Source organism: Aurantiacibacter luteus (assembly GCF_001010945.1).
GTDB lineage: Bacteria > Pseudomonadota > Alphaproteobacteria > Sphingomonadales > Sphingomonadaceae > Alteraurantiacibacter > Alteraurantiacibacter luteus.
This window is the reverse complement of the sequence record NZ_LBHB01000001.1, coordinates 1-114,646: the sequence shown is the minus strand read 5'-3', so window position 1 is coordinate 114,646 and position 114,646 is coordinate 1. Positions and strand designations below refer to the sequence as shown.

The window sequence follows — 114,646 nt, the reverse complement described above, 5'->3', positions numbered from 1 at the left end:
GAACACCGGCGGCTTGTCGTCCTGCATGTCCTTGGAATAGGCGAGCGGCAGGCCCTTCATGGTCACCATCAGCGAGACCTGGCAGCCGACGATCCGCCCGGCATGGCCGCGCACGAGCTCGGCGGCGTCGGGATTCTTCTTCTGCGGCATGATGGAGCTGCCGGTGCTGAGCGCATCGGGCAGACGCACGAAGCCGAAGGGCTGGCTGGCCCAGATCACGAACTCCTCCGCTAGCCGCGAGAGGTGCAGCGCGCAGGCGCTGGCGGCGGCGAGGAAATCGAGCGCGAAGTCGCGGTCGCTGACCGCATCGAGGCTGTTGTCGGTCGGCCCGTCGAAGCCGAGCGCCTGCGCCGTCATCTCGCGGTCGATGGGAAAGCCCGTGCCCGCCAGCGCCGCGCTGCCGAGCGGGCAGCGGTTGAGCCGGGCGCGCGCATCGGCGAAGCGCGAAACGTCGCGCGCGGCCATCTCGTAATAGGCCATCAGGTGATGGCCCAGCGTCACCGGCTGCGCGGTCTGCAGGTGGGTGAAGCCGGGCATGATGCTTTCCGCGTGCTCGTTCGCGCGGGCGACGAGAGCGCGCTGAAGCCCACCAAGCCCCGCCACCAGCTGGTCGATGGCGTCGCGCACCCAGAGGCGAAAGTCGGTCGCCACCTGGTCGTTGCGGCTCCTCGCCGTGTGCAGGCGGCCCGCGACCGGGCCGATGAGTTCGGCGAGGCGCGCCTCGGTGGTCATGTGGATGTCCTCGAGGTCCCAGTCCTCGGGCACGCCGCTCGCCTCGTACTCGGCGGCGACCTTGTCGAGGCCCTCGACAATCGCCTTGGCATCGCCGTCCGCCACGATGCCGCAGGCGACCAGCATGGCGACGTGCGCCTTGCTCGCGACCACGTCCTGCCGCCACAAGGCCTTGTCGAACGGGATACTCGCGTTGATCTCGCGCATTATGGCAGAGGGGCCCTCGGCGAATCGGCCGCCCCACATTGCATTGCCACCACCGGCACCGGAGGTATCGTCCTTGGCCAAGCTGCGCCTTTCACTGGTTCTTATCGCCCCGCTCGCGGCGGGGCTGGTCGCGGCGTGCGATATAAGGAGCGAGGACGCGGCGCAAGAAAACGCCGCCACGCAAGGGGGAAGCGCAGCTATCGGCGAACCGACGCTCGACGGGACGCTCGACGCGAGCTTTGCCGGGGAAGCCATGCCCGAGGCGCTGGTACGCGATCCGGAGGGCAACCGGCTGGTCCTCTCCGAGTTGCGCGAGCCGGTCCTGGTCAACCTCTGGGCCACCTGGTGCGCGCCCTGCGTGCACGAGATGCCGCTGCTCGACGACCTTGCGCGCGAGATGCGAAGCACGGTGCGCGTGCTGACAATCAGCGAGGACCTGCAGGGCGCCGAAGTGGTCGAGCCATTCTTCGAGGCCCGCGATTTGGGCAACCTGCCACGCTGGATGGACCAGGAGAACGTGCTCGCCTTCACCTACGGCGGCGGGCCGGTGCTGCCGCTGACGGTGCTTTACGATGCGCGGGGCAAGGAGGTCTGGCGCGTGATCGGCGCCTACGACTGGTCGACCGAGGAAGCGCGCGCGGCCATCGTCGAGGGGCTGGCCGAGGCGGACGCGGCGGCGGCGAGCGCCGGGTAGTCTGGCAGGGCAAGGCCGAGACGCGCGAGGTTCGCGCCCGCCAGCCCGGCAACCAGCGTCGCCTTCAGCCGCGGGCCGGGCGGCACGCGCGAGGCCGGGGCCATCAGCAAGTCGCGGAAGAGCGCGGGCCAAGCGGCATCGGACTGGAACGGCGGGGTAAAGGTCCAGGTTAGCCATTGATAGAGCCGGACGTGAGCCGAGCGCAGCGCTTCGTATCTCCTCAACGCGGCGGTCAGGTCGTCGCTCCCGTCGATGGCCTTGGCGAGCGCAAAGGCATCGAGCAGCGCCATGTTCGCGCCCTGCCCCAGCTGCGGACTCGCCGCGTGCCAGGCATCGCCCACGTGCGCGATGCGCTCGCCGGTCGGCTGGCGCGTGGTGCGATGGGCGTAGCGGGCAAAGGTCAGCTGATCGGGCTCTGTCAGCCGGTTCATCACCGCTTCGCATTGCGGCCACAGCGTGCAGACCTCGTCGCGGAAGGCCGCCATGCCGCGCCGCCTCCAGTCGTCCAGCCGGTCAGCCCGCAGCGACCAGAAGAAGGCCGCGCGCCCCGCGCTAACGGGCAGCACGCCGACCATGCGGCTGGCGCGTTCGTAGCGCTGTTCGAGCAGGGCTGGGTCGAAGGGCGCTCCGGGCCAGTCGACGGTGGCCCACAGCGCGCCGAAGGGCAGCCATCCGTCGGCTGCGGGCACCAGCGGCGAGGCGAGGCCGAGCGCGTCGATCACGAGGTCGTGCGGGCGGGATTTCGAGCCATCGGCGAATGCCAGCGTGCGGCCCGCGCTGTCCCAGTCGCTGCCCTTGATCTCGTGGGCCGTCACCAGTTCCGCCCCCGCCCCGAGCGCGGCGTCGAACAGCAGGCCGAACAGGCTGGCGCGGTGAATGCCAAGGCCGAAGGCCTGCGGAAGAGGCAGGTCGGCGTAGGCCGCCTCTAGCACGGCCTCGCCCTCGGTGTTGCGGCCCAGCAGCGCCGCGACGGGCGCGCCCTTGCCCACCGCCGCCTGTGCGAGGTCCAAAGCGTCCAGCACCGCCATGCCGGTCGGCTGGATCATCAGGCCCGAGCCGAGCGGGCGCGGGGTCTCGAAGCGTTCGTAGAGCGTCACCCGGTGCCCGGCGCGCGCCAGCAGGGTGGCGGCGGCAAGGCCGGCGATGCCGCAACCGGCAATGGCGATATCGGCGTGTCGCATGTTCCCCCTTTTGCGGTGCCCGCGCTTTCGCTAGGGACCGCGCACGTCCGGTCAAGACCGGAGAGGGCGGTTAGCTCAGTTGGTAGAGCATCTCGTTTACACCGAGAGGGTCGGCGGTTCGAGCCCGTCACCGCCCACCAGTTTCGACCACGCGAAACAGTCCGGGGGACTGTTTCGGGTCGAAACTCCCAAGCGAAGCGCGGGAGGAACTCAAGCACCGAGCCGGCTAGCCACGAACCTCGCCCCTCGCTAACGCCGCCGCCATGACCGAACCCAAGATCCTCGTCCTCGCCACCGGCGGCACCATCGCCGGCGAGGGCGGATCGGCCGTGGCGCGGGATTATCGGCCCGGGCAGATCGCCATCGAGGATTTTCTCGCCACCTTTGCCGAACTGGGCGTGGCGGCGCGGCTGGAAGGGCGGCAGGTCGCCAATATCGATTCGGTCGATATCGGCCCCGCCGTCTGGCGCGAACTGCACACGGCCTGCGCTGCGGCGATGGACGATCCCTCCTTCGCCGGGGTCATCATTACCCACGGCACCGATAGCGCGGAGGAGACCGCCTTCCTGCTCGACCTGACGCTGCCGACCGCCAAGCCGGTCGTGCTGGTGGGCGCGATGCGGCCCGCCGACGCGGTGGGCAGTGACGGCCTCAGGAACTTCGCCAACGCCGTGCGCGTGGCCGCCGACCCGCAGGGCTCGGGACGCGGGGTGCTGCTGGTGATGGGCGACCAGGTCTTCGCCGCGCGCGACGCGCGCAAGGCGCGCACCACCGGCGCGGGTGCCTTTGCGGGCTTCCCGCGCGGACCCGTCGCGCTCGCCTCGCCCGCCTCGCTCGACTGGCTGAGCCCGCCCTGGCGCGAGGGCGAAGGCGCGCGGCTGGCGTTTCCCCAGGTCTTTCCGCCTGTCGCCATCCTCCACGCCCATGCGGGGATGGAGGCTGATGCCATCGCGCGCGAACTGGCGTCGGGGTGCGAAGGGATCGTGCTGGCCGGAATGGGCAGCGGCAATGCGCCCCGCGCGGTCGAGCAGGCGCTGGCCGAGGCAGTGCGCGCCGGGGTGCCGGTGGTGCGCTCGACCCGGGTGGACGAAGGCCTCGTCGATCGCGAGCCGCAAGATGACGACAACGGCTTTATCGCCGCCCGCGCGCTGGGCCCCGCCAAGGCGCGCGTGTTGTTGCAGCTGTTGGTGGCCAATGACGTGACCGACGCGGCCACGGCACAGGCGGCCTTCGACCGGCGTTAGCGCCGATCAAATTGCGAGCGTGCCCCTCCACCATGCTTGGCATGGTCCCCCTCCCCGTGCCGGAGAGGCTCAGGCCATCGCCAGCGCGTCCTTGCCGACCTCGGCGAAGAAACGTGCCATGGCGTCGGCGGCCTTGTCCGACAGCTCGATGAAAGCGCGGCGGCGGTCGGCATCGTCTTCCACCCGCACGAACAGCCCGGCATCGACCATCTGGCCTATCCACCTGAGCGCCGTGGTCGGCGGCACGCCCGAGGCGATGCACAGCGAGGTGACGGAGACGCGCGCGTGCTCCACCCGCGCCGCCGTCAGGTCGAGCAGCATGTCCCAGGCGGGATCGGCAAACAGGTCGCCATCGAAGAACTTGGCCCGTGCGCGGCGGTGGGCCAGCACCTGGCGCACCAGCCGCGCGTCCGGCAACGGCGGGCGCGGCTTGCGGATCAACTCGGGCTCGGCGCGCCAGCCCTCGGAGGGGCTTTCGAACCGGAAGGCCCCGCCGCCCGCGCGCTGGCCCCAGCCACCGCCGGATTTGTCCATCCGATCAAGTCGTTCGGCGATGCGGCCGACCTGCTCGGTCAATCTCAAGAGGTTAAGACGATCATCTTCGGACAGTTCGCGCAACCTCATATTGGGAAGGTCTGCCAGTGCGCGACCGAGTGCAATTACGCGTTCTGCCCTAATAGCGTTAACCAAGAATTGAGGTTTAGATTGGGAACAGCAACCGAACACCGTGTCGAGATATTCCATCGAGGTGGAGACGATCAGTCGCGCGCCGGAGCGCGAGACCCGCTCGTCCAGCCGCGTCAGCGCCGCCATCGCCTTGCCGTCGGGCTGCGGGCAGTCGACCAGCACCAGTTCCCCCAGCGAACGCGCATGGCCGGCCATGAGCTCGTCGAGCCCGCCGGTGTGCAGCAGGGTGAAACCCGCCTGCGCCACGTCGTCTTCCATGTCGCCGCGCAGGCGCGCATCGTCGGCAAAGATCGATACGCCCAGCGGAATGCCCGCCGGGTCGGCTGCCAGTGCATAGGCGAAATCGGCCTGCGCCATCGTTCGGTCTCCTGAGTCGCGTTATTGGAACAGGAGTAGAACAGAACGGGCTCAAGTCAAGATCGTCAATCCGCGAAAGGGTCGCGCACGAGGATCGTGTCGTCGCGTTCCGGGCTGGTCGAGACGCTGGCGACGGGACAGTGGATCAGCTCTTCGATGCGGCGAATATACTTGATCGCTTGCGCCGGCAGGTCGGCCCAGCTGCGCGCGCCGACGGTGGTGCCCTGCCAGCCTTCGATCTCTTCGTATATCGGCTCGCAGGCGGCCTGGTCCTGCGCGCTGGCGGGCAGGTAGTCGAGCACCTCGCCCCGCAGGCGATAGCCGGTGCAGATGCGGATGGTCTCGAACCCATCGAGCACGTCGATCTTGGTAAGCGCCACGCCCGTCACGCCGGAAAGCGCGCAGGTCTGGCGCACCAGCACCGCGTCGAACCAGCCGCAGCGACGTTTCCTGGCGGTGACGGTGCCGAACTCGTGGCCGCGCTCGCCCAGTCGCTGGCCGATCTCGTCTTCCAGCTCGGTCGGGAAAGGGCCGCTGCCGACGCGCGTGGTATAGGCCTTGACGATGCCCAGCACGAAGCCCGCCGCGTTCGGCCCCAACCCGCTGCCGCTCGCCACGGTGCCCGAAACTGTGTTGGAGCTGGTGACGAAGGGGTAGGTGCCGTGGTCGACGTCGAGCAGCACGCCCTGCGCGCCCTCGAACAGGATTTTCGCCCCGCGCTTGCGGATATCCACCAGCCGCTTCCACACCGGCTGCGCGTAGGTAAGCACAAATGGCGCGATCTCTCGCAGGCTCGCCAGCAGCGCGGCGCGGTCCACCGGTGGCTCGCCGAAACCGGCGCGCAGGGCATCGTGATGGGCACACAGGCGGTCGAGCAGCGGTTCCAGCTCGTCGAGGTGCGCGAGATCGCACACGCGGATGGCGCGGCGGCCGACCTTGTCCTCGTAGGCGGGGCCGATGCCGCGCCCGGTGGTGCCGATCTTGCCCTTGCCCGCCGCCGCCTCGCGCATCACGTCGAGCTCACCGTGAACGGGCAGGATCAGCGGGCAGTTGTCGGCGATGCCGAAGTTCTCGGGCGTGATGGATACGCCCTGCCCTTCCAGCTTGTCGATCTCCGCCTTCAGCGCCCAGGGGTCGAGCACCACGCCGTTGCCGACGAGGCTCAGCGTGCCGGTGACGATGCCCGAAGGCAGCAGGCTCAGCTTGTAGACCTTGTCGCCCACCACCAGCGTGTGCCCGGCGTTGTGGCCACCCTGGAAGCGCACGACCACGTCGGCGCGGCTCGCCAGCCAGTCGACGATCTTGCCCTTGCCCTCGTCGCCCCACTGGGCCCCGATCACGGTGACGTTTGCCATAGTCAGAGCTGTCCTTCGCGCGTGAAACCGTGGGCGCGTTAGGCGCTGGCGGGCACGAGGGCAACCGGGGAGCACGCGGCTTTCCCCTTGGCGCGGAGGGCCCCGCTATGGCATCGGCGGCTGCATGGAACGGACCCCCCGCGCCCTGCTGGCGCTCGCCGCCCTCGCGCTATCGAACAGCCCCGCCCTCGCCCAGGACGATCGCCCCGGCGCGGCAACCGAATATGCCGATGCCGCGGCGCGCGAGCGCGGCAACCTGAGCCAGCTCGCCGTGCTCGGCACCAGTCATCTCTCCTCGCTGCCCGACGACTTCGACACTGCCCGCTTCGATGCCCTGCTGGACCGGCTGGCGGCCTGGGCGCCCGATCGCATCGCCATCGAGAGCATCGGCGGGGCCGAGTGCGCGTACCTGCGCGACTACGCCTTTGCCTATCCGGACGTGGCGGAAACCTATTGCCTCAATCCCGCACCCGCGCTCGCAGCGCTCGGGATGACGCAGCCTGCCGCCGCCGAGGAACTGGAGGCCATGCTCGCCGAGGCCGCGGCAGACCGCCCTGCCGCCGAGCGCCGCCGTCTCGCGCTGCTGTTTCTTGCCACCGGCAATCCCACCTCGGCCGCCGTGCAGTGGCTGCGCCTGCCGCCGGAAGAGCGGGTGGCGCAGGGCCCGCTGACCGCCGACCTGGCGGCCTATCTCGACCGGCGGCTGACGCGGCAGAACGAGGACAACATCATCGCCGCGCCGCTCGCCGCCCGGCTGGGGCACGAGCGCGTCTGGCCGGTGGACGAGCAGCGCGGCGTGCGCTGGCTGACCCCGATTGCCGAGGAAGACTTCGGTGCCGAAATGATGGCGTTGTGGAACAACCCGGCGACGCAGGAGCGCATGGGCAACCTGACGGGCTGGGACGCACGGGTCGCGGCGGGCGAGCCCGTCATAGACTGGTACCGCTACATGAACTCACCCACGGAGCAGCGCCTGGCGGTGCAGGGCGATTTCGCCGCGGCGGCGGGCTCCACCCTGCCGCGCGGCGCCGGCCGACAGTATTTCGCCTACTGGGAGATGCGCAACATGCGCATGGCCGCCAACGTGCGCGAGGTGCTGGGCGACGGCTACCGCGTGCTCGCCGTGGTCGGTGCCTCGCACAAGCCCTATTACGAACGCTACCTCGGCATGACGAGCGACGTCGAGATCGCCGACTTGGACGCGATCCTGGCCGCAGAGGCGAATGGCGGATAGCTTGCGCGGTTCGTGCGTTGGCCTCCCAAAAGGAGACCACATGACCGACCAACCTACCCTCACCCTCAACGATGACCGCCAGATCCCGCAGCTGGGCTTCGGCACCTGGAAACTGGAGGGAGAGACCGCGACCGACGCGGTGAAATCCGCGCTCGATGTCGGCTACTGGCTGATCGACACCGCCTCGATCTACAAGAACGAAGAGCAGGTGGGCCGCGGCATCGGCGAATGGAGCGACATCTTCCTCCAGACAAAGATCTGGAACGACGACCAGGGCTACGACAAGGCGCTGGCCGCCTTCGATGCGAGCCTTGAGCGTCTGGGCCGCGACTATGTCGATATGCTGCTCATCCACTGGCCGGTGCCGAGCGCTGGCAAGGCGGTCGACACCTGGAAGGCGCTGATCGAGGCGAGAGACCAGGGCAAGGCCAAGTCCATCGGCGTCAGCAATTTTCGTGAGGAAGACCTGAAGGCCATTGTCGATGCGACGGGCGTGGTGCCCGCGCTCAACCAGATCGAACTGCACCCCAGCTTCCAGCAGCGAGACCTGCGCCGCGTGCACGACGAGATGGGAATCGTTACCCAGACCTGGTCGCCGCTCGGCCAGGGCGAGGGATTGCAGGGCGAGGTCGTCGGCCGCATCGCCAAAGAAGTTGGCGCACCCGCCTCCGCCGTCATCCTCGCCTGGCATCTGCAACACGGGCTGAACCCGCTGCCCCGCTCCAGCAGCCGCGATCACATCGCCGAGAACTTCCGCGCGCTGGAGGTGACGCTCTCGGACGAGCAGATGGCCGCCATAGACGCGCTCGACAGCGCGGACGGCCGCATGGGGCCCGAACCGTCTAGCTTCTGACGGAAATGGCCTCAGCGCCATCGAGGCGGTGCGAGCAGCCCAGCTCCGCCGCCTCGTCGGCTTCGGAGAGCGCCGCGACCGTTCGCCAGCCTTCCGATCGCAGGCGCGCAGCGGCCTCGCGGTCGTGCCCAAGCGGCAGGAACAGGCGGCGGCCTAGGTCCTCATCGGCCTTGACCGCCTCCACCAGACCTTCCGGGTAGAGCGAGAAGCCCGTCGCGGCCTCGTCGCTGCCGCCGATGCGATAGGTGCCCCCGCGCCCCAGCGCGCCGCGCACGCCATCTGCGTAAAGGGTGAAACCCAGCCAGCTCTGGTAAGCGAAGCCGTGGCGCTCGCTGGGGTCGAGCGTAAGGCGCGCCCTTCCACGCACACGCTCGGCGATCTCCTTCAGGCCCGCGATGCGGCTATCGAGAACGCCCGCACCGTCGATCGCGTCGAGGCGCTCCACCGCCTCGTCGAAAGCGCCCGCGGCGTGGATCAACGGCAGGTAGGCCTCGCCCCCCGCCTCCACCAGTCCGCCAGCGTCCTTGGCGTCGAGCTCGCGCCGAACGGCCTCGCGCGTGGCAGCGTCCAGCGGCAGCGGGCCATCGGCCAGCGTATCGACGAGATCGGGCAGCGTGAAATCGACCGAGACCCCGGTGGCGCCCGCGGCCTCCAGCGCCTCGATGGCGACCTCGACCACCTCGCCCGCGGCGGCCACGCTATCCGCGCCGACGAGTTCGGCCCCCAGCTGCAATTCCTCGCGCCGGGGATCGAGCATGTCGCCCGCGATACGCGCCACCTGCCCGGCGTAACACAGCCTGAGCGGGCGTGCCGCGCCGGAGAGGCCGGTGGCCGCGATCCGCCCGACCTGCACGGTGATGTCAGAGCGCAGGGCCAGCGTGCGCAGGCTTTTGGGATCGACGAAGCGAAACATCTGCCGCGTGGATAGGCCGTCCATGCGGCTCGCCATGCTGGCCTCGAACTCGATGAGCGGCGGGCGCACGCGGTCATACCCGTGGCTGCGCATCACGTCGAGCACGGCGCGCTGGATGCGGGCGACCGCCGCCGCGCTTTGCGGCAGGCGATCTTCTAGGCCCTCGGGAAGGAGGTCGCGGGTCGGGTCGGTCGTCATGGCCGGTGCCCTAACCGCGACGCTTTCAGAACGAAAGCGACTTCACCTTCTTCACGCCTTCCAGCGCGCAGATGGCCTTTACCGTCGCATCGTCGGGCTGCTGGTCGAGGCTGAGCATCAGCACGGCATCGCCGCCCTGGTGCTTGTCCGGCAGGCGGCGACCCAGGTGGAAGTTGCCGATGTTGACCCCGGCATTGCCCAGCGTGGAGCCGAGCCGTCCGATGAAGCCCGGCGCGTCCTCGTTGACGATGTAGATCATGTGGCCTTCGAGGTCGGTCTCGATCCGCGTTCCGGCGATCTCCACCAGCCGCATCTCGTCCTCGCCGAACAGGCTGCCGGCCACCTCGCGCGTGCGGTCGGGCGTCTTGGCGACCACGCGCAGCAGCGTGTGGTAATTGCCTTCCTTGCCGCGCCGCACCTCGCGCACGTCGAGCCCGTTCTCCTTGGCGAGGATGGGCGCGTTGACCATGTTGATGGTGTCGGAGAAGGTGCGCATCATGCCCGCCAGCACGGCGGCGGTGATGGGCTTCAAGTTCAGTTCGGCCGCCGCGCCTTCGACCTCGACGGTCAGCGATTTCACGCCTGGCCCCTCGAGCTGGCCGACCAGCGAGCCGAGCTTCTCGGCCAGCGCGATATAGGGCTTCAGGCGTGGGGCCTCCTCGGCGCTGAGCGAAGGCACGTTCAGCGCATTGGTGACGCCGCCGGTGACGAGGTAGTCGGCCATCTGCTCGGCGACCTGCAGCGCCACGTTGACCTGCGCCTCGGTGGTCGAAGCGCCCAGGTGCGGGGTGCAGGTGAAGCCCGGCGTGCCGAACAGCGGGTGGTCGGCGGGCGGCGGTTCGGTGGCAAAGACATCGAGCGCGGCGCCGGCGATGTGGCCGCTGTCGAGCCCGTCCTTCAGCGCCGCCTCGTCGATCAGCCCGCCACGCGCGCAGTTGACGATCCGCACGCCCTGCTTCGTCTGCTCGAGCCGCTCGCGGCTGAGGATGTTGCGCGTCTCCTCCGTCAGCGGGGTGTGCAGCGTGATGAAGTCGGCGCGGGCGAGCAGATCGCCCAGATCCACCTTCTCCACGCCCAGTTCCAGCGCCCGCTCGGGCGAGAGGAAAGGATCGTAGGCGACGACCTTCATCTTCAGGCCCTGCGCGCGGGAAGCCACGATGGAGCCAATGTTGCCCGACCCGATCAGGCCGAGCGTCTTGCCGGTCACCTCCACGCCCATGAACTTGGACTTGGGCCATTCACCCGCCTGCGTCTCGGCATTGGCCTCGGGGATCTGCCGGGCGAGCGCCATGATGAGGGCGATGGCGTGTTCGGCGGTGGTGATGGAATTGCCGAACGGCGTGTTCATCACCACCACGCCCTTGGCGCTGGCGGCGGGAATGTCGACGTTGTCGACGCCGATCCCGGCGCGGCCGATCACCTTCAGGTTGTCGGCGGCGGCGAGAATTTCCTTCGTCACCTTAGTCGAGGAACGGATGGCGAGGCCGTCGTATTCGCCGACGCGCGCGGCGAGCTGTTCCGGCGTCTCGCCGGTGATGACATCGACGTCGCAGCCGCGCTCCTCGAAGATGCGCGCGGCGTTGGGGTCCATCTTGTCGGAAATGAGGACTTTGGGTTTCTGGGACATATCAACCTCGGAAAACAAAATCCGCTCGCCCTGAGCCTGTCGGACTCGCAGAGGGCCTGAAAGGCCAACGGTCGTCCTTTCCTCTGGACGCGGCGGAAAAAGAAAAGCGATCCTTCGACAAGCTCAGGATGAGCTGTGAAGGGACAAGCAGTGGCTAGAGCCGCCCGGCCTGCGCCTCGGCATAGGCCCACTCGATCCACGGCAGCAGGCGCTTGATGTCCTCCTGCTCGACCGAGCCGCCGCACCAGATGCGCAAGGACGGCGGGGCGTCGCGGTAGCCGTTGAAGTCGTAGCCGACGTCCAGCGCTTCCAGCTTGGAAGCAATGTTCTTCGGCACCGCGGCCTGATCGTCGGGCGAAAGGCTCTCGTACCAGTCGCCCTGGAAGACCATGCACACGCCGGTGTTGGTCCGCTGGGCCGGGTCGGGCACCATGTTTCGCAGCCACGGTGTCGCCTCGATCCAGTCGGTGACGATCTTCGCGTTCGCGTCGGCGCGCTCGAACATGGCCTGACGCCCGCCGATAGACTGCGCCCATTCGAGGCTGACGATGTAATCCTCGGTCGCCAGCATGGAGGGGGTGTTGATGGTCGCGCCTTCGAAGATGTCGCGGTTCAGCTTGCCGCCCTTCTTCAGGCGGAACAGCTTGGGCAGAGGCCAGGCGGGATCGTAGCTCTCGATGCGCTCGACGGCCTTGGGGCTGAGGACCAGCATCCCGTGCGCGGCCTCGCTGCCCATCACCTTTTGCCACGAGTAGGTGGTGGCATCGAGCTTGGCCCAGTCCATCTCCTGCGCGAAGACGGCGCTGGTGGCATCGTTGATCGTCACGCCCTTGCGGCCTGGAACCAGCCAGTCGGTGTCCGCGATCTTCGCGCCCGAGGTGGTGCCGTTCCAGGTGAAGACGACGTCGTTGTCCTGCGGGATGCTGGCGAGGTCGGGGATTTCGCCGTAGTCGGCCTCGAGCACGGTCAGGTCGGGCAGCTTGAGCTGCTTGACCGCGTCCTGAATCCACACGTTGCCGAAGCTTTCCCACGCCGCGACCGTCGCCGGCCCGGCGCCCAGCATGGTCCACATCGCGCATTCCAGCGCGCCGGTGTCACTGCCAGGCATGATGCCGACGAGATAGTCGTCGGGCACGCCCAGCAGTTCGCGGCTGAGGTCGATGGCGTATTTGAGGCGGGACTTGCCGAGCTTCGAGCGGTGCGAACGGCCCATACTACGGGTGTCGATCTTGTCCAGCGACCAGCCCGGAGGCTTGGCGGTGGGGCCGGACGAAAAGAACGGGCGCTCCGGCTTCAGAGCGGGTTGGTCAGTCATGTATTCTCTCCTTGCAGAGAGCTCGCGCGGCGTTGGGACCGCGTGGCCCGCCGGCGGCACTAGGGATGCGTGGTCACGAGTCAAAGGTTACTTGCGAAACCGTCTGCCGGTTCCGCCGCCCGCGACGATGCGGCGCGTTAGAGCGGTGTTAACCATGCCGGTCCTAACCACGGGGGACGCTGAACGCCGCAGGATGATCGCCATGAGGACCATCGCGCTACTCCCTCTCCTGAGCCTCGCGCTCGCGGGATGCTCCATGCTGCCGGGCGGCGGCGGTGAGCGGGACGCCCGCACGACGAACGCGGGCCGCGCGTCGACCGCCCCCGCTCCGCGCATCGCCGCGCCGCTGCCCGCCGCCCGCAGTGCCGCCGCGGCGCAGTGCCTGAGCGCACTGGGCCAGAGCGGCGTGCGCTTCGACCCCCTGCCCGACCGGTACCGCGAGCAGGGCTGCGCCACGCTCGGCACTGTGCAGATGCATGCCCTTCGCGGCGATTCGGGCGATCTCGGCGTCAGCAACATCGGCCCCGTCACCTGCCCGGTCGGCGCCGCATTCGCCGCCTGGGCGCGGTTCGGCGTGGACCGCGCGGCGCGGCAGATCCTCGGCAGCCCGCTGGCGAGCATCCAGACGATGGGCAGCTATTCGTGCCGCAACGTGGCGGGCAGCACCCGCCGATCGGCCCACGCCACCGCGGCGGCGATCGACGTGGGCGGCTTCACCCTCGCCGACGGGCGGCGCATTACCGTGCAGGCGGGCTGGAACGGCGGCACCGCGGCCGAGCGCGAGTTCCTGCGCACGGTGCAGCGCAGCGCCTGCCGCCGCTTCGGCACGGTGCTGGGCCCGGACTACAATGCCGCGCACCACGATCACCTTCATGTCGAAGGCGTGGTCGAGGGGAATTCGTATTGTCGATGAGATTCACCCCGGTCGGCGACCATCCGACCGCAAGCCTGTCCTGAGCTTCGCCGACGGGCGCGACCGCCCGCCCGCAGCGGGCGCGGCGGAAGGCGGAGCGCGTCTAGCGAGGACGAAGCCGCGGACGCGGCTTCGCAGACAGATCACCCTATTCGCTGCGGGATGATCATGGTCTGGATCAGTTCGCCCTGCGTGTCAGTAGCGCGCCGGGCCGCCGCCACCGGCTTTTTTCGGCGACGTGTCCCCGCCTCGAGCCGCAGGCGAACCGCCTCGGCAGCGTGGTTGGCGCCCAGCTTGCCCATCATGTTGGCGCGGTGAATCTCCACCGTGCGCGGGCTGATTTCCAGCTCGCGGGCAATGGCCTTGTTGGAGCAGCCCTCGCTCAGCCAGTCGAGCACCTCGCGTTCGCGCTTCGACAGGGCCGAGATGCGTCGGCGCGCGTCGATCAGGCGTCGCCGCGCCTCGGCATGGCGGCCGGCATCGGAGCGGACATGGGCGACCACGCGGCGCAGTTCGTCCTCGGTCATCGGCAGCGAGATGAAGTCGAGCGCGCCCGCCTGGATCGCCGCCACGACCTCGTCCACGCCCGGATCCTCGCAAGCGGCGACCAGCGGCAGCCAGATGCCGTTGTCGGCCAGTTCCTCGAGCAGTTCGACCGTCCCTTCCCGGGCCACGTTGCTGGAGGCGACGATGATGCCGTCCACCGGCGGTCGATCGAGCAGCTCGACGAGATCGGAGTAGACCTCGGCATGGTGGCCCATCGACAGCACCATCCGCGACTGGGCGGCGCGCGAACGGCTGTCGCCGCCCACGATGTGCATCGTAATTCGCTGATCCATCTGAATTGCCCCGCAAATTGTGATGCGGGGACTGTGCCGTGGAAACGCGGAGAAAAGCATTCCGTAAAACTACGGAAACGCACTTAGTGGGCAGTGATCTTGCGAGTAATTAGTCAGTTTCTGTGTCGCTCAAGCTATCAGAGCATTTCAACGTCAGGCAAATTCGCGGCAGCACTACGTAGTTTCACTGGGCTGGTAAAACGAGTAATCCGGCAGCGAGTGGAAGGCGTTGCGCAGCGCGTCGCTCCAGCTGCTCGAGATCGCGTCGAAATAGGGATCGGTGTGCTCGATGCGCTTCTCGTGCGTGCGCTCGAAGGTGTCGCGTTCGATCACCAGCAAGTCCAGCGGCAGACCGACGGAGAGATTGGCCTTGAGGGTCGAATCGAAACTGACCATCAGCAGCTTTACCGCGTCCTCGAAGCTCATCTGCCGGTCGTAGCCGCGAATGATGATGGGACGGCCGTACTTGGTCTCGCCGATCTGGAAGAACGGCGTGTCGAAGCTCGCCTCGATGAAATTGCCTTCCGGATAAATCAGGAACAGGCGCGGCTCCATGCCCTTGATCTGGCCGGCCAGGATGATCGATGCGGTGAAGCGCCCGCGCCCGCGCGCGCCGTTGCTCTCCTGCGTCTCCTTCACCGTTTCGCGCAGCAGTGCGCCGGTTTCGGCGGCCACCTGGAACATGGTGGGCAGTTCCATCAGCGAGTTGTTGCGCTCCGCCGGGGTCTTGGTGCGCTCCTCCAGCTTGCTGATGACTGCCTGGGTAGTGGCAAGGTTGCCCGCGGTCATCATCGAGATGATCCGCTCGCCGGGCTTGGACCAGGTGAACATCTTGCGGAACACCGAGATGTTGTCGACGCCCGAGTTCGTCCGGGTGTCGCTCATCAGCACGAGGCCTTTGTCGAGAACCATTCCAACGCAATAGGTCATGGGCAGGGTCTACCTCCGGGCGGACACGCGGGCAAAGGGCGCGGCTTACTGTTCCACCGTTTGCTGCTCCACCGAGAGATCGACCTGAAGATCCTCGGTCAGCGCGCCGAAGGAAATGCCGGTGACGGGCGCTGCGTCGGCATAGTCGCGGCCCGTCGCCACGCGCACGTAACGCGGATCGGGACTGATGCCGTTGGAGATATCGAAGCCCACCCAGCCCAGTCCCTGCACGTGCGCCTCGGCCCAGGCGTGGGTCGCGTCCTGTTCGATGCGGTCGTTCATCATCAGGTAGCCGGACACATAGCGCGCCGGGATGTCGAGACTGCGCGCGGCGGCGATGAAGATATGCGCGTGGTCCTGGCACACGCCGCTTCCGCAGACGACCGCCTCTTCCGCCGTCGTGTTGACGCCCGTGGTGCCCACCCCGTATTCCACGCTTTCGCGGATGGCGGCGGACAGGTTGTGAAGGGTGCCGACCATGCCGTCTGCGCTGCGCTCGACCTTGGCGATCAGCGCCTTGATCTTCGGCCCCGGCTTCGTCAGCGGCGTATAACCGAGAAAGGCCCACAGCGGCAGGTGCCCGGCGTGCTGTCCGATGACGCCCGCATTGTCCTCGGTCTGCACGTGACCCTGGCAGGTCACGACGACCTCGCGCGCGCCCTCTTCCACCGCGATCAGGGTGACGTGGTTGAAGTTCTGGTCGTCGTAGCTCAGCTGCTCTTGCGCGCCTTCGTAGAACATCGACCAGTCGAGGATCGTCTGGCCCTGCGTTTCCTTGGGCGTCAGGCGCAATCGCTGGACGCCGTGCGACACGGAATCGGCGAAGCGATAGCGCGTGGTGTGGCGGATCGAGAGGCGCATCGTCTGTCTCCTCTCCCCTAGTTGGTGAAACGATAGTCTTGGGCGATGGCACCGGCGATGGCCTGGTTGCCGGCGATGAAGTCGATCAGGAATTCGTGCAGACCCTGGTCGAAGATCTGTTCGATCGTGCGATCGGCGAGGCGCAGGTCGGCCTCGCGCATGCGCATGTGCGCTTCGTTCTCCTCGCCGTGGAGCTGGGCAAGCTCGGAAAGGTTCTGGCGCATCATGGCGTAGCAGAACACGAGGCTGCGCGGGAACCGCGTGTCGAGGATCAGGAAGTCGGCGATGGAGCGCGCGTCCATGCGCCCTGCGTTAAGCCAGCGATAGGCGCGCTCGGCCGAAAGCGAGCGCAGCACGTTGTCCCACTGCCCGCTGTCGAGCGCAGTCCCGACATAGCTGAGCGAGGGAAGCAGCAGGTAGTATTTCACATCGAGGATTCGCGCGGTATTGTCCGCCCGTTCGAGGAAAGTGCCCAGCCGCGCGAAACCGTAGGTCTCGTTGCGCAGCATGGAGCCGTGGGTCGCCCCGCGCGCCAGCGTGCTCTCCCGCCGGATGGCGTGCAGGCACTGGTTGAGGTTGGCATCGCGCACGGGCTTTTCCAGCAGGTCGCGCAAGGACATCCACCCCTCGTTGACCGCTTCCCAGACCTCGCCGGTCAGCGCCGAACGGCACGAGCGGGCATTGGTACGCGCGCGTTCCACCATCGACAGCACGCTTTCCGGATTGTGGCGGCTGCGCAGCACGAAATCGCTCACCTGCGCGCCGGTATAGTCGCCGTGCCGCGCCTCGTAGGCGCTCTTGAGGCCGAGCGTGGTCAGCACCGACTTCCATTCCTGACTGGCGACGTCCGGCCCGCGGGTCAGCGTCATGCGGTGCCCGGCGGCGAGCAGGCGCGCGGTATTCTCCGCCCGTTCGAGGTAGCGGTACATCCAGAAGATGCCGTTAGCGACGCGGCCTAGCAAGATAGCGGCCCCCTCTCAGTCATCGAGCACCCAGCTGTCCTTGGTGCCGCCGCCCTGCGAGGAGTTGACCACCAGCGAACCCTTCTTCAGCGCCACGCGGGTCAGTCCGCCGGGGGTGATTTCCACCCCGTCGGGCGAGCACAGCACGTAGGGCCTCAGGTCGACGTGACGCGGGGCGAGACCCTTGCGGGTGAAGATCGGGCAGGTCGAGAGCGAGAGCGTGGGCTGGGCGATGTAGTTGTCCGGATCGGCGATGAGCTTGGCGCGGAAGGTCTCGATTTCCTGCCTGCTCGACGTCGGGCCGATCAGCATGCCGTAACCGCCCGAGCCGTGCACTTCCTTCACCACCAGTTCGGCAAGGTTGTCGAGCACGTACTTGAGCGAATCTGGATCGGCGCAGCGCCAGGTATCGACATTGGGCAGCAGCGGCTTCTCGCCGGTGTAGAATTCCACGATGTCGGGCATGAACGAATAGATCGCCTTGTCGTCCGCCACGCCCGTGCCCGGCGCATTGGCGATGGTGACCCGGCCCGCGCGGTAGACATCCATGATGCCCGGCACGCCGAGCACGCTGGCGGGATTGAAGGTGAGTGGATCGAGGAACTCGTCGTCCACCCGGCGATAGATCACGTCGACCGGCTTGAACCCTATCGTGGTGCGCATCTGCACGCGGCCGTTCACCACGCGCAGGTCGCTGCCCTCGACCAGTTCCGCGCCCATCTGGTCGGCGAGGAAGGCGTGTTCGTAGTAGGCGGAATTGTAGATGCCCGGCGTCAGCACGGCGATGGTCGGCTTGCCGCCCGAACCCTTGGCCACCGCCTCGGGCGCGCAGGCGGCGAGGCTGTTGGCGAGGCGGCGCGGATAATCCGACACGGGGCGCACGTTCACCTTGCTGAACAGCTCGGGGAACATGGCCATCATCGTCTCGCGGTTTTCCAGCATGTAGCTGACGCCCGACGGAGTGCGCGCATTGTCCTCCAGCACCAGGAATTCGTCCGGGCCGGTCCGCACCAGGTCGATGCCGGTGATGTGCGTGTAGACGCCGCCGGGCGGGTTGAAGCCCACCATCTGCGGCAGCCAAGCCTTGTTGTTGCGGAACAGGCGTTCGGGCAGGCGGCCGGAACGGATGATCTCCTGCCGGTGGTAGAGATCGTGCATGAAAGCGTTCAATGCCCTCACCCGCTGCTCGATGCCCTTCGACAGCCGCCGCCACTCGCCCGCAGTGATGATGCGCGGCACCATGTCGAAGGGGATCAGCCGTTCCTCGGCATCGTCCTCGCCATAGACGTTGAAGGTGATGCCGGTGCGGCGGAAGAAACTCTCCGCCTCGAAGTTCTTCGAGCGCATCCAGCTCTCGTCCTGCGCGCCCAGCCATTCCTGATAGCCGGCATAGGCCTCGCGCACCGAACCGTCGGGCGCGTGCATCTCGTCGAATGTCGGCTGCTCGGAAACGGTGATGACCCCTCGAGAGTGTGACGCGGCGTTCACCGCCCCGTTGCACGGTCGCGGCGCCTCCTCTCTATAACAGGGTTGTCAGCTTTCCAGTTCCCGCACAAGCGCCATGATGCAGTCGGGCGAGGTGGGAAAGGTGAGGTGCGTGCACCTGAGGGCCACCGCCCGGTCGCGCTCGTCCGCAGTGCCGCTGGCCGCCCGGCGCGAGATCACGCCGTCGCGCGGGCTCCAGAAGGCGACCGTCTCGACCGGCGGCTTGGTTCGCGGGTCGGCGGCGACGGGCGGCGCCTCCACCCGGTGCCCGGCGACCACCTGGTAGGTTCGCCAGATATTGTTGGAATAGGGCGTGTGGCTGAAAGGCGATCCCATCGTCACTACCTTGGCGACGTGCTGCGGCACGCGCTTGGCGACCTCGCGCGCGAAGACCCCGCCCAGGCTCCAGCCCACCAGCACAACTTGCTGCCCGTAGCGTTCGCGCACCTGCTCTACCCGCGCGGCGATCAGGTCCAGCGTCTCGGGCGTAGGGCCCATGTTGTGTCCCAGGCCCCAGCGCTTGACTGTGTGCCCGGCGCGCTCGAGCTGCTCGGCCATGTAGCGCATGCGCGTGGGCCCGGTGGCGAAACCGGGGATAAGGATGACGACGCGCGGCCTTTGCGCAGGCCTGATCGGCAGGTCGGGGCGGAAGCGGATGCGCAGCGGCTCGGCCACGGCGCCGAGCTCTGCAAGGAACAGTCGCAGCGGCGGGACATGGGCCTCGGCCGGCGCAGTGCCGCGCATCAGCTGCGCCCTGCCCGCGAGCGCCGAGCCCATGCCCGCGAGGCCGCGCTTCATGCGGGCGAGGAGCGGCTCCTCGTCGCTCTCGACGGGAAACAGCGGCACGCTCAGCCCGGCGCCGCGGCCTGCGGCGGAGCGGGTGCGGGGCATTCGCCGATCCGCTCGCTTTCGGTGAGCCGCACCAGTTCGAGCCGCTGGCCGGGAACGTCCGGGCCCGTCTGCACGACGCGGCTTTCCATGCGCGAGGAAGTGGCCCGCGCCGTCATCGTCATGGCGATCTGCATGGTCGCGGCACCCTGCTGGCCGCAGTCAATCTCGGCCGCGGCGCGCTCGCCGTCCACGTCGAAACGGTCGAACCGGCACTGGTCCTCGTTCATCGCTTCCAGCATCGGGCGATAGCCGCGCGCGGCCTGCGCAGCGGTGATGCAATGCTCGCCTTGCGACTCGATGCCGGTGCGCAGGTTCTCGCGCGCAAAGGCCTCGTCCGCCGGGCCGGGATCGGCCATCGCGAAGCTGACGAGCGTGTTGGTGGTGCGATAGAGGCCGGGCTGCGGCCGTGGCAGCGTGTCCGCGCGGGCGATCAGCACCCGCTCGTCCACCGGGCCGTCGTCACCGCAGGCGACGAGCGCCAGGCCCGCCGCCGCGAGCAGCGCGATCAGCCGCAGCTGTCGCCGGTGCGCTGGGACTTCACGCCGAACCGCACGGTCGCCTCGCCCGTTTGCAGCGGCAGCGGATAGGTCAGGCGCAGGTCGGCGTCGGACTGGTTCACCGTGCCGGCAAATTCCACCCGTCCGTTCAGGCCCTCGTCGGCGTTGCACGACATCGCTCCTTCGATCGAGCTGCCCTCGGCAGTGAGGCTCGAAAGCGTGCAACTAGCCTGCGCCATCGCGGAAAGCCAATCCTCGCGGCTCATCCCGTCGGTGACGCAATAGAGCTGCGGTTCTTCGGCGCCGCTGGCGAATTCGGAGCGCATTTCGGCCAGCTGCTCTTCGCTCGCGCCGGGCGCGTCGATCTCGATCAGTTCCAGCGCGGTGGAATATTCGCCCGGCTGCAGCGCGGTGCCATTGTCGGACATTCCGGCGACCTCCTCCCCGGTCAGCGCGGCATCGATCGCGGGCTCTTCCGAATTGCAGGCCGCGAGGGCGAGCGCCGCGGCAAGCGGGAGAAGGGTGCGGGCAGGACGGGTCGGGCGCATGGTCGTATCCTCAATCGGTTCCGGCGGCACGGCGCGAGCTGGCGCAATGCGATCGGCCGTTGGGCTACCCTCGCGGCAGCGCGCTGCCAATGACCCCGGGCGCGCGCCGCGCGGCGCGTCCCAAATCGGGCCAGCCGTGCAAGCGTCGTGCCGGGTCAGCAATCGCCGATGCGCTCGTGCGTGGCGCGGGCGCGCATGGCCATCTCGCCCATGCCGGGCAGCGATCCGGTGAGGCGCGTCTCCATCACCGAGCTCGTCGGCGTGCCCCGCCCCGTCATTGTGACGGTCATCTCGCCCTGCCCCGGCGTGGCGCAGACCATCTCGGCATCGATGTTGCCGCCGTTCGCATCGAAGCGCCTGAAGCTGCAGTTCTCGCCCGCCTCCTGCGAACGGCGTGCCATTTCCTCATAGCCTTCGTCGACCTCGGCCTGGGTCAGGCAATATTCGCTGCCCTGGTTCTCGGCCATCTGCTGGCGGATCATGTCGGCGGCCCCGGCCGGCGCGCCCGGCATGGAGAATTCCAGCAGCTCGGTGGTCACGCGGTACTGCCCGGCCTGCGGGCGCATCCCTTCCTCGCCCAGCCGGGTCGCCGCCCCCGCCATGCCGGTCTGCTCTTCGCTCCCGGTTTCGGTCGCGGCAGCGGTATCGGCATCGGCCTCGTCGCCGGGATCGTTCGAGGGCAGCCAGCATCAGCAGGGGTGCAGCGGCAGCTATGGCCAGGTTGGCGACGAATTGGCGTGGCATAAGGTCTTCCCCTCGGCGGCAGTCGATGGCGCGAGGGTGCCGCATGGCCCGCCCGCGATCAAGCGCCCTAGCAATCGTCGATGCGCCGCCCCTCCTGCACGGCGATGGCCTTCATCACGTGGGGCGAGGAATCGCCGGGAACGGTGAGAGTGCCCTCCATCGTCACGACGTCGCGCGTGGAAGTGGCATCGAAGGTCGAGCGGCCGGTGAGCGTGGGCGTATATTCCACCCCCTCGCCTTCGATCGTGCAACGTCCGACTAGCCGCGCGCCGCGCGTGTCGTGCGAGTAGTCTGTCAGCTCGCACTGCCCGCCGGTGCGGTCGGAAACATCGTCCGCCTGCCACTCGGCCCGGGTGTAGATAGGCTCCCCGCAGTGCTGCTCCGTGCCCTCGAACTGGCGGAACTCGGCAACACCCTCGGGCGCGAGCACCATGCCGTCTATGGTCACCGAATCGAGCGTGCGGACGAGCTCCCACTGGCCGTATTCGGGCACGTTGTCGGGATCGTCGCCGCAGCCGCCCAGCAACAGCGCGAGCAGGGCGATGACGTGGCGCGGGATCATGGCATTCCTCCTGTTCCAAGCCCTGCCTGCTAGTAAGGCGTAAACATCGCGCAAAGGCCGCGTTGCCATTCCGTTCCGCCGCGCCCATATCCCCGGCAATGAGCGAACTCGTCATCCGCCGCGGCCTCGAAGAACCCGACACCAGCGGCGCCTTTGTGCCGCACAAACCCGCGCGGCCGGAAAAGTCCCAAGGGGGGCGGCCGTTCAAGCTCGTCAGCGACTACCAGCCCGCCGGCGACCAGCCCGCCGCCATCGAGGAACTTGTCTCCGCCGCGCGCGATGGCGACCAGACGCAGGTGCTGCTGGGCGTCACCGGCAGCGGCAAGACCTTCACCATGGCCAAGGTGGTCGAGCAGTTGCAGCGCCCGGCGCTCGTGCTCGCCCCCAACAAGATCCTCGCCGCGCAGCTTTACGGCGAATTCAAGAGCTTCTTTCCCGACAACGCGGTCGAGTATTTCGTCAGCTACTACGACTACTACCAGCCCGAGGCCTACGTCCCGCGGTCCGACACCTACATCGAGAAGGAAAGCAGCGTAAACGAGGCGATCGACCGGATGCGCCACTCGGCCACGCGCGCGTTGCTGGAGCGCGACGACGTGCTGATCGTCGCTTCGGTAAGCTGCCTCTACGGCATCGGCTCGGTCGAGACCTACTCGGCCATGATCTTCGACATCAAGACCGGCGAGAGCGTCGACCAGCGCGAACTGATCCGCAAGCTCGTCGCCCTCCAATACAAGCGCAACGACGCCGCCTTCGCGCGCGGCAACTTCCGCGTGCGCGGGGACAACCTGGAGCTGTTCCCCAGCCACCTCGAGGACACGGCCTGGCGCGTCAGTTTCTTCGGCGACGAGATCGAGGAAATCGCCGAGTTCGATCCGCTGACCGGCAAGAAGGGCACCGTGCTCAAGACCGTGCGCGTCTATGCCAACAGCCACTACGTGACGCCGGGCCCGACGATGAAGCAGGCCGCGCAGGCCATCAAGTTCGAGCTGGAGGAGCGGTTGAAGGAACTCCACGCCGAGGGCCGCCTGCTCGAAGCCCAGCGGCTGGAGCAGCGCACCAACTTCGACCTCGAGATGATCGCCGCCACCGGCAGCTGCAACGGCATCGAGAATTACAGCCGCTTCCTGACTGGGCGGCTGCCGGGCGAGCCGCCGCCCACGCTGTTCGAGTACCTGCCCGAGAACGCCCTGCTGTTCGTGGACGAGAGCCACCAGACCATCCCGCAGATCGGCGCGATGGCGCGCGGGGACCACCGCCGCAAGCTGACGCTGGCCGAATACGGCTTCCGCCTGCCGAGCTGCATCGACAACCGCCCGCTGCGCTTCAACGAGTGGGACGCGATGCGCCCGCAGACCTTTGCCGTCAGCGCCACGCCCGGCGGGTGGGAGATGGAGCAGACCGGCGGCGTGTTCGCCGAACAGGTCATCCGCCCCACCGGCCTGATCGACCCGCCCGTCGAGGTGAAACCGGTCGAGGACCAGGTGCAGGACTGCATCGCCGAGTGCAAGGCGACGGCCAAGATGGGCTACCGCACGCTCGTCACCACGCTGACCAAGCGCATGGCGGAAGACCTGACCGAGTTCATGCACGAACAGGGCGTGCGCGTGCGTTACATGCACTCCGACGTCGAAACGCTCGAACGCATCGAGCTGATCCGCGACCTCAGGCTCGGCGTCTACGACGTGCTGATCGGCATCAATCTGCTGCGCGAGGGGCTCGACATTCCCGAGTGCGGGCTGGTCTGCATTCTCGACGCCGACAAGGAGGGCTTCCTGCGCTCCGAGACCAGCCTCATCCAGACCATCGGCCGCGCCGCGCGCAACGTGGACGGACGCGTGATCCTCTACGCCGACCGCATCACCGGCTCCATGGAACGCGCCATGGCCGAGACCGAGCGCCGCCGCGAGAAGCAGCGCGAGTACAATGCCGAGCACGGCATCACGCCCAAGACCATCCGCCGCGGCATCCACGACATCGTCGCCCACTCCGCCGCCGCAGACGGGGTGACGATCGACACCGGCGATCCCGAACGCAACAACCTCGTCGGCCACAACCTGCGCGCCTACATCGAGGACCTCGAAAAGCGCATGCGCAACGCCGCCGCCGACCTCGAGTTCGAGGAAGCCGGCCGCCTGCGCGACGAGATCCGCCGGCTGGAGAACGACGAACTCGGCATCCCCGACGGCGAGAAGAAGGCACCGCTCGTGGGCCGCAGCAACGAAGGTAAGCCGGGCACGCGCAAGATGCGGTACGGGCGGACGCAGCGTAAGTTCGGGAAGTAGCCCGAAGGCGCGATTGCCCCCGTGGGCGCCATCTGCCACAAGCGCGCGCCATGACGTTTCGCCTGTTCGCGCTGGCTTCCGCCGCGTTTCTCGCCCTTCCCCTCCCACTGTTTGCGCAGGACGCGCCCGCTGTCGCCGCGCAGGCCGAAGCCATTGTGCCGCAGGTCCGCACCGCCGACATGGTCGGCACTTTCGGCGGGGTTCGGGTGCCCTATCGGGTGACAATGGGCGAGACGATCATCGAGAGCGACGAAGGGCGGCAGGAAGCCGTGATCGTCACCACCAGTTACGTTCGCACCCCGCGCGATGCCTCGCGCCCGGTCTTCTTCATCTACAACGGCGGACCCGGATCGGGCTCGGTGTGGTTGCAGATGGGCGCGTTCGGGCCGGTGCGGGTCGCCATTCCCTCCGACGCGCGCGACGACGGGGCGCCGCCCTATCCCATCGTCGACAACCCCGACAGCCTGCTCGACGTCGCCGACCTCGTCTTCATCGATCCGCCGGGGACGGGCTTCAGCTACGTTACGCCGGGCACCGACACCGCGGATTATTATGGCTTGCGCGAGGATGCGCGCGCCGTGGCCGAGGTGATCCGCCGCTGGATTAACGACAATGGCCGCTGGAACAGCCCGAAGTATCTCGGCGGCGAGAGCTACGGCACCACGCGCACCGCGATGGTCGTCGACGAGCTGGAGGGCAGCACCTACAATGACGTCGGCCTGAACGGCCTCATCCTCATCTCCACCATCCTCGATTTCGCCGCGCGCGAGCCCACGCCGGGCAACGAGATGGCCTACATCACCCTGCTGCCCAGCCAGGCGGCGGCGGCCTATTACCACGGGCTGGTGCAGGCGCCCTCGGTCGAGGCGATCGTGGAGGAAGCGCGCCAGTTCGCCATCGGCCCCTACGCCCACGCACTGCTGCAGGGCCAGAACCTTCCGGCGGACGAGCGCGCCTCGGTCCGCGCCGAGCTTGCCCGGCTGACCGGCCTGTCCGAGCGGTTCCTCGACAATGCCGAGCTGCGGGTGACCGACGACCGGTTCTACAAGGAGTTGCTGCGCGACCGCGGCCTGACCATCGGGCGGCTGGATGCGCGCTACACCGGGCGCGACTACGACAACGCCGGGGAGAGCGTGGACAACGATCCCAGCTTCTATGGCATCGATGCCGGCTACACCGCCGCGATCAACACCTGGACGCGCGAGCGGCTGGGCTTCCGGACCGACCGCGAATACCAGTCGATCGGCAGCGTCGGCCCGTGGAACTGGTCGCTGGGCGGCAGGGGGCGCGCGGCCTATCTCAACGTCGCCCCGCTGATCGGCACGGCCATGCGCGGAAACAGCGCGCTACGCACCTTCGTGGGCCAGGGTTACTACGATTTCGCCACGCCGTTCTTCGGGGCGGAATATTCGCTGACCCGCGTCGGCATCCCGCAGGACCGGGTGGAGTTCCACTACTACGAAAGCGGGCACATGATGTACATTCGCGACGAGGACCGGGCAAAGCTGTCCGCGGACCTGCGCGCCTTCATCCGCAACCATTGACGTGATCCGCGCATTCGCCCTGCCGGCGTTGCTGGCGCTGGCCGCCTGCGGCAGCGAGCCTGCCCAGCCCGCGCCCGAGCCGAGCCGCATGGCGCTGGAAGACGTGCGCGTGCACGAGGGGACGGCAGAGCCGGCGCCGGATACGTCGATGGCGCGCTGGCGCGTCGCCTCGGACGGACAGGGCATCGACTTCGGCAACGCGGGCGCGGCGCCGTGGCTCTCGCTGGAATGCAAGCTGGACGCTTCGCCGACCGAGCTGGTGATCGTGCGCCATGCCGAGACCTTTCCCGGCCAGAGCGCGCTGTTCCCCTTCGTGGGCAACGGCATGATCAGCCGCTTCCTCGCCGACGCGGCGCTGCATGACGGGGAATGGCGGTGGGAGGCGAGGCTTCCCTCGGACGATCCCATGACCGAGGTGTTCGAGGGCACGCGCGACATCGACGCGACGCTGCCGGGCCACGGAATGCTGGAGATCAGGGGCAGTCGGATGCCGGGCGAGTTCCTCGACTGGTGCCGCTCGGGCGGACAGGCGCGGATGCCCGCTCCCGAAGCCACCCCCAGCCCGACCCCGGCGCCGGGCCCGACGACGACGCCCTAGCGCGCGGCGCGCTGTGCCAGCATGGCCGGGGTCAGGATCTGCGGCAGCTGTTCGGGCGTGCCGCCGCCTGCCGGATACCACAGGTAGAGCGGCACGCCCGCCGCGCCCTGCGCTTCGAGGAAGCGGGTGATGGCCGGGTCCGCGCGCGTCCAGTCGCCGCGTACGGCGGTAACGCCCGCCGCCGCGAAGGCCGCGCGGGTATCCTCGCGCTCGATGGCCACGCGCTCGTTGACCTTGCAGGTGACGCACCAGTCAGCGGTGAACCACAGGAAGACCGGTCGACCCGACGCGCGCGCCTCGGCCAGCGCGGTCTCGCTGAAGGGTACCGGGTCAAGCAGGCTCGCCTCGGCGGCAGCGGCCTGCTCCTCTGCGCGGAAAGGCAGCGAGGCGACAAAGTAGAGTGCGACCGCCCCGGCGATGGCCGCCACCGGCAAGTTGTCCCAGCGCCAGGCCACGAACAGCGTCACCAGCAGCACGCCCAGCGCCAGCGCGGCAAAGGCGAAATGCAGGCCGCCGAGCCGCCATGCCAGCCACACGAGCGCGAGTGCGGTCAGCCCCATCGGCACGGCCATGATGCGGCGGAATCGCTCCATCCATGCGCCCGGTCTCGGAAGCAGGCGCCGCAGCGGCGGCACGAACCCGAGCAGCAGGAACGGCAGCGCCAGCCCCAGCCCCAGCGCGGCGAACAGCAGCATGGCTTCCGGCGCGGGAAGGAGCAGCGCGGCGCCCATCGCGGCGGCCATGAAGGGGCCGGTGCACGGCGTCGCCACGACGGCGGCGAGAAGGCCGGTGGCAAAGGCGCTCATCCGGCCCCCGCTGCGGATCGGCAGCATCGGCAGCTCGAACAGCCCGGCGAGATTGGCGGTCACGAGCACGGCCAGCACCAGCAACGCGGCGACGACCAGCGGCTGTTGCAGCTGGAAGGCCCAGCCCACCTGCTCGCCCGCACCGCGCAGCAGCAGCATGATCGCGCCCAGCGCCGTGCAGGCGAGCACCACGCCCGCGGTATAGGCCACGCCCTCGGCCCGGGCCTTGGCCTCGCTTTCCCCCACGCGGGCCAGCGTCAGCGCCTTGAGGCTGAGGATGGGAAAGACGCACGGCATGAGGTTGAGCAACAAGCCGCCGAGCAATGCGCCGCCAAGGAGCAGCCACAGCGGCGCATCGCTGCCCTCGCCGCGCAGCGGGCGGCCGCCGGTCGGTACATCGCCCGCCACCGCTTCGAACCGCACGCCCTCGCCGTTGCCGAACGCGAGGATGCCGCCGACCAGGCTTGCTTCCTCCCGCAGGCCGCCACGCGGGATCTCGGCCACCAGCAGGTCGCCCTCGCGGGAATAGGTCTGCACCGCGCCATAGTCGACGAGGTTTTGCTGGGCGATGAAGACGTGCGGATCGCCGATGGTCATTGCCGCCGGAAGCGGGATGGCGAGGCGCAGACGGTCCGGGGAGAAGGCGAAGCGCGCCCGGCTCTCGAGCGGCGGCGGGATGGCGGCGCGGTCGGCATCGAACTGCGCGGCAAATGCGGGCGAGGCCTGCGGATAGCGCAGGGTGAGCGTGGCGCGCTCGGGTACGCAGAGCTGGTCCGAACAGGCGAGCCACTGCGCATCGAGCGTGACCGGCGCGCCCGGCATCGCACCTTCAGGCACCTCCAGCGGCACCAGCACGGCATAGTCGCGCTCGTAGGCGTGGTTGGCGATGTCGAACAGCCAGAGGAGCTCGGGCACGGGATATTGCGGCTCGCCCGCCCGCCAGCCCGGCGGCAGGCGCCAATCGAGCGTCATGCCGAGACCTGCCTCCCCCGGGTTCGACCAGTAACCGTGCCAGCCCTCCTGCGGGCGGAAGCGGAGCGCCACGGTGAGAGTCTCGCCCGGTACGGGAGCGTGCTCGGCGACGAGGTCGGCGGCGATGCGATTGGCCTGTAGCGGCGCCTGCGCGTCGGCAGGCATGACAAACAGCAGATGGGCCCACAACAGCAGCGCCGCGAGCAGGTACCGCATCAAGGTCAGGCTTGCCTGCATATCGCGCTGCACCTAGGTGCTGGGAACATGACCGACAAGGCAAATCCCCGGCGCGATCTCCTCATCCTCGGCGGCGGGCTCGTCGGCATGACGCTGGCGCTGGCAGCGGCGAAGAAGGGTTTGTCGAGCCACGTCGTCGACCGCGCCGACCCGGCCGATCTCACCGCCGAGGGCTTCGACGGCCGCGCTTCGGCCATCTCCACCGCCAGCTGGAACCTGTTCACCAACATCGGCCTTGCCGATGCGCTCGAACCGCATGGCTGCCCGATCGAGAGCATTGCCGTCAGCGACGCGATGAGGCCCGGCCGCATCGACTTCGTGCCCGAACCGCACGAAGGAACGCCCCAAAAAGACACTCTGGGCCGGATGTTCGCCAATCGCACACTGCGCCTCGCGCTGTTCGAGGCGGCCAGGGACGAGCCGCTTATCGCCTGGCATCCGCGCGCCGAGATCGTGGAGCGCCTTCGCGGCGAGCACCAAGTTTCCGCGACGCTGGCCGAGGGCCAGGTGCTGGAAGCCGCGCTGATGGTCGGCGCGGAAGGGCGCGGCTCGCCCACGCGCGAGGATGCGGCAATTCCCATCGCCAAGTGGGACTACAGTCACCGCGCCATCATCTCCGGGCTGACGCACGAACGCGCACACGAGGGCGTGGCCTGGGAGATATTCTACCCCACCGGGCCCTTCGCGCTGCTGCCCCTGCTAGATGACGCGGAGGGCCGCCATCGCTCGGCGCTGGTGTGGACGGTGGACGAGAAGGACGCGGCGGGCACACTCAAGCTTTCGGACCGCGCCTTCCTCGCCGAGGTCGAGAAGCGGATGCACGGCGTGTTCGGCAAGGTCGAATTGAACGGCCCGCGCAGTTCCTATCCGCTCGGCTTCCACCACACGGCCAGGATTGTCGGGCAACGGTTGGCGCTGGTGGGCGATGCCGCGCACGGTATTCACCCCATTGCCGGCCAGGGCCTGAACCTGGGCCTGCGCGACGTGGGTGCGCTGGTGGAGGTCATCGCCGAGGGAGCGCGGATCGGGCTCGAGCCGGGCGATGCGCAGCTGCTCGCGCGGTACGAGAAATGGCGCGGGCTCGATGCCTTCATGGTCGCGCTGGCGACCGACGGGCTCACCCGCCTGTTCGGCATTCCCGGCAAGGCGCCGAGCATGGTGCGCCGCCTCGGCATGGCCGGGGTCCAGCGGATGCCTGCCCTGAAGCGCTGGTTCATGGACGAGGCGCGCGGGATGAGCGGCGACTTGCCCGAGCTGCTGCGCGGCTAGGATTTAGTCGATCGGTTCGCCGCGCCCATCGCGCAGCTCGCGCGGGTCGCGCACGGCCACGGTCTCCAGCGTTTCCAGCGCCCGCTGCGCCGCTGCATAGCGTTCGGCATCGGCGATCCAGTCGAGCGCCGCGGCCGAATTGGGCAGTTGCCGCACTTCCGAGACCGCGGGTTCCAGCCGCCCGGCTTCGAGGAAGCTGCGCGCGCGCTCGATCCGGCGCTGCGCGACCGGCGAGGCGGTGGTCTCGCGGCGGACGATGAAGATTTCCGAGATTTCGCGGCCGAGCCGGGTGAAGACGTCCTCCCCCTCAGGCGCGTCGTCTAGCTGCGGAGCCAGCCCCTCGAACCGGGCCAGCAGCTGGTCGAGCGTGACCGGATCGCGCGAGGCGTCGATGATGGTCTGCACCGCGCGCGGACGATCCTCGCCGAAGCGCAGGCGCAGCTGGTCGGCGAGGTAGTCGAGCGGTTCGCCCCGCTCGATCACGCGGCGCGCGGCAAAGGCGATGAACAGCGCCTCGGCCCGCGCGGTGTTGGAGGAGGCGTTCTGTGCCTGGATATCGAGCCGGGTCAGCCGCTGCTCCAGCGCGGCCACGCGCGCGTCGATGCCGCCCTGTTGCTGCGCCACGTCCGCCACCGCCTGGCGCGTTTGCGCGGCGACGGAAGAGGCGGACGGCGTGGGCGCGGGCTCGGCCAGGTCGCCGGCGGCCAGCGGCAGGGGCTCATCGGTAGCAGTGGTGGTGGCGGCTACCGGTGCATCTGCGCGCACGGTCAGCAGGCCGCCGAGCGCATCGCTGCGGGCAAGCGCCCACATCGCCAGCGCGCCCAGCAAAAACGCGGCAATCACGCCGTAAAGCACCGGTCGCACCCCCGGCCTGCCCTGGCGCAAGGTGGCGGGCCGGAAATCGTGGCCTTGGTCCATATCCGTCCTTCGCACCCGTGGAGGAGGCGATCCCTTATCCTCTCCCTTCAGGCGCGTAGCATTAATGGCACATGTTTTCGGCTAGGGAAAGCAGCGCCGCATCGTCGGGCTGTGGAGCGCTGCGACAGGCCTTCCACCCCTTGCCGGCGGCGGCGGCGACGCGCGGCCCGATGCATGCGAGCGCTATGCGACCCCGGTCGAGTCCGCGGCGATCGCACTCGCTGGCGAAATGCGCCGCGGCGGCGGCGGAGTGGAGCAGGACGATTGGATCGCCGACCCGCAGGGAAACCTCGTCGCTGCCGGTGATCGGCAGCGCGCGCACGTCGTAAACCTCGCGGACGGTGATGGCGATGCGCCTGGGGTGCTTGAGCGCCACGTGCTCGGCCCCGGCGAGGCGAAGGAAGCGCTTATCCCCCTTCTCCGCGGTCACCACCTGCTGCAATCCGCCGGTACCGACGTGGGCGACGGTCAGGCCCGCCTCGCGCGCCGCATCGGCCGTCGCCTCGCCCACTGCGTGCACGGGCAGGTGGACGAAGGCCTCCAGCGCCGAGCCCGCGTGGCGCACGGCGTTGGCGCTGCCGATCAGCAGCGCGTCGAACCGATCGGCGGGCGGCGGGGTCCAGCGCAGCGGCACCACCTCGAACAATGGCCGCCCGAGTACGGCAAGACCCATGTCGCGCCCGCGTTGCAGCGTCGCCTGCAGGCCGGGTTCCGGGCGGATGGCGAAGATCACGCCGGGCTCACTTCGGCGGCCCGGCGAAAAAGGCGGCGATGCCGGTTGGCGCGCGGGCGAGAAGGTCGGCGGCGAGCCGAGCGGGCGCTTCGGTATCGCCGGCAGCGAAGCGCGCCTCCCCGTCGATCCGCTCCTGCCCGGCGGGGCTGAACAGGGCGGCACGCATGGCAAGCGCGTCGCCGTCGAGATCGCAAAGCACGGCGATGGGCGAATGGCAGTTGCCGCCGAGCGCCAGCAGCAGAGCGCGCTCCGCCATGACCTCGGCGCGACTGGGGGCATGGTCGATGGCGGCCAGCAGGTCTCGCGCCCGCTCGTCGAAGGCGCGGCACTCGATGGCGATGGCCCCTTGCGCAGGCGCGGGCAGCCAGTCGGCGGGATCCAGCGCGTGGCCCACGTCGGAGCGGCCCAGCCGCTCCAGCCCCGCGGCGGCGAGGAAGGTCGCGTCCGCCTCTCCCGCCTGCAACTTGGCGAGGCGGGTGGCGACATTGCCGCGGAATGTCACGACCGTGCAATCGGGTCGGGCGTGGAGCAGCTGCGCGGCGCGCCTGGGCGCGCTGGTGCCCACCACCGCGCCCTGCGGCAGCCCGGCGATGGACGATGCGCCCACCAGCCGGTCGCGCTTGTCGGCGCGCGGCAGCACGGCGGCGATGGCAAGGCTATCGGGCCGCACCGTCTCCACGTCCTTCAGCGAGTGGACCGCGGCATCGATCGTGCCGTCCGCCAGCCACTGGTCGAGCTCCTTGGTCCACAGCGCCTTGCCGCCGATCTCGGCCAGCGCGCGGTCCTGCACCTTGTCGCCGCTGGCGATGACGGGGACCAGTTCCACCGCGCTGTCCGGCCAGCCGTGCGCCGCGCACAGCCGCGCGCGCGCTTCCTCGGCCTGCGCCATCGCCAGCGGCGAACGGCGGGTTCCGAGCTTGAGGAGGGGGGCATCGGGCATGGGTGCGCTTGCCCTAGCGGCCCGACACGCTAAGGCAAGCGGCATGACCCTGGTTCTCGGCATCGAAAGCAGCTGCGACGAGACGGCGGCCGCGCTGGTGACGGACGGGCGCGTCATCCTCGCCCAGGCCATCGCCAGCCAGGAAGCCGAGCACGCGCCCTACGGCGGCGTGGTGCCGGAGATCGCCGCGCGCGCCCATGCCGAGCGCCTCGCCCCGCTGATCGCGCGGGTGCTGGACGAGGCGGGCGTGACCCTTGCGGATTGCGACGCGGTGGCCGCCACCGCCGGACCGGGCCTCATCGGCGGGGTGATGGTCGGCCTCGTCAGTGCCAAGGCGCTGGCGATGGCGAGCGACAGGCCGCTGTTCGCCATCAATCACCTCGAAGGCCACGCGCTCTCGCCGCGACTGGCCGATGCCTCGCTCGCATACCCCTACGCCCTGCTGCTGGTGAGCGGCGGGCACTGCCAGATCTTGCGCGTGGAAGGCGTGGGCAAGTATCGCCGCCTCGCCACCACCATCGACGATGCGCTGGGCGAGGCTTTCGACAAGACCGCCAAGATTTTGGGGCTCGGCTACCCCGGCGGACCGGCAGTGGAAAAGCTGGCGCTGGAGGGCAATCCCAAGGCCGTGCCGCTGCCGCGTCCGCTGAAGGGCCGGCCCGAGCCGCATTTCAGCTTCGCCGGTCTCAAGAGCGCCGTGCTGCGGGCCAAGGAGAGCGGGCAGTATTCCGATGCCGACCTCGCCGCCAGCTTCCAGCAGGCCGCGCTCGACTGCATCCTCGACCGCACGCGCCGCGCGCTTGCCGAGATGGGCGAGGTGACTGCGCTGGTCGTCGCGGGCGGCGTGGCGGCCAACCGCACGGTGCGCGCCGGGCTGGAAGGCCTCGCCGCCGAGTTCGCCCTGCCCTTCACCGCCCCGCCGCTGCCGCTGTGCACGGACAACGCCGCGATGATCGCCTGGGCCGGCGTCGAGCGCCTCGCCGCGTGTTTCCCGGCGGACCCGCTCGATTTCCAGGCGCGCCCGCGCTGGCCGCTCGATCCCGATGCCGAACCGGCGCGCGGCGCGGGAGTAAAGGCATGACCCTTCGACAAGCTCAGGGTGAGCGGATCATTGGTGTGGTCGGAGCAGGCGCCTGGGGCACGGCGCTGGCCCAGGCGCTGGCGTCGGACGGGCGGCCCGTGCGCCTCTGGGCGCTGGAGGACGGCCTTGCCGAGGCCATCAACACCACGCGCCGGAACGAGCCCTACCTGCCCTCCGCCACGCTCGCCCCCAGCATCGAGGCGACCGGCGACCTTGCTTCCATGGCCGACTGCGACGCGCTGCTGATCGTTACCCCCGCGCAGCATACTGCGGCGACACTGGCAAAAATGCCGCATTTTCCGCGCGATCTCGTGCTGTGTTCCAAGGGTATCGAGGCGGGCACGGGGCGGATGATGCACGACGTGGCGCACGAGGCCGCGCCCGGCAGCGTTATCGCCGTCCTTTCCGGCCCCACCTTCGCGCACGAGGTCGCCGCCGGGCTGCCTTGCGCAGTCACCCTCGCCTGCGGCGGCGGCGAGGCACAGTGGGAGCGGCTGGCCCCCGCCGTCGCGCGCCCTGCCCTGCGGCCCTACTACTCGGACGACGTCGTGGGGGCGGAGGTCGGCGGGGCGGTCAAGAACGTGCTCGCCATCGCCTGCGGCGTGGTCGAGGGCCTGAGCCTCGGCCAGAACGCGCGCAACGCGCTCATCACCCGCGGCTTTGCCGAGATGCTGCGGTTCGGCGTGGCGCGCGGCGGCAAGGCGGAGACGCTGAACGGCTTGTGCGGCCTCGGCGATCTGGTGCTCACCTGCTCCTCCACCTCCAGCCGCAACTTTTCGCTTGGCAAGGCGCTGGGCGAAGGCATGAGCGCGGCCGAAGCGCTGGCCGACAAGCGCACCGTCGCAGAAGGCGCGCACACCGCGCCGGTGCTCGCCCGCATCGCCGCCAACATGGACGTGCAGATGCCGATCGTGGAGGCGGTGAACGAACTCTTGGCAGGTGCCAGCGCGAAGGACGTGGTCGCCGCCCTCCTCGCCCGCCCGCTGAAGCGCGAGGGCCTGTCGGTTTGAGCACCGCAACGGATGCGGCGAGCGAGCCGGGCGGCGACATCGAGGCGCTGGCCAAAGGCGGTCGCACCAACTTCTTCGGCTTCCTGCTGCGGCTCGCCGCGCGGCTGCCGTTCCTGTTCATCGCCGGGCGGCTCTACGGCGCGGACGATCTCGGCCGTTTCGCCAGCGCGCTGGTGGTGGTCGAACTGGTCGCCCTGCTCTGTTCGCTCGGCGAGAAGCGCGGCCTCGCCCAGCGTCTGAGCGACGTCGAGCACAAGTCCGAGGGGCGCGCCACCACGCTTGTCTACGACGGCATGTTCGTGGCGACGGCGCTGTCCGTACTGGCGGCGCTCATCCTGTGGTTCTTCCCCGCCCCGCTGTTTCCCAACGGCATGAACGGCCCGCTCGACCGGCTGCTGGTCCTCGCCATTCCGGGCTACGCGCTGACCGAGATCGTGCTCGCCGCGCAGGCCTATCGCTACGACATCGCCACCACGGTGCGCGCCCGCGCGGTGGTGGAGCCGTGGACGATCTCAATCCTGGCGGGCGTGTTCTGGTTCGTGCCCTTCATCGAGCACTCGGGCCTTGCCATGGCCTACCTCGCCTCGATCTACGCCGGTCTGGCGACGGCGTTGTGGACCTTCTTCAAAACCTACGGCTGGCCGCGCGGCTGGCAGGTGCGGCCGGTCGCGCTCGCGCGCATGACCTGGCGCGCGACGCCGCTCGCCATGGCCGATGCGATCGAATGGGGCACGCGGCGCGTCGATATCGCGATCCTCGGCATCTACGCCGGGCCGACGGCGGTGGGCATCTATTACGTCGCCCAGCAGGTCGCCAGCCTGCCGCAGAAGCTCAAGACCAGCTTCGAGCCGATCCTGGGCCCCGTCATCACGAAGGCCCTGCGCGAGAACGACTTTGCCGCCATCGCCAGACAGGTGTGCCAGGTGGGCTTCTGGATCACCGCCGCGCAGGCGGGCATCGCGCTGGCGCTGGGCATTCCGGGCCAGGGCATCATGGGTCTCACGGGGCCGGAATTCGTCGGCGGCACCGCCGCACTCGCCTTCCTGCTGGCGGCAGAGGTCGTCGCCGCCACCGCCGTCGTCAGCGAGGCCGCGCTGGTCTACGTCGCCCGGGTGCGCAACCTGTGGATTTCCATCGGCGTCATCGCGCTGCAGGTGGTGCTGACGGTCGCGGCGATGGAAGTGGTGGACCGCTGGGACTTTGCCACGCCCGAGCGCGCCGATCTTTACCGCGCCGCCGCCGCCGCCGCGGCGCTGATGGTGGCGCTGGGGGTCAGCTCGGTGGTCAAGTCGGTGCTGCTCTCGCGCATCCTCCAGCAGGGCATCAACAACTGGCGTTGGCCGCTGGTCTGGGCGGCACTCGCGGCGGTGCTGGTGGGCCAGCTGGTCATCCGCCTGCCCGAGTGGGCCGAGCTCGCTTTCGGCATCCCGCTCATCCTCGGCACCTACGGCTTCGTCATCTGGCACAAGGGCTTCGGCCCGGAAGATCGCAAGCTTTTTGCGCGGCGCGCCGAGGAAGCGGTGGATCCCGCTGCTCCGCCTTCGGGTTCGGCCTGACGACGCTCGCTTCATCGCCATTCACAAGCCGTTCACCGCCCCCGCGCATCAATGATGCAAAATATCATAGGGGGAAATCGATGAACCTTTTTGCCAGAAGCACTGCCGTTCTCGCCATCGCCGGGATGCTCGCAGGGCCGAGCGGCTTCGCGCCGTTGCAGGCGCAGCAAGGCTCTCGCATCGCCCTGCCAATCGCCGAGGCTCCGCCTCTGCCCGATGGCTGCAAGCTGCCCGAGCCGCGCGACCAGCGCGAGATCGCCTATGGCCGGCAGGCGAGCGTGCAGGGCGTCGCTCCGCCGCCTCCGCCTCCGCCACCACCGCCCCCACCGCCGGTCATGGTTTCCCCGTCCGCTCCACTCGTCGTCACGGGCTCGCGCATCGGCGATGCTTTAGCAGATGCCGCCGAGGCTGCCACAAGTCCGGCGAGCGCCCCGCCCGCTGTCTCCGAAAGCCGCTACCACTGGATCCCCGCCGTCCAGGCCCCCGTCGATCCGGGCCGCGAGCAGTACGACGGCGAAGAGGTCGCACCGGCGATCTGGGCGCACCGGCAGCCTGTCAGCACCTTCTCGGTCGATGTCGACACCGGCGCCTATGCCAACGTCCGCCGCTTCCTGTCCGACGGCAACATGCCGCCCGCCGCCGCCGTGCGGACCGAGGAGATGATCAACTACTTCCGCTACGACTACCCGCTGCCCGAGGACCGCACCCAGCCATTCAGCGTCACCACTGACATGGCGGTCACGCCGTGGAATGCCGACACCCGCCTGCTACGCGTGGGCCTGCGCGGATACGACCTGCCACGCGCAGAGCGGCCGGCGGCGAACCTCATCTTCCTGCTCGACGTGTCGGGCTCGATGAACAGCCGCGACAAGCTGCCGCTGGTGCAGACCGCGATGGCCATGCTGGCGAGCGAACTGCAGCGCGGCGACCGCGTCTCCATCGTCGTCTATGCCGGGGCGGCGGGCGTTGTGCTGGAGCCGACCAACGACGAGTGCAGGATCCGCCAGGCGCTCGCCAGCCTCTACGCCGGCGGCTCGACCGCTGGCGGCGCCGGTATCCAGCTCGCCTACGACGTCGCGCGCGGCAGCTTCATCGAGGACGGCGTCAACCGCGTGATCCTGGCGACCGACGGCGACTTCAATGTCGGCGTCAGCGACCGCGATGCGCTGATCGAACTGATCGAGCAGCAGCGCGACAGCGGCATCACGCTGACCACGCTGGGTTTCGGCACCGGCAACCTCAACGACGCGATGATGGAGCAGATCGCCGACCACGGGAACGGCAACTACGCCTACATCGACTCAGCGTTCGAGGCGCGCAAGGTGCTGTCCGAGGAGATGACCTCCACCCTCTTCACCATCGCCCACGACGTGAAGATCCAGGTCGAGTTCAATCCCGCCCGCGTCAGCCAGTATCGCCTGATCGGCTACGAGAACCGCGCCCTGCGCGAGGAGGACTTCGACAACGACGCCGTCGATGCGGGCGACATCGGTGCAGGCCATCAGGTCACCGCGCTCTACGAGGTCGTTCCGGCAGGCGGCAGAGGCTGGATGCGCGAGCGGCGTTACGAAGCGCGGCCCGACGCGCCCGCCCCTACCCGGACCGACGAGATGGCCTTCGTCCAGCTGCGCTACAAACTGCCGGGCGAGGACCGCTCGCGGCTGATCGAGCGCCCCATCGCGGCGCGCACGATGGAACGTGCGGGCCCGGCGCGAGGCGACCTCGCCTTTGCCAGCGCGGTGGCCGCCTACGGCCAGCTGCTGCGCGGCGACACGCTGATGAATGGCTTCACCTACCGCGACGCGGTGGAACTGGCGGGCGCGCAGGATGGTTACTGGAGGTCCGAGTTCCTCCAGCTCGCCAGTCTCGCGCAGGCGATGGACACACGCCGCCCCTGACGGTTAGGGGGCGGCACGACCCACAAGGATTTGCCGCCCCATGCCCCAGGTTCTGCAAGACAATCTCGCCCTCGTCATCATCGCGCTCGTCGTTGCGGCGGCGCTGGCGTTCTGGCTGTTCCACGCTTCGCGCAAGACCAGGGTGGAGATTGCCGAGCGGCCCGAGGGCGAAGGGGTCGCTCGCCGAAACCAGGCGCTGATCGACGCGCCGAGCGCCGCCGAGGCGGCCATGCCCCGGCGCGAGGCTGCGGACGAGCGGATCGAACGGCAGGAAATCGCCGAGGTTGCGCCCGGGCCCACCTCGGCCGCCGCCAACTTCGACCGCACCGCCGCCGCCACCGAAATAGCCGACGCCGAGGCCGGCGCGCCCGGCAACGCGCGCGACGCGATGAAAGAGGTTCCCGCCGAGCTGGCGGAACGGCCCGCACCCGCCGCCAGCGAAGGCGACGACCTGCTTCGCATCAAGGGCGTTGGCCCCAAGATCGTCAACCTGCTCGCCGGGCTCGGCGTCACCAGCTTCGCCCAGATCGCCGCCTGGGACGATGCCGAAATAGTGCGTATCGACGACCAGCTCGGCCGCTTCCAAGGCCGTATTGCCCGCGATGAATGGGTGGAACAGGCCCGCTTCTTGGCAGCGGACGATATAACCGGTTACGAAGAACGCTTCGGCAAGCTCTGACCCGCGAAAGGGTTAACCCGCCATAAGGCTTCGCGGGAACCCTACGGCCTTTGTGACGTAATGTTTGTTACACTTCGGTGGACGGACGGAGCGCGAACTCACTATGGTAAGTCAGAACCTTTCACATCAGCCCACCGTGCTCGTGGTCGAAGACGAGTTCATCATCGCGCTCGACCTGTCCGAGACCGTGCGCGATCTCGGCTACAAGGTTGAAGGGCCTTACGCCAACAAGGACCATGCCTTCATCGCGATCGACCAGGAAATGCCCGACGTGGCCATCCTCGACGTGATGACCGCCGGTGGCGAGGTCTTCCCACTGGCCGACGCGCTGACCGAGGCGGGCGTCCCCATCATCTTCCATTCCGGCCACGTTACGCCCGGCGAGATTGCCCAGCGGTATCCCTTGGCGCAGGCTGCCAGCAAGCCGTGTCCGCCCGACAAGCTGATCGCCATGATCGAGTGCGCGCGCGAACGGGTGCACTAGTCCCGATCCCTCCTTGCCGCCCACGGCGACCTTGCCTAGGGCGGTTTCAAAGGAGACCAGATTCATGGCCGGCATGGTGCCCTTCGATTGGGCCGACCCCTTCGATCTCGAAACCCAGCTCACCGACGAGGAACGCTTGGTGCGCGATGCCGCGCGCGCGTTCGCGCAGGGCGAACTGCAACCGCGCGTCATCGCGGCCTATTCGCAGGAGAAAGACGATCCCGAGCTGTTCCCTATGATGGGCGCGGCGGGCCTGCTGGGCGTCACCATCCCCGAGGAATTCGGCGGCGCTGGGGCGAGCTATGTCGCCTATGGACTCGTCGCGCGCGAGATCGAGCGCGTGGACAGCGGCTACCGCTCGATGGCGAGCGTGCAGTCGAGCCTCGTGATGTATCCGATCCACGCCTACGGCTCTGCCGAACAGCACGCGAAATATCTTCCCGGTCTCGCCAGCGGCGAACTGATCGGGTGCTTCGGCCTCACCGAGCCCGATGCCGGCTCCGATCCCGCCGGGATGCGGACCGTCGCGAAGAAGGACGGCGACGGATATTCCATCAGCGGCGCCAAGACCTGGATCTCGAACGCCCCATTCGCCGACGTCTTCGTGGTCTGGGCCAAGAGCGAGGCCCACGGCGGCAAGGTGCGCGGCTTCGTGCTCGACAAGGGCATGAAAGGGCTGGAAGCGCCCAAGATCCACGGCAAGCTTTCGCTGCGCGCCAGCACCACCGGCATGATCCAGATGGACGAGGTGAAGCTGCCGGCAGATGCCCTGCTGCCCAATGTCGAGGGCATGAAGGGCCCCTTCGGCTGCCTCAACCGCGCGCGCTACGGCATTTCATGGGGCAGCATGGGTGCGGCCGAGTTCTGCTATCACGCCGCGCGGCAATACGGGCTCGACCGGCACCAGTTCGGCGTCCCGCTGGCCTCCAAGCAGCTCTACCAGCTCAAGCTCGCCGACATGGCGACCGAGATCGGGCTCGGCCTGCAGGGTTCGTTACGCGTCGGCAGGCTGATGGACGAAGGGCGGTTCGCGCCCGAAATGATCAGCGTGGTCAAGCGCAACAACGTGGGCAAGGCGCTCGCCATTGCGCGCGTGGCGCGCGACATGCACGGCGGTAACGGAATTTCCGAGGAATATCAGGTGATGCGCCACATGGCGAATTTGGAAACCGTAAACACCTACGAGGGTACGCACGATGTGCACGCGCTGATCCTCGGCCGGGCGATCACGGGGATTTCCGCATTCTGATAAGCTTGCCGATCGCCATGTGCGGCAATTTCGCAACACCCTTCAATTAGAAACACCGGAGTCTTCGCAGTCGCGGAACGAAGGCGTAGAGCGTGAATTGCCTTACCAACGCGGGATGGAAGCAGCCCCCGCTAATAACGAAGGAAAAATAATGAAGAAACTCCTGCTTACTGCGTCGGTTGCGGCGCTCGCCATTCCGGCGGTCGCACACGCCGACCCCTACATCGCCATCAGCGGCGGCGTTGCCACCGCCGAGGACATGGAAAACCGCGGCACGCTGGACGACACCGTGCCCGCCACCACCCGTCCGAACCGTAACTACCCCGCCATCGCGGCCGGTACCGAATACGGCTTCGACACCAATGTCGATCTCGGCTGGAATGCCAACGCGCAGCTCGGCTACGCCTTCGACAACGGCTTCCGCCTGGAGCTGGACGGTTCGTATGTCACCTACGACATCGACTTCCACCGCAATGCCTTCGTCGGTGGCACGAACATCGGCCAGCAGGATGCCGCCATCCTGACCCGCGGCGCAATCACCGGCAACTCCGTCGACGAAGCGCTGGCCGACGGCCAGGGCGACGTGGAGACCTACGGCGTCTTCCTGAACGCGCTGTACGACTTCAACCTCGGTGCGGTTAAGCCTTACATCGGTGCCGGTGCCGGTATCTACGTCATCGACGTCGACTACATCCCGAGCGGCGTCCTGATCGCCAACGATGCGGACACCACCTTTGCCTATCAGGGCATCCTCGGCGTGTCGGGCGACCTCGGTCCGCGTACCCAGCTTTTTGCCGAGTACAAGTACCGCGGCCTGATCGACGAAGCCAACATCATCGATCGCAACTTCCCGGGCAGCTTCGAAGTCGATTCGACCCAGCACATCGCGTCGCTGGGCCTGCGCTTCATGCTCGGCGGTGTGGACGAGGTGATCGCGCCTCCGCCGCCCCCGCCGCCGCCGCCGCCCCCGCCGCCCCCGCCGCCGCCGCCCCCGCCGCCTCCGCCGCCTGTGGCGCAGTGCAACACGGGTCCGTACATCGTGTTCTTCGACTGGGATCGCTCGGACATCACGCCGGAAGCTGCGACCGTGCTGAACTCGGCCGTCACCGCCTACCGTGACTGCGGAACCGCCCGCGTCATGCTCGCCGGTCACGCCGACCGTTCGGGTACCGCGACCTACAACGTCGGCCTGTCCGAGCGTCGTAACGCCGCCGTGCGCGACTACATGACCGGCCGTGGCATCCCCGCCGCGCGCATCTCCAGCCAGGCGTTCGGCGAATCCCAGCCGCGCGTCGCCACCGCCGACGGTGTGCGCGAGCTGCAGAACCGCCGCGTGGAAGTGACCTACGGTCCGGGCTCGGGCAACTAAGCCCTAGCCGCCAAGGCAAAGGAAAGGCCGCCGGGAACGATCCCGGCGGCCTTTTCTTTTGCGTAGGCGGGTCTGATATCTGCTGTCTCCTGCTCCGATAGCCTCAACGAGAGCTCAGGGTCATTGAAAATGCCCAATCCTTAATCCTGAGCGTGGCAAAGTCGCTCGTCGCCTCAAGCAGATTTGCGCGCTCCAGCTTGCCGGGCCTCAGCTGGAGGTCCGAGCGGAACGACTACGATCGGGACGGTCATCGGCAGCGATCAATCCGAAGCTGCAGTGTGACAGAAAGTCCGCCATTAACGGCCGGGCGCTGCAATCGAGACTGTTTGGCGATGGGCCTGCTGCGCAATCGAATTTACGAGGCGCCTTCGCAGCTATTCTTGCGGTTTAAGGAGAACTGCTCAGATGGTCGGTTTTTGCCAAGCCATTGTCTGTCAGTCTGTCCCTAACCTGGCCGTACTGCCGCGCACCTGACAATTGCTTCGCCATAGTGCGCCGCGCTGCAGCAACAGCCGCGGCAAAGCTCACGAAAGTCAGTCCTCGACGAGCATCAGCGCATCGAGCGCCATCACCCCCTGCCCAGCCGGATAGGCGACGACCGGGTTGAGGTCGATCTCGCGTATGCGCGGGTTGCCCGCCATCACCCGCCCGACCCGGACTATCAGCTCCGCCAGCGCGTCCACATCGAGCGCGGGCGAACCGCGCCAGCCGATCAGAAGCGGGGCCTGTTGCAGGCCCAGCAGCCCGGCTCTGACCTGCTCCACGCCGAGGTCGGGCGTGAACAGTTTCACGTCCTTCAGGATTTCCGCCGTTACCCCGCCGAAGCCCGCCAGCACCACCGGCCCCCATTCGGGATCGTGTTTGGCGCCGACGATCATCTCGGTGCCGCGCGCACCCATCGCCTCCACCAGCATCCCGTCGTATTCGATGCTCGCATTGTATGTGCGCAGGGCCAGCGCCATGTCTCGATAGGCCTGGCACAGCGCGCCGTCATCGGCGAGGCTCACCGCCACGCCGCCGGCATCGGACTTGTGGCTGAGGCGCGCGGACTGCGCCTTGAGCACCACCGGGTAGCCGAGCTCGCGCCCCGCGTCCTGCACCGCGCCCTGGTCCATCGCTACGAACCGGCCTCGCGGAAATTCGATGCCCGCGGTCCGCAACAGGTCCTTGGCACGGTATTCGGGGACCACGCCGCCGACCGCGTCCAGTCCGTCCAGCACGATGGGATCGCCCGAACGGTCCGCCAGGTCGCGCTTGGCGAGATCGGCGAGGCGGGCGATGGCGCGGTAGGCGCGCTCGGTGCTGGGGAACCACGGAATGCCCGCGGCGCGCAGGTCGGCGACGTATTCGGGCGGCACTGTCGCGCCCTCGTCCACCCCGGCAAAAACCAGTGGCTTGCTCACCTTGCCGCCGTCCAGCGCGGCGCGGATGGCGGGAAACTTGATTTTCGAGGTGATCGGATCGGACTGGATTATGCTGGCGACCACGCTGCCCACGCGGTCGTCGTCCAGCAACGCACGCAGAAGGTGGGTATAGATCGCCGGTTCGGAGAGGCCCACGGCGGTGATATCGGTGGGGTTGGAAACGGGCACGAAGTCCGGCAGCACCGCGCGCAGTTCCGGCGAGTTCTCGTCGTCGAGATGCAGCAGGTCGAGCCCCACGTCCTGCGCCAGGTCGAAGGCGAGACCGCGCAGCGCGCCGCTCTCCCCCAGCACCACCATGTTCGCGCCGGGCAGGCTGTCGCAGGTGACGGCGATGGTGGCGATGTCGCAAAGCTCCTCCAGCGTGTCGGCGAAGATCACTCCCTCGCGCGCGAGCTTGGCGCGCATCAGCTGGTAGTCTCCCGCCATCGCGCCGGTGTGCGTGGCGGCGCTTTCCTGCGCCTTGGCGCTCTTGCCCGGGTGCAGCAGCACGATGGGCTTGCCAGCCTCCCGCGCGCGGCGGGCGGCGGCGAGGAAGGCGGCGGGACGGCGAAAGGTCTCGACGTACATGGCGATGACGTGGGTCGCCGGGTCGTCCACCAGCCATTCGACGTAGTCCTCCACGCCCGAGGCCGCCTCGTTACCGGTCGAAACCGATGTGGACACGTAGCAGCCGCGCGGGTGCAGCGTCGTCGCGATTACCGCCGCGAGCGCGCCGGACTGGCTGGCGATGCCGACCGCGCGCGCTCCTGCGGGCGGCGTTGCCATGTTGATCTCGACGAAGGTCAGCGGGATGCGGTCGACATAGTTGGTGCAGCCGAGGCAGTTGGGCCCTTCGACGATCATGCCGTGCCGGGCAGCGATGCGGGCGATTTCGGCCTGGTCGCGCGCACCATCTTTGCCCGCTTCGGAAAAGCCCGCGGCGTAGATCACCACCGCGCCGCAGCCCTTTTCGCCGAGCTGGCGCACGGTATCGACCACGAAGGCACGCGGGATGGCCAGCACGGCGCAATCTACCCCGTCCGGCAGGTCGGCCACATCCTTCACCACGGCCAGCCCCTGCAACTCGTCGCGCTTGGGATTGACCGGATAGATCGCGCCCCCGAACTCGTACTGCACGAGGTTGTTCAGCAAAGTGCAGCCGAGCGCGCCGTGCCTGTCCGACGCGCCGATCACCGCCACCGATTTCGGGCGCAGCAGCCGGTCGATCTGGGCATTGGTGAAACGGCGCGAGGTGATCATGGTCAGCCTTCCAGCTTGCTCTTGTCGAAAGCGCCGAGGCCCGGCTTGAAGGTCTTCTCGTCGAGGAACTGGCGGGTCGCCTCCTTGCGCGTCTCCCAGCCGCCGAAGTCGTTCAATGCTTCCTGCGCGCGGATCAGGTAGTCCTCGGCGTTGTCGTAGGTCATCTCGCGCACGCGGCGCACGGCCCACTTGGTCGCGCGCAGGGCGTGGCCGTCCTTCTTCTTGAGCACGTCGGCGACGGCCTGCACGCGGTCCTTCAGTTGGTCGGCGGGCAGGCTCTCGTTGACCATGCCCTTGGCCGCGGCTTCCTTGCCGGAGAGGTTTTCACCCATCATCGCGTGGTACATGGCATCGCGGAAACCCATCAGCTCTGCCGCCACCTTGGAGGCGCCGCCGCCGGGCAGGATGGCCCAGTTGATCTCAGACAGGCCAAACTGCGCGTCGTCGGAGCAGAAGGCGAGATCGCAGGCGAACAGCGGGCCGTAGGCGCCGCCGAAGCACCAGCCGTTGATCATGGCGATCGTCGGCTTCTCGTACCAGCGCAGGCGTTCCCACCAGCCGTAGGCCTCGCGCTGGTGCTGGCGGGTCTTGTGGAGGCCCTCCTGCTCGGCGGCGCGGAAGTATTCGAGCAGGTCCATGCCGGCGGACCATGCCTCGCCCTCGCCCGTCAGCACGAGCACCTGCACGCGGTCGTCGAACTCCAGTTCCTCCAGCACCTTGAGCATCTGGCGATTGAGCTTGGGGCTCATGCAGTTGCGCTTGTCGGGGCGGTTGAAGCGCACCCAGGCGACGCCGTCGATGACGTCGTAACCCACCGTTTCCTCCTGCGGGCGCGGGTCGGGCTGCGAGGGGCCTTTGGCGGGCTGTTTCATTCCGGGATCTCCTGTCTCGCCCGACTCCGTCGGACCATTTCGATTGCCGCAGTTCCTACTTTCCCGGATTGTTATACGCAACAACAATTGCTAGAGTGGTTCGCGATGACCGATCCTCTCGCCCGCTATCCCGGCTATGCCCTGCGCCGTGCCGCTTCTGCCGCGGGGGCCGTACTGAACGAGCGGCTGGGCGAAATGGGCCTGCGACAAGCTTCCATGTCGGTGCTGATGCTGGTCGAGGCCAATCCCGACATCACCGCCAGTGCGCTCGGCCGCAAGCTCGATATCCAGCGTGCCAACATGGTGCCGCTGCTCAAACGCCTGGAGCAGGCCGGCCTGATCGACCGCCGCGCCATCGACGGCAAGTCGCAGGGCCTCGTCCTGACCGAGGAAGGGATGCGTACCTGTGCCGATGCACGCAAGGTGGTCGAGACCTTCGAGGCCGAACTCCTCGCCCGCGTGCCGGAGGAGCACCGCGACCATTTGCTGCCAGCGCTCAATGCCTTGTGGGACTGAGCAAGAGGTTACCCGCCCCCATGCCCCGCACCGGCCTCCACGAATTCAGCATGAGCCCGATTAAGCCCGAGCACGGCGCGGCCCTGGACAGCCACGACCGCAAGTCCGCTTTCGAGGCGTTCGACGATCACCGCGCCGTCTGTCGTCACGCGGCCGCCCAAGGCCTAGGCTACGCGGCGAACATCCGGAGGGTCGTCGTCGTTGGCGTGCCGCCGCGACGGTCTTACCGAGGCCGTGCGCTTGCGCCTGGCGCGGGAACGGGCGCGCGGCATGCGCACCAGCAGTGCCACGTGACCAGCGGCACCCTTCACCTGCTTCCACGCCGCGACCGCGAGCGTCACGATCATCGCATCAAAATAGAAAGCAAGCTCCATCGCGTAGGCGGCCAGAAACTCCGGACCCAGGATCGCGATGAACTCACCCCCGGCAAGCAGCACGGGCACGAGGATAACGGCGTAGATCAGGTGATGGCTGCGAAACTTCGCCAGCGCCGCCACGGGCCGCTCCACCAGTTCACGGTGGCATAGCCTGGCGAAGGGCGTGCCCTTCCCGGCGAGCATCGCGACGAGGACGATTAGCAGAAAACCCGTCAGCGCGATCATCTCATGCGTCCCCCGTCACGCGGTGTTTATGGGGATTCCGGCATCGCGGGACAACCATCACCCTCATGATCCAGGCCGCCGCCATCGGCCACCTGCCGGTGGTCCGTTCGGATATCGCGCGGCGCTGGCAAACATCTTCGCGGGGCCTGGCCCAAGGGAAAGTTTGTTGTCGCCGCCGCCATATAACGCCACCTACGGGGCATGACCCTGCCGACCTACTACCTCAGCCACGGCGGCGGACCCTGGCCATGGATGCCGCAGGCCGCGCCCACCTACGCCGTCCTCGGTGCCTCGTTGAAGGCGCTGCGCCGCGAACTCGACGAGGCTCCGCGCGCCGTGTTGGTGGTGACCGCGCACTGGGAGACCGAAGACTTTGCCTTCTCTGCCGCAGAGAGCCCCGGCATGATCTACGATTATTCCGGCTTCCCGCCCGAGACCTACGAGATCGTCTATCCCGCCCCCGGCCTGCCCGCGCTGGCCGAGCAGGCGGCTGGCCTGCTGCGCGGCGGCGGTATGGCGGCCTCCACCGATGCACGGCGCGGCTTCGACCACGGCACCTTCAGCCTGATGCAGGCGATCTGGCCGGCGGCGCAGCTGCCCGTGGTGCAGATGTCGATCCGCCGCGACTACGATCCCGCGCTGCACCTCGCCGCCGGGCGGCTGCTCGCGCCGCTGCGGGACGCGGGCGTGGCGATTATCGGCAGCGGGCTCAGCTTCCACAACCTGCGGGCGATGGGGACGCAGGGACGCCAGGCATCCGCCGCCTTCGATGGCTGGCTGCAACGATCGCTGATCGGCAAGCAAGGCCCGGCGCGCGACGAGGCACTGCTGCACTGGGAACAAGCGCCCGCCGCCCGCCTCGTCCACCCGCGAGAGGATCATCTGATGCCGCTGCACGTCGCTGTGGGTGCCGCCGCCGACGCGCCCGGCAGCCTGGCCTATCACCAAAACGATTTCTTCGGCGCGATCACCGCCTCCAGCTTCCGGTTCGGTACCGCACCTGTCCCGCAATAGGCATCGGAGTGCGCGCCGCTTGCCAGAGAGGACGATTGCGCGGTAAATTGTTCCAATGGCGGCACTCGCGAAAGACGACCAGAGCTGGAGTTCCGACGGCCTCGCCCGTCCGGAGGCCATCAGCCAATGGCGCGAATGGGCGGCCAGCACCATCGGCCCGCTGGAGGTCGAGGTCTTCAACCCCGGCCACTTCGCCGCGCGCTGGATGAGCCATGGCATCGGCCAGCTGATCCTGCTTCACCTGTTCGCCCCCGCCCAGCGTGTGACCCATACCGGCAGCGACGGTAGCGCGGGCCGCGCCGCGCCCTCCATCCAGCTCGTCTATGCCCGGCAGGGCACGCTGAAGACGGCGATGGGCGGCAGGCGGTTCAATGTCGATCCGGGGCAATTCGTGCTGGTCGACAACACCAAATACTACCAGATGGAAATGGCCACCCCGCACGAGGCGCTCGACCTGATGATGCCGCAGGCCTGGCTGGAAAAGCACCTCCCTGATCCGCAGGCGCTGCTCTCCCGCCCGATCAGCGCACGCGAGGGGTGGGGCGCGCCGCTCGGCGCATTGCTGGAGACCTTGGCAGACGGGCTCGACACCTGCCCGTTGCCGCGCCCGCTGATCGCCGAACAGGTCGGCAGCCTGCTCGCGCTGGCCACCGGCTTCCACGAACCCGAGGAGGCGACCCGCCATCGCGGCCAACTGGCCCGGCGCATCCTGCGCCGGATAGAGAGCGACTATTCCGATCCCGAACTCAGCCCCGAGCGCGTGGCCGGAGACTGCGGCATTTCCAAACGCTACCTGCAAACCCTGCTGGCGGGCAGCGGCACGAGCTTCGTGCAGGAACTGAACGCCATGCGGCTCGACCGGGCGAGCGACCTGTTGATCGATGCGCGGGCGCGGGCGCTTTCGGTGGCAGATGTCGCCTATCGCACGGGATTCCTCGATCCCGGCTATTTTACCCGCCTGTTCCGCAAGCGCTTCGGGCTGACGCCCAGCCAGTGGCGGGCCGGGCACGCCCCGCAGACCTTGGGATGACGGCATGAAATTCGGATTTGCTCTGGTTCTCGTCGCGCTGCTGGCGCTCGGCCTTTCGGCCGCGTGCTCGCCGCTCCGGACCTTCAACGCCCTCGCCCCGCGCGATCCGGGGGGAGAGCGAGTTGCATCGGACGTGCCCTATGCCGCGGGCGAGCGGCAGATGCTCGACATCTACGCGCCGGAGGGAACCGTGCAGGACGCGCCGGTGGTGGTGTTCTTCTACGGCGGCAGCTGGAATTCCGGCACGCGGGAAGGTTACGATTTCGTCGGCCGCGCGCTCGCCTCGCGCGGGTTCGTGGCCGTGGTGCCCGACTATCGGCTGGTGCCCGAGGTGCGCTATCCCGCTTTCGTCGAGGACGGCGCTGCCGCCGTGCGCTGGACGCGCGCCAACGTGGCCCGCTACGGCGGCGATCCCGACAAGATCGTGCTGATGGGCCATTCGGCGGGCGGCTACATCGCCGCCATGCTGGCCGTGGACGATCGCTGGCTGGGCGCGGACCGCGCGGGCGTGCGCGGCCTCGTCGGCCTGGCCGGGCCATACGATTTCGCGCCCTTCGATCCCGGCGCGGCGCAGGAGGCGTTCGGTCGGTGGCCCGATCCGTCCGAAACCCAGCCGGTAACCTGGGCGGGAGCCGGCGATCCCCCGGCATTGCTGCTGACCGGCGCGGACGACGAGACCGTGCGCCCGCGCAACTCCTACGCGCTGGCCGAGCGGCTGCAAGCGGCGGGCGTACCGGCACAGGTGCGCGAATATCCGGGCGTGGCGCACATCAACATCCTGCTGGCCCTGTCTCGTCCCCTGCGCGGGCGGGCGAGCACGCTGGACGACGCGAGCGTTTTCATCCGCTCGGTCACGGCCGATCGCCAGGACTGAGCGACACGTGAGAGACCATGGCAGTCCACCTTGCGTAAACCGGCCCGATCTTTCCGTGGCCTCTTGCTCGATCTCGGCGGGACACCGCCCGAGCGACGACGCAATCTCGTCCTGTCGTCCATCCCCGAACTCGTGACGGCCTGCCGCCTTGGCTAAGCTCGGCTTCAGCGTCGACGAGCTGCTGCCGATGGCGCGCGGTGGCGGGGCGCTCAGAATGGGGCTGGTGGCGCTGGGCGAGGACGAATGGTTGCGGCCCGACCCCGATCTCGCGGTGCGCAAGGCCGCCTTCGACGCCCATCCCGAGAGCGTGCAGCTTACGCCTCGCGCCACTGCGGCGGGCGAGGAGCTGGCAGCCATCCTGGGTGCGGACGGCGGGCTGGAAGGCGCGGCGCGTTCGGCTTGGGAAGACATGTGCCTGCTGCTGCCCGATGCCGAGGGCGAGCCCTACCGGCTGATCGGCGCAGCGGTCGCCTTCCCCACCGACTGGCATCCGGCGCACAAGCTCGGCCTGCCGCTCGCCGCGATGCACGCGCCCATCGACGGCTATGCCGAGCAGCTCGCCAGCGGGGTCGACCATTTCATGGCCAAGCTGCGGCCGGGCCGCGTGTTCGGCCGCTGCAACTGGTTCGTCAGCCCGGGGCCCTCGCTGCGCTGGATCGACACCGAGCCGCCGGAGGCGACCTTTGCCGGCGTGACGGCGGAGAATGCGGGCGAGACCCTCTTCGCGCGCTGCGAGCGCCAGACCCTGCGCCGCCTGCCGGAAACGGGCGCGATCGTCTTCACCATCGGCGTCCATGTCGCGCCGCTTGGCACGCTGACCGACGACAACGTGGCCCGGCTCGACAATGCGGTGCGGACCATTCCCAAAGTCGAGGCCCGGCGGCGCGGGGCGGCCTTCTTCGCGCCGCAGCTGGCGGCCTATGCGATGCGGCGCGCGAGGGCTTCGGCGACGGCCTGAAGGTCTTCGGGCCGGTCGACGTCCGCCAGCGTGCCTGGCGGCGCGGAGACGAGGCGCAGGTCTGGCAGGCTCGACAGGAAAGCCCCGGCACCGCTCTTGCCCTCCAGTCGGGCGAGCGGGTCCAGCAAGTCGTAGGGCACGAACGCCGGGACCCCGGCGCGCCCGGCGTGATCGGTTGCCGCCGCTCCCTCGCCTGCCAACAAGGCGCACAAATGCATTGGCTCGATCAGCGGCATATCGGCGAGCAGCAGGAGGATATCCCGCCCCTGCGTGCGCGCCCGCCGGGCGGCGAGCGCAACGCTCGTGCCGAGACCCGTCTCGCTGCGCGGGTTGGGCAGCAGGTGCCAGCCGCTCGCCTCGCGGGCAAAGGCCGGCGCATCCGCGGGAACGACGATCACGCCCGACGCCAGCCCGGCCCGCGCCACGGCATCGAGCACCCAGGCCGCCACCCGTCGTCCGGCGCAGGTTGTATCGAGCTTGCCCCCGCCGAAGCGCCTCGCCGAGCCCGCGGCGAGCACGGCGACAAGCGTCGGCCTAGCGGTCACGGTGGTGCGGGTGGCGCAGTTCGTAGGCCCCTGCGATGGCGGCGAGCACCGAGAGCGCGAGACCCGCAGGCTCGCGGCTATGCTTGACCGTGCCGATGGGGCTCGCCACGCGGGCGACCTGGCGCGGGTCGAAACCGGCCTCCACCAGCGCCGCCTCGCGTGTGGCGCGGGCCGGGGCGCCGCCCTGCGCGCCGATGAAGAAGGCCGGCGTCCTGAGCGCCCAGTCGAGGATCGCCCTCTCCCATTCGTGATCGTGGAACATCAGCGCCACGGCGGTCCAGCGGTCGGCGATGAGGTGATCGGGCCGCGTGCCCAGCGCCAGCGTCTCGCGCCCGTGGCTCTCGACCGCGATGCCGGCCTGCGCGCCGATATGCTCCAGCGCGGCCAGCTCCGACCCCTCGCCCAGCAGCACCAGCCGCAGCTGCGGGACATAGCGCCGCCCGGCCATCGGCGAAGGCTCGGGCAGCACCAGTGCCGCCTCCTCGCGCGCGTCCAGCCGGGTCAGCACCGCCTGCGCTGCCGTGCGATCCGGCGCGGGATCGATCAGGATGTCGAGCCCGCCGCCGCACGGCAGGCGAAAATCGATCTTCGGCGATCCCGCGCCATAGCGCAGCACGCGCGGCGCTCCGCCCGCCAGCACCTCGCTCGCCAGTTCGCGCTCGAGGCAGCCGTCGGCGAGGCTTCCCGCCACGCTCCCGTCAGGCAGCACCGCCAGCTGCGCGCCGAGGCGACGCGAAAAGCTGCCCTCGATGCCGACGATCGTGCACAGGCCCGTCCCCTCGTGCGAGGCAACGGCGCGAAGAGCGGTGAGGTCGTCGGCGAAGGGCAGCGTCACGCTGCCGCCAGTGGCCTATTGCTGGTCCGGCGGCAAGTTCATGATCAGCGGCACCTCTTCCCCGCGCAGTTCGGCCATCGCGACGCGCAGGTTGATGCGCGCACGGCTGCGCGGCGTGCCACCGTAGGCAAGGCCCGGCAGCGGCTCGGAGCCCATGAACAGCGCAAAGCTGGGCGTGGCGTTGAGGCGCGCCATCGCGTCGTCCTCGGACGCGCTCAACGCGGCGCGGGCCAAGGCCAAGGCGCACTAAGACCAGGTCTGCCCGATCGAGAGCCTCGCCCTGACCCTGCACCTTGGTATCGACCAGCACCACGTCCGAATCCCGAACAAAAGACAACGGCATTGCCGCCCGCGCAAGCTATCCTGAAAACGTGCTCGCTGACCTGCTCGATCGGCTCGATGCCCGGCAATCCTTGCGCGAACACCGCGGTGACCGCGGTGACCGCGCCGCCCGTCAGCTGAATGACCGATGGGATCGCCAGCAGTCTCGTGCCGTATCCGCTCCCCAATTTTTAGGACTCTGTCAACGAATCAGGATAGACCCGCGGCCACGACCGCAAGCGATCCGCCTTTCGCGATCCATCTCGCCCGGCACGCATCGCGGCGTCGGATCGCCGCCAGCATCAGCGCCACTGGCACCACGATGGCAAGCTGGCCCAGCTCCACCCCGAGGTTGAAAGCCAGCAGCGAGACCGCGAGGTTGCCCGGCGGCAGGCCGAACTCGCGCAGCACGAAAACGAAGCCAAAGCTGTGGACGAGGCCGAACAGCCCGTGCCAGGCCCCGCTCGGCAGGAAGGTGCCAATCACCGCCCATGCCCCAGCCGCCGTACCCGCGTAGTTCACTTGCGGCGGCTTGTCGGCGGCGAGCATGAACTGCTGCACTATCCGCCCCCGGTCGCGCAGGCTGACGAAGGCCTGATGGCCCTCTACCCCGGGGAATGGCGCGACGGACAGGTGCAATTCGGCGGGCGGCGGCCCGCGCATCTGCAGGCGCAGGTCGACGTCACCGTCTGCCACGTCGATGGCGTAGCCGCCGGGCAGCAAGGCCAGCCGCCGTCCATCGCCGTCAGTCAAGGACAGGCTGCGCGCGAGAAAGGTCCGAACCCGACTGTCTTGTGCTTCCAATACACCGCTGTCGAGCATATCGTGCGCTTTGTCGAAACCGAGTTCGTCGGCGAGCAGGTCCGCGTGCATCCCGGGGGAAAGGGTTCTCGCCAGGGACCGGATGAAAGATTGTTGCGCCAAGGTAACTCCGAACGGCGAGGTTGCTTATAGCGGGGTCGACGCGGTTGGAACCGGTGGCCGCTCTGGCTATGCCGGAAAAGACGGGATGGGGGTGTAGTGAGAATTCAGGGCATTTCGGACGGGGGAGCCTTGCGGGGACGGGGAAGAGTTCGCTTGGTACTCCTCGCCACGGGCTGCGCGGCGGCACTTTCGGCGTGCGCCACGACGCCGGTCGAAGTTGCCGCGCCGACGGTGGCCGTGCCAGCCGACTGGGCGCAAACCGATGTCGCGCCGATCTCCACCGACCTCACGCGGTACTGGACCCTGCTCGGCGATCCGTTGCTGACGCAATTCGTCGAGCAGGCCGTCGTGGGAAACCGCGACCTCGCTGTCAGTGCCGCGCGGGTCGACCAGGCGCGGGCCTCGCTGGTGCAGGCGCGCGCGGGTTATCTGCCTGCCATCGGCGCGACCGGCGGCATCAACCGCGATGTCGGCAGCCGCGGGCGTGACGGGGTGCAGTTTCAAGTCGGCGCCGACGCGCAGTGGGAACTCGACCTGTTCGGGCGGATTTCCGGCGGCGTAGCGGCGGCGCAGGGTGACCTCGCCGCCTCGGGTTATTCGCTGGCGGACCTGCAGCGCCTTATCGTCGGGCAGGTCGCCAGCGCCACCGTGAACGCACGCGCCGCAGCAGAGCAGCTGGCCATAGCACGCACCACCCTCGCCTACCAGGACGACAACCTGCAGATTGCCCGCTGGCGCAATCAGGCCGGCCTCGTGTCCAGTCTGGATGTCGAGCAGGCCCGCGCCCAGCGCGCGCAAACCGCCGCCACCATTCCCGCGCTGGAATCCAGCCTGACCGCAACGGCCAATGCCATCTCCACGCTGATCGGCGAGCCGCCCGGCCGCGTGCTGGAGGCGCTGACAACCGATCCCGCCCCTGTGCCCGAACCGCCGCTCCTTGCAGGTTTCGAGGCGCCCGCCGAAGTCCTCTTCCGCCGCCCCGACGTGCGCGCGGCCGAGGCGAACCTTCTCGCCAGCAGCTCGCGCATCGGCGTCGCCCGCGCGCAACTTCTGCCGCTGGCGCGCCTTTCCGGCTCGATCGGGACGGGCCAGGCAAGCCTCGGCAACGTGTTCGACTTCATCGCCGGCAATTTGTTCGCGGGCGTGAGCCAGCTGATCTTCGACGGTGGGCGCACCCGCGCGCAGGTCGACAGCGCCGAGGCCGCGGCGCGCGGCTCGCTCGCCCAGTGGGAGCAGACCATCCTCGGCGCGCTGGAAGATGTCGAAAGCGCGGCCGTGGACCAGCGCACCGCCGATGAACGGGTAGCACTGAGTGAGGAAGGCGTCGATGCGGCCAGCAACTCGGTCTTGCTCGCGCGCAGTTCGTACGAGGCCGGGCTGACCGATTTCCGCAACCTGCTGACCAGCGAGAACGAGCTGCTCTCGGCGCGCAACTCGCTGGTGGCCGCCAAGGCGGATCGCGCGCTCGCCTTCGTGCGGCTGACGCAGGCGCTGGGCGGCGGCTGGGACATGGCCGCCTACGACTATCCCCTCCCCCTCATGGCACGCGACCGCCGCGACGGGGACAGCTTCGACAGGACCGCGCAATGAGCGAGACCATCACGACCAGCACCACCTCGCCCGATGGCGACACCGATATCGAGACCTATCTCGACGCCGGTGGGCCGAAGAAGTGGTACAAGAGGAAGCGCGTGTGGATCGGGCTCGTCCTGCTGGTGCTGCTGGCGCTTGGCATCTCCACCTGCTTTCGCGAGCCGCCGCCGCCCGAATACATTACCGCCGCGGTGGAGCAGCGCAGCCTCGACCTGACGGTGACCGCCACCGGTGCCTTGCGCCCCGTCAACCAGGTCGAGGTCGGCTCCGAGGTCTCGGGCAAGATCGACCGCATCCTCGTCGACGTGAACGACCAGGTCGCGCGCGGGCAGGTGCTGGCGATCATCAACACCGATGTCATCGACGATCAGATCGTGCAGGGCCGCGCCAACCTCAACGCCGCGCGGGCGCGGGTGGCGCAGGCGCAGGCGACGCTGGATGCCGACACCGCGCAGCTGCGCCGCCTGCAGGACGTGCAACGCCTGTCGGGTGGGCGCGTGCCGGCGCAGGCCGAGATGGAGCAGGCCGAGGCGGCCGTCAGGCGCGGGCAGGCCACCGTCGCCGCCGCGCGGGCCGAGGTCGTCTCCTCCGAGGCGCAGCTCTCCACCGCGCAGACCAACCGCAACCGCGCCGTGGTGCGCTCGCCGGTCTCGGGCGTGGTGCTGGCGCGGCAGGTGGAGCCGGGGCAGACCGTGGCCGCCAGCTTCAACACGCCGACGCTGTTCGTCATCGCCGAGAACCTCTCCACCATGCAGCTGCGCGTCGATCTGGACGAGGCGGACGTGGGCCAGGTGGATCCCGGCCAGCGCGCGACCTTTACCGTCGATGCCTATCCCGGTCGCCGCTTCCCCGCGACAGTGGACCGCGTCGATCTCGGCTCGAACACCACGGCGCTCGGCCAGCAGCAGCAACAGCAGGCCAGCCAGCAGGTCGTCAGCTACGAGGCGCGGCTCACTGTCGCCAATTCCGAGGGGCTGCTGCGCCCTGGCATGACCGCCACCGCCACCATCGCCACGCAAAGCACCGGGCGCGCCATGCTGGTCCCCAACGCAGCGCTGCGCTTCGAGCCCGAAGCCGAAGAGGAGGCCGGCGGCATGTTCGGACCGCAGAACTTCGGCATCGAGGAGGAGAACGAGGCCACTATCGGCGTCGGCAGCCGCCAGCGTGTTCACGTGGTCGAGGAAGACGGCACGCTTCGCGCCATCGAGGTCGTCACCGGGCAGAGCGACGGGCGCATGACCGTGGTCCGCTCGGACGAGCTGGGGCCGGGCATGAAGGTCGTCACCGGCGTCGGCGCGGGCGCGGACTAGGGGCGGGCGTGGCCAGCCAGCCCCTCTCCGGCGACATGCGCCCAGGCCCTGCAGGCGCCGGCGAGCCGCTGATCCAGCTCGAAGGCATCACCAAGGTCTTCGGCACGGGCGAAGCGGCATTCAAGGCGCTGAAGGGCGTGGACCTCACCATCGACCGCGGCGATTTCGTCGCCGTCATGGGGCCGTCGGGCTCGGGCAAGTCCACCACGATGAACATCCTCGGTTGCCTCGACGTGCCGACCGGCGGCGTCTTCCGCTTCCGCGGGGTCGAGGTGCAGGCGCTTAATCGCGACCAGCGCAGCCTCCTGCGCCGACGCTATCTCGGCTTCGTATTCCAGGGCTTCAACCTGCTGGCGCGCACCACCGCACTGGAGAATGTGGAGTTGCCGCTGCTCTACCGGGGCGAGCCCAAGAAGGCGCGTCGTGCCGCCGCCGAGCGCGCGCTCGACCAGGTCGGCCTGCTGCCCTGGGCCGACCACACGCCCGCCGAGCTCTCCGGCGGCCAGCAGCAGCGCGTCGCCATTGCCCGCGCCCTCGTCACCGAGCCCGACGTGCTGCTGGCGGACGAGCCGACCGGCAACCTCGATACCGAGCGCAGCGTGGAGATCATGCAGCTGCTCACCCGCCTCAACGAAGAGGGGATCACGGTGCTGATGGTGACACACGAGAGCGAGATGGCTGAATACGCCAAGACCATCGTGCATTTCCGCGACGGTCTGGTCGAACGGATCGAGCGCGGTCACCTTTCGGGCGCGCCGCTTGCCGAAACGTCAAAGGGGACACGCTGATGTTCGGGATGCTCGGCGCGACCATGCTGCTCGCCTTTCGCGAGATCCGGCGGCACCTGCTCAGGAGCTTCCTCACCACGCTCGGCATCATCATCGGCGTCGCCGCGGTCATCACCATGGTGACGCTGGGCCAGGGCCTGACCGCCGACGTGCAGGAGGACATCTCCGGTCTCGGCTCCAACGTCTTCATCGTCTTTCCGCAGTCGAACGAGCCCGACCGCCCGCCCCCGCCGTTCGACGACGCAGACGTGCGCGCGGTGGAGCGGCAGATTCCCGGCGTCACCGATGCGGCGGGCTCGGTCACGTCCTCAGCGCGAGCCTTCCACAACGGGCAGGACTGGCAGACCAGCGTGCAGGGCGGCGACCCGGAATTCTTCTCCGCCCAGTCCATCGACGTTGTCGAGGGCCGCGGCTTCTCCGATGCAGAGGTCGCGCGCGGCGATGCCGTGTGCATCCTCGGCCCCAAGATCGTCGAGGAGATCTTCGTCGAGGACGCGGTGCTCGGCGAGGAGATGCGGATCGGCAACGTCTCGTGCCGCGTGGTCGGCGTGATCGACGAACGTTCGAGCGCCATCGGCGGCGGCAACGATGCCAACGACATCGTCTTCATGCCCTTGAAGACCGTGCAGCGCCGTTTCCTTGGCAATACCAACGTGCAATTCTTCGTGGTCAAGTACGACGATGCCTACACCCCCATCTCGATCCAGGCGCAGCTTCTCTCCCTGATGCGCGAACGTCGCCTGATCCAGGATGGCGAGAACAACAACTTCAACATCATCGATACCGGCGAGATCAACGATACCGTCAACCAGGTGACCGGCGCGATGACCGCCGTGGTCAGCATGATCGCCGCCATCAGCCTCTTGGTGGGCGGCATCGGCATCATGAACATCATGCTCGTCAGCGTGACCGAGCGCACCCGCGAAATCGGCATCCGCCTCGCGATCGGCGCCCTGGCGCGCGAGGTGCGGTTGCAATTCCTGACAGAGGCCGTGGTGCTGTGCTGCTTCGGCGGCCTGATCGGCATCCTGCTGGCGCTCGGCCTGTCGATCGCGCTGGCGGGCGCCATCGACCTGCCGTTCCTCTTCAACCCCATGCTCAACATCGTCGCATTCGTGTTCAGCGCGGTGATGGGTATCGCCTTCGGCTATTACCCGGCGCACCGGGCCAGCAAGCTCGACCCGATCGACGCGCTGCGGCACGAGTAGGCGCTCAGGAAGTATCGACGAGCACCACTTCGGCATCCTTGAGCGCCGTCACCCGCAGGGTCGCAACCTCGCTCACGGCCACGCCGTCGCGCGCCTCGGCGACCTCACCCTCGATCTCGACGCTACCGGTCGCGGGGACGAGATAGCCGTGACGGCCGCCAAGGTCGTATTCCACCGTCTCGCCCGCGGCGATGGTGGCGCCCAGCACGCGCGCGTCGGCGTTGATCCTGAGCGCATCCGCATCCTCCTCGCGTCCGCTGGCGAGCACGTCGAACTTCCCCGCGCGCCCGTCCTTGGGAAAAGTCTTGGTGCCCCAACTCGGCTGGTGGCCGCCGCGATCGGGCAGGATCCACAGCTGGAAGGAGTGAGTCTCCTCGTCGTCCACGTTGTATTCGGCGTGGGTTATGCCGGTACCCGCGCTCATCACCTGCACGTCGCCCGCTTCGGTGCGGCCGGTGTTGCCGAGCGAATCCTTGTGCGTGATCGCGCCCTTCCGAACGTAGGTGATGATTTCCATGTCGCTGTGTGGATGCGGCGGAAAGCCGCTCTTGGCAGCGATGATGTCGTCGTTCCAGACGCGCAGCTTGCCCCAGTGCACCCGGGCCGGATCATGATAGCCGGCGAACGAGAAGTGGAAATTGGCATCGAGCCAGCCGTGGTTGGCCTTGCCCAGGCTATCGAACTTGCGGACCTCGATCATCGCATTGTCTCCTTTGCCATGGGAGATGGGAAGCGAGCGGCGCGGCGCAATGCGGGCGTGTCTTGGGGCGGGCCAAGCCGGGCTTTGCCCTGCGGTGGACTAGCCGACCACGGTGCCCCGGCATTCGCCAAGCCCGATTCTGGGCTGGCCTTCGCGCTCGGCGTAGGCGCGGATAATGACCTCGTCGCCGTCCTCGAGGAAGGTGCGCGTCTCGCCGTTCGGGAGCGCGATGGCCTGCTTGCCGCCCCGCGTCAGCTCGATGAGGCTGCCCTCGCCCCCGTCCTCGCCGCTGCTGAGCGTACCGGTGCCGAGCAGGTCGCCGGTCTGCATGTTGCACCCGCCGACCGAATGGTGCGCCACCAGCTGCGCGGCGGTCCAGTACATGGCCGTCATCGGACCGGTGGAGAGGCGGTGCGGGGCATCGCCGCCAGCGCGCATTTTCGCGGTCGAGAGAAAGACCTCCATCTGCACGTCGAAGGCGGCCGCGCTGGTATCGTGCGCGAGGTAATCCATCGGCGCGGGATCGCCCTCGGGCCGCGCGGGCTGGGCAGAGCGGAAGGGCGCGAGCGCGTCGAGCGTCACCACCCACGGGCTGACGGTCGAATGGAAATTCTTGGCCAGGAAGGGCCCGAGCGGCTGGTATTCCCATGCCTGGATGTCGCGCGCCGACCAGTCGTTGAGGATCGAGATACCGGCGATGTGGCTCTCCGCCTCGCCTACCGGGATCGGCTCGCCGAGGTCGTTGCCCTGCCCGATCCAGATCGCCATCTCCAGCTCGTAGTCGAGCCGCTTCGACGGACCGAAGCTAGGCGCCTCGGCATCGGGCGCCTTGGTCTGGCCGCTGGGCCGCTTCACTTGCGCCGGCGAGACACGGATCGAGCTCGAGCGCCCGTGGTAGCCGATGGGCACGTACTTGTAGTTCGGCAGCAGCGGGTTGTCCGGGCGGAACAGGCTGCCGATGTTCTCGGCATGGTGGATGCCGGTATAAAAATCGGTGTAGTCGCCGACGTGGAAGGGCACATGGAGGCCGGTCACGTCGTCCCTGTGCAGGTGCTTTTCCAACTCCGCTTGCCGCGAGGTATCGGTCAGCAGGCGGAACAGCTGGTGGCGCAGTTCGGTGACGACGGCGGGGCCCATGGCGAACATGGCGTTGAGGTGCAGCGCATCGGCTGCTTCCGCCGCCTTGCGCGCCTCGCCGGTTAGCAGTTCGGCGCTGGCAGGCAGACAGAGGATATAGTCGCCGATCGCCACGCCACCGCGGATGCGCCCGTCGTCGGTGGAGAAAATCGCCAGCGGCAGGTTCTGCACCGGGAAATCGGGATGGTCAGCGGCCCCGCTGACCCAGCTCTTCGCGGCGGGATCGTGGGTGAAATCGGTCGTGGCGGTCATTGTGGCAGTCTCGCTTTGGGGAATCCGCGCCAGCACTCGTCGTAGTCGGACTGGAGCAGTCCGCCGCGCATCGCGAATTCGGTGGGGTGGATGACGCTGCGGCTCTCGAACATGAAGGCGAGCGTATCGGTGATCTTGTGCGGTTGCAGCTCTGCCTCGGTGGCGCGGCGGGTGCTCTCGACATCCGGGCCGTGGCCGTTGAACTGGTTGTGCAGGCTCGCCCCGCCCGGCACGAAGCCGCCGCCTTCCTTGGCGTCGTACTCACCAAGGATCAGGCCCATGAACTCGCTCATCACGTTGCGGTGGAACCACGGCGGACGGAACGTGTCCTCGCCCACCATCCAGCGCGGGGGGAAGATCACGAAGTCGCAGTTGGCGGTGCCGGCCAAGTCGCTGGGGCTGGTGAGGACGGTGAAGATGGACGGATCGGGATGGTCGAAGCTGACCGTGCCGATGGTGTTGAAGCGCGACAGGTCATAGCGGCAGGGCGCGCTATTGCCGTGCCAGGCGACGACGTCGAAGGGGGAGCGGTTGATTGTGGTCGCCCACAACCTGCCGGCGAACTTCTGGACGATCTCGAAGTCCTCGTCGCGGTCCTCCAACCAGGCGACGGGCGTTTCGAAATCGCGCGGGTTGGCGAGGCCGTTGGAGCCGATCGGACCGAGGTCGGGCAAGCGGAAGGGCGCGCCCATGTTCTCGCAGACATAGCCGCGCGCCGCGCCATCCCGCAGTTCGACCCGAAAACGCATCCCCCGCGGGACCAGCGCCATGTGTCCCGGCGGCACCTCCATGCGGCCAAGCTCGGTCGCGACCAGAAGCGCGCCTTGCTGCGGCACGATCAGCATTTCGCCGTCGCTGTTCTGGAACGCGCGCGCATCCATCCCCCTGCTGGCGGCATAGAGGTGGACGTTTATGCCGCCGGCCTCGGGCGAGCCGTTACCGCCATAGGTCACGAGCCCGTCGACGAAATCCACCTCGCCTTCGGGCATTGGCAGCGCGTCCCAGCGCAGGCGGTTGGGCGTGGTATGCGCGCCAACGGGCGCGGCAAGGCGGGGATTGCCGGCGTAGGGTTCGAAGCGGCCGTGCTCGGTCGTCGGGCGCATGCGGTAAAGCCAGCTCCGACGGTTCTCCACGCGCGGGGCGGTAAAGGCGGTGGTGCTGAACTGCTCGGCATAGAGGCCGAAGGCCGGACGCTGCGGCGAGTTACGCCCCTCGGGCAGCGCGCCAGCCACCGCTTCGCTGGCGAAATGATTGAGGAAGCCCGTCTGGTAGCGCATGATTTAGTCTCGCCTGAAACCGGTTGCCGGTTCAATGGCGCAATTGCCCCTCTCTCGCAATGGTCTTACGGGGGGAACGAACGGGGGCGCGGGAGGGTCCGATGAAGCTTTACGGATATTGGCGCAGTAGCACGAGCTATCGCCTGAGGTGCGCGCTGGAGGTGAAGGGGCTGGCCTACGAACAGTCGCCCGTCAGCCTCGTGGAAGGGCGGCAGAAGGCGCCCGAGTTCACGGCGCGCAATCCCTTCGGCGGTGTGCCCATGCTGGAGGCGGACGGCCGCGACCGGGCGCAGAGCATGGCGATCATCGAGTGGCTCGACGAGCGCTATCCCGAGCGGCCCCTGCTCCCCGCCGACCTCGAACAGCGCTACACCGCGCGCGAACTGACCTATGCCATCGCCACCGAACTCCACGCGCCGCTGAACCTGAAGGTGCTGAAGTACCTGAAGGACCCGCTGGGCCACGAGCAGGACGAGGTCGACACCTGGTACCGCCATTGGCTCGGCACCGTCCTCCGCCCGCTGGAGACGATGCTGGAGCGGCAGGGTACCGGCGACTTCCTGTTCGACGCGCCGGGCCTGTTCGAATGCGTGCTGGTGCCGCAGCTCTACAACGCGCGGCGGTTCGATTACGACCTCTCCGCCAGCCCGCGCATTACGCGGATCGAGGCGGCCTGTCTCGCCCTGCCGGAGTTCCAGCGCGCGCATCCCGACAATCAGCCGGACGCGGGCTAGAGCACTTCGGACAGCACCTCGTCGATGGCGGTGAAGACGCGGCCCAGCTGTTCCTCGGTGATGGCGTAGGGCGGCATGAGGTAGATCGTGTTGCCGAGCGGGCGCAGCAGCACGTCGCGCGCGTAGAAACCCTCGCGCAGCCGCGGGCCGAGTTCGGCGAGGTAGCCCGCGTCGGCCACCGGCACCTCGGCGGCGACCACGCTGCCGCACTGGCGCAGGTTGGCAAGGCCATGCTTCGCGGCGAGCGCGCCGAACCCTTCCGCCTCGCGCGCGGCGAGTGCGGCGACCCGCTCCAGCACCGGATCCTCCCGCCAGATCGCCAGGTTGGCGTTGGCGGCGGCGCAGGCGATGGGGTTGGCGGTGAAGCTGGAGGAGTGAAAGAACATCTTCGAACGGTCGTGCGAGTAATGCGCGTCGTAGATAGCGGCGCTCGCCATGGTCACCGCGAGCGGCATTGAACCGCCCGTCAGCCCCTTGGCGAGGCACAATAGGTCCGGAACTACCCCCGCCTGCTCGCAGGCCAGCAGCGTGCCGGTGCGGCCCCATGCGGTCATCACCTCGTCGGCGATGAAAAGGACGCCGTGGCGGGCGCAGATGTCGCGCATTTCGCGCAGGATCTCGGGCGAATAGACGAGCATCCCGCCCGCGCCGAGTAGCAGCGGCTCGACGATGAAGGCGGCGGCATCGCCCGATGCGCAGGCCGCCTCCAGCGCGTCGAGCGTGGCCTGCTCGGCCCCGGCGGCGGGAAAGGGCACGGTCTCGACGTCGAACAGCAGCGGGGCATAGGCGCTGTTGAACACGCCGCGCGCGCCCACGCTCATCGCGCCGATGGTGTCGCCGTGATAACTGTGCTCGAGGACGAGGATGCGGTAGCGCGGCTCGCCCCGGTTGGCCCAGAAGCCCAGCGCCATCTTGAGCGCCACCTCCACCGCGGTGGAGCCGCTGTCGGAGAAGAACACGTATTCGAGCGCCGGCGGCATGATCGTGGTCAGCCCACGTGCGAGCTCCTCGGCGGGTTGGTGGGTCCAGCCGGCGAAGATGAGCTGGTCGAGCTTCTCGGCCTGCTCGCGGATGGCGGCGACGATGCGCGGGTGGTTGTGGCCGTGCGTTGTCACCCACCAGCTCGAAATGGCATCCACCACTTCGCGCCCGTCCGTCGTGTAGAGCAGCGCGCCCTCGGCCCGTTCGACGAGCGGGATGGCTTCGCCTAGGCCGTGCTGGTGAAAGGGGTGCCAGACGGGCGAGCGGCTCACGCCAGCAGGTCCATGCGGATGTGCGCTTCAAAGGCATCGGCCAGCGTGCGGGCATCGAGCGGCTCGAGCCACGGCAGGCGCCCGAGGTGCGGCGCGCCACCGATGCGGGTGATGGCACCTTCCGCCACCGGTTCCGCCTCGCCCACGAATACCACGCCCGCGACCCTGATGGCCCGCGAGCGCAGGACTTCGAGCGTCATGAGCGTGTGGCTGATCGTGCCGAGCGCTGTGCGCGCGACGATCACGGCGGGCAGGCCCCAGCGTGCGAACAGGTCGGCGGCGAGCAGGTCTTCGCGGTAAGGCACCAGCGCCCCGCCCGCGCCCTCCACCACCAGCGGCCCTGCGACCTGCGGCAGGTCGAGCGTGCCGATCGTCACCCCGTCGATGCGCGCCGCCTCGTGTGGGGAGCATGGCGTTTGCAAAACATGAGCTTCCGGGAGCACGCGCGCGGTGGGTGCGAGGCGAGAGACGCGCTCGCTGTCCGAGCCGCCGTCGAGGCCCGCCTGCACCGGTTTCCAGTACGCCGCGCCCAGCGCCTGCGCGAGCCCGGCGGCGAAGACCGTCTTTCCCACATCGGTGTCCGTGCCGGTGACGATCAGCCAGGTCATCGCAGCCCCGCCATCGCCTCGAGCACGCGGTCGACATCCGCCTCGCAATGGGCGGCGGAGAGCGAGAAGCGGATGCGGCTCTCGCCTTCCGGCACCGTCGGCGGGCGGATGGCGACGGCGAGAACGCCAGCCTCCTCCAGCGCCGCGCTGGCAGCCAGCGCCTCGGCCTCGCCGCCGATCATGACGGGCACGATCTGCGTGTCCGATGCGCCAGTATCGTAGCCCAGCCCGGCCAGTCCATCGCGCAGGCGTGCCGCCAGCACCTGCACATGGGCGCGCTCGTCGTCCATGCCCGGCACCATGTCGAGCGCCGCGTCCATCGCGCCCAGCACGGGCGGCGGCGGGGCGGTGGTGTAGACGAAGCCCGACGCGGCGTTGGCGAGGTAGTCGCACACGTCCCGCGATGCTGCGACGTAGGCGCCGAAACCGCCCATGGCCTTGCTGAAAGTCCCGACAATAATGTCGGGCTTGTCGGCCAGCCCCGCCGCCAGCCCCGCCCCGCCAGCGCCCAGCACGCCGGTTGCGTGCGCCTCGTCTACCACGCTGAGCGCGTCGTGCCGGCGGGCGAGCGTCACGAAGGCGGCGAGATCGGCGCGGTCGCCGTCCATGCTGAACACGCTCTCGGTCGCGACGATGCGTGCGCTTGCCTCCGCTCCGTCGAGCAGTTGATCGAGGTTCGTCAGGTCGTTGTGCCGAAAGCCGGTGTGCCTGGTGCGTCCGGCGGCAATGCCGTGGTGGATGCTCGCGTGGACCAGCCAGTCGGCGAAGACCGCCGCCTGCGGCTCCAGCTTGAGCAGCGCAGGGAACAGCGCCGCATTGGCCTGCCAGCCGCTGGCGAAAAGCACCGCGGCCTCCGTGCCTTTCCAGGCGGCGACCTTTTCCTCGACCGCGCGGTGCGGCGTCAGCGTGCCCGACACGAGGCGCGAGGCGCGCGCGCCGGTGCCGTAGCGCGCCGCCCACTCCCCCGCTCGCCGCGCCAGTTCGGGGTCGCGGGCAAGGCCGAGGTAGTCGTTGCTCGACAGGTCGAGGAGCTCGCGCCCGCCGCGCAACACCCGCCCGGGCGCGCCCGGCTCGAGCGGGCGCAGCACGCGCAGGCGATCCTGCGCGCGCCGCTCCTCCAGCGCTTCGGCGAAACGGTGCCGCATGGGCAGGTCCTATTCGGCGGCCACCGCCTCGGTACGGCAGGCACCCGCGCAGACTTTTGCCGCACGCGCCGGTTCCTCGCCCGCCATCGGGGTCAGGCCGAGCCGGGCGAAGAGCGCCGCGTCGCTGTCGTCGCCGGCGTTGGGCGCGGTCAGCAGGCGGTCGCCGGTGAAGATCGAGTTCGCGCCCGCCATGAAGGCCAGCGCCTGCGTGGCATCGCTCATGCTCTCGCGCCCGGCGGAGAGGCGGACCATGCTCACCGGCATGGCGATGCGCGCGACGGCCACGGTGCGGACGAATTCGATATCGTCGATCTTCGCGAGCGGCGTATCGGCCAGCATGTCGCCCAGCACCGTGCCCTTGACCGGCACCAGCGCGTTGACCGGCACGCTCTCGGGATGCCGCTCCAGCGTCGCCAGCGTGTGGACGAAGCCGACGCGGTCCTCGCGCGTTTCGCCCATGCCGACGATCCCGCCCGAACACACGTTGATACCCGCCGCGCGCACGTTTTCGAGCGTGGTCAGCCGGTCCTCGTACTTGCGGGTGGTGATGACGCGCTCGTAATATTCCGGGCCGGTGTCGATGTTGTGGTTGTAGTAGTCGAGCCCCGCCTCGGCGAGCTGGCCGGCCTGCTGCGGGGTGAGCATCCCCAGCGTCATGCAGGTTTCCAGCCCCATGTCGCGCACGCCCTTCACGATCTCCACGATCTTCGGCATGTCGCGGTCCTTGGGATTGCGCCAGGCCGCGCCCATGCAGAAGCGCTGGCTGCCTGCGTCCTTCGCCTGCGCGGCGCTTTGCAGCACGGCGCGCACGTCCATCAGCTTGGTCGCCTCCACGCCGCTGTCGGCATGGGCGCTTTGCGAGCAGTAGCCGCAATCTTCGGGGCAGCCGCCCGTCTTGATGGAGAGCAGCGTGCACAGCTGCACCTCGTTCGCGCGGTGGTGCGCGCGGTGAACCTCGGCGGCGCGGAAGACGAGCTCGGTGAAGGGAAGGTCGAACAGCGCGGCGATCTCCTCGCGCGTCCAGTCGGTGCGAACCATGTGCGTCATTCCATCCTGCCCGTTGCTCGCCGCGCCATGACAAAAAGGCCCGGGACAGTAAACCCGGGAGGCGGCCCATCTGCAGGCTCTGTAAATTCTCGTAACGGCAAGCCCTGCGGATCGTGCAATTTCTGGTAAAGGCGCGCGGTGCTGCCTAGCCTCCTGTCTAGATTACGAAAACTACAGGGAAAACCGGGGCATTTCGCGAAAGGGTTACAGGATCGCACTCGCCCATGGCGGGGTCTGGGCGATGGATGGCGTTGCGGGTCTGCTGGGCGCGGGCGGGCACGATCTGTCCCTGTTTACCGCTGCCGACGAACTGCAGAGAGCGCTGCTGCGCGACACCTTCGATGCCGTCGTCGTAGACAAGGCGCTGCCCGTGACGGGCGGCCTGGCGATGGTCGCCTGGGCGGCGGAAACGCTCGAAGCGCCGCCGCCGGTGGTTATCGCCTTGCCGGGTGACAACAAGGCCGACATGGTACGCAGCCTTCGCAGCGGGGCGAGCGACGTGGTCGCCGCGACGGACCCGGGGGAAATCGTCGTCGCCCGGATCGAGGCCGCCGCACGCCGGGCTCGCAGCTCCGTACCGACGGAACGCTTGCGCACCCTGGGACCCTATGTCGTCGACCTGCTCGCCGAGTCCATCGCGCTGAACGATAAGCCGGTGAAGCTGACGAGCAAGGAATTCGCCCTCGCCCGCCTGTTCTTCGACAACCTCAACCGCCCGCTGTCGCGCGCCTACCTGTTCGCCCATGTCTGGGGGCCGGACTACGGCGTGGACACCCGCACGCTGGACATGCACATCTCGCGCCTGCGATCGAAATTGGTGCTGTCGCCGGACAGCGGGTTCGCCCTGCAGACGCTGTTCGGGTTCGGGTATCGCATGGACGCCTTCGACGCGGAGGGCAGGCGGATCGAGTGAAGCAGACGGACCGACCGGCGTAAGCACCGGACCGATCGAGCAAGCACTGGGGCCATTGGCTTTCACGACGCCTTGGGATAGCCGCTGCCGCCATGCCCGATCCTGCTCTTTCCGCCGGCCCGCTCGCCGGCATCAAGGTGGTCGACCTGACCGCGATGGTCTTCGGCCCCTATGCCACGCAGACGATGGCCGACCTGGGCGCAGCGGTGGTGAAGATAGAGCCGCCCGCGGGCGATCCCATGCGGTATATCAGTCCCGGCCCCGCGCCCGACCTGTCCGGCGTGTTCTGCAACATCAACCGGGGCAAGCGCAGCGTCGTGCTCGACCTGCGCGACCCGGCGCACGCCGATGTGCTGCGCGGCCTGATCGCGGAGGCGGATGTGTTCATCCACTCCATGCGCGGGCGCGCCATCGCCCGGCTCGGCTTCGACTACGAAGCGGTAAAAGCCATCCGGCCCGACATCGTCTATACCAATTGCTACGGCTATTCCCGGCGCGGGCCGGATGCCGACAAGCCGGCCTACGACGATACCATCCAGGCCGAGTGCGGTATCCCCCACGTGCAGCGCCTGATGACCGGCGAACCGGGGTTTGCAGCCACCATCATGGCCGACAAGATTGCCGGGCTGCACGCGCTCTACGCGACGCTCGCCGCGCTGTTCCACCGCGAGCGCACGGGCGAGGGGCAGGAGGTCGAGGTCGGCATGTTCGAGGCAATGGCGAGCTTCATGCTGGTCGAGCACGCCAACGGCATGATCTTCGACCCGCCGTTGACGCCGGCGCATTATCACCGCGCGGTCTCCCCCAATCGCCGCCCTTATGAAACGCGCGACGGACACATCGCGGTGCTGATCTACAACGACAAGCACTGGCACGCCTTCATGGATGCCGTGCGGCCCGAATGGGCGAGTGCGGACTACGACACGCTTGCCCAGCGCGCGCGGCACGTGGACATCATCTACGGCAAGCTGGGAGAGACCTTTCGCAGCCGCACGACGGACGAGTGGATGGCGCTTCTCGAAGAGCTGCAAATCCCCTGCGCCCGCGTCAAATCGACCGACGAGCTGTTCGACGATCCGCACCTGAACTCCGTGGGCTTCTTCGAGCAGGTCGACAGCCCGCAGGGCACCATGCGCTTTCCCGGCGTGCCGACATGGTTCTCGGCGACGCCGGGCAAGGTGGCCGGGCCTTCGCCCCGGCTGGGGCAGGACGATGCCGACTACAAGGGCGAAGCCTAACCTGCGTAGCGCGCGTCGCGGTCCACCCGGACCGGATGTTCGAGGCCGGGGATGCGCAGCTCGAAACCGCCGAGCTCCGGATCGCCCCAGTGCTCGTCAGTCATCGGCGCGCCGTCCAGCGTGAACCATTCGGCCGAGTGGTCGAACTGCGCGAAATCGCGCGTCGATGCCCGGCGCCAGGCGCTGCGCTGGGCGACGAAGTCCTCCAGCTCGATATCGCGCCCCTCCCAGTCGATCGGCATGAACTGGCAGTAGGCGTTGTTGTTGCCGCCCTGGGTGCGACCGAACTCGTCGCCCGCGGTCAGCATGATCGAGCCCGACGAGGCAAACAGCGTCCCCAGCATCGCGCGAGCCGAGGCGGCGCGGGCGGCGAGCACGCCCTCGTCGTCGGTCGGCCCCTCCACCCCGTGGTTGAAGCTGTGGTTGTCGCCGTGCCCGTCGCGGTTGTCCTCGCCGTTCGCCTCGTTGTGGCGATCATGGTAGGCGAGCGTGTCGGCCACGGTGAAGCCGTCGTGCGCGGCGAGGAAATTGACGCTGCGGGTGCGCTCCCCGAACAGGTCGGAGGAGCCGGAGAGGCGCTCCGCCAGGGCGGCTGCCGAGCCCTCGCCCTTCCAGAATTTGCGCACGTCGTCGCGGTACTGGTCGTTCCATTCCAGCCAGTTGCCCGGAAACTGGCCGACCTGGTAGCCGCCCGGCCCGATGTCCCAAGGCTCGGCGATCAACACACGGTCGTGCAGCCACTCGTCCTCGTCGATGGCGGCGAAGATCGGTGCCTGCGGGTCGAAACCGGGGCTGCGCGCCATGATCGGCGCGAGATCGAAGCGGAAGCCGTCGATGCCGCAGCGCGCGACGAAGTGGCGCATGGTGTCGAGCGCCAGCTCGCGCACCCATTCCTGCCCGAAATCGACCGTGTTGCCGCAGCCCGAATCGTTCAGCAGCACACCCTCGTCGGTCCTGGCATAGGCGCTGTCGTCGAAGCCGCGCAGGCACACCACCGCGCCGTTCGTGTCGCCTTCGCCCGTGTGGTTGAAGACGAGATCGAGCAGCACGCCGATGCCCGCCGCGTGCAGCGCCTCCACCGCCTTGCGCAGCTCACGCACACCGCCGGGGCAAATGCCGGGATCGAGCGCCATCATCGCAACGGGGTTGTAACCCCATTCGTTGTGCAGCCCGAGCGGGCCGAGATGCGGCTCGTCCATCCAGGCGATGACGGGCATCAGTTCGACCGCGCTAACGCCGATCTTTTCGAGATGCGCGATCACCGCCGGGTGGCCCAGCGCCGCCACGGTGCCGCGGATGTCCTCGGGGACGTCGGGGTGCTCGGCGGTGAAGCCGCGCACGTTGAGTTCGTAGATCAGCCCGCCGTGATCGAACATGGGCGCCTTCTTGGGAAAGCCCTCGTATTCGCGCATCACGATGGCGCGGGGTACGAGATGCGCGGTATCGGCACCGTGCTCGGTCAGCGCGCCGTCGGCCTTGAACCGGCGGTCGAGCTGGGTGGCATGCGGATCGACCAGCAGCTTGGCGGGATCGAACCACAGCCCCGCATCGGGGTTCCACTCGCCATCGGCGCGGTAGCCGTAACGCTGGCCCGCAAGATCGCCGCCCAGCTCGAGCACCCAGTGCTCGCCGTCATCGTCGCGGGCCATCGGGTGGCGGCTCTCCGCGTCGGCCTCGTCGAACAGACACAGCCACATCCCCTCTGCCCGCGGCGAGCGGACCCGGAAGCGCGTGGTGCCATCGTGGACGATGGCGCCCAAATCGGCGCTCAAGTCACGACATCCGGAGCGGTGCGGCCGGTGAGGGCGGCGATGTGCGCCAGCTCCTCGGCGGCGGAAACGAGGTCCGACAGCATGGTGGTGGTATCTCCGGCAAGGTTGCCATCCGTCGGCTCGAAGCGTTCGAGATAGAGGCGGATGGTGGCCCCCTCGGTGCCCGTGCCGGACAGCCTGAGGACCAGACGCGATCCCCGTTCAAATGCCACGATCAGGCCCTGGTTCCGGCTGATCGAGCCGTCGACCGGATCGGTGTAGGCGAAATTCTCCGCCCGGCCGACGGTCAGGTCGCCCACCCGGGTGCCGGGCAGCGCGGCGAGCCTCTCCGAAAGCCCGTCCATCACCGCCTGCGCGGCTTCGGCGTCGACCCCTTCGTAGTCGTGGCGGGCGTAGTAGTTGCGCCCGAACCGCTGCCAGTGTTCGTGCGCGATCGTCCGCACGCTCTTGCCGGTGGCGGCCAGCACGTTGAGCCACAGCAGCACGGCCCACAGGCCATCTTTCTCACGCACGTGGTCGCTGCCGGTGCCCGCGCTTTCCTCGCCGCAGATGGTCGCCATGCCGGCATCGAGCAGGTTGCCGAAGAACTTCCAACCGGTCGGCGTCTCGAAGGCGGGAATGCCCAGCGCCTCGGCTACGCGATCGGCGGCGGCGCTGGTGGGCATGGAGCGGGCGATACCCTTGAGCCCGCCCGCGTAGCCCGGCGCGAGGTGGGCATTGGCCGCCAGCATCGCCAGCGAATCCGACGGGGTGACGAAGATGCCCTTGCCGATGATCAGGTTGCGGTCCCCGTCCCCGTCCGAGGCCGCGCCGAAATCGGGGGCGTCCGGGCCCATCATGGTCTCATGGAGGGCCTTGGCGTGGACGAGGTTGGGATCGGGATGGTGACCGCCGAAATCTTCCAGCGGCGTGCCGTTCCTGACCGTGCCCGGCGCGAAGCCGAGGCGGTTCTCGAGGATCTCGTGGGCGTAGGGACCGGTAACGGCGTGCATGGCATCGAAGGCCATCGTCAGCCCGCCCGCCACGGCGCGGCGGATGCCATCGAAATCGAACAGCTTCTCCATCAGCGCGGCGTAGTCGGCGACGGGGTCGATGACTTCCACCGCCATGTCGCCGACCTGCGTGGTGCCCGGTGTGTCGAGGTCGACATCGGACGCCTCGACCGCGAGCCAGCGGTCGATGGTCTGCGTGCGGGCGTAAATCGCATCGGTCACGCCCTCCGGCGCGGGGCCGCCGTTGGCGACGTTGTACTTGATGCCGAAGTCCTCGTCCGGGCCGCCGGGGTTGTGGCTGGCCGACAGGATCAGCCCGCCGCTCGCGCCATGCTTGCGGATGACGTGGCTCGCCGCGGGGGTGGAAAGGATGCCGCCCTGCCCCGCCAGCACCCGGCCATAGCCGTTGGCCGCCGCCATGCGGATCGCCTGCTGGATGACGGTGCGATTGTGATAGCGCCCGTCCCCGCCGATCACCAGCGCCGCGCCGGGCGCGCGCTCGGCAACGTCGAACACGCTCTGGATGAAGTTCTCGGCGTAGTTCGGCTGGGCGAAGACCCGCACCTTCTTGCGCAGGCCGCTGGTGCCGGGTTTCTGGCCCTCGATCGGCGTCGTGGCATGGCTGCGGATCATCAGGCTTTCCCCGTCAGGCTGCGGTAGAGTTCGGCATAGCGGCGCCCGCTCGCCGCCCACGAGAAGTCCGCCTTCATGCCGTTGCGCTGGATCCTGCGCCACTCCTCGGGCCGCGCATGGAGCGCGATCGCGCGATCGATGGCCGAGCGCAGGGCGTGGTAGTTGACCCCGTCGAACTGCACGCCCGTCGCCACCCCGGCGGCGAGCGCGGCGGGGTTGGCATCGATCACGGTATCGGCAAGGCCGCCGGTGCGCGCCACCACCGGCACGCAGCCGTAGGCGAGGCCGTAGAGCTGGGTGAGGCCGCAGGGCTCGAAACGGCTGGGCACGAGGATCGCGTCCGCCCCGCCCTGCAACAGGTGCGAGAAGTCCTCGTCGTAGCCGATGCGTACGCCGATCCGCCCCGGGTGGCGCGCGGCGGCCGCTTGGAGGCCCGCCTCCATGCCCGCATCGCCCGAGCCCAGCAACGCCAGCCGTCCGCCCATGCCGACGAGGTGATCGAGCACGTCGACCAGCACGTCCATGCCCTTTTGCCAGGTCAGGCGGCTGACGACGGTAAACAGCGGGCCCTCGCCGGGCTCCAGCCCCATCGCCTGCTCGATGGCCCGCTTGTTGCGCGTCCGCCGTGCGAGCGTGGAGCGGGTGTAGGTTGCCGCGAGCGCGGCATCGTCGCCCGGGTTCCACACCGCCGGGTCGATGCCGTTGAGGATGCCGTGGACCCGCCCGCCGCGCGCGGCGACGATGCCTTCCAGCCCCATGCCGAATTCCGGCTGGCGGATTTCCGCGGCATAGGTCGGGCTGACCGTCGTGATGGCGCTCGCCGACTCCATGCCCGCCTTGAGGAAGCCCACGCCGCCGTAGCTTTCCACGCCCTCCACCGACCATGCCGACCGCGGCAGGCCGAGCCGGGGAAAGACGCTCGCCTCGGCCCAGCCCTGGAAAGCCATGTTGTGGATGGTCATCACGGTGTGCAGGTCCGGCGTGTCGCTGGCGAAGCGCAGGTAGGCGAGCGTCATCGCCGCCTGCCAGTCGTGCGCATGGACGAGGTCGAAGGCGGGCACACCCGCGGCCCCGCTCGCCACGTCCGCCGCCGCGCGGCTGAAGGCGGCAAAGCGCAGCCAGTTGTCGGCCCAGTCCGTGCCCGAAGGGTCGCCGTAGGGCCCGCCCTCGCGCGCGAACAGGCGCGGGCAATCGAGGACCAGCAGCGGGTGCTCGCCGATCCGGCCCGCCAGCAGCCGCGCCGGGTGGCCAAGCAGCGCGGGCCATTCGTGCAGCTTCCTCGCCCGGCGCAGCGCCTTGCCCACGGCCGGGTAGCCGGGCAGCAGCGTAGTCATATCGACACCGTGCGGCGCGAGCGCTGCGGGCAGCGCGCCCGCCACATCGGCCAGCCCGCCGGTCTTCACCAGCGGCACGGCCTCCGACGCGACGGACAGGACTCTCAGGGTCACGCGCAGCTCACTCGTTCTCCAGCCGCTCGATCATGCGCTTGGTGATGAGGCACACGCCCTTCTCGCTGCGGCGGAAGCGGCGTTCGTCCAACTCGGGATCCTCACCCACCACCATGCCCTCTGGGATGCGCACGCCCGCATCGAGGATGACGTTCTTCAGCCGTGCCCCGCGCCCGATGTTGCAATAGGGCAAGATCACCGCGTGATCGACGCTGGAATAGCTGCCCATCTTGACGCCGGTGAACAGCAGGCTGCGGTTGGCGAATGCGCCCGAGACGATGCAGTCCTGGCTGATGAGCGAGCTGATCGCATGGCCGCGCCGCCCATCCTCGTCGTGCACGAACTTGGCCGGGGCGGCGACGATCTGGTCGGTCCAGATCGGCCAGTCCCGGTCGTAGAGATTCAGCTTGGGCACCACGTCGGTGAGGTCGAGGTTGGCCTCGAAATAGGCGTCGAGCGTGCCGACGTCCCGCCAGTATTCCTCGATCTCGTCGGCGGCGCGGATGCAGCTGTCGGTGAAGCGGTGGGCCTGCGCCTTGCCGTTCTTCACGATCCACGGGATGATGTCGCCGCCGAAGTCGCGCCTGGATTCCGGGTCGTCGGCATCGCGGCGCAGCTGGTCGAACAGGAACTGCGTGTCGAAGACGTAGATGCCCATGCTGGCGAGCGCCATGCTCTCGTTGCCCGGGATGCCGGGCGGATCGGCGGGCTTTTCCACGAAGGCGGTGATGCGGTCGGTGGCATCGACGTGCATGACGCCAAAGCCCGTCGCCTCCTCGCGCGGGACGACGAGGCAGCCGACCGTCACGTCCGCGCCGCTATCGACGTGCTGGCGCAGCATCAGCTCGTAGTCCATCTTGTATACGTGGTCGCCTGCAAGGATGATCATGTACTTGGGCGCGTGGGCGGCGATGATGTCGATGTTCTGGAACACCGCGTCCGCCGTGCCTTCGTACCACTGGCTCTCGGACACGCGCTGGCTGGCGGGCAGGATGTCGAAGCTCTCGTTGCGCTCGGGCCGCATGAAGTTCCACGCGCGCTGCATGTGGCGGATGAGACTGTGCGCCTTGTACTGCGTGGCGACGCCGATGCGGCGGATGCCGGAGTTGATGGCGTTGGAGAGCGCGAAATCGACGATGCGAGAGACGCCGCCGAAATAGACCGCGGGCTTGGCGCGGCGGTCGGTCAGCTCCAGCAGGCGGCTGCCGCGTCCGCCCGCCAGCACATAGGCCATCGCCTCACGCGCCAGCGGCTGCGAATATTTCTCCCTCATCGGCCTCTCCTGCCTGTCGGTTTCTAACCCTTGTACGCCAGCATAACGGTCGAGAGCGGCGGAAGGGTCACGCAGGTGCGCCCGCCGCTCGCCGTCACCGCGCCCATGTTGCCCTGCCCGCTGCCGCCGTAATCGAGCGCATCGGTGTTGACGATCTCCTCCCACACGCCGTCGTGCGGCAGCGAAAGGCCGTAGCAACCGTGTGTCATCGGCGTCATGTTGCAGATGACCGCGACGGGCGGCTGGCCGGGGCATTTCCTGAGCCAGGCGAAAACCGAAGCGGCGGCATCGTCCACCACCAGCCACTCGAACCCCTCGCCCTCGCAGTCGCGCGCGTGGAGCGCGGGGTATTCGCGGTAGGCGCGGTTGAGATCGCGCACCAGGCGCTGCACACCGGCGTGAGCGGGGGCATCGGTGAGCTCCCAGTCGAGGCTGCGACCCTCGCTCCATTCGCGGCGCTGGGCGAACTCCTGCCCCATGAACAGCAGCTTTTTGCCCGGGTAGCCCCACATCAGGCCGTAGTAGGCGCGCAAATTGGCGAACTGCTGCCAGTCGTCGCCGCTCATCCTGGTGAGCAGGCTGCCCTTGCCGTGGACGACCTCGTCATGGCTCAGCGGCAGGACGAAATTCTCGGAAAAGGCGTAGGTCAGGCCGAAGGTGATGTCGTTGTGGTGATGCTGCCGATAGACAGGGTCGCGCGCCATGTATTGCAGCGTGTCGTGCATCCAGCCCATGTTCCACTTGAACCCGAAGCCTAGGCTGGTGCGCGGGCCATCGTCGTAGGCGGGCTGGGAGACGCCGGGCCAGCTGGTCGATTCCTCGGCGATGGTGAGGAAGCCGGGATGCTCGCGGTGGACGGCGCGGTTCATCGCGCGAAGAAACTCGACCGCCTCCCAGTTCTCGCGCCCGCCCTGCTCATTGGGAATCCACTCGCCCGCCTTGCGACTGTAATCGCGGTAGAGCATCGAGGCGACGGCATCCACGCGCAGCCCGTCCACGTGATAGCGGTCGGCCCAGAACAGCGCGTTGTTGACGAGGAAGCTCGCCACCTCGCGCCGGCCAAAGTTGTAGATCGCAGTGCTCCAGTCAGGGTGGAAGCCCATCTTCGGGTCGGCATGTTCGTAGAGCGCGGTGCCGTCGAACTGCCATAGGCCGTGCTCGTCCACCGGGAAGTGCGCGGGCACCCAGTCGAGCAGCACGCCGATCCCCGCCCGATGCGCGCCGTCCACGAAGCGCGCAAAGCCGTCGGGCGCGCCGAAGCGGCTGGTGGGGGCGTAGAGACCGAGGGTCTGGTAACCCCAGCTGGGATCGTAGGGATGCTCGGACACCGGCAGGAACTCGATGTGGGTGAAGCCCATGTCGGCGGCATAGGGAATGAGCCGCTCGGCCATCTCGTCCCAGATCAGGAAACCGCCATCCTCGCCGCGCTGCCAGCTGCCCGGGTGGACCTCGTAGATCGAAATCGCCTCGCGCCGGGGATCGACGCTGCGCCAGTGCTCGCGGTGCGCCTCGTCACCCCAATCGGGCTTGGCGGGCCGCGCGGTGAGCGAGGCGGTGGCGGGGCGCAGTTCGGCGGCAAAGGCGAACGGATCGGCCTTGAGCGGCTGCACCGTGCCGTCCGGCCCGGTCACGTGGAACTTGTAGGATCGCCACTCGCCGATGTCGGGCACGAAGATCTCCCACACCCCCACGTCGCGGCGATGGCGCATGGGGTGGCGGGCGGCGTCCCAGTCGTTGAAATCGCCGACCACCGCCACGCGCCGGGCGCTGGGCGCCCAGACGGCGAAATGCACCCCGTCCACGCCCTCGTGCGAGATGAGGTGTGCGCCGAGCTTGTCGTAAAGGCGCAGGTGCGTGCCCTCGCCCATCAGGAAGTCGTCGAGCGGGCCGAGAACCGGGCCGAAGCTGTAAGGATCGGTTACCCACCATTCGTGTCCGCCGCCCTCGGCGCGGTACTTCACCGGCTGCGGCTCGCCCGTCAGCATGCCTTCGAACAGGCCGCGCGCATCGACCTTTTCGAGCGTGCCGAGCTTTTCCCCGCCGAGCGAATGGGCCTCGACCATATCGGCAGCGGGCAGCATGGTGCGGGCGAAAGTACCCGACGGACCCGCGTGTGTGCCCAGCAATGCGAAGGGGTCGCCATGGCGGCCTTCGAGCAGCGCATCGATCGCGGCGGTATCGGGTTTCACGCGCACTCCCTGTTGCCGGGCGTCGTGGCCCGCCGAAATCCTTGTGGCGCAGGAACGCCGCTTGCGGAAGGGGTTACAGCACGCCCCAGATGTCGCGCGCGTATTCGCCGATCGTGCGGTCCGAACTGAACCAGCCGACGTTCGCCACGTTGCGGATCGCCGCCTCGCGCCAGCCCGCCCGGTCGCGCCAGCGCGCGTCGACGTCGCGCTGGGCCGCGGCATAGGCGTCGAAATCGGCAGCGACCATGAACCAGTCGCTGTCGTAGAGGCCGCCCATCAGGCCCTTGTAGCGATCCTTGTCGTCGGGCGAGAATACGCCGCTGGCGATCGAGCGCACCGCCTGCGCCAGTTCGGGCGAACCCTCGATCACCGCGCGCGGATCGTAGCCCCCGGCCCGCTTGGCCGCGACTTCGTCGGCGGTCATGCCGAAGATCACGATGTTCTCCTCGCCCACGCGCTCCATGATCTCGATGTTCGCGCCGTCGAGCGTGCCGATGGTGAGCGCGCCGTTGAGCGCGAACTTCATGTTGCCCGTGCCGCTCGCCTCCATGCCCGCGGTACTGATCTGCTCGGACAGGTCGGCGGCCGGGATGATGCGCTCGGCCAGTGTGACGTTGTAATTGGGCACGAAGACGACCTTCAGCAGCTCGCCCACGCCGGGATCGGAATTGACGCGTCGCGCGATGTCGTTCGCCAGCTTTATGACGAGCTTGGCGTTATGATAGCTGGCCGCTGCCTTGCCGCCGAAGATCTTCACTCGCGGCACCCAGTCGCGTTCGGGATGGCTGCGGATCTGGTCGTAGAGCGCCACGGTCTCGATCAGGTTCAGCAGCTGGCGCTTGTATTCGTGGATGCGCTTGATCTGCACGTCGAACAGCGCATCGGGATCGACGCGCACGCCCACGAGATCGGCGATTTGTGCCGACAGCGCCACCTTGTTGGCGCGCTTCACCTCGGCCACCCGCTCGCCCAGCGCGGCATCGCCCGCCATGGCGTTCAGCTCCTCGAGCTTTTCGACATCGTCGAGGAAGGCGGGACCGATGGCATCCTTGATGACGCCCGTCAGCCCCGGATTGCACTGCATAAGCCAGCGCCGCGGGGTGACGCCGTTGGTCTTGTTGTTGATCTTGTCGGGATAGAGCGCGTTCAGGTCGCGGAACACGGTCTGCTTCATCAGTTCGGTGTGCAGGGCGGCCACGCCGTTCACGCTGTGCGCCCCGGCAAAGGCGAGGTTGGCCATGCGCACGCGCCGTTCGCCGCCCTCGTCGATCAGGCTAATCGCGGAAATGGCCGCATCGTCCATGCCCTTCGCCCGCGCCTCGCGCAGGGCGCGCGCGTTGATGGCGTAGATGATCTGCATGTGGCGCGGCAGCAGCCGTTCGAACAGCGGCAGCGGCCAGCTCTCCAGCGCCTCGGGCAGCAGCGTGTGGTTGGTGTAGGCGACGGTGCGCCGGGTGATGTCGAGCGCCTCGTCGAAGCCTAGCGCGTGCACGTCCACCAGCAGCCGCACCAGTTCGGCGACGGCGACTGCGGGGTGGGTGTCGTTGAGCTGGATCGCCGCCTTGTCGGGCAGCGTGCGGATGTCGCCGACATATTGCATGTGCCGGCGCACGATGTCCTGGATGCTAGCGGCGGAGAAGAAATACTCCTGCCGCAGACGCAGCTCCTGCCCCGCCTTGTGCGAGTCCGCCGGATAGAGCACGCGCACCAGGCTCGCCGCGCGCGCCTCGCCCTCCAGCGCGCCGACGTGGTCGCCGGCGTTGAAGGCATCGAGCCGGATGGGATCGAGCGCGTGGGCGGTCCACAGCCTGAGCGTGTTGACCCGCTTGCCGCGCCAGCCGACCACCGGGGTGTCCACCGCGCTCGCCTCGACCTGCTCCGCCGGGGTCCAGACGACCGTGTCACCGCCCGCCGGATTGACCGCCACCACCTCGCCGCCGAAGCCGACGCGGTAGGCGCTCTCGCGCCGGTCGAACTCCCACGGGTTTCCGTGGCTGAGCCAGGTTTCCGGCAGCTCCACCTGGTTGCCGTCGTCGATGCGCTGGCGGAACATCCCGTTCACGTAGCGGATGCCGTAGCCGTAGGCGGGGATGTCGAGGCTGGCGAGGCTTTCCATGAAGCACGCCGCCAACCGCCCCAGGCCGCCGTTGCCGAGCGCGGCATCGGGTTCCAGCTCCTCGAGGTGCGACAGGTCCATCCCGTTGGCGGCCAGCGCGCGGGCCAGCTCGCCGGTCAGGTCTAAGTTGTTGAGCGCATCGCGCAGCAGCCGCCCGATGAGGAATTCCAGGCTCAGGTAATAGACCCGCTTGCCGCTCTCGGCATAGGTGCGCCGGGTCGATTCCATCCACCGGTCGATGATCTCGTCGCGCACCGTGAGCACGGCGGCGGTGTACCAGTCGTGCGGCTTGGCGGCGCGCTCGTCCTTGCCCACGCGGTGACGCAGCGTGTCGACGAGGCGGGCGGCCATGTCGGTTCCGGCGGTATCGGACGGCTTGGCTGGAGTCATGTCGTTCAAGGCCGGAATTCCCTGTGTTCTATTCGCAGTCGTGGCCTCTCCACGCGCCTGCCTAGCCGTGCGCGCACGCTCGCGGCAACCGCTTTCGCCCGCACGCCGACGTTTTCTTGTGCATTGCACCATCGGCTGTGACACACGGGCGACGGGTCAACCGGGATTGATTGAGCATGGCACTGAAAGAGGCGCTGCACGCGCTGGCAACGGCAGCGGGCGTGGCGCGCGAATGGCGCGACGTTGACGGGCACGACAACATCGTCAGCGACGAAACGTTGGATGCCGTCCTGCGGGCGATGGGTTTCGAGACGCAGAGCGCGGCGGGCATCGCGTGCGGCCTTGCCCGCCTCGCCCGCGAGGCCGAACAGCTGCCCGCCATGCTGGTGGTCGACGCGGGCCGGCCCATCACCCTGCACCGTCCCTGCACCCACGCCGAGGTGACCGGAGAGGACGGGGAGACCCGCACGCTGGAAATCGTGCGCGGCACGCCCGCCGCACCCTGGACGCCGGGGTATTACGACCTCGTGCTCGACGGCGAACACACGCGGCTGGCGGTCGCCCCGCACGATTGCCCGGTGCCCGATCCTACCCTGCCGCGGCCCTGGGGCGTTTCGCTGCAAATTCCGTCGCTGCGCGGACCGGCGGAGCGCGCCTTCGGCAATCTCGGCGAACTGGCCGGGGCGGTAGAGGCGCTGGCCGCGCGCGGGGCCGATGCCGTCGCGATCAACCCGCTGCACGCGCTGTTTCCCGGGGAAGGACGGCACTTCAGCCCCTATTCGCCCTCCAGCCGGCGCTTCCTCAACACCGCCATGGGCGATCCCGCCCTCGTGGGGCTCCCCGCATTCTCCCCGAGCGAAGGGGGCGATCTGATCGACTGGGAAAGCGCCCTGCCCGAACGCTTGGCCCAGCTGCGCGCCGTGTGGAATGCCCTTTCGCCGGGCGAGGCGGCAGCGATGGAGGCTGAAATGGCGCAGGCCGATCCGGGCATGGTGCGCCATGCCACGTTCGATGCGCTCTATAGCCACTTTGCCGCGCAGGGCGCCGGCGGCTGGCAGCAATGGCCGGCGGCCTACCACGACCCGGACGGAGCGGCGGTTGCCAGCTTCGCGCGCGAGCATGCGGACGAGGTGCGCTTCCACCTTTTTGCGCAGGTGCTCGCACAGCGAAGCCTTGCCGAGGTGCAGGGGCGAGCACGTAGCGCGGGGATGCGCGTGGGCCTCGTCGGCGATCTCGCGGTGGGGGTGAACCCCGGCGGCAGCGATGTGTGGTCGATGGGCGATGCCATGCTGCGCGGCCTGACCATCGGCGCGCCGCCCGATCCGCTGGGCCCGCTGGGGCAGAACTGGGGGCTGACCTCGTTCTCGCCCGTTGCCCTGCGCGAGGCGGCCTATGCCCCTTTCATCGCCATGCTGCGAGCGACGTTCGCGAGTGCGGGCGGCCTGCGCATCGACCATGCTTTCGGCCTCGCGCGGCTGTGGGTTGTGCCGGAGGGGCGCCAATCGACGGACGGCGTCTACCTGCGCTATCCCTTCGCCGAGCTCGTGCGGCTGGTGACGCTGGAGGCGCACCGTGCCGGGGCCGTCGTCATCGCAGAGGATCTGGGCACCGCGCCCACCGGCTTTACCGAGGCCATCGCCACGCGGCGGATGCTGGGAATGCGGGTGCTGTGGTTCGAGCGGGCGGCGGACGGCGGGTATATCGGCGCACCCGATTATCCCGCCGACGCCGTCGCCATGACCGGCACCCACGACACTGCGACCGTGGCGGGCTGGTGGCGCGGGCGCGATCTCGACTGGGCGGCGGCGCTGGGTCGACTGCCCGAGGGCATGAGCCGCGAAGAGGCGGCAAGCATCCGCGACTGGGACCGCGGGCTGCTGTGGTCGACCTTCGGCTGGCACGAGCCGCGCCCCGCCCCGGACGACCCGCAACGCGCCGTCGATGCCGCCATCGACCACGTCGCCCGCACGCCGTGCGCGATGGCCGTGGTGCCGATCGACGACCTGCTGGGGCTCGACGAACAGCCCAACCTGCCCGGCACCGTCACCGAGCATCCCAACTGGCAGCGGCGCTATGCGGGCGAGACGGCGGACCTGCTCGACGCCCCGCAGACCGCCGCGCGGATCGAGCGGCTGAACCGCTAGAGCGGCGCGAAGTTTTCCGCGCAGGCAGCCAGCATCGCGCGCGCGGCCTCGACATCGGCAACCGCCACGCCGGGCGGCGGAGGCTGCATCCGGGCGGCTGGCGGGAATGTGCCGTAGCCCGCAAACAGCGCGTGCCAGCTCATCGCGGCATAGGCGGGCTCGGCATATGTGCTGGCGTTGACCTCGGCCATGTCGCCATGGGTGAACCAGGCGGTGACCATGGCCCTGAGGTTGTTCGACAGCGCCTGGTTCGCCGCGTTATCGCGCCAGAAGGCCGTGTCGGTGCGCTGGTTCATCCTGTAATGCGCCACGATGTAGTCGCGCACGCTCTCGTAGCGCGCGGCGATCTGGCGATTGAACCTGTCGCGGTGCCGGGCGGAGAAGCCGCCTTCCTCGAAAGCCTCGGCGAATTCCAGTGCGGTGGCGATGACGATGTGCAGCGCGGTCGCCTCCAGCGGCTCGATGAACCCCTGCGCGAGGCCCGCGGCGAGACAGTTGCGGGTCCAGCTGTCTTCCAGCCGCCCGACCTTCATGCGGAGAAACCGCGCCTCGCCCGTGCTGCCGGTGGCGGCGCGCAGTTCGGCCTCGGCCTCCTCGTCGGCAAGGTAGCGCGAGGCATAGACGTAGCCGTTGCCCACCCGCGTGGTGAGCGGGATGCGCCAGCGCCAGCCGGCCTTCATGGCCACGGCCTCGGTCTGCGGCAGGTAGTGCGCGTCGCGCTCCGTCGGCATGACGACGGCGCGGTCGGCGAAGAGGTTGCTGTCGAAAGGCAGGAACTTGGCGCCCAGCGCGCCTTCCGCGATCAGCGCGCGAAAGCCCGAGCAATCGACGAACAGGTCACCTGCGATCCGCTCCCCGCCCTCGCAGACCAGCGCGGCGACGTCGCCGCCGTCGGTAAGCTCGACCTCAGCTACCTTCGCCTCGCGGTGAACGACGCCGCGGGGCCTCGCCCAGTCGCGCAGGAAAGCACCGAGCTTGTAGGCGTCGAAGTGGTAGCCGTAGCTCGGCGCGAAGGGGAAACTGGCGGATGGGTGCGGACCCTTGCCCTCGCTCGCCAGGCGCGCGGCGAGGAACCAGTCGTCGGGCAGCGCAGGCACATCGAACCCGCGACGCGCCAGCATGGCATTGTGAGTGAAACCGGGCTCGGTGTGCAGGTCCACCGGTCCGGGGAACGGGTGGAAGTAGCTGCCAAACCCCGGCCGCTCGCTCCAGCCGGTGAAGCGGATGCCGAGCTTGAAGGTGGCGTCGCAGGCGGCCATCCATTCGGCCTCGGCAATGCCAAGATGGTCGAACAGCGCCTTCAGCTGCGGGGTCGAACCCTCGCCCACGCCGATGATTCCGATCTCCGGGCTCTCGACGACGGTGACCTCACCGCCCCAGCGATGGTGCAGCAGACAGGCGGTGATCCAGCCCGCGCTGCCGCCGCCCAGCACGACGATGGAGGGCTTTTTCCCTTCGCTCACCGCACCGGCTGCAAGCGGATGGCAAGCCCGCCGCCCGGCGCGAGGTGGAAGGTGTGCTCCTCGCCCGCGCGAACCTCGAAAGTGTCGTAGGCGATGCTGTGCCGCGCCTCGGTGAGGTAGGTCGCCCCCTCGCCGTCCTTCCACACGCTGGCGCGGTAGGTTCGGCCGGGTTCGAGGAAGGCGAAGTCTAGCGTCACGTCGCGCGCCGTAGCATCGTTGATGCCACCGGCATACCAGTCCTCGGAGTTGCGATCCTTGCGCGCGAAGACGGCGTAGTCTCCGATGGCGCCCGCGACGAGGTGGCTCTCTGCCCAGTCGGCGGGAACGGCGCGGATGAATTCCAGCTCGCGCGGATGCGCCTCCAGGCTTTCGACGAAATCGGCGGCCATCTGGATCGGCGAATAGATCGCGAGGTAGAGGCCGAGCTGCTTCGCCAGCGTTGAGGCCATGGGCACGCCATTGTCGCCAACCAGCCCGAGTACGCCGGGGGTATAGTCCATAGGCCCGCTGAGCATCCGGGTGTAAACCAGCGTCGGTTCGTGATCGGGGCCGTTCCCGAAGGCGCTCCAGGCGTTGTATTCCTGCCCGCGCGCACCCTCGCGCGCCACCCAGTTGGGATAGGTTCGCCTGAGGCCGGTATCCTTCACCGGCTCGTGCGGGTTGACGGCGACGCGGTTCTCCGCGGCTTCCTGCACCACGCGCAGGTGGTGCTGCACCTGGCGCTGGCCGTCGTGCCATTCCATCACTTGCCCCTCGCACGGGTCGGCGATGTCGGCGTTGCAGCTGATGATCGAGCCCGCGTCGGCGACGTAGCCGGTCTTGACCACGTCCACGCCCAGCCGCCCGTAGAGCGCCATGGCATCGGAAAGCTGTGCCTCGTAATTGGCGATGTTGCCGCCGGTCTCGTGGTGGCCGATCACGTGCACGCCGCGCTCGCGGGCATAGGCCGCCAGCCCTTCGAGGTCGAAGTCGGGATAGGCACGGGTGAAGCTAAAGTCGCGCCCGTTGCCGAACCAGGTGCCGTCCCAGCCGTAATCCCAGCCTTCCACCAGCACCCCGCGAAAGCCGTTCTCGGCGGCGAAGTCGATGTACTGGCGGGTGCGTTCGGTCGTCGCGCCGTGGCGGTCGCCCTGCGCCCACGACCAGCGGCCCGAGATCATGCCCCACCAGATGCCGATGTACTTGGCCGGCTCAAACCAGCTGACATCGCCCAGAACGTTGGGCTCGTTGAGGTTGAGTTCGAGGTCGTTCTCGACCAGCCCGGCGGCATCGTCGGATACGCGCAGCGTGCGCCATGGCGTGGTGAAGGCGCCGGTGCGCACCACCTTGGCCCCGCGGCTCGACGGCGCGAGGACGGAGCGGAAACGCTGCCCGTCCATGCGCTGCAGCCACATGCCCGAATAGTCGACCAGCGCCGCCTCGTGCATCGAGAGGTGCGTGCCGTCGTAGAGGCGGAAGGTGATCGGCGTGTGCGCCAGCCCCACCGCACTGATCGCGCTGTTCTGGTAGAGCTGCTCGTAGCGGTTCCAGTCGCCTGCCGGAATCCACCAGGCCTCACCCGCGGGGGCGATGTTGAACTCGGTCAACTCCTCGGCAATGCGGGTTTCCGGGTGATCGGCGCGTTCGGGAAACTCGTAGCGGAAGCCCACGCCGTCATCGAACAGGCGCAGGCGTACGGTGAACTCGCGCGCCAGGTCGTCCTGCTGGCGAAAGGTGACGGCGAGCTCGTTATGGCGGTCGGTGACGAACTGGCGTTCCCCCCACGGCTGCTCCCAGGTGCTCTCGGCGCTGGACGTGCCCTGCGCGACGACGGCGAAATTGCGCCGCAACGGGTCCTCGTCCTCGATGTTGAAGCCTAAGCCGGAGGGCGCGATCAGCGGCTCGCCGTCGCGCGTCACGCTCCAGTTGGGCTTTCCCTCGCCGTCCACGGTCAGCGTTGCCGTCATCCGCCCGTCGGGCGAGGCGACGCTCTGCGCCAGCGCGGCGGTGGAGGTCAGCAGCAGGGCGGCGAGCGAGAGGGTCGTGCGAAGAAGGGTCATATCTGTACCACCAGGGCTGCGTAGGGAGGGAGGGTGTCGCAGGTCGCGCCGTTGATGGTGGCGAGCACCGTTCCTTGCGCCTCATTCTCGACAAGCGCGATGTCGCCCGAACCGAGATTGAAGAAGGTGCGGATGCAATCGTCGTCGTGGCGGCGGCCGAGCACCAGCAGGTCGCCGCGCGTTTCGCAGCGCGTGACCCGCCCGCACAGCAGGGCCGGATTCGCCTTGCGCAGGGCCAGCATGGCGCGGGTATGGGCGAGGAGCGAATGCGGATCGCCCTCCTGCAAGGCAGCGGCGCGGGCGAGGTTTTCCTCACCGTGCGGCAGCCACGGCGCCTCGTGCCCGAAGCCGCCATCTGCTCCGTTGTCCCACGGCATGGGCGTGCGCGCGCCATCGCGGCTGAGGGTCAGCGGCCAGTTGGCTATGGCCTCGGGATCGTGGAGCTGTTCGAAGGGGATCTCGACCTGCAACAGACCCAGTTCCTCGCCCTGATAGAGGATGGCGTTGCCGCGAAGGCAGGCGAGCAGCGCGATCTTGAGCCGGGCAAAGGCCTCGCGGTCGCTCTCGTCCACCCAGCGGCTCAGCGCGCGCGGCGCGTCGTGGTTCTCGAAGGCCCAGCTCGGCCAGCCCACGCCGTCCTCGTCGGGCCAGTCCGCCAGCGCCGCGCAGACGAGGCCGGGCGTCAGTCGGTCGGCATAGAGGAAGTTGAAGCCGTAGGCCGAGTTGAGATGCGTCTCGCCCGCGGTGAAGGCCTTCATCTCGGCATGCGCCTCGTCCCCGCCCACCTCGGCGACGGTGAAGATCGCATCGTAGCGGTCGGTCAGCGCGCGGATGCGCTCGATGAAGCGCGGGATGTCGGGGTGCGACTGATTGTGCTTCTTCAGTTGGAAATCGAAGGGCCGCGTGCGCGGCTTGTCGGTGGCGGGCGCGGGCGGATTGTCGGTCAGCGCCGGGTCGTGCATCGCGAAGTTCAGCGCATCGATGCGGAAGCCGTCGACGCCGCGATCCAGCCAGAAGCGCATGACATCCAGCACCGCGTCCTGAACGGCCGGGTTGTGCAGGTTCAGCTGCGGCTGGCAGCTGAGGAAGTTGTGCAGGTAGTATTGCCGCCTGCGGGCATCCCAGGTCCATGCGGGACCCCCGAAAACGGATTGCCAGTTCGACGGCGGCGACCCGTCGGGCTTGGGGTCCGCCCAGACATACCAGTCGTTCTTCGGACCGGTTCTGTCGGAGCGGCTGGCGGCAAACCATTCGTGTTCGTCGGACGTGTGCGAATAGACCTGGTCGATCAGCACCTTCAGGCCGAGGTCGTGCGCGCGGGCGACCAGCGCGTCGAAATCCTCCAGCGTGCCGAAGATCGGGTCGACGGCGCGGTAGTCGGAAACGTCGTAGCCGAAATCCTTCATCGGGCTGGCGAAGAAGGGGCTGACCCAGATGGCATCGACGCCGAGCCGCGCGACATGGTCGAGGCGACTGGTGATACCCGGCAGGTCACCGATCCCGTCGCCGTTGGAATCCATGAAGCTGCGCGGATAGATCTGGTAGATCGCCGCACCCTTCCACCAAGGCCGTTCGCTGGAAAGCTCGATCATCGGGCAGTCTCGCTGACCCGGCACACGGCCCAGCCGAAGGCGGGGAGCGCGAAAGCGGCGCTGCCCGGCGCGCTGACGGCGGCGGGGCACTCGCCTGCGAGCGTCTGGAAGGTGCGTGCATTGCTGCCGAGCCAGACATTGGCGCTGCGCGGCGCATCGCTGGTGTTGAACACGGCGAGGTATTCCGCGCCGCTATCGGGGTCGAAGCGGCTGACAGCGAAGACGCCCGGCTCCTGCTCGTAATGGCGCACCTGCTGGCGGCCGCGGGTAAAGGCCGGGTGCTCGCGGCGGATGGCGCTGAAGGCGGCGATCAGGCGGTAGAGCGGGTGGGCGGTGTCGAAGTTGCTGTCCGCCGTGGTGGCGCGAGTGCCGATGAGGACGTTGTCGTTGTATTCCGCCGTCCGGCTGGGGAACATGTCCTCGCGCGCGCGCTGGTCGTTGCCGTCGCCGACGAAACCCTGCTCGTCACCGTAATAGACCGTCGGGCTGCCGCGCAGGCTCAGCATCATCGCGTGGCCGAGCAGGACGCGGGCGAGCAGTTCCTGCTGGCCGATACCGGGCATGTCCTCGCGCAGCAGCGTGGAGAAGCGGCCCATGTCGTGATTGCCAAGGAACGTCGGCAGGGTGCGCGCGGTCTCCTCGCCGCCTTCGTAGAGCACGTCGCCGTCGAACATGTGGGCGAGAACGACCGTTCCCTGTCCCCTGCCCAGCGTCTCTCGCATGGCGGCCTGGAAGGCGAAATCGAGCACGGCGGGCAATTGGTCGCGGCGGGTGTATTCGGCGATGTATCCGTTATCCGGCACGTCCTTGTAGACCTCGCCGAACATGTGGAAGTTCGGGATGCCGGCGGCGGTGGCACAGGCTTCCATCGCGGGGACGAATTCCTGCCAGAAGCCCGGATCGACATGGCGCGCGGTGTCGATGCGGAAGCCGTCGACGCGGGTGCGGGTGATCCAGTCGCAGAAGATCTCCTGCATTCCGGCGCGCACGCGCGGGTGCTCGGTGAACAGGTCGTCGAGCCCCGCGAAGTCGCCGAAGCGGCTGTCCTCGCCGGTGAAGCTGCTGTTGCCGCGGTTGTGGTAGTAGATCGGATCGTTGAGCCAAGCGGGCACCTTCACGCTCCGCTCGGCCTCGGGCACGACCGGCTGGTAGGCGTAGTTCGGATCGGTCAGGCGGGCGAAGTTTTCCGCGCTCGAATCCTCATGGCCGGTGAAGCCGGGATTGATGGCCGCGCCGTCCACCCCGCCACGGGTGGAATAGGGGTAATCGCCCAGGCTGCGGTATTCGAAGTTCGTCTCCGGCCCGTCGGCGTAGGTGATGACGTCGGCGGTGTGGTTGGTGATGATGTCCATGTAGACCTTCATCCCGCGCGCGTGGGCGGCTTCGACGAAGGCGGTGAATTCCGCCTGCGTGCCGAAGTGGCCGTCGGGCCGGGTGAAGTCCGCCACCCAGTAGCCGTGATAGCCCGCGCTCTCGTCGCCCGGCGGGCCCTGCACCGGCTTGTTCTGGAAGATCGGCGCGAACCAGATGGCGGTGACGCCCAGCCCCTCGAGATAGTCGAGGCGGCTGGTCAGGCCCGCCAGGTCGCCGCCGTGGAAGAAGCCGCGCGCGGCCGGGTCGAAGCCGGTGGCGAGCCGGTCGCCGGTGAAGTCGCCGGTATCGTTCGAGGGATCGCCGTTCTCGAAGCGGTCGGGCAGGACGAAGTAGATGATTTCCTCGCTCGGCTCACGCGCGAGATAGGTGCCGGCCGGGGCGAGCGGCGCGCCGGCAGGCGGGACCGTGGCGCACCCGGAGAGCAAGGCGGCAGCGAGACCGAGGGCAAAGATGGCTTTCATGCGGGTTCTTTCGCGCTCTGGGCGCCGACGTAATCGGCAAGGAAATCGAGATGGCGTGGCATGGGCTTCACCTGTTCCACCAATGCGGCCTCGGTCTGGGCCAGCATGGCGGCGAGGTCCGCTTCAGGGAGCGCATCGGCGAGCGGGTTGTAGCCCTCGGCCTCAACCCCCTGTCCTGCGAGCACCTGGAACCAGCCGACCTCGGTGAACAGTTCCTCGTGCTCGCGGTGGATGAACCCGGCCTCGCGCCACAGCGCCAGCTTGGCGACGAGCGTTTCGGGCAGGGCCATGTGGCGCACGTGGTCCCAGAACGGCTCGCCCTCGCGCCGGTTGGCGGTGTAGTGAAGGATGAGGAAATCGCGGATGCGCTCCCACTCGAACGCGGCCTGGCCGTTGAACCAGTCGCGCGCCGCCGGGCTCGCCTCGCCCTCTGCGGGCATGACCGCGAGGAAGCGGCTGATGGCGGACTGGACAAGGTGGATGCTGGTCGATTCCAGCGGCTCCATGAACCCGGCGGCAAGGCCCAGCGCGAGGCAGTTTGCCTGCCAGTGGACGCGGCGCTTGCCGGTGGTGAAGCGGATGGGGCGCAGATCGCCCTGCGGCTCGCCGTCGAGATTGGCGAGCAGCGTGGCGCTCGCCTCGTCGTCCGAGAGGTGCGCGCTCGAATAGACGAGCCCGTTGCCGATGCGGTGCTGGAGAGGAATGCGCCACTGCCACCCGGCCTGCCTTGCGATGGAGCGGGTGAACGGTGTGAAGTCGCCTCCGCCAGCGCAGGGCACGGCCATCGCGCGGTCGCAGGGCAGGACGTGCGACCAGTCGTCGAACCCGGTGCCCAGCGCCTCGCCGATCAGCAGCGCGCGAAAGCCGGTGCAGTCGAAGAAGAAGCGACCCGGTAGTTCCCGGTTGCCGTCCAGGCGGAGTGCGGCGATCGCGCCGCTCTCGCCGTCGAGTGCGACGTGTTCGATGACACCCTCGACCCGCTCCACCCCGCGCGCCTCGGCATAGCGGCGCAGGTAATTGGCGTAGAGCCCGGCATCGAAGTGATAGGCGTAGGGCATCTCCTGCCCCGCCTGCGTCCTGCCGCGCTGCATCCGCATGGTGCGCGCGGCGAGTTCGTTCAGCGAATAGCGTTGCAGCGGCTTGGCGAGCCCCAGTCGCTTCGCGCGCAGCCAGTAATGCTGGAACGGCAGGGTGCCCAGCGCGCGGCCCACATTGCCGAAGGCGTGCATGTAACTCTCGCCCTCGCGCAACCAGCCGTCGAAACTAATGCCGAGCTTAAAGCTGCCCTTGGTCTCGCGCAGGAATTCCGCCTCGTCGAGGCCCAGCGCGCCGTTGAACAAGTGGATCTGCGGGATCGTGGCCTCGCCCACCCCGACGGTGCCGATGGCCTCGCTCTCGACCAGCGCGATGCGGCTGCCGGGCGGGGTGAAGCGGGCAAGGGCCGCTGCGCACATCCAGCCGGCGGTCCCGCCGCCGGCGATCACGAAGTCGTATGGTGCGCTTGCCGTCGTCATTTCGTCCTCGAGCCTGCCGCGGGCAGCGTGGCCCGGTCGGCAGGAGCGATACAGGAAACCGGCGGGGAGCATAGGGAGGAGCACTCCCCGCCGGTCCTTGACCGATCAGAAGCGGTAGGAGGCTCCGATCAGGTAGGTGCGACCATACTGTTCGTAGTCGATGATCTGCGCGTTATCGCCGTTCTGGAACGAGATGAACGGCTCGTCCGTCAGGTTCAGCGCCTGCAGCGTGACCGACAGTCCATCGAGCGCGCCGTCCTGGAAACGGTAGCCGATCTGTGCGTCGAAGATCGACTCCGCCTCGGTTTCGCGGAAGGCGCGGCTGGCCGAGATACCGATGAACTCCGCGAGGAATTCGGTGCGGTAGCGGTGGCTGACGCGCGCCTCGAAACCGCCGGTCTCGAAGAACAGCGTGGAGTTGACCACCCACTTCGAAAGGCCCGGAACGTCGGTGTCGAATGGGTCGCCCTGGTCCGGCGTGATCTGCAGCTGGCTGTCGGTGTAGGCCACGCTGGTCTGAAAGCCGAAGCCGTCCAGCGCATCACTGAACACGCTGAAGGGCAGCGACATGCTCGCCTCGACGCCGAAGATGTGACCTTCGGCCGCGTTGTCCGGTCCGCCGACGAAACCCAGCGTGTTGTTGCCGGTGGCCGCGAAGGCCGCCCGCTGCTGGGCGTTGAGGATCGGCACGAGGTAGCTGAAGTCGCGCACCACGACCGCGTTCGGGTTCACGAAGTCGGACAGCCACTTGTAGTAGCTGGCGAGCGCGAAGTAGCCCTGGCGCCCGGCAAAGTAGTGCTCGAACGAGGCGTCGATGCTGTCCGCCACGTAGGGGCGCAGTTCGGGGTTGCCGCCACCGCCGCTGAAGATGGTCCGCTGACCGGCCAGCACGGTGTTCGCGATACCCGCGTTGTACGAGGCGTTCAGCTGGTCCATGCGCGGACGGGCCAGCGTGCGCGCCGCGCCGACGCGCAGCAAGGTGTTGTCGGCCACCTCGAAGCTGAGCGTGGCGCTCGGCAGGACGTGGAAGTACTCGTCGCCGCCCGCGGTCGGGATCAGCTGCGCGCCGATACCGCCGCTGGAGCTGAAGCCGGTCGAGCTCTGGTCGGTGTAGACGAACTGCAGGCCGGCGTTGCCGGTCATCGGCAGGCCAAGCAGCGTGGTGTCCATGTCGAACCGGGCATAGCCGGTGTAGACCTTCTCGTTCACCGTCCAGTCGCCGGGGAACGGCAGGTCCGAACTCTGCACGTCGGTCAGCACGTAGGTGCCGTTGTTCAGCAGCACGAACGGATCGTAGGCGACCTGCGGCCCGAAGCCGAGGAAGCTGAGCGACGAGGTCGGGTCAAGCAGCGCTTCGGCGGGGATCGGCAGGCGCGTCACTGCACCCTGGCTGGCATAGACCGAGGGGCCGCCCGCCAGGCTGAGGAAGTTTTGCGTGATGTCGCGCGACTTGGTGCGGTCTTCGTAGGACAGGCCCAGGACCACGGCTTCCAGCCCTTCGAAGGCATCGCGCGCCAGAGCCGCCTCGGCACGGATCGTCCACAGGTCGTCGTTGGTCGAGGTATCGTTGATGAAGCCCGCCTGCACGATGCCGCCCGCACCCCAGCCGCGCGGATCGGTCAGCTGGATGAGGTTGGTGTTCGAGTAATCGATGACGTTGTCGAACTGGAACGGGAAGCCGTCCGGCTGGCGGGTGTAGGTCACCGTGTCCGACGTGGTGCCGCGCGCCGCATAGCTGAGGCCGGAGTAGCTTTCGATCTGCTGCAGGCGACGATCGGCGCTCGAATAGGCGACGTCGAGGCTGAGCAGGACGTCTTCGGTATCGTAACTGGTGTTCCAGCCGATGGCGAAGGTCTCGGTGTCCTTGCGGTCGTAGTCGTTGCGCACGACCGGCTGCACGCCGGTGAAGGTCACGCTGTCGGGAAAGTCGCCGCCGCTGCTGCCGGTGATCGTGGTGCCCGCGCCCCAGCCGGGATTCAGCGGGAACTCGATGCCGCGCATCGGAATGCGCTCGCGGTAGTCGGCGTAGAACACGTCGATGGTGGAGTTCCACTCAGGGGTCGGCTCGAATTCCAGCGTGCCGAATACGCCAAGGCGGTCCAGATCGACCGAGCGGGCGAAGGGCTTCATGCCGCCCAGCACCATCTGGCCCGAATCGTCGGGATAGCCCCAGGCGTTGAAGCGCTGCACCTGGCTCGGGCTCGACTGATAGGCAACGCCCAGCGCCACACCGATGGTGTCGTCGGCGAACTGGTCGACATAGGTGCCGGTGGCGCGGTAGCCCCAGCCCTCGAGATCGGGATTGAGCGAGCCGTCCTCGTTGAATTCGAGACGGCCACTGAGCGAGACGATGCGGTCGGCCTGGTCGAGCGGACGGATCGTGCGCAGGTCCACGGTGCCGGCAAGGCCCTGACCGATGAGGCCGGCAAACGGGGTCTTGTAGACGACGCCCGAGTTGATGAGCTCAGAGGGATACTGGTCGTATTCGACGGCGCGGTTGTCGCCCGAGGAGACGAGCTGTCGGCCGTTCAGCAGCGAGGTGCCGTAGTCCGGGCCGAGGCCGCGGATCGACAGGCTCTGCGCGCGGCCGTTGATCCGCTGCACGGCGAGGCCGGGCAGGCGGCCCAGCGTTTCGGCGATCGAGATATCGGGCAGCTTGCCAATGTCCTCGGCGCTGAAGGCCTCGACGATGACCGTGCTCTCGCGCTTGGTGTTGATCGCGCTTTCCAGCGCCTGGCGGTAGCCGGAGACGATGATCGCATCGCCTTGGGCGACGTCGTTCTGGTCGCCGACGGTGGCCTCGTCCGACTGGTCGGCGGGATCGACCTGCGCCTGCGCGACACCCGGCAGGGCGAAGGCGGCGACGGCGAAGGCGGTGGTGCTGGCGCCAGCGCGCAAGAAGTTACGGATGGTCATAGGGTCCCCGGTGAAAAGGCCGGTCGGACGACGTGCGTCGCTTTCCGGCGTCCTGCTCCAAAAAGCGGGCCTTGGGACTTGCCGCCCCGCCTCGCTTGCCCTCTCGCTTACCGGGCGGCGGCGCGCATTAGGAAGACAGCATACGTATACGCATCATGCGCACCTGCCGGCGCTGTGGCCGAATTGCCGCAGGCCCTACGCCTTGAGGAAGAGGTTGAGCGTGAGGCGCCCGACGCGCGGATCGGCATCGGGCACGAAGCCTTCATGCGGGGCGGCGCAGTGCAGGGTGTTGCCGCGGTAGGCGATCATGCGGCCCGCCGCGCCGTCGACCTTGAACGTCCGCTCGAACAGGGGCGAGCTATCGCCGATGTAGGCGGCCTCGGGCAGGCCGTGGCGCGCCGTCCCGGCATCGAGCGCGGTGCGGTAGGCATCGAAGCGCGCGGCATCCACGCTCTCGAACCCGGTCGCGCGCTGGCGATAGAAGGCCGTGCCGCCAGCCATGTCGTCCGACAGGTAGAGCAGCACCGCGATCCGGCCCGGCTCCACCCCGTCGAAGTGCGGCAGGCGCTGGATCGGGGCAAGGTCGGCTGGGGCCAGGGTGACGAGGCTGAGGTAACATTCGAAGTAGCGCGGTTCGGCCGCCAGCCCGAAGGCATCGCGCATCGTCGGCAGCAACGGCTCCACCAGCGGCATGGCGATGGCGTCCGATACCGGGGCGCGCAATCCGGGATAGAAGGGGCCGATCGGGCGGTAGGAATGGCGCGCGGCGATGGCGCGCACCAGCGGCAGGTCGGCGAGCGCATCCTCGACGCTGAGCAGCGGCTGCGCCTCCGCGCCGAAGGTGGACAGCGTGGCGCGGTGGGCGGGCGAGAGGGCGAGCGGGGATGTCATCGGCGCAAATGTCACACCCGCCATGCAACCCGAAGCCCGTGTTGGCAATCGCGCCCGCGCGCGATACACCTCTATGCAATCGCGCGGGCGGAGAGGAGCCTGTCCCGCGCGAGGGGAGAGCACATGGGACGCGCGCCCACTGGTCGGCCGACCAGCTTCGATATCGCCTACCTGGCCGGGGTTTCGCAGCCCACCGTCAGCCGTGCGCTGCGCGGCGACAAGGCGGTGAGCGAGGCGACGCGTGAGCGCATCCGGCAGATCGCCCGCGACCTCAATTACACCGTCGACAAGAACGCGAGTTCGCTGCGCTCCCAGCGCTCCAACACCATCGCCCTCTTGTTCTTCGAGGATCCAACGCCCGACGAGAGCATGATCAATCCCTTCTTCCTCGCCATGCTGGGATCGATCACCCGCGCCTGCGCCAGCCGGGGGCTGGACCTGCTGATCTCTTTCCAGCGCATGGAGGACGACTGGCACGTCCAGTACCAGGACAGCCACCGCGCCGACGGGCTGATCCTTCTCGGCTACGGCGACTACACGCTCTACGAGGAGCGGCTGGAGCAATTGCAGCGGCAGGGCACCCATTTCGCGCGCTGGGGATCGGTCACCAGCGATGCGACGGGATCCACCATCGGCTCCGACAACTTCGGCGCGGGTCGGCTGGTGGGCGAACACCTGATCGCGCAAGGGCGCAGGCGGCTCGCCTTTATCGGGCACGCCGACGAGCATTACCCCGAATTCGCCCAGCGTTACCGCGGCATGTGCCGGGCGCTGGTGGATGCCGGGCTCTCGGCCGAAGGTGCCCTGCAGCACGATGCCATCACCACCGAGCAGGCAGGCCACGCGGCGATGCTCGCGCTGCTGGAGCGCGGCGAGCGGCCCGACGCCATCTTCGCCGCCAGCGACCTCATCGCCATGGGGGCCATGCGCGCGCTGTCCGAGTGCGGCCTGTCGGTGCCGGGCGACGTTGCCGTGGCGGGCTTCGACGACATCCCCGCCGCCAGCCTCACCTCGCCGCCGCTGACAACCATCATGCAGGACATTCGCGGCGCGGGCGAGCGACTGGTGGAAACGCTGCTCTCCCGCATCGAGGATCGCGAGGCGCCCGATGCGCGCCTACCCACCCGCCTGATCGTGCGCGGCAGCACGGGAGTGTCCGCCCCCACACCGTAGGCGCGCGTATTCGTATGCAGCTTGTGGCGCGCCGCGCGCTGTGCCAGCCATCGCGGCAAGGCGCAGCCGGGCGAAGACCCGCGGCGCGCCGCCGGGAAAGGGACTGCAAATGCAAAAGCCTCGCCAGACCTTCAGGGGTCTGTGGAACATCAGCTTCGGCTTCTTCGGCATCCAGATCGGCTTCGCGCTACAAAATTCCAATATGAGCCGCGTGTTCCAGACGCTGGGCGCGAGCATGGACGACCTGCCCGCGCTGTGGGTCGCCGCGCCGCTTACGGGGCTGATCGTGCAGCCGATCATCGGCCACATGTCCGACCGCACGTGGAACCGGCTCGGCCGTCGCCGGCCCTACTTCCTGACCGGCGCCGTACTCGCGGCCCTCGCGCTGCTGCTGATGCCCCTTGCCCCGGCCTTCGGCGCGCCGCTGCTGTTCGCCGCTGCGATGCTGTGGGTGCTCGATGCCAGCCTCAACATCTCCATGGAGCCCTTTCGCGCCTTTGTCGGCGACATGCTGAACACCGACCAGCACAGCGCCGGATACGCGGTGCAGACGGCCTTCATCGGCGCGGGCGCGGTGGTCGGATCGATCTTTCCCTTCCTGCTCGAGCACCTCGGTGTCGCCAATGTCGGTGCGCCGGGAGAAATACCCGATACCGTCAAGTGGAGCTTCTGGGCGGGTGGAGCGGCGCTGTTTGCGGCGGTGATGTGGACCATCGTGACCACGCGCGAATACAGTCCAGAGGAACAGGCGGCTTTCCACGGCGCGGAGCCGGTCGAGACAGAAGCGCCCATGCGCATGCTGGCGAGCAGGAGCTATGCATCGAGCGGCCTGTGGATCGTGGCGGGCGCGGTGGTCTGCGCCATTGTCGCCCTGCTCGATCTCGAGAAGGAACTGCTGCTACTCGGTGGATTGCTGGCCGTTTATGGCGTGCTCAGTGCTGTCGCCATCTCGATGGCCAAGCAGGGCCGCAGCGCAAATATGCTCTCCAGCATCGTGGGCGACTTCTCCGGCATGCCGGAGGTGATGAAGCGCCTCGCCGTGGTGCAGTTCTTCACCTGGTCGGCGCTGTTCATAATGTGGATCAACACCACGCCCGTCGTCACGCAATACGTTTTCGGCAGCACCGACACCGCCAGCGCCGCTTACAATGAAGGCGCAAACTGGGTGAACGTGCTGTTCACTGTCTACAATGGCGTAGCCGCCCTCGCCGCGCTGGCTCTTCTCCCGGCGATGAGCCGCCGCTTCGGGCAGGTGACCACCCACGCGATCTGCCTGGTGCTGGGCGCTATCGGCTTCCTGATGTTCTTCTTTGTGCGCGACGCGCAAGTGCTGCTGCTGGCCGAGGTCGGCATCGGCGTGGCCTGGGCAAGCATCCTCGCGATGCCCTACGCCATCCTCGCCAGTAACCTGCCGCAGGCCAAGCTCGGCATCTACATGGGGCTGTTCAACGTCTTCGTAGTGGTGCCGCAGTTGCTGGTGGCGACGGTGATGGGGCAGATTATGCTCTGGCTGTTCCCTGGAGAGCCGATCTGGACGATGCTGTTCGCCGCCGCCGTGTGGCTGATCTCCGCCGCCTTCATGCTGCGGGTCAGGGCCGCGCTGCCGCAGTCCGCCGCCTGATGCGAGCGGCTGCGATCCTGACCTATGGGGCGCTGTCCGGCGGCGCGAGGGCGCCCGCAGCCCGCCGTGCGGAAATCGTCCGATGAGCCTGATCGGCGCCATCGAGGCGGGCGGCACGAAATTCGTCGCCGCGCTCGCGCGCCGCGACGGCACGCTGCTCGAGCGCGCGCGGATCGACACCCGCGCGCCCGACCAGACCTTTGCCGAACTCGCCGACTGGTTCGCCGCCGCATCCGCCCGCCACTGCAAGATCGCGGCCTTCGGCGTCGCCAGCTTCGGCCCGCTTGACCTCGATCCCGCCTCGCCCACCCACGGCAGCTTCACGACCACGCCCAAGCCCGGCTGGAGCGGCGCGAACTGGCATCGCGCGCTCGAACGCTTCGGCGTGCCCGTGGCCATCGATACCGATGTCAACGGTGCGGCCATGGGCGAGTGGATGGCGGGCGCAGGACGCGGCAAGCGAACGGTCGCCTACACCACGGTCGGCACCGGCATCGGCACCGGCGTGGTGACGGAGGGCCACCCGCTCGCGGGGGCCTCGCACTACGAGATGGGCCACGTGCGTCCCGCCCGCCCCGCGCACGATGATGGCTGGCCGGGCAACTGCCCCTATCACGGCGACTGCCTGGAAGGGCTCGCCAACGGCCCGGCGATCCTCGCGCGCTGGGGCCACGACCTGTCCGCCGCGAGCGAGGAGCAGGTGGCGCTGATCGCCGACTATCTCGCGCAGTTCGCCATGTCGCTGGCGCTGATGCACGTGCCCGACGTGATGGTCTTCGGCGGCGGCGTGCTCAAGGCGCCCGGCCTGCTCGATATGCTGCGCGAGAAAACGCGCGCGCAGCTCGCGGGCTATTCCGCCTTCTACGACCGGCCCCTGGACGAGGTGATCGTCGCGCCGCAGCTGGGCGACGACGCCGGGATCACCGGCGCGGTGGCGCTGGGACGCGCGGTACTGGAGGGGCAAGGCTGATGGGCAAGTCTGCGAGCTGGGCGCTGGTGGCGGCGCTGGCGGGGTTCCTGTTCGGCTTCGATACCGCCGTCATCTCCGGCGCGGAGCAGGCGGTGCAGCGGGTGTGGCAGATGTCCGACGCGCTCCACGGCCTCGCCATTTCCGCCGCGCTCTGGGGCACGGTGGTCGGCGCGCTTTTCGGCGGCTGGCCGTGCGACCGCTTCGGGCGCAAGCGGACGCTGATCTGGATCGGCGTTCTCTACGCCGTCTCGGCGCTGGGCAGCGCGCTCGCCTGGGACCCGGTCAGCTTCATGCTGTTTCGCCTGATCGGCGGCCTCGGCGTAGGAGCGAGCTCGGTCGCCGCGCCCGCCTACATCGCCGAAATCGCCCCGCGCGAACACCGTGGCCGGCTGGTCGCATTGTTCCAGACGATGATCGTTCTCGGCATCCTCGTCGCCTTTGCCTCCAACTACGCGCTCGGCGGCACGGGCGACGACGACTGGCGCTGGATGCTCGGTATGGAAGTGCTGCCCGCCGCGCTCTACCTCGCCGCCACATTCGCTATTCCCGAAAGTCCGCGCTGGCTGCTGGTGCAGCGGGGCGAAGAGGCGAAGGCCCGCGACATCCTCGCCGCGATCAACCCCGCCACCGCCGACGAAACGCTCGCCGCCATCCGCGCCGAGGCGGCGGAAGACGCGCGCGCCATCAAGTGGGGCCGCTTCTTCGACGGGCACCTCAAGCGCCCCATTCGCCTCGCGGTGCTGATCGCCTTCTTCAACCAGCTCTCCGGCATCAACGCGATTATCTACTACGCCCCGCGCATTTTCGAGATCAGTGGCGCGGGGACCAGCACGGCGCTGCTGGCGACGGTGGGCGTGGGGGTAGTCAACCTCGTCTTCACCCTCGTCGGCCTGCTGCTGATCGACCGCGCGGGGCGCAAGCGGCTGATGCTGATCGGCTCGGTCGGCTACCTCGTCTCGCTCGGCATGACCGCCTATGGCTTCGCCAGCGGACAGCTGGGCATCGTTCTGCCGTTCATTCTCGCCTTCATTGCCGCCCATGCCGTGGGCCAAGGCGCGGTGATCTGGGTCTACATAAGCGAGATCTTCCCCAGCGCCGCGCGCGCCAAGGGGCAGTCGCTGGGCGCGGGCACGCACTGGGTCTTCGCCGCCGCGCTGACACTGGTGATGCCTGCCGTCCTCGCTTCCGTGTCGCCGGTGGCGATCTTCCTGTTCTTCGCCGGCATGATGGCGCTGCAACTGGTCTGGGTTCTCGTCTCGATGATCGAGACCCGTGGCCGGGCACTGGAAGACGTCGCCGCCGAGCTCTCCCCCGCTCACAAGGGACCAACGCCATGAAACTTGCCTGTCTCGCCGCCGCGCCGCTCCTCGCGCTCTCCGCCTGTGCCACGGTGCCCGCCGCGCAAACCGCCGCCGCCGACCCGTGGCAACCGCAGCCCTTCGTGCAGATCGAACACCCCGAGTGGAGCCGCAACGCCGTGCTCTACCAGATCAACACCCGCCAGTTTACACCGGAGGGCACCTTCCGCGCCGCCCAGCGCGAGCTGCCGCGCCTGCGCGAGCTGGGCGTCGACATCCTCTGGCTCATGCCCATCCACCCCATCGGCGAAGTGAACCGCAAGGGCACGCTCGGCAGCCCCTACTCGGTGCGCGACTACTACGCGGTGAACCCGGAGTTCGGCACCGAGGCGGAGTTCCGCAGCTTCGTCGATGCGGCCCACGCGCAGGGCTTTCGCGTCATCCTCGATCTCGTCGCCAACCACACGGCCTGGGACAACGCGCTCGCGAGCGAGCACCCCGACTGGTACGAGAAGACCTGGGACGGCCATTTCCGCCCCACCCCCTGGTGGGACTGGTCCGACATCATCGATCTCGACTGGTCGCAGCCCGGCGTGCGCGAGCACGTGGGCGGGGCAATGGAGCACTGGGTGCGCGATTTCGGCGTCGACGGCTTCCGCGCCGACGTGGCGGGCTACGTCCCGGTCGATTTCTGGGAGACCATGCGCGCCCGGCTCGACGCCATCCGGCCCGTCTTCATGCTCGGCGAGGTGCAGCAGACGAGCTATCACCGCGCATCCTTCGACGCGACCTATGCGTGGGACTGGCACAACGCGACCAAGCGCATCGCGCAGGGGCAGTCCGATGCCACCGGGCTGTTCGGCTACTACGCCGAGGACGAGAGCCTGTGGCCGCGCGAATCCATGCGCATGACCTACATCGAGAACCACGACAGCAATGCGTGGGAAGGCACGATCTACGAGAACTACGGCGCGGCCCTGGAGGCTATGACGGCGCTCAGCTTCACCGGCGACGGCCTGCCGCTGATCCACAACGGGCAGGAAGCCTGTAACGCCAAGCGGCTGGAGTTCTTCGAAAAGGACCCGATCGACTGGAGCCAGGGCGAAAACTGCGCCTACGGCACGCTGCTGCACGACCTCATCCGTTTCCGCGACGCCAATCCGGCGCTGGAGAACGGCCAGTGGGGCGCGACCATGCAGCAGGTGGTGACCGACCGGCCGCAGCAGATGTTCGCATGGGTGCGGCAGGAAGGCGGCAACAAGGTCGTCGGCCTGTTCAACCTCTCGGCCCAGCCGGTAACGGCGCGGCTGGCGGACGGGCTGGCGGCGGGCAGTTACAGCGAGTTCCGCGGCAATGCGCCGGTGCGGCTCGCCGCGGGCGACAGCGTGACGCTGCCCGCCTGGGGGTTCCGCCTGCTTTCGGCGGGATCGCGCTAGGCGCCGCTGCCCCGGATCAGCGCCATGCGCAGGCACTCGCAGGCGACCTCGTCCCGCTGGTTGAGCAGGCGATGGCGAAAGGTGATGATGCCCGATCCGGGGCGCGACTTGCTCTCGCGCTTGTCCACCACCTCGGTCTCGGCGCGCATGGTGTCGCCGATGAAGGTGGGGTTGGGGTGCGCCAGCTTGTCGTAGCCCAGGTTCGCCACCAGCGTGCCGAGCGTGGTGTCGCCCACCGACAGGCCCACCATCAGCGCAAAGGTGAAGGTGCCGTTGACGAGGATCTGCCCGAACTCGCTCGCCTTTGCCGCCTCGGCATCGAGGTGCAGCGGCTGCGGATTGTGGGTCATGGCGGAGAACAGCAGGTTGTCCGTCTCGGTCACCGTGCGACGAATTTCGTGCGCCATCGTCTCGCCCACCTGCCACTCGTCGAAGAACTTGCCCGCCATCGCCTCTCGCTCCTTTGGCCGGAGCGCCTGCCACAGTTCGCCGCGCGGCGAAAGGCGGCAGCGGTGCGGGCTCAGGTGGAGACTTGTAGCACGTCCGATACCGGGTCGTAGCGGATGACGATGCCCGACTGGCGCAGCGCATCGAAGGCCACGAAGCGGTCGCCGTCGACCACCCGCGCGGCGAGGTCGCCCGGCAGCACGCGGCGCAGGTCGGTGGCCGAGATATAGAGGCGCGAGGCATCGTTGATGGTGATCGCCACCTCGCCCACCCCGCGCCCGTCGATGGTCATGGGCTTGCGAACCTCCAGCCCGACGCGCGCAAGGGTGGCCGATCCGAGATCGAAATCGGTGCGGATCACCTCGCGCCCGTCGGCCAGCAGCTGGGCGCGCGGCAGAGGGGGAGCGCGCGTGCCGGTGGCGGCGACAGGCGCGTCGCCTGGAACCGGCAGCTCCGCTTCGATCGCGTCGCCCAGCGTGGAAGGGTCTGCCGTCGTGATGGGCTCGGCCGTCCCCGCATCGGCGGCGAGTTGCGCGGGAGCGAGCGCGAAACCTCGCTGCTCGCGAGGTGCCGCTGCGCTTCCATCGGGCCAGCCATCGGCGCGATGCCAGCCGAAAGCGTCGGACTGGATCGCGACGATCCCGCCGACCACCGCCAGCAGGTAGACCCAGATCACGACTTCGTGCCTGCCGACTTTTTCTTCGCGCCAGAACCGCATGGCCTTGCCCCCCCGGGCCGAAGATTACGCCCGGCGCGCCGCGGCGACAACCGATTCCTGCATCTTGCCGGTTCCGGCTCGTCAAGGCGCGCGATCATGGTTGCGGCGCAGTTAACCCTGTTCCCCCACGCAACCTTAGACGGTGCGGCCGCAAAGCGCCGAGCATGGTCAGGAAACCCCTTTTCGGCGTCCACGCCCGGTCCCGGTCCGCAGCCCTGCTGGCGGCGGGTCTGGCGCTCGGCGTGCTGCCCGTCGCGGCTTCGGCAACGGCGCTGCCCGGCGCGGTCGTCGCCGCGGTAGCCGCTGGCGCTCCGGCCTTTTCGTGCGAAAGCCTGCCCGCGCAGGCGAGTTTGCAACCCGTCACGCCGGGCGTTGCCGGCGAAGCCAAGTCCGCCGCCATCCTCGGCGGCGCGCCGAGCGCGCTCGACCTCATCCGGCAGCAGCAGGCGGCATCGCTCGCGGCGGTCGAGGTGGTTGCGGTGCAGCAGGTCGCGCTGGAACGCGCGCAGGCGGAAACCTGCCTGGTGGGTACAGCGATCGACCTCCTGCCGCGCCGTTTCGAGCCGATGGCCGCACCCCTGCCGGCGCCCCCGATCGCGGGCGCGCACGAAGGCTTCCTCGCCACCGCCGTCGTCCGCATCGGCCGCACGCCGTTTTCGCGCGAATGGGACCGCGTTTCGCACAGCGCGCTGGGCCCGGGCCGCGTCACCGCGCTCGTCGGCGAGGCCTCGCCCGATGCCGCGGACACGCTGCGGCGCGTCAATGCATGGGTCAACACGCACATCGCCCCGGTCGAGGACAGTGTGGGGCGCGGCGCACGCGATTACTGGGCCACCGCTGGCGAGACGCTGGGCGCAGGCTTTGGCGATTGCGAGGACTATGCCATCCTCAAGTATCAGATGCTCGCCGCGCTGGGTTTCGACAGTAGCACCATGTATCTGACGCTGGCGCGCGATCTCGTGCGGAATGCCGACCACGCCGTGCTGGTGGTGCGGGTGGACGGGCAGCACTTCCTGCTCGACAACGCCGTGGACGCGGTGCTGCCGGCGGACCAGTCCTACGACTATCGCCCGACGATGAGCTTCAACAGCGAATCCAGCTGGCTGCACGGTTACGCCGGCCGCTCGTAAGCGAGCCGCTCACCGTTCCGAAAGCGCGCTGTCCAGCGCCCGCGTCACGGGGCGCAGCAGGTAAGCGAGGATGCTCTTGGCGCCGGTGATGATCTCCACGTCGGTGATCATGCCGGGCACGATGGGAAAGCGCTGGCCGTCCTTCTGGATGTAGCTGCGCTCGGTCTCGATCAGTACGCGGTAATAGGCCTCGCGCTCGACCTCGTCATAGATGCTGTCGGCGCTGACCTCGACCACTTCCCCCGACAGGCCGCCGTAGGTCGAGAAATCGTAGGCTGTCACCTTTACGTTCGCCGGATCGCCCACGGCGACGAAGCCGATGTCGCGCGGGGAAATGCGCGCCTCCACCAGCAGCCGGTCGCCGATGGGGACGACCTGCATGATCGTCTCGCCCGCATTGACGAAGCCGCCCTCGGTGGTGACCTGCAGGTTGTTGACGATGCCGGTGGTGGGCGAGCGCAGTTCGTTACGGTCGCGCCGGGCAGAGGCACCACGGATGCTCTCCTGGTTGACGGCAATGCGGGTCTCCACCTCGCTTCTCTCGTCGAGCGCCTGCTGGCGGAAGTCGAGCCGCGCCGATTGCAGGTCGGCCTGTGCCTCGCTGATCGAGGCCGAGGCCCGCGCCGCCGCCTGCCGCGCCGCCGCCAGCCGGCCGCGCACGTCGACGAGTTCGCGCTGGGCGGTCAGCAGCTCGGTCTGCGGGACGATGCCCTGCGCCGCCAGCGGCTCGAGCATGGAAACCTGTTCCTGCGCCAGCCGCACGCTGTCCGACAGCGCGCTGGCCGTCGCCTCGGCCTCGCGCAGGTCGCGCCGCCGCTGCTCCACCGCCGCGCCTAGCGCCGCCTCGCGGCTGCGGGCCGTCGCCACGCGCACGCGCTGGAGCCGCTGCTCGTCGGCACATCCGGCACCGGTGCAGCCACCCGAACCGGCCCCGGCCTCCGCCCCCAGCCGCGAGGCGCGCGCCGCCAGCCTCTCGTTCTCCGCCTGCAACTGGCCGAGCTCCGAGGAGGCGGTGCTGTCGTCGAGCCGCACGAGCACCTGCCCCGCCTCCACCCGCTCGCCGCTGCGCACGAGGATGTCGGCGACCACGGCGGGCTCGGCGGGCTGGACGAGCTGGGCCTGGCTGGACGGGATGACCCTGCCCTGCCCGCGCGTCACCTCGTCGACCTGCGCCAGGCTCGCCCAGCCGATCAGCAAGGCGAAGGCACCCGCCGAAATGGCGATGAGCTTGCGGTTGGCATCCCAGCCGGCGAAGGTCTCGAAGGCGCGCATGTCAGCGATCCGTGGCCGGGGCTGCACCGTCGCCCTGTTCGCGCAGCGCGGCGCGATAGCCGTTGCTGGCGTTGACCGGGTCGGGGATCGACAACTGCCAGCCCGTTCCGGCGGACACGTCCATCCGACCGCCCACGTCGTTGTCCGCGCGGCGATCCGTCACGTCGCGTACGACGGCGGCGGCGGCGGACGGTTCGACCGACAGGCCCTCCTCGGCAAGCGCCTCGGCCTCGGCCATGGCGGCGAAGCGCGCGGGGTTGAAGCTCGGGTGGAATTCCCGCCCCGTCCAGCGCGCCGCAAAGGCCATCGGTCGCCCGGCCCCGCCCGGCAGTCGGTAGAAGATGTGGCGGCCTTCCTGCACCACCTTGTCGAGCGTGAATGCCCAGTAGGGCACGACGTAATCGGCATGGTAGTTCGTCGCCGTGCCGACCGATGTCTCGACATAGCCGCCCAGCGCCGCCGCCGCGACCTCGCGCGATTCGCGCCACTGGCGGTCCATCGGCCGGCGCGCCAGCGATCCGTCGCAGGTATAGCTGAACTGGCAAACCGCGTCGGTGTAACCCTGGTAGACCACGCCGCACACGCTGGACGGATAGGCCGGGTGGCGCACGCGGTTGAGGATGACCTGCGCCACACCGCGCTTGCCGCGCACGCTCTCGTTCGCGGCCTCGTAGTAGATCGCCTCGGTCAAGCACCCGAGCGCGGTGGTGTAGGCGGAACTGCCCGCGGCAATGGCTCGGAACGGGGCCATCGTGCCCAGCGCGCCGGCGGCGAAGGGGATCTCGGCGTTGCGCGCCTCCGCACTGGCGGCATTGGCCACGACCAGCGCCTCGCCTTGCACCGTCATCTGCGACAGCTCCACGGCGAGGCGGGCGTTGGCGCGAACCGCCGCGGCGCTTTCGGCCGCGACGCTGGCGGTATCGACCGGGTGCGGCGCCGAAAGCGCGAGCAGCAGCACGCCACACAGCGCGAGGCGAGCGGCCTTTGCACCGCGGGCAAGCGTGTCGGAAGCGGAGACCAGTGCCATCATCTGAGGCTCGCGTTGGCGCCGATGGAGCGCAGGATCTCGGCCTTGGGGCCATCGGCGACGATTCGTCCCTGGTTCATTACCAAGATCCGGTCGCACAGGTCGAACAGCGCCGGGCGATGGGTGGCGACGACCAGCGTCTGATTGCCCGACAGCGTCTGTCGCAGCCGCTCCACCAGCAGCGCCTCGGTGCTCGAATCCATCGCGCCCGATGGCTCGTCGAGAAACAGCAGCTCGAACGGGGTGATGAAGGCGCGCGACAGGGCGAGGAAGGCGCGCTGGCCGCCCGAGAGGCGCCTGCCCTGCTCGCCCACGTTGCGGTCGAACCCGGCGGCATCGCGGGCGAGGAAGCCGTCCGCCCCGCTCATCGCCAGCGCCGCCATGACCTCCGCATCGCTCGCACCCGGAGCGCCGAGCGCGACGTTTTCCTTGACGCTGCCAGTGAACAGGTTGGCATCCTGCCCCACGAAGCGAAAGGCGCGGCGCAGTTCGGAGGGGCGGAACTGGCGGCTGTCGATGCCCTCGATTGTCATCGCGCCTTCGCTGGGCGGATAGAGGCCGCATAGCACGCGCCCCAGGGTGGATTTGCCCGAGGCCACCCGGCCCACGACCGCGACCCGCTCTCCCGGCGCTATGGCGAGCGAGACCCCGTCGAGCGAGCGTTCCTGGCTGTCGGGATAGCTGAAGGCGACGTTCTCCAGCCGCACGGCATAGCCGCCGCTCACCGCCGCGGGCAGCGACATCGAGCCGGTCTGCCGCTCGTCCGCCTCGTCAAACAGCGCCTCGATGGATTTCAGGCCCGCGCTCGCCTGCCGCCCGCGCGTCAGGATGAAGGCGAGCTGGCCCGCGGGCGCGAGCGAACGCGAGGCGAGCATGACGATGGCGATGATCGCGCCCATGGTGATCTCGCCCGCGGCGAACAGGTAATATCCGCCTACCACCAGCGCCACGCTGGACACCTGCTGGAACGAGGAAGCGAGCGAGACCGCGACCGAGGACAGGCGGCGCAGGCGCTGCTGCGAATGGCTGCCGACCTGCGCCAGCGAATGCCACTTGCCGAGCAGTCGCCGCTCGCCCGACACGCTCTTGAGCGTTTCCATCCCGGCGATGGATTCCACCAGCACCGTCTGCTGCAACCCGGCGTCGGCCTGCGCGTCGAGCGCGGCGGCAGTGACGCGGCGTTGCAGCACGAACCCGGCAATCGCCATCAGCGCGATGGCGACGATCGGCACCATCGCCAGCCACCCGGCGATGTAGGCGATGAGACCGATGAAGACGAACAGGAAGACCAGGTCGACCATCAGCATGATGGTCGTCGAGGCGAAGAAGTCGCGAACCAGCGCATACTCGCCGACCCGCGCCGCCAGCGCCCCGGTGCTGCCCTTGCGCCCGCTCATCGGCGTGGCGATGACCCGGCTGAACAGCTTCTGCGAGAGCCGGAGGTCGAGCCTGCGCCCGATCTCGTCGACCACGTTGGTGCGCGCGGTGCGCAGCGCGAATTCCAGCGCGAAGGCCAGCAGCACGCCCGATGCGAGCACCCACAGCGAGGACTCCGCGCGGTTGGGAATCACCCTGTCGTAAACGTTCATCGAGAACAGCGGCAGCGACACCGCGAGCAGGTTGATGATCAGCGAGGCGACGAGCACCGGGCGAAAGGCGCGGCGTTCCTTGCGCAGTTCCGACCAGAACCAGTGATGACGGCCCTTGGCGTGCCACGGGGCATCGCCTTCGCGCAGGCGATCGGGATTGGCGACGACGGTGACGAAATCGCCGGCAAAGCCGCGCTCGAGCTCGCGCAGGGGCTGCCACACCGGCGCGCCGCCACCGGCGGGTGCGACGAGCAGGTCCGACCCGGCGATGTCGAGCAGGGCCAGCGCGCCGTCCTCGAACCGGGCAATCGCGGGATAGGCCTCCGCCTTCCTCGGCAGTCGCCTTTGCGAGGCATCCTCGAAGTTGAAACCCGCCAGTTCCAGCGCGGGCGCGACCTGGTGGAACGGCAGGTGGCCGGCCTCGTCGCGCGGAAGGGTATCGAACAGCGGGCGCGGGTCGGGCAGGCCGAAGTGCGCGGCCAGATGGCCGATCGCCGCTACGAGCGGATCGTGCTCTGCCCGCCCGGCAAGCTCACCTGAATGATACACCCGTCACCCCCCGCGATCCGTTTACCGCGGGTAGCGACGTCGGTGCAACTCGGCATCGACCGATGGCCCATAATCGAACCGTTCGCGTTCGTTCATGCCCGATCCCGCTCCCGGCGCCACGTCTAGCGCCTCCAGGAAGCGGTTGGTCGCGGCCAGCACCTGGTACTGGGCGAAGATCTCCGAGAAGCGCGAGGTTTCGCGGCGGACCTGGGTGTTGAAGCGGGTGTTCTGCGCATCCAGCACGTCGAGCAGCGAGCGGCGGCCGATGTTGAACTGGCTGCGGTATGACAGCAGCAGGTCGTCGCTGACCTGCGACTGGCGTTCGAGCGCCGTGCCAACGGTCCCTTGCGTGGTCATCGCGCTCCAGGCGTTGGCAACGTCTTCCTCCGCCTCGCGCACGCGGTCGTGCAGGCGATAGCGGGCCTCGCTCGCGCGGCGGACCATCTCCTGCACCTCGGCCACGCGGCGGCCACCGTCGAACAGCTGCCAGCGGACGTAGGCGCGGCCGAGCACGTCGTTGGTCTCGCCCTGGAAGCCGTCGATGTCCTCGCCGATGCGGCCCACGACCTCGACCCCCACCTGCGGCGCGAGCGAGGCGCGCGAGGCGCCGACCATAGCGTTCGCGGCATCGACGTCGGCCTGCGCCTCGCGCACCAGCGGGTTCGCCGTGCGGGCAAGGCCGATGGCGGCTTCCTGCGTTTCGGGCATCTGCCCGGACAGGACCGGCGGCAGGTTGACGCGGCTGATGTCGAGCCCGGTCAGGCGGCGCAGCGCGGTGCGCGCGTCGGTCAGGTCCTGCTCGGCCTCCGCCTGCAGCACCAGCGCGGCCTGCAGCCGTTCTTCGGCCTGTTGCAGGTCGGCGACGCTGATCGAGCCGGAATCGACGCCTTCCTGCAGGCTGCCGGTCATCTGCCGGTGAAAGGTCACGTTGTCGCTCGAGGCGGCGACGACACGTTCCTGCAGCAGGATGTTGAGATACTGGCGGGCCACTTGCAGGGCAATGAATTCGCTCCGCTCGACCACCCGCAAAGAGGCGCCATCCACGCGCGCGGCCTGGCGCAGCAGCTCGTTGCGGCGACGCCCGAAATCGAGCACCGTCCAGTCGAGCCGCGCCTGCGCCTCGAGCGGATAGAGCACGTCGTCGGCGATCCCGAGCGCGCGGCGGGTGGTGTTTTCCAGCCGCCGGACGCCGGCCGATCCCTCCACGTCGATGGTCGGGAAATACAGCGACTGCGCCTGTTCGCGTTCGAACTGGATCGCCTCGGTATTCATCTGCGCCTGGATGATGTCGGGGTTGGAGGTGATCGCGGTCTCGATCGCCTCGCGCATCGACACCGGGCCGCCGTCGGCCTGCGCCGCAGCGGTCTGGACCAGCGCGCCGGTCGAACAGGTCGCCAGCGCCGCGGCGACGATCATCTTGCCAAAGGTTTTCATTGTGACCTCCCCCTCAGTCGGCCGAGATTTCGACGCGGCGGTTTTGCGGACTGCGCGTGCCGTCGGGCAGCGGCACGCGCGGGTTGTTTTCCCCCTGCGCGCCGACATCGAGGCCGATGCTGCCCATGTTGCGACTCCGCAGCGCAGCCGCAACGGCGTCGGCACGGGCCCGCGAGAGGCCCATGTTGTACTGGTCCGACCCGGCCTGGTCGGTGTGACCGACCACATTGAGGCGAGACCAGCCGCAGGCGCGCACCTGCTGGCCAACGGTATCGAGGATCGCGGCGGCGGCCGGCGTCACCTCAGCCATGTCGAAATCGAAGAAGACGGTCGCGACGAGCGAATCGTCGCAGTTGTCCGGCCGGCGCGCGGGCGGCTGTGCCACCTGGACTGGCGGCGTGACCCGCGCGGGAGGCGGCGCCGGGACGACCTGCATCCGCGCATAGGCGTTGGCGCAGTTGCGTATGCTGGTCTCGTCACGGGTGGACGAACGCATGAACCCGAGCGCAATGCCGCACTGCACCTTGGTTTCCAGTGCCCAAAGGTAACGTGGGTCGTCGGAGGAGATGATCGAGTCGTCGAGGCTTGCGGCCAATCCGGCATCGTAGCGCAAGGTCAACTCGCGCTGCAGGCCTGAGTTATCCAACGCCATCAAGCTGTTGTAATCGTTGCTTTGCGCCGTCGCCGGTGTGGCGCAGGCCAAAACCGCAATGGTTAACGTTCCCGCCAGGAGCGACGACTGTTCCATCTAAATCCCCCCGATTCCCTGTTAACCATGTAATACGATGGCATCGGCCGCATCGTCCACAGAAATATTTGCAAATCCGGGCAGCCCGAAGCCCGAATGGTCGCCAATACTAAGGCCGAGCATCTGCTCGACTTGCGCGAGGGCAAAATCGGCACCGGTGTGCTCGCCGCCGCCCCCGCCGCCGGGCGCGAGCATCAGCGCGTCGCCTCCGCCGGAGAAGTGGTCGACCAGCGCATCGATGGTGTTGTCGGCCAGCACGTCGCCCATCGCCTCGCGGGCGAGCGGCAGGTCCTGCGTTGAAGCGGCCAAGGTGGGCGCGGCGGCCCCGTCGCCCATCGCCAGCAACGCCTCCATCATCGATCCGTCGACTGCGGTGCCGTTGGCGAACGACGCATCGGAGACCGTGCCGCTGCTGCCGTCGGCGAACATGAAGCCCGCCGTGCCGGAGACCGTCACGTCACCGCCCGCCGCACTCTCGGCGAGGCCGTTCGAGTGCAGGTCGATCGAGACGATCCCGGCATCGGCGAGCGAGGTGAACTCGCCCGGATCGGAAACCGCGTCCATGTCGCTGTCGAGCCATACGCCGAACCCCGCGTAGGCCGGGTCATTGGCATCGAGCACGCCGTCGCCGTTGCTGTCGTAGCGCGCGGCAATCGCCTCGAGGTCGGTCATGCCGTTCCCGCCGAAGACGAATTCCGACGCGTCGGTGACGAAACCATCGGCATTGGCATCGTAGGCGAGGATGGCGCTGCCCGCGGCGATCCATGCGGTCTTGGTCTTCACCCCGTCGCCGTCGAAATCGTAGGCGATCCCTGCGGAAAGCGGGGCAAAGGCGTTGCCGCCGCCGTCGAGGTCGAGCACGACCGGCGTGACAGCCGGGTTCAGCGTCAGGTCGATGGCGTCCGGCACCAGCACGCTGTCCCCGTCGCGGTCGGTGCCGATCACGTCGTAGGCGACGTTGATCGGAGCACCGGCATCGATGGTGGTGACGTTAAAGATGCCGAGGTCGAAGGCCGCGTTGGCGGACGAGGCCGATTCCACCAGCACCGCGCTGAAGGCGGTATCGGTCACGATCTCGTACTGGTCGCGATCGTCGAGGCCGGTGATGACGACGCTGAAGGTGTTGAAGACGACACCGAAGGGAACGGTCCCCGGGTTCACCACCTGGCCCGCGGCGTTCAGCACCGTGCCGTTTTCGAGGAAGGTGTAGAAAGTGCCGGCGCTGGCATCGGTCACAACCACCTGGTTGATGTTGACGAAGCTCTCCCCCGCTTCCGGCGTGGTCGCATTGTAGCCCAGGTCCTGATCGTCATCGGCATCGATCGCGGTCACCTTGATGGTGACCTTGTTGTTCGGGTTTCCGTTGATGGTCGGGATGGTCTGCTCGAACCGGATCACGTCCTGGTGGCCCTGGTAGTCGAACCCGGTCGTGCCGATCGGCGCGGTGGTATCGGTCGTCGCGTTGTTGACGAAGTCGATGCGAACCGCCGCACCCGGCGTGATCGACTGCTGGTCCACGCCGATGTTCGTGGCGTTGGTGTTGATGTCGCCCCGGGTGCCGTCGGAACTGCGGCCCGAGAGGATGATGTCGATGTTGTCGGCGTTGTTGGTCGCGCTGTTGGCCCCGACGGCGCGATATGCGGTGTTGCCGGCTGCCGCGCTGGTGAGGTTGCTGACCGAGAGCTCGCTGCCGTTCGAGATCGTGGTGTAGACATCGACCGTGTACTTGTCGGTCACCGGATTGATGGTGATGGTATAGCCGATATCGCCATCCAGCGTCCGCGCCGTCAGCACGTTGGTGCCGTTGCCGTAGATGTAGAGCTGCTCGCCCGCGATCGAGAGGTTGGCACCCGACTGGTCGACCGCTGCGGTCCCGTCGACGAACGAGAACACCGCGTTGCCCACACCGTCCGCACCGGCGGAACCGGCGAAGTTGAGGTTGTAGGTGGCAGGCGGGCTGTCGTTGTTGATCACCGCGGATTTCGCCGGGGCGAAGGTGACCGGGCTGTCGTCGTCGATGGTGATGCCGATCTGGCCGGTGGCGAGGTCGCCCTCGGCATCGCGCACCTCGACGGTCACGGCGAACGAGGCATCGTCCTCCGTGTTCGCGACGGTGTGCTTCACCGGCTGCGTCTGCGTGTAGGTGTAGGCACCCGTTGCCGGATTGGTGATGACGAGCGTGAAGTAGATGTCGCTCGCCGTCAGGGCGTTCGGGTTCGCCGTGCTGTCGTAGCCGGTCAGCGTGCGCGTGGCGGCGTTGTAGACGGTGGCGATGTTGTTGCCGCTCAGCGTGTCGAGCCCGGTGTCGGCCACCGCGACCAGCGTGATCGAGCCCGCGCCATCGACGCCATAGCTGAAGCCCGCCAGCGTGCCGGAAACCTGCGTCACCTGCCCCGCCACGTCGCCCGGACCGTTGGCGATGCCGCCGGGCAGGCCGTCCTCGTCGACCAGCACGGTGCCGGCGACGGCGTTGATCTGCGGCCCGCCGTCGGTGAGGAGGATGGTGAAGGTGGCGGCGTTCGAGGTGTCTCCGTCGCCGTCGGTGATCGTGTAATTAAAGGTCTCGGTCTGCGATGTTTCCGGCGCGACGTTGGTCGCCGAGGTGTAGACGAGGTTGCCGTTCACCACGCTGACCGTGCCGCCGAGGCTGCCGGTGCCGATGGTGATCGCGGGCGAGCCCGGACCATCGGCGCCGTAGCTGTCGTTGCCCGTCAGCGTCGCGACCGTGCCCACGGTCACGCCGCTCGCACCGTCGTCGACCGAGGCGATCTGACCGTCGTTGGCCGCCACCGGGGTATCGTCGTCCACGTTGATCGCCAACGAGCCGCTGGCGGTGTCGCCGTCGCCGTCGGTCACCACGTACCCGAGCGAGAAGACGACGTTGTTCTCAGCCCCGCCGTTGGCGTGCAGCACGTTGTCGTTCTGCACGACGGTGTAGGCACCGGTGGCGCTGTCCAGCGTAACGGTGACCACGGTCACCCAGCTGCCGCCCTGGTCCTGCTGGATCAGCGCCCCGCCAGAACCGTTGCTCACCAGGCGGAAGCCGGCGGGCAGCGTGCTGGCGAGATCGAAGGCGATGGTGCCGCCGTCGTTGCCGAAATCGTGCGCGAGGGTGCCGCTGGTGTTCACCGCGTTCGCATCGTCGCCGGTGCCGTTGGGGTTGCCGCCCAGCGCATCGTCGTCGAGCTGGACCGTGGCGTTCGAGCCCGCCGCAGGCACGTCGTCGGTAAAGGTCAGATCAGCCCCGATGTCGAGCGCCGCGCTGGCGGTGTCGCCGTCGTTGTCGGTGATGGTGGCGGTAAGCTGGATCACGCCGCCCGCCAGCGAGACGCTGGTGCCGTTGCCGCCGCCCAGTACGTGGTCGACGGCGAGGCTCTGATCGAGCGTGACGTTGCCGCTGGCATCCACGGTGACGCGGAAGACCTCGGGCCCGGTGGCCGCCGCGGTCGCATCCGCCCCGGCCCGGCCAACGACCGCGCCGCCTTCCACGAACAGGAAGATCGGCGCATCGGTGGTCGCCTGGTAGAGGCCCGAGAAGGTGCCGTTGGTGGCGGTCAGCGCATAGGCGATGCTCGCGGTCCCGTCGGTGCCGCCGTCGAAGGCGAAGGCATCGGCGTAGTTCTCGGTATCGTTCACCGCGAAGTTTGCATCGCTGACGACGAGGTCGTTGGCGGTGCCGGTCAGGGTGACGCTCGGGCCATCGTCGTAGAAGGTCAGCCCCGCGCCGATGTCGGCCGAGCCGCTGACGGCGTCGCCGTCGCGGTCGGTCACGGTCACGGTCGCGGCGATCTTGCCGGCGAGGTTCAGCGTGTCGTTGTAGGCCGCCGGCGTGCTGCCGTCGACCAGGTGCTCGAGCGCGACGGTCTGGGTCAGCGTGACCACGCCGGTCGTGGCATCGATGCTGACCGTGAAGGCCAGCTTGCCGCCGTCATAGCGGCCCTCGATGGTGGTGGTGTTCACCTGCACCAGCGTGACCGGGAAGTCGCCCACGGCCGTCGCCAGACCGCTGTTCGCGTCGGTGACATTGAGGGCATAGGTGGTCGTGCCCGCCCCGTCCGCGCCGTAGGTGGCGGTGAAGCCGAGCACGCCGCTGGCCGAGCTGCCCGAGGTCGGCAGGCCATCGGTTTCATCGACGCTCGCACCGCCGGTCGCCGTCACGCCCGTCAGACTCGGCCCGTCGTCGCGGAAGCTGATGGCGCCGCCGATGTTGGCGGTGGCATCGGCGGTGTCGCCGTCGCCATCCGTCACGGTCGCGGTCAGCGTGATGAGGTTGGCCGCAGCCAGACCGGTCGCGTCGTCGGGGTTGGCGGTGTCGGCGTGGCGCACGGCGCGCAGCTGGTCGAGCTCGACCGTGCCCGCGGCGTCTACGCTGACGGTGAAGACCAGCTGGCCGGTCGTAGCCGTGCGGCCCTCGACCACGCCGCCATTGAGCGACAGCACGACCGCCTCGCCCGTGGCGACATCGACGAGGCCGGTCGCGCCGGCATTGATGCCGAGCGTGTAGCCGCCGACCGACCCGGGGCCGTCCGCGTTGTAATCGGGCACGAACAGGCCGGCGAAATTCGCCGTCGCATCGGTGCCGAGGGTGGTCTCGTCGACCGTCAGCGCACCGGCCGTCGGCGCGGTGGCGGTGATGGTCGGCAGGTCGTCCGACACGGAGACCGAGACGCTGGCCGAAGCCGTGTCGCCGTCGATGTCGGTCGCGACCACCAGCACGTTGCCGAGATCGACCAGATCGTCGACGTCGATGCCCGGGTGGCTGTCGTAGTTGTCCGCCAGCGTCGCGGTGACGGTGGCGGTGTTGCCAGTGACGGTCAGGTCAAGCGTGACGATCAGCGTACCGCCGTCCGAGCCGGTGATCTGCGTATCGCTGACGCGCACCCATGTCAGCCCGCCGCCGAGATTGGCGAGCGAGGTGCCGAACACGATCGAGGCGATGGCGTCCGAACCCGGAGTGAAGACGATGATGTCGCTGTCGAAGTCCGGCCCCGCGGGGGTCAAGCCGTCGGCCAGGTTCTGGTCGTCCAGCGTCAGCAAGATGGGCGGGCCCGCCACGGGGCCGGCACCGTCGGTGATGGTGATCGGCTGCACGGCAGTATCGAAATCGCCGTCGCCGTCGGTCAGCGTGTAGGTGAAGCCGGCATCGATATCGCCCGCCGACTGGTCAAGGCCCGGGTTCGGATCGAAGGTCCAATTCCCGTCCCTGTCGATGGTGTAGGTGCCGTTGGCGTTGCTGTAGCTGGCGCTGGTGCCGTCCTGCGGCACGAGCGTCGTGACGCCGCCCACGGTGATCGCGGTCACGGTCGCGCCGTCGGCGCCCTCGGTATCGGGCGTGCCGTCGGTCACGACATTGCCGCCGATCGTTCCCACCGCATCCTCGGCCACCGACACGCCGGCCTGGTCGGTCGCGGTCGGCACGTCATCCACGATGTCGACGCTGATGCTGCCGCTGGCGATCAGGTTGCCGGCAAGGTCGCGCACTTCGTAGGCGAAGCTTTCCGCTGCGGTGATTGTGTTGGTCGTGTTCTCGGTAACGCTGTCGGTGAACGGCGTGTCGAGCACGTAGGTGTAGGCGCCGGTGTCCGGATCCAGCGTCAGCGTGCCGTAAGTGCCGTTTGCGGGCGAGAGCAGGATGAATTCGAACGGACCTGTGGCGTTGGTGACGGTGATCTGGCCGTCGGCGTCGATCTCGCTGTCCGATGCAGCGTCGCTGCCGGAGGGCAGGCCCGCCTCGTTCACCAGTACGCCGGAATTGGACGTCGCGCCGCCGACATTGTCGATGTCGATCGTCAGAGTGGCCGTGCTCTCGTCGCCGTCGCCGTCGCGGATGGTGTAGGTGAACACGTCGGTCGTGTCGGCATTGGTCGAATTGGCCGTGGACTGGTAGGTGTAGGCGCCTGTCACGGCGTCGACGGTCAGGGTGCCGAGCGCGGTGGTGATGACGAGATTGCCGTTCGCATCGACGGTCGTGTCGGTCGTGACCTCGCCCGCGCTGACGATGGCGACCACGCCGCCGGAGGGCGCCAGGCCGTCCGCGCCGGGCACGTCGACGCCGAAGCCGTCATCGTCAGTCAGCAGATTGCCGCCGATGCTGTTCCCTTCGGTTACATCGTTGGCGTTATCTAGTGCAATCGGCATGTCGTCGACGATGGCGATCACCAGCGAGGTGCCGGCCGTGTCGCCATCGCTGTCGGTCACGGTCAGGCTGAACGT

At 68.6% G+C, this 114,646-nt stretch carries 92 protein-coding genes and 1 tRNA gene (1 of these 93 cut by a window edge); 37 read left to right on the top strand and 56 right to left on the bottom strand.

The window, feature by feature from the left end; translation table 11 throughout:
• A protein-coding gene (gene argH / locus AAW00_RS00470; RefSeq protein WP_047002414.1) for an argininosuccinate lyase crosses the window boundary here: on the bottom strand, positions 1-978 show its 5' portion. Its footprint begins 399 nt before the window's first position; only the first 978 of its 1,377 coding nucleotides appear in the window; the start codon lies at positions 976-978; its stop codon lies off the left edge, out of view.
• A 34-nt stretch (positions 979-1,012) separates the two neighbouring features.
• On the opposite strand from argH, the gene AAW00_RS00465 reads away from it, so the two are divergent.
• Positions 1,013-1,633, top strand: coding sequence for a TlpA family protein disulfide reductase (locus AAW00_RS00465; RefSeq protein WP_047002413.1), 621 nt, complete (start codon positions 1,013-1,015; stop codon positions 1,631-1,633).
• On the opposite strand, the gene AAW00_RS00460 is transcribed toward AAW00_RS00465, so the two are convergent.
• Positions 1,549-2,814, bottom strand: a complete 1,266-nt coding sequence (locus AAW00_RS00460) for an FAD-dependent oxidoreductase (protein ID WP_063359786.1) — start codon at positions 2,812-2,814, stop codon at positions 1,549-1,551. The two genes, AAW00_RS00465 and AAW00_RS00460, sit on opposite strands and share 85 nt — an antisense overlap.
• A gap of 64 nt (positions 2,815-2,878) precedes the next feature.
• Between AAW00_RS00460 and AAW00_RS00455 the strand changes: the two genes are divergently transcribed.
• Positions 2,879-2,954, top strand: a tRNA-Val gene (locus AAW00_RS00455).
• 123 nt (positions 2,955-3,077) lie between these two features.
• On the top strand, positions 3,078-4,058 hold the full coding sequence (locus tag AAW00_RS00450) for an asparaginase (RefSeq protein ID WP_047002412.1): 981 nt from the start codon (positions 3,078-3,080) through the stop codon (positions 4,056-4,058).
• Between the two features lie 69 nt (positions 4,059-4,127).
• Here AAW00_RS00450 and AAW00_RS00445 read toward each other — a convergent pair whose 3' ends face one another.
• Positions 4,128-5,102: a helix-turn-helix domain-containing protein gene (locus tag AAW00_RS00445; RefSeq protein ID WP_047002411.1), complete on the bottom strand. Its 975-nt coding sequence runs from the start codon at positions 5,100-5,102 to the stop codon at positions 4,128-4,130.
• A 65-nt stretch (positions 5,103-5,167) separates the two neighbouring features.
• On the bottom strand, positions 5,168-6,457 hold the full coding sequence (locus AAW00_RS00440; protein WP_047002410.1) for an adenylosuccinate synthase: 1,290 nt from the start codon (positions 6,455-6,457) through the stop codon (positions 5,168-5,170).
• A 124-nt stretch (positions 6,458-6,581) separates the two neighbouring features.
• Here AAW00_RS00440 and AAW00_RS00435 point away from each other — a divergent pair, with 124 nt between their 5' ends.
• Both AAW00_RS00435 and AAW00_RS00430 read left to right on the top strand, forming a co-directional pair.
• On the top strand, positions 6,582-7,691 hold the full coding sequence (locus tag AAW00_RS00435) for a DUF5694 domain-containing protein (protein ID WP_047002409.1): 1,110 nt from the start codon (positions 6,582-6,584) through the stop codon (positions 7,689-7,691).
• 40 nt (positions 7,692-7,731) lie between these two features.
• Positions 7,732-8,544 carry an aldo/keto reductase gene (locus AAW00_RS00430; protein WP_047002408.1) on the top strand — a complete coding sequence of 271 codons (813 nt, stop codon included), beginning with the start codon at positions 7,732-7,734 and terminating at the stop codon, positions 8,542-8,544.
• On the opposite strand, the gene AAW00_RS00425 is transcribed toward AAW00_RS00430, so the two are convergent.
• From AAW00_RS00425 to AAW00_RS00415, 3 genes are all read right to left on the bottom strand, one after another.
• A complete protein-coding gene (locus AAW00_RS00425; RefSeq protein ID WP_047002407.1) occupies positions 8,534-9,655 on the bottom strand; it encodes an ATP phosphoribosyltransferase regulatory subunit in 1,122 nt (373 codons plus the stop codon). The two genes, AAW00_RS00430 and AAW00_RS00425, sit on opposite strands and share 11 nt — an antisense overlap.
• A 25-nt stretch (positions 9,656-9,680) precedes the next feature.
• Positions 9,681-11,282: a phosphoglycerate dehydrogenase gene (gene serA, locus AAW00_RS00420; RefSeq protein ID WP_047002406.1), complete on the bottom strand. Its 1,602-nt coding sequence runs from the start codon at positions 11,280-11,282 to the stop codon at positions 9,681-9,683.
• 154 nt (positions 11,283-11,436) lie between these two features.
• Positions 11,437-12,597, bottom strand: coding sequence for a phosphoserine transaminase (locus tag AAW00_RS00415; protein WP_047002405.1), 1,161 nt, complete (start codon positions 12,595-12,597; stop codon positions 11,437-11,439).
• Between the two features lie 202 nt (positions 12,598-12,799).
• Here AAW00_RS00415 and AAW00_RS00410 point away from each other — a divergent pair, with 202 nt between their 5' ends.
• On the top strand, positions 12,800-13,510 hold the full coding sequence (locus AAW00_RS00410; protein WP_156169884.1) for an extensin family protein: 711 nt from the start codon (positions 12,800-12,802) through the stop codon (positions 13,508-13,510).
• A 143-nt stretch (positions 13,511-13,653) separates the two neighbouring features.
• On the opposite strand, the gene AAW00_RS00405 is transcribed toward AAW00_RS00410, so the two are convergent.
• From AAW00_RS00405 to AAW00_RS00360, 10 genes are all read right to left on the bottom strand, one after another.
• Positions 13,654-14,349 (bottom strand): response regulator transcription factor, encoded by a 696-nt coding sequence (locus AAW00_RS00405; protein ID WP_082124860.1) that lies wholly within the window; start codon positions 14,347-14,349, stop codon positions 13,654-13,656.
• A gap of 174 nt (positions 14,350-14,523) precedes the next feature.
• Positions 14,524-15,279 carry a proteasome-type protease gene (locus tag AAW00_RS00400; RefSeq protein WP_047002403.1) on the bottom strand — a complete coding sequence of 252 codons (756 nt, stop codon included), beginning with the start codon at positions 15,277-15,279 and terminating at the stop codon, positions 14,524-14,526.
• A gap of 45 nt (positions 15,280-15,324) precedes the next feature.
• Positions 15,325-16,140 (bottom strand): transglutaminase family protein, encoded by an 816-nt coding sequence (locus AAW00_RS00395; protein ID WP_047002402.1) that lies wholly within the window; start codon positions 16,138-16,140, stop codon positions 15,325-15,327.
• A 17-nt stretch (positions 16,141-16,157) separates the two neighbouring features.
• Complete coding sequence (locus AAW00_RS00390) at positions 16,158-17,102, bottom strand: alpha-E domain-containing protein (RefSeq protein WP_047002401.1); 945 nt, start codon at positions 17,100-17,102, stop codon at positions 16,158-16,160.
• Between the two features lie 15 nt (positions 17,103-17,117).
• The gene (locus AAW00_RS00385) at positions 17,118-18,527 is read right to left on the bottom strand and encodes a circularly permuted type 2 ATP-grasp protein (protein WP_047002400.1); all 1,410 of its coding nucleotides are present in this window, start codon (positions 18,525-18,527) and stop codon (positions 17,118-17,120) included.
• 108 nt (positions 18,528-18,635) lie between these two features.
• Positions 18,636-19,478, bottom strand: a complete 843-nt coding sequence (locus AAW00_RS00380) for an esterase/lipase family protein (RefSeq protein ID WP_082124859.1) — start codon at positions 19,476-19,478, stop codon at positions 18,636-18,638.
• The gene (locus tag AAW00_RS00375; RefSeq protein WP_047002399.1) at positions 19,436-19,927 is read right to left on the bottom strand and encodes a DUF3617 domain-containing protein; all 492 of its coding nucleotides are present in this window, start codon (positions 19,925-19,927) and stop codon (positions 19,436-19,438) included. The genes AAW00_RS00380 and AAW00_RS00375 overlap by 43 nt, the downstream gene beginning before the upstream one ends.
• Positions 19,928-19,983: 56 nt before the next feature.
• The gene (locus AAW00_RS00370) at positions 19,984-20,523 is read right to left on the bottom strand and encodes a DUF3617 domain-containing protein (RefSeq protein WP_156169883.1); all 540 of its coding nucleotides are present in this window, start codon (positions 20,521-20,523) and stop codon (positions 19,984-19,986) included.
• Positions 20,524-20,678: 155 nt separating this feature from the next.
• Complete coding sequence (locus AAW00_RS00365; RefSeq protein ID WP_082124857.1) at positions 20,679-21,125, bottom strand: DUF3617 domain-containing protein; 447 nt, start codon at positions 21,123-21,125, stop codon at positions 20,679-20,681.
• 209 nt (positions 21,126-21,334) lie between these two features.
• Complete coding sequence (locus AAW00_RS00360; protein ID WP_047002396.1) at positions 21,335-21,829, bottom strand: DUF3617 domain-containing protein; 495 nt, start codon at positions 21,827-21,829, stop codon at positions 21,335-21,337.
• 98 nt (positions 21,830-21,927) lie between these two features.
• Here AAW00_RS00360 and uvrB point away from each other — a divergent pair, with 98 nt between their 5' ends.
• The 3 genes from uvrB to AAW00_RS00345 are packed head-to-tail and all read left to right on the top strand — an operon-like array spanning position 21,928 to position 26,256.
• Positions 21,928-24,114 carry an excinuclease ABC subunit UvrB gene (uvrB, locus tag AAW00_RS00355; protein ID WP_047002395.1) on the top strand — a complete coding sequence of 729 codons (2,187 nt, stop codon included), beginning with the start codon at positions 21,928-21,930 and terminating at the stop codon, positions 24,112-24,114.
• Between the two features lie 50 nt (positions 24,115-24,164).
• Positions 24,165-25,658: a S10 family peptidase gene (locus tag AAW00_RS00350; protein WP_047002394.1), complete on the top strand. Its 1,494-nt coding sequence runs from the start codon at positions 24,165-24,167 to the stop codon at positions 25,656-25,658.
• Position 25,659: 1 nt separating this feature from the next.
• On the top strand, positions 25,660-26,256 hold the full coding sequence (locus AAW00_RS00345; RefSeq protein WP_047002393.1) for a hypothetical protein: 597 nt from the start codon (positions 25,660-25,662) through the stop codon (positions 26,254-26,256).
• On the opposite strand, the gene AAW00_RS00340 is transcribed toward AAW00_RS00345, so the two are convergent.
• A complete protein-coding gene (locus AAW00_RS00340; RefSeq protein WP_338151452.1) occupies positions 26,253-28,283 on the bottom strand; it encodes a protein-disulfide reductase DsbD family protein in 2,031 nt (676 codons plus the stop codon). The two genes, AAW00_RS00345 and AAW00_RS00340, sit on opposite strands and share 4 nt — an antisense overlap.
• A gap of 15 nt (positions 28,284-28,298) precedes the next feature.
• On the opposite strand from AAW00_RS00340, the gene AAW00_RS00335 reads away from it, so the two are divergent.
• Positions 28,299-29,540 (top strand): FAD-dependent monooxygenase, encoded by a 1,242-nt coding sequence (locus tag AAW00_RS00335; RefSeq protein WP_047002392.1) that lies wholly within the window; start codon positions 28,299-28,301, stop codon positions 29,538-29,540.
• Positions 29,541-29,543: 3 nt separating this feature from the next.
• Here AAW00_RS00335 and AAW00_RS00330 read toward each other — a convergent pair whose 3' ends face one another.
• The 3 genes from AAW00_RS00330 to hemC form a co-directional block, all read right to left on the bottom strand.
• A complete protein-coding gene (locus AAW00_RS00330) occupies positions 29,544-30,458 on the bottom strand; it encodes an MICOS complex subunit MIC60 (protein ID WP_047002391.1) in 915 nt (304 codons plus the stop codon).
• 61 nt (positions 30,459-30,519) lie between these two features.
• On the bottom strand, positions 30,520-31,191 hold the full coding sequence (locus tag AAW00_RS00325; RefSeq protein ID WP_047002390.1) for a uroporphyrinogen-III synthase: 672 nt from the start codon (positions 31,189-31,191) through the stop codon (positions 30,520-30,522).
• 7 nt (positions 31,192-31,198) lie between these two features.
• The gene (hemC, locus tag AAW00_RS00320; protein WP_082124855.1) at positions 31,199-32,131 is read right to left on the bottom strand and encodes a hydroxymethylbilane synthase; all 933 of its coding nucleotides are present in this window, start codon (positions 32,129-32,131) and stop codon (positions 31,199-31,201) included.
• A 43-nt stretch (positions 32,132-32,174) separates the two neighbouring features.
• Between hemC and tsaD the strand changes: the two genes are divergently transcribed.
• The 8 genes from tsaD (at position 32,175) to AAW00_RS00280 (ending at position 41,457) form a co-directional block, all read left to right on the top strand.
• Complete coding sequence (tsaD, locus tag AAW00_RS00315) at positions 32,175-33,212, top strand: tRNA (adenosine(37)-N6)-threonylcarbamoyltransferase complex transferase subunit TsaD (protein WP_047002389.1); 1,038 nt, start codon at positions 32,175-32,177, stop codon at positions 33,210-33,212.
• A complete protein-coding gene (locus AAW00_RS00310) occupies positions 33,209-34,222 on the top strand; it encodes an NAD(P)H-dependent glycerol-3-phosphate dehydrogenase (RefSeq protein ID WP_047002388.1) in 1,014 nt (337 codons plus the stop codon). Before tsaD ends, AAW00_RS00310 begins: the two co-directional genes overlap by 4 nt.
• Positions 34,219-35,778, top strand: a complete 1,560-nt coding sequence (locus AAW00_RS00305; protein ID WP_047002387.1) for a lipopolysaccharide biosynthesis protein — start codon at positions 34,219-34,221, stop codon at positions 35,776-35,778. Before AAW00_RS00310 ends, AAW00_RS00305 begins: the two co-directional genes overlap by 4 nt.
• Before the next feature lie 80 nt (positions 35,779-35,858).
• Positions 35,859-37,676, top strand: coding sequence for a vWA domain-containing protein (locus AAW00_RS00300; protein WP_241461595.1), 1,818 nt, complete (start codon positions 35,859-35,861; stop codon positions 37,674-37,676).
• A gap of 40 nt (positions 37,677-37,716) precedes the next feature.
• Positions 37,717-38,355, top strand: coding sequence for a hypothetical protein (locus tag AAW00_RS00295; protein ID WP_047002386.1), 639 nt, complete (start codon positions 37,717-37,719; stop codon positions 38,353-38,355).
• Positions 38,356-38,458: 103 nt separating this feature from the next.
• The gene (locus AAW00_RS00290) at positions 38,459-38,839 is read left to right on the top strand and encodes a response regulator (RefSeq protein WP_047002385.1); all 381 of its coding nucleotides are present in this window, start codon (positions 38,459-38,461) and stop codon (positions 38,837-38,839) included.
• A gap of 64 nt (positions 38,840-38,903) precedes the next feature.
• Positions 38,904-40,088, top strand: coding sequence for an acyl-CoA dehydrogenase (locus AAW00_RS00285; RefSeq protein WP_047002384.1), 1,185 nt, complete (start codon positions 38,904-38,906; stop codon positions 40,086-40,088).
• 151 nt (positions 40,089-40,239) lie between these two features.
• Positions 40,240-41,457, top strand: coding sequence for an OmpA family protein (locus AAW00_RS00280; RefSeq protein ID WP_047002383.1), 1,218 nt, complete (start codon positions 40,240-40,242; stop codon positions 41,455-41,457).
• A 533-nt stretch (positions 41,458-41,990) separates the two neighbouring features.
• Here the strand turns inward: AAW00_RS00280 and AAW00_RS00275 are convergent.
• Both AAW00_RS00275 and AAW00_RS00270 read right to left on the bottom strand, forming a co-directional pair.
• A complete protein-coding gene (locus AAW00_RS00275; protein WP_047002382.1) occupies positions 41,991-44,120 on the bottom strand; it encodes an acetate--CoA ligase family protein in 2,130 nt (709 codons plus the stop codon).
• A 2-nt stretch (positions 44,121-44,122) separates the two neighbouring features.
• Entirely contained in the window at positions 44,123-44,992 is an 870-nt protein-coding gene (locus tag AAW00_RS00270) for a p-hydroxycinnamoyl CoA hydratase/lyase (protein ID WP_047002381.1), read from the bottom strand.
• Between the two features lie 105 nt (positions 44,993-45,097).
• Here AAW00_RS00270 and AAW00_RS00265 point away from each other — a divergent pair, with 105 nt between their 5' ends.
• On the top strand, positions 45,098-45,508 hold the full coding sequence (locus AAW00_RS00265; protein ID WP_047002380.1) for a MarR family winged helix-turn-helix transcriptional regulator: 411 nt from the start codon (positions 45,098-45,100) through the stop codon (positions 45,506-45,508).
• A 164-nt stretch (positions 45,509-45,672) separates the two neighbouring features.
• Here the strand turns inward: AAW00_RS00265 and AAW00_RS00260 are convergent, their stop codons facing one another.
• Entirely contained in the window at positions 45,673-46,110 is a 438-nt protein-coding gene (locus AAW00_RS00260) for a hypothetical protein (RefSeq protein WP_047002379.1), read from the bottom strand.
• A 201-nt stretch (positions 46,111-46,311) separates the two neighbouring features.
• Here AAW00_RS00260 and AAW00_RS00255 point away from each other — a divergent pair, with 201 nt between their 5' ends.
• The 4 genes from AAW00_RS00255 (at position 46,312) to AAW00_RS00240 (ending at position 49,986) form a co-directional block, all read left to right on the top strand.
• The gene (locus AAW00_RS00255; RefSeq protein ID WP_047002378.1) at positions 46,312-47,124 is read left to right on the top strand and encodes a DODA-type extradiol aromatic ring-opening family dioxygenase; all 813 of its coding nucleotides are present in this window, start codon (positions 46,312-46,314) and stop codon (positions 47,122-47,124) included.
• A 55-nt stretch (positions 47,125-47,179) separates the two neighbouring features.
• Positions 47,180-48,154 (top strand): helix-turn-helix domain-containing protein, encoded by a 975-nt coding sequence (locus AAW00_RS14135; protein WP_052761692.1) that lies wholly within the window; start codon positions 47,180-47,182, stop codon positions 48,152-48,154.
• 4 nt (positions 48,155-48,158) lie between these two features.
• Positions 48,159-49,028 carry an alpha/beta hydrolase gene (locus AAW00_RS00245; protein WP_047002377.1) on the top strand — a complete coding sequence of 290 codons (870 nt, stop codon included), beginning with the start codon at positions 48,159-48,161 and terminating at the stop codon, positions 49,026-49,028.
• 148 nt (positions 49,029-49,176) lie between these two features.
• On the top strand, positions 49,177-49,986 hold the full coding sequence (locus AAW00_RS00240; RefSeq protein WP_338151451.1) for a heme-dependent oxidative N-demethylase family protein: 810 nt from the start codon (positions 49,177-49,179) through the stop codon (positions 49,984-49,986).
• Here the strand turns inward: AAW00_RS00240 and AAW00_RS14130 are convergent.
• The 4 genes from AAW00_RS14130 to AAW00_RS14125 all read right to left on the bottom strand — a co-directional run bounded on the left by AAW00_RS14130 (position 49,947) and on the right by AAW00_RS14125 (position 52,560).
• Complete coding sequence (locus AAW00_RS14130; RefSeq protein ID WP_052761691.1) at positions 49,947-50,531, bottom strand: nucleotidyltransferase family protein; 585 nt, start codon at positions 50,529-50,531, stop codon at positions 49,947-49,949. The two genes, AAW00_RS00240 and AAW00_RS14130, sit on opposite strands and share 40 nt — an antisense overlap.
• Positions 50,521-51,366 (bottom strand): XdhC family protein, encoded by an 846-nt coding sequence (locus AAW00_RS00225; protein WP_052761690.1) that lies wholly within the window; start codon positions 51,364-51,366, stop codon positions 50,521-50,523. Before AAW00_RS00225 ends, AAW00_RS14130 begins: the two co-directional genes overlap by 11 nt.
• Positions 51,367-51,381: 15 nt before the next feature.
• The gene (locus AAW00_RS00220; RefSeq protein ID WP_156169882.1) at positions 51,382-51,561 is read right to left on the bottom strand and encodes a hypothetical protein; all 180 of its coding nucleotides are present in this window, start codon (positions 51,559-51,561) and stop codon (positions 51,382-51,384) included.
• Between the two features lie 336 nt (positions 51,562-51,897).
• Entirely contained in the window at positions 51,898-52,560 is a 663-nt protein-coding gene (locus AAW00_RS14125) for a HupE/UreJ family protein (RefSeq protein WP_052761689.1), read from the bottom strand.
• A 204-nt stretch (positions 52,561-52,764) separates the two neighbouring features.
• Here AAW00_RS14125 and AAW00_RS00210 point away from each other — a divergent pair, with 204 nt between their 5' ends.
• The 4 genes from AAW00_RS00210 to AAW00_RS00195 are packed head-to-tail and all read left to right on the top strand — an operon-like array spanning position 52,765 to position 57,510.
• A complete protein-coding gene (locus tag AAW00_RS00210; protein ID WP_063359784.1) occupies positions 52,765-54,201 on the top strand; it encodes an efflux transporter outer membrane subunit in 1,437 nt (478 codons plus the stop codon).
• Positions 54,198-55,514, top strand: a complete 1,317-nt coding sequence (locus tag AAW00_RS00205; protein ID WP_047002372.1) for an efflux RND transporter periplasmic adaptor subunit — start codon at positions 54,198-54,200, stop codon at positions 55,512-55,514. The genes AAW00_RS00210 and AAW00_RS00205 overlap by 4 nt, the downstream gene beginning before the upstream one ends.
• 35 nt (positions 55,515-55,549) lie before the next feature.
• Positions 55,550-56,302: an ABC transporter ATP-binding protein gene (locus AAW00_RS00200; protein ID WP_047002371.1), complete on the top strand. Its 753-nt coding sequence runs from the start codon at positions 55,550-55,552 to the stop codon at positions 56,300-56,302.
• An 8-nt stretch (positions 56,303-56,310) separates the two neighbouring features.
• Positions 56,311-57,510, top strand: a complete 1,200-nt coding sequence (locus AAW00_RS00195; protein ID WP_047003389.1) for an ABC transporter permease — start codon at positions 56,311-56,313, stop codon at positions 57,508-57,510.
• Between the two features lie 4 nt (positions 57,511-57,514).
• Here AAW00_RS00195 and AAW00_RS00190 read toward each other — a convergent pair whose 3' ends face one another.
• The 3 genes from AAW00_RS00190 to hmgA all read right to left on the bottom strand — a co-directional run bounded on the left by AAW00_RS00190 (position 57,515) and on the right by hmgA (position 60,876).
• Positions 57,515-58,210: a pirin family protein gene (locus tag AAW00_RS00190; protein WP_047002370.1), complete on the bottom strand. Its 696-nt coding sequence runs from the start codon at positions 58,208-58,210 to the stop codon at positions 57,515-57,517.
• Positions 58,211-58,309: 99 nt separating this feature from the next.
• Positions 58,310-59,599: a fumarylacetoacetase gene (gene fahA, locus AAW00_RS00185; RefSeq protein ID WP_047002369.1), complete on the bottom strand. Its 1,290-nt coding sequence runs from the start codon at positions 59,597-59,599 to the stop codon at positions 58,310-58,312.
• Positions 59,596-60,876 (bottom strand): homogentisate 1,2-dioxygenase, encoded by a 1,281-nt coding sequence (hmgA, locus tag AAW00_RS00180; protein ID WP_047002368.1) that lies wholly within the window; start codon positions 60,874-60,876, stop codon positions 59,596-59,598. Before hmgA ends, fahA begins: the two co-directional genes overlap by 4 nt.
• 101 nt (positions 60,877-60,977) lie before the next feature.
• Between hmgA and maiA the strand changes: the two genes are divergently transcribed.
• On the top strand, positions 60,978-61,610 hold the full coding sequence (maiA, locus tag AAW00_RS00175) for a maleylacetoacetate isomerase (RefSeq protein ID WP_047002367.1): 633 nt from the start codon (positions 60,978-60,980) through the stop codon (positions 61,608-61,610).
• Here the strand turns inward: maiA and AAW00_RS00170 are convergent.
• The 4 genes from AAW00_RS00170 to bioB are packed head-to-tail and all read right to left on the bottom strand — an operon-like array spanning position 61,607 to position 65,663.
• The gene (locus tag AAW00_RS00170; protein WP_047002366.1) at positions 61,607-62,863 is read right to left on the bottom strand and encodes an adenosylmethionine--8-amino-7-oxononanoate transaminase; all 1,257 of its coding nucleotides are present in this window, start codon (positions 62,861-62,863) and stop codon (positions 61,607-61,609) included. The two genes, maiA and AAW00_RS00170, sit on opposite strands and share 4 nt — an antisense overlap.
• A complete protein-coding gene (gene bioD, locus AAW00_RS00165) occupies positions 62,860-63,471 on the bottom strand; it encodes a dethiobiotin synthase (RefSeq protein WP_047002365.1) in 612 nt (203 codons plus the stop codon). Before bioD ends, AAW00_RS00170 begins: the two co-directional genes overlap by 4 nt.
• The gene (locus AAW00_RS00160; RefSeq protein WP_052761688.1) at positions 63,468-64,616 is read right to left on the bottom strand and encodes an aminotransferase class I/II-fold pyridoxal phosphate-dependent enzyme; all 1,149 of its coding nucleotides are present in this window, start codon (positions 64,614-64,616) and stop codon (positions 63,468-63,470) included. The genes bioD and AAW00_RS00160 overlap by 4 nt, the downstream gene beginning before the upstream one ends.
• Before the next feature lie 9 nt (positions 64,617-64,625).
• On the bottom strand, positions 64,626-65,663 hold the full coding sequence (gene bioB, locus AAW00_RS00155) for a biotin synthase BioB (protein ID WP_047002364.1): 1,038 nt from the start codon (positions 65,661-65,663) through the stop codon (positions 64,626-64,628).
• A gap of 241 nt (positions 65,664-65,904) precedes the next feature.
• Between bioB and AAW00_RS00150 the strand changes: the two genes are divergently transcribed.
• The gene (locus tag AAW00_RS00150) at positions 65,905-66,576 is read left to right on the top strand and encodes a winged helix-turn-helix transcriptional regulator (protein WP_052761687.1); all 672 of its coding nucleotides are present in this window, start codon (positions 65,905-65,907) and stop codon (positions 66,574-66,576) included.
• Positions 66,577-66,668: 92 nt separating this feature from the next.
• Positions 66,669-67,814 carry a CaiB/BaiF CoA transferase family protein gene (locus tag AAW00_RS00145; protein WP_047002363.1) on the top strand — a complete coding sequence of 382 codons (1,146 nt, stop codon included), beginning with the start codon at positions 66,669-66,671 and terminating at the stop codon, positions 67,812-67,814.
• On the opposite strand, the gene glgX is transcribed toward AAW00_RS00145, so the two are convergent.
• The 6 genes from glgX to AAW00_RS00115 form a co-directional block, all read right to left on the bottom strand.
• Positions 67,811-69,586: a glycogen debranching protein GlgX gene (glgX, locus tag AAW00_RS00140; RefSeq protein WP_047002362.1), complete on the bottom strand. Its 1,776-nt coding sequence runs from the start codon at positions 69,584-69,586 to the stop codon at positions 67,811-67,813. The two genes, AAW00_RS00145 and glgX, sit on opposite strands and share 4 nt — an antisense overlap.
• The gene (locus tag AAW00_RS00135; RefSeq protein WP_047002361.1) at positions 69,583-71,211 is read right to left on the bottom strand and encodes an alpha-D-glucose phosphate-specific phosphoglucomutase; all 1,629 of its coding nucleotides are present in this window, start codon (positions 71,209-71,211) and stop codon (positions 69,583-69,585) included. Before AAW00_RS00135 ends, glgX begins: the two co-directional genes overlap by 4 nt.
• Entirely contained in the window at positions 71,211-72,659 is a 1,449-nt protein-coding gene (gene glgA, locus AAW00_RS00130; protein ID WP_047002360.1) for a glycogen synthase GlgA, read from the bottom strand. Before glgA ends, AAW00_RS00135 begins: the two co-directional genes overlap by 1 nt.
• 7 nt (positions 72,660-72,666) lie before the next feature.
• Positions 72,667-73,932, bottom strand: a complete 1,266-nt coding sequence (glgC, locus tag AAW00_RS00125) for a glucose-1-phosphate adenylyltransferase (RefSeq protein WP_082124852.1) — start codon at positions 73,930-73,932, stop codon at positions 72,667-72,669.
• A gap of 23 nt (positions 73,933-73,955) precedes the next feature.
• Positions 73,956-76,121: a 1,4-alpha-glucan branching protein GlgB gene (glgB, locus tag AAW00_RS00120; RefSeq protein ID WP_047003386.1), complete on the bottom strand. Its 2,166-nt coding sequence runs from the start codon at positions 76,119-76,121 to the stop codon at positions 73,956-73,958.
• 73 nt (positions 76,122-76,194) lie between these two features.
• A complete protein-coding gene (locus AAW00_RS00115; protein WP_420911619.1) occupies positions 76,195-78,588 on the bottom strand; it encodes a glycogen/starch/alpha-glucan phosphorylase in 2,394 nt (797 codons plus the stop codon).
• A gap of 215 nt (positions 78,589-78,803) precedes the next feature.
• On the opposite strand from AAW00_RS00115, the gene malQ reads away from it, so the two are divergent.
• Positions 78,804-80,771 carry a 4-alpha-glucanotransferase gene (gene malQ / locus AAW00_RS00110; RefSeq protein WP_047002357.1) on the top strand — a complete coding sequence of 656 codons (1,968 nt, stop codon included), beginning with the start codon at positions 78,804-78,806 and terminating at the stop codon, positions 80,769-80,771.
• Here the strand turns inward: malQ and AAW00_RS00105 are convergent.
• The 7 genes from AAW00_RS00105 to AAW00_RS00075 all read right to left on the bottom strand — a co-directional run bounded on the left by AAW00_RS00105 (position 80,768) and on the right by AAW00_RS00075 (position 93,021).
• Positions 80,768-82,234: a tryptophan halogenase family protein gene (locus tag AAW00_RS00105; RefSeq protein ID WP_047002356.1), complete on the bottom strand. Its 1,467-nt coding sequence runs from the start codon at positions 82,232-82,234 to the stop codon at positions 80,768-80,770. The genes malQ and AAW00_RS00105 overlap by 4 nt on opposite strands.
• A complete protein-coding gene (locus tag AAW00_RS00100; protein WP_047002355.1) occupies positions 82,231-84,273 on the bottom strand; it encodes a glycoside hydrolase family 97 protein in 2,043 nt (680 codons plus the stop codon). The genes AAW00_RS00105 and AAW00_RS00100 overlap by 4 nt, the downstream gene beginning before the upstream one ends.
• The gene (locus AAW00_RS00095) at positions 84,270-85,865 is read right to left on the bottom strand and encodes an alpha-amylase family glycosyl hydrolase (RefSeq protein WP_047002354.1); all 1,596 of its coding nucleotides are present in this window, start codon (positions 85,863-85,865) and stop codon (positions 84,270-84,272) included. Before AAW00_RS00095 ends, AAW00_RS00100 begins: the two co-directional genes overlap by 4 nt.
• Complete coding sequence (locus AAW00_RS00090; protein WP_047002353.1) at positions 85,862-87,700, bottom strand: alpha-amylase family glycosyl hydrolase; 1,839 nt, start codon at positions 87,698-87,700, stop codon at positions 85,862-85,864. The genes AAW00_RS00095 and AAW00_RS00090 overlap by 4 nt, the downstream gene beginning before the upstream one ends.
• Positions 87,697-89,214, bottom strand: a complete 1,518-nt coding sequence (locus AAW00_RS00085; protein ID WP_047003385.1) for a tryptophan halogenase family protein — start codon at positions 89,212-89,214, stop codon at positions 87,697-87,699. Before AAW00_RS00085 ends, AAW00_RS00090 begins: the two co-directional genes overlap by 4 nt.
• Positions 89,215-89,319: 105 nt before the next feature.
• Positions 89,320-92,130 (bottom strand): TonB-dependent receptor, encoded by a 2,811-nt coding sequence (locus AAW00_RS00080; protein WP_047002352.1) that lies wholly within the window; start codon positions 92,128-92,130, stop codon positions 89,320-89,322.
• 195 nt (positions 92,131-92,325) lie between these two features.
• Positions 92,326-93,021, bottom strand: a complete 696-nt coding sequence (locus tag AAW00_RS00075) for a DUF6445 family protein (protein WP_047002351.1) — start codon at positions 93,019-93,021, stop codon at positions 92,326-92,328.
• Between the two features lie 123 nt (positions 93,022-93,144).
• On the opposite strand from AAW00_RS00075, the gene AAW00_RS00070 reads away from it, so the two are divergent.
• The 5 genes from AAW00_RS00070 to AAW00_RS00050 all read left to right on the top strand — a co-directional run bounded on the left by AAW00_RS00070 (position 93,145) and on the right by AAW00_RS00050 (position 99,519).
• On the top strand, positions 93,145-94,194 hold the full coding sequence (locus AAW00_RS00070; RefSeq protein WP_047002350.1) for a LacI family DNA-binding transcriptional regulator: 1,050 nt from the start codon (positions 93,145-93,147) through the stop codon (positions 94,192-94,194).
• A 109-nt stretch (positions 94,195-94,303) separates the two neighbouring features.
• Positions 94,304-95,815, top strand: coding sequence for an MFS transporter (locus AAW00_RS00065; RefSeq protein ID WP_047003384.1), 1,512 nt, complete (start codon positions 94,304-94,306; stop codon positions 95,813-95,815).
• Between the two features lie 82 nt (positions 95,816-95,897).
• On the top strand, positions 95,898-96,785 hold the full coding sequence (locus tag AAW00_RS00060; RefSeq protein ID WP_047002349.1) for an ROK family protein: 888 nt from the start codon (positions 95,898-95,900) through the stop codon (positions 96,783-96,785).
• Positions 96,785-98,122 carry a sugar porter family MFS transporter gene (locus AAW00_RS00055; RefSeq protein WP_047002348.1) on the top strand — a complete coding sequence of 446 codons (1,338 nt, stop codon included), beginning with the start codon at positions 96,785-96,787 and terminating at the stop codon, positions 98,120-98,122. The genes AAW00_RS00060 and AAW00_RS00055 overlap by 1 nt, the downstream gene beginning before the upstream one ends.
• On the top strand, positions 98,119-99,519 hold the full coding sequence (locus AAW00_RS00050) for an alpha-amylase family glycosyl hydrolase (RefSeq protein WP_047002347.1): 1,401 nt from the start codon (positions 98,119-98,121) through the stop codon (positions 99,517-99,519). Before AAW00_RS00055 ends, AAW00_RS00050 begins: the two co-directional genes overlap by 4 nt.
• Here AAW00_RS00050 and AAW00_RS00045 read toward each other — a convergent pair.
• Together AAW00_RS00045 and AAW00_RS00040 are read right to left on the bottom strand one after the other, a co-directional pair.
• Positions 99,516-99,968 carry a MaoC family dehydratase gene (locus tag AAW00_RS00045; RefSeq protein WP_047002346.1) on the bottom strand — a complete coding sequence of 151 codons (453 nt, stop codon included), beginning with the start codon at positions 99,966-99,968 and terminating at the stop codon, positions 99,516-99,518. The genes AAW00_RS00050 and AAW00_RS00045 overlap by 4 nt on opposite strands.
• A 71-nt stretch (positions 99,969-100,039) precedes the next feature.
• Complete coding sequence (locus tag AAW00_RS00040) at positions 100,040-100,684, bottom strand: hypothetical protein (protein WP_047002345.1); 645 nt, start codon at positions 100,682-100,684, stop codon at positions 100,040-100,042.
• Positions 100,685-100,848: 164 nt separating this feature from the next.
• On the opposite strand from AAW00_RS00040, the gene AAW00_RS00035 reads away from it, so the two are divergent.
• Entirely contained in the window at positions 100,849-101,814 is a 966-nt protein-coding gene (locus AAW00_RS00035; protein WP_082124851.1) for a transglutaminase-like cysteine peptidase, read from the top strand.
• 9 nt (positions 101,815-101,823) lie between these two features.
• Here the strand turns inward: AAW00_RS00035 and AAW00_RS00030 are convergent, their stop codons facing one another.
• The 6 genes from AAW00_RS00030 to AAW00_RS15130 are packed head-to-tail and all read right to left on the bottom strand — an operon-like array spanning position 101,824 to position 114,631.
• A complete protein-coding gene (locus AAW00_RS00030; protein WP_047002344.1) occupies positions 101,824-103,086 on the bottom strand; it encodes an HlyD family type I secretion periplasmic adaptor subunit in 1,263 nt (420 codons plus the stop codon).
• A gap of 1 nt (position 103,087) precedes the next feature.
• Complete coding sequence (locus AAW00_RS15310; RefSeq protein ID WP_082124850.1) at positions 103,088-104,116, bottom strand: cell wall hydrolase; 1,029 nt, start codon at positions 104,114-104,116, stop codon at positions 103,088-103,090.
• Positions 104,113-106,251, bottom strand: coding sequence for an ATP-binding cassette domain-containing protein (locus AAW00_RS00020; RefSeq protein WP_047002343.1), 2,139 nt, complete (start codon positions 106,249-106,251; stop codon positions 104,113-104,115). Before AAW00_RS00020 ends, AAW00_RS15310 begins: the two co-directional genes overlap by 4 nt.
• Before the next feature lie 21 nt (positions 106,252-106,272).
• Positions 106,273-107,685, bottom strand: coding sequence for a TolC family protein (locus tag AAW00_RS00015; RefSeq protein ID WP_052761684.1), 1,413 nt, complete (start codon positions 107,683-107,685; stop codon positions 106,273-106,275).
• A 13-nt stretch (positions 107,686-107,698) separates the two neighbouring features.
• A complete protein-coding gene (locus AAW00_RS00010) occupies positions 107,699-108,433 on the bottom strand; it encodes an OmpA family protein (protein ID WP_082124849.1) in 735 nt (244 codons plus the stop codon).
• A 21-nt stretch (positions 108,434-108,454) separates the two neighbouring features.
• Entirely contained in the window at positions 108,455-114,631 is a 6,177-nt protein-coding gene (locus AAW00_RS15130; protein ID WP_206539307.1) for a beta strand repeat-containing protein, read from the bottom strand.
• Positions 114,632-114,646: the final 15 nt, after the last annotated feature.

Excerpts from the sequence above, each read along its gene's own strand:
- AAW00_RS14135 (WP_052761692.1), top strand. The coding sequence starts at position 47,180 with ATGGCGGCACTCGCGAAAGACGACCAGAGCTGGAGTTCCGACGGCCTC.
- AAW00_RS00380 (WP_082124859.1), bottom strand. The coding sequence starts at position 19,478 with ATGCCCCGCACCCGCTCCGCCGCAGGCCGCGGCGCCGGGCTGAGCGTG.
- AAW00_RS00100 (WP_047002355.1), bottom strand. The coding sequence starts at position 84,273 with ATGACCCTTCTTCGCACGACCCTCTCGCTCGCCGCCCTGCTGCTGACC.
- AAW00_RS00070 (WP_047002350.1), top strand. The coding sequence starts at position 93,145 with ATGGGACGCGCGCCCACTGGTCGGCCGACCAGCTTCGATATCGCCTAC.
- AAW00_RS00035 (WP_082124851.1), top strand. The coding sequence starts at position 100,849 with ATGGTCAGGAAACCCCTTTTCGGCGTCCACGCCCGGTCCCGGTCCGCA.
- AAW00_RS00435 (WP_047002409.1), top strand. The coding sequence starts at position 6,582 with ATGGAACGGACCCCCCGCGCCCTGCTGGCGCTCGCCGCCCTCGCGCTA.
- AAW00_RS00365 (WP_082124857.1), bottom strand. The coding sequence starts at position 21,125 with ATGGCGGGGGCGGCGACCCGGCTGGGCGAGGAAGGGATGCGCCCGCAG.
- AAW00_RS00060 (WP_047002349.1), top strand. The coding sequence starts at position 95,898 with ATGAGCCTGATCGGCGCCATCGAGGCGGGCGGCACGAAATTCGTCGCC.
- malQ (WP_047002357.1), top strand. The coding sequence starts at position 78,804 with ATGGCACTGAAAGAGGCGCTGCACGCGCTGGCAACGGCAGCGGGCGTG.
- AAW00_RS00335 (WP_047002392.1), top strand. The coding sequence starts at position 28,299 with ATGACCGACAAGGCAAATCCCCGGCGCGATCTCCTCATCCTCGGCGGC.
- AAW00_RS00015 (WP_052761684.1), bottom strand. The coding sequence starts at position 107,685 with ATGAAAACCTTTGGCAAGATGATCGTCGCCGCGGCGCTGGCGACCTGT.
- AAW00_RS00405 (WP_082124860.1), bottom strand. The coding sequence starts at position 14,349 with ATGGATCAGCGAATTACGATGCACATCGTGGGCGGCGACAGCCGTTCG.
- AAW00_RS00440 (WP_047002410.1), bottom strand. The coding sequence starts at position 6,457 with ATGGCAAACGTCACCGTGATCGGGGCCCAGTGGGGCGACGAGGGCAAG.
- AAW00_RS00195 (WP_047003389.1), top strand. The coding sequence starts at position 56,311 with ATGCTCGGCGCGACCATGCTGCTCGCCTTTCGCGAGATCCGGCGGCAC.
- AAW00_RS00370 (WP_156169883.1), bottom strand. The coding sequence starts at position 20,523 with ATGCGCCCGACCCGTCCTGCCCGCACCCTTCTCCCGCTTGCCGCGGCG.
- AAW00_RS00360 (WP_047002396.1), bottom strand. The coding sequence starts at position 21,829 with ATGATCCCGCGCCACGTCATCGCCCTGCTCGCGCTGTTGCTGGGCGGC.
- AAW00_RS00430 (WP_047002408.1), top strand. The coding sequence starts at position 7,732 with ATGACCGACCAACCTACCCTCACCCTCAACGATGACCGCCAGATCCCG.
- AAW00_RS00075 (WP_047002351.1), bottom strand. The coding sequence starts at position 93,021 with ATGACATCCCCGCTCGCCCTCTCGCCCGCCCACCGCGCCACGCTGTCC.
- maiA (WP_047002367.1), top strand. The coding sequence starts at position 60,978 with ATGAAGCTTTACGGATATTGGCGCAGTAGCACGAGCTATCGCCTGAGG.
- AAW00_RS00145 (WP_047002363.1), top strand. The coding sequence starts at position 66,669 with ATGCCCGATCCTGCTCTTTCCGCCGGCCCGCTCGCCGGCATCAAGGTG.
- AAW00_RS00160 (WP_052761688.1), bottom strand. The coding sequence starts at position 64,616 with ATGCGGCACCGTTTCGCCGAAGCGCTGGAGGAGCGGCGCGCGCAGGAT.
- AAW00_RS00425 (WP_047002407.1), bottom strand. The coding sequence starts at position 9,655 with ATGACGACCGACCCGACCCGCGACCTCCTTCCCGAGGGCCTAGAAGAT.
- AAW00_RS00295 (WP_047002386.1), top strand. The coding sequence starts at position 37,717 with ATGCCCCAGGTTCTGCAAGACAATCTCGCCCTCGTCATCATCGCGCTC.
- AAW00_RS00245 (WP_047002377.1), top strand. The coding sequence starts at position 48,159 with ATGAAATTCGGATTTGCTCTGGTTCTCGTCGCGCTGCTGGCGCTCGGC.
- AAW00_RS00300 (WP_241461595.1), top strand. The coding sequence starts at position 35,859 with ATGAACCTTTTTGCCAGAAGCACTGCCGTTCTCGCCATCGCCGGGATG.
- AAW00_RS00275 (WP_047002382.1), bottom strand. The coding sequence starts at position 44,120 with ATGATCACCTCGCGCCGTTTCACCAATGCCCAGATCGACCGGCTGCTG.
- AAW00_RS00205 (WP_047002372.1), top strand. The coding sequence starts at position 54,198 with ATGAGCGAGACCATCACGACCAGCACCACCTCGCCCGATGGCGACACC.
- AAW00_RS00400 (WP_047002403.1), bottom strand. The coding sequence starts at position 15,279 with ATGACCTATTGCGTTGGAATGGTTCTCGACAAAGGCCTCGTGCTGATG.
- AAW00_RS00265 (WP_047002380.1), top strand. The coding sequence starts at position 45,098 with ATGACCGATCCTCTCGCCCGCTATCCCGGCTATGCCCTGCGCCGTGCC.
- AAW00_RS00055 (WP_047002348.1), top strand. The coding sequence starts at position 96,785 with ATGGGCAAGTCTGCGAGCTGGGCGCTGGTGGCGGCGCTGGCGGGGTTC.
- AAW00_RS00445 (WP_047002411.1), bottom strand. The coding sequence starts at position 5,102 with ATGGCGCAGGCCGATTTCGCCTATGCACTGGCAGCCGACCCGGCGGGC.
- tsaD (WP_047002389.1), top strand. The coding sequence starts at position 32,175 with ATGACCCTGGTTCTCGGCATCGAAAGCAGCTGCGACGAGACGGCGGCC.
- hmgA (WP_047002368.1), bottom strand. The coding sequence starts at position 60,876 with ATGCGCTACCAGACGGGCTTCCTCAATCATTTCGCCAGCGAAGCGGTG.
- AAW00_RS00095 (WP_047002354.1), bottom strand. The coding sequence starts at position 85,865 with ATGATCGAGCTTTCCAGCGAACGGCCTTGGTGGAAGGGTGCGGCGATC.
- AAW00_RS00310 (WP_047002388.1), top strand. The coding sequence starts at position 33,209 with ATGACCCTTCGACAAGCTCAGGGTGAGCGGATCATTGGTGTGGTCGGA.
- AAW00_RS00010 (WP_082124849.1), bottom strand. The coding sequence starts at position 108,433 with ATGGAACAGTCGTCGCTCCTGGCGGGAACGTTAACCATTGCGGTTTTG.
- AAW00_RS00135 (WP_047002361.1), bottom strand. The coding sequence starts at position 71,211 with ATGATCCGCAGCCATGCCACGACGCCGATCGAGGGCCAGAAACCCGGC.
- fahA (WP_047002369.1), bottom strand. The coding sequence starts at position 59,599 with ATGACCGCCACGACCGATTTCACCCACGATCCCGCCGCGAAGAGCTGG.
- uvrB (WP_047002395.1), top strand. The coding sequence starts at position 21,928 with ATGAGCGAACTCGTCATCCGCCGCGGCCTCGAAGAACCCGACACCAGC.
- AAW00_RS00415 (WP_047002405.1), bottom strand. The coding sequence starts at position 12,597 with ATGACTGACCAACCCGCTCTGAAGCCGGAGCGCCCGTTCTTTTCGTCC.
- AAW00_RS00450 (WP_047002412.1), top strand. The coding sequence starts at position 3,078 with ATGACCGAACCCAAGATCCTCGTCCTCGCCACCGGCGGCACCATCGCC.
- AAW00_RS00030 (WP_047002344.1), bottom strand. The coding sequence starts at position 103,086 with ATGCGCGCCTTCGAGACCTTCGCCGGCTGGGATGCCAACCGCAAGCTC.
- AAW00_RS00040 (WP_047002345.1), bottom strand. The coding sequence starts at position 100,684 with ATGCGGTTCTGGCGCGAAGAAAAAGTCGGCAGGCACGAAGTCGTGATC.
- AAW00_RS00255 (WP_047002378.1), top strand. The coding sequence starts at position 46,312 with ATGACCCTGCCGACCTACTACCTCAGCCACGGCGGCGGACCCTGGCCA.
- AAW00_RS00410 (WP_156169884.1), top strand. The coding sequence starts at position 12,800 with ATGAGGACCATCGCGCTACTCCCTCTCCTGAGCCTCGCGCTCGCGGGA.
- AAW00_RS00290 (WP_047002385.1), top strand. The coding sequence starts at position 38,459 with ATGGTAAGTCAGAACCTTTCACATCAGCCCACCGTGCTCGTGGTCGAA.
- AAW00_RS00220 (WP_156169882.1), bottom strand. The coding sequence starts at position 51,561 with ATGGCGCGCCTCAACGCCACGCCCAGCTTTGCGCTGTTCATGGGCTCC.
- glgC (WP_082124852.1), bottom strand. The coding sequence starts at position 73,932 with ATGAGGGAGAAATATTCGCAGCCGCTGGCGCGTGAGGCGATGGCCTAT.
- AAW00_RS00200 (WP_047002371.1), top strand. The coding sequence starts at position 55,550 with ATGCGCCCAGGCCCTGCAGGCGCCGGCGAGCCGCTGATCCAGCTCGAA.
- AAW00_RS00050 (WP_047002347.1), top strand. The coding sequence starts at position 98,119 with ATGAAACTTGCCTGTCTCGCCGCCGCGCCGCTCCTCGCGCTCTCCGCC.
- AAW00_RS00330 (WP_047002391.1), bottom strand. The coding sequence starts at position 30,458 with ATGGACCAAGGCCACGATTTCCGGCCCGCCACCTTGCGCCAGGGCAGG.
- hemC (WP_082124855.1), bottom strand. The coding sequence starts at position 32,131 with ATGCCCGATGCCCCCCTCCTCAAGCTCGGAACCCGCCGTTCGCCGCTG.
- AAW00_RS00080 (WP_047002352.1), bottom strand. The coding sequence starts at position 92,130 with ATGACCATCCGTAACTTCTTGCGCGCTGGCGCCAGCACCACCGCCTTC.
- AAW00_RS00285 (WP_047002384.1), top strand. The coding sequence starts at position 38,904 with ATGGCCGGCATGGTGCCCTTCGATTGGGCCGACCCCTTCGATCTCGAA.
- AAW00_RS00150 (WP_052761687.1), top strand. The coding sequence starts at position 65,905 with ATGGATGGCGTTGCGGGTCTGCTGGGCGCGGGCGGGCACGATCTGTCC.
- AAW00_RS00065 (WP_047003384.1), top strand. The coding sequence starts at position 94,304 with ATGCAAAAGCCTCGCCAGACCTTCAGGGGTCTGTGGAACATCAGCTTC.
- AAW00_RS00350 (WP_047002394.1), top strand. The coding sequence starts at position 24,165 with ATGACGTTTCGCCTGTTCGCGCTGGCTTCCGCCGCGTTTCTCGCCCTT.
- AAW00_RS00260 (WP_047002379.1), bottom strand. The coding sequence starts at position 46,110 with ATGATCGCGCTGACGGGTTTTCTGCTAATCGTCCTCGTCGCGATGCTC.
- AAW00_RS00190 (WP_047002370.1), bottom strand. The coding sequence starts at position 58,210 with ATGATCGAGGTCCGCAAGTTCGATAGCCTGGGCAAGGCCAACCACGGC.
- serA (WP_047002406.1), bottom strand. The coding sequence starts at position 11,282 with ATGTCCCAGAAACCCAAAGTCCTCATTTCCGACAAGATGGACCCCAAC.
- AAW00_RS00115 (WP_420911619.1), bottom strand. The coding sequence starts at position 78,588 with ATGGCCGCCCGCCTCGTCGACACGCTGCGTCACCGCGTGGGCAAGGAC.
- AAW00_RS00090 (WP_047002353.1), bottom strand. The coding sequence starts at position 87,700 with ATGAAAGCCATCTTTGCCCTCGGTCTCGCTGCCGCCTTGCTCTCCGGG.
- AAW00_RS00280 (WP_047002383.1), top strand. The coding sequence starts at position 40,240 with ATGAAGAAACTCCTGCTTACTGCGTCGGTTGCGGCGCTCGCCATTCCG.
- AAW00_RS00385 (WP_047002400.1), bottom strand. The coding sequence starts at position 18,527 with ATGCACGCGCCCGACGGTTCGGTGCGCGAGGCCTATGCCGGCTATCAG.
- bioD (WP_047002365.1), bottom strand. The coding sequence starts at position 63,471 with ATGACCTGGCTGATCGTCACCGGCACGGACACCGATGTGGGAAAGACG.
- AAW00_RS00395 (WP_047002402.1), bottom strand. The coding sequence starts at position 16,140 with ATGCGCCTCTCGATCCGCCACACCACGCGCTATCGCTTCGCCGATTCC.
- AAW00_RS00045 (WP_047002346.1), bottom strand. The coding sequence starts at position 99,968 with ATGGCGGGCAAGTTCTTCGACGAGTGGCAGGTGGGCGAGACGATGGCG.
- AAW00_RS00085 (WP_047003385.1), bottom strand. The coding sequence starts at position 89,214 with ATGACGACGGCAAGCGCACCATACGACTTCGTGATCGCCGGCGGCGGG.
- AAW00_RS00460 (WP_063359786.1), bottom strand. The coding sequence starts at position 2,814 with ATGCGACACGCCGATATCGCCATTGCCGGTTGCGGCATCGCCGGCCTT.
- bioB (WP_047002364.1), bottom strand. The coding sequence starts at position 65,663 with ATGACGCACATGGTTCGCACCGACTGGACGCGCGAGGAGATCGCCGCG.
- AAW00_RS15310 (WP_082124850.1), bottom strand. The coding sequence starts at position 104,116 with ATGATGGCACTGGTCTCCGCTTCCGACACGCTTGCCCGCGGTGCAAAG.
- AAW00_RS00270 (WP_047002381.1), bottom strand. The coding sequence starts at position 44,992 with ATGAAACAGCCCGCCAAAGGCCCCTCGCAGCCCGACCCGCGCCCGCAG.
- AAW00_RS14125 (WP_052761689.1), bottom strand. The coding sequence starts at position 52,560 with ATGCACGCGGACCTGCTCGCCGACGAACTCGGTTTCGACAAAGCGCAC.